Annotated in this window: 98 protein-coding genes and 1 riboswitch; of the genes, 55 read left to right on the forward strand and 43 right to left on the reverse strand. The window is 72.5% G+C overall.

All coding sequences use genetic code 11. The annotated features are described in order from the left end of the window. The first annotated feature begins 45 nt into the window (after positions 1-45). Positions 46-1,035, forward strand: a complete 990-nt coding sequence (locus IEZ20_RS14720; RefSeq protein ID WP_189298343.1) for a malate dehydrogenase — start codon at positions 46-48, stop codon at positions 1,033-1,035. A gap of 215 nt (positions 1,036-1,250) precedes the next feature. On the opposite strand, the gene IEZ20_RS14725 is transcribed toward IEZ20_RS14720, so the two are convergent. Together IEZ20_RS14725 and IEZ20_RS14730 are read right to left on the reverse strand one after the other, a co-directional pair. Continuing rightward, positions 1,251-2,069, reverse strand: coding sequence for a serine hydrolase domain-containing protein (locus tag IEZ20_RS14725; protein WP_229896064.1), 819 nt, complete (start codon positions 2,067-2,069; stop codon positions 1,251-1,253). A gap of 61 nt (positions 2,070-2,130) precedes the next feature. Next, positions 2,131-3,531: an MFS transporter gene (locus tag IEZ20_RS14730; protein WP_189298347.1), complete on the reverse strand. Its 1,401-nt coding sequence runs from the start codon at positions 3,529-3,531 to the stop codon at positions 2,131-2,133. A gap of 100 nt (positions 3,532-3,631) precedes the next feature. On the opposite strand from IEZ20_RS14730, the gene IEZ20_RS14735 reads away from it, so the two are divergent. Beyond that, the gene (locus IEZ20_RS14735; protein ID WP_189298349.1) at positions 3,632-4,645 is read left to right on the forward strand and encodes a LysR family transcriptional regulator; all 1,014 of its coding nucleotides are present in this window, start codon (positions 3,632-3,634) and stop codon (positions 4,643-4,645) included. Here IEZ20_RS14735 and IEZ20_RS14740 read toward each other — a convergent pair. Further along, positions 4,555-5,292, reverse strand: coding sequence for a hypothetical protein (locus tag IEZ20_RS14740; RefSeq protein WP_189298351.1), 738 nt, complete (start codon positions 5,290-5,292; stop codon positions 4,555-4,557). The genes IEZ20_RS14735 and IEZ20_RS14740 overlap by 91 nt on opposite strands. Positions 5,293-5,492: 200 nt before the next feature. Between IEZ20_RS14740 and IEZ20_RS14745 the strand changes: the two genes are divergently transcribed. From IEZ20_RS14745 to IEZ20_RS14765, 5 genes are all read left to right on the forward strand, one after another. Further along, positions 5,493-7,013 (forward strand): aldehyde dehydrogenase family protein, encoded by a 1,521-nt coding sequence (locus IEZ20_RS14745; RefSeq protein ID WP_189298352.1) that lies wholly within the window; start codon positions 5,493-5,495, stop codon positions 7,011-7,013. A gap of 194 nt (positions 7,014-7,207) precedes the next feature. Further along, positions 7,208-8,746: a GMC family oxidoreductase gene (locus IEZ20_RS14750; RefSeq protein WP_189298354.1), complete on the forward strand. Its 1,539-nt coding sequence runs from the start codon at positions 7,208-7,210 to the stop codon at positions 8,744-8,746. Beyond that, complete coding sequence (locus IEZ20_RS14755) at positions 8,743-9,993, forward strand: quaternary amine ABC transporter ATP-binding protein (protein ID WP_189298356.1); 1,251 nt, start codon at positions 8,743-8,745, stop codon at positions 9,991-9,993. The genes IEZ20_RS14750 and IEZ20_RS14755 overlap by 4 nt, the downstream gene beginning before the upstream one ends. Then, entirely contained in the window at positions 9,993-11,930 is a 1,938-nt protein-coding gene (locus IEZ20_RS14760; RefSeq protein WP_189298357.1) for an ABC transporter permease, read from the forward strand. The genes IEZ20_RS14755 and IEZ20_RS14760 overlap by 1 nt, the downstream gene beginning before the upstream one ends. Before the next feature lies 1 nt (position 11,931). Continuing rightward, entirely contained in the window at positions 11,932-12,885 is a 954-nt protein-coding gene (locus IEZ20_RS14765; RefSeq protein WP_189298358.1) for an ABC transporter substrate-binding protein, read from the forward strand. Between the two features lie 6 nt (positions 12,886-12,891). Here the strand turns inward: IEZ20_RS14765 and IEZ20_RS14770 are convergent, their stop codons facing one another. Together IEZ20_RS14770 and IEZ20_RS14775 are read right to left on the reverse strand one after the other, a co-directional pair. After that, complete coding sequence (locus IEZ20_RS14770; protein WP_189298359.1) at positions 12,892-13,614, reverse strand: isocitrate lyase/PEP mutase family protein; 723 nt, start codon at positions 13,612-13,614, stop codon at positions 12,892-12,894. After that, on the reverse strand, positions 13,611-14,111 hold the full coding sequence (locus IEZ20_RS14775; RefSeq protein WP_189298360.1) for a carboxymuconolactone decarboxylase family protein: 501 nt from the start codon (positions 14,109-14,111) through the stop codon (positions 13,611-13,613). The genes IEZ20_RS14770 and IEZ20_RS14775 overlap by 4 nt, the downstream gene beginning before the upstream one ends. A 46-nt stretch (positions 14,112-14,157) precedes the next feature. Between IEZ20_RS14775 and pdxR the strand changes: the two genes are divergently transcribed. From pdxR to IEZ20_RS14790, 3 genes are all read left to right on the forward strand, one after another. Then, complete coding sequence (gene pdxR, locus IEZ20_RS14780) at positions 14,158-15,549, forward strand: MocR-like pyridoxine biosynthesis transcription factor PdxR (protein WP_189298361.1); 1,392 nt, start codon at positions 14,158-14,160, stop codon at positions 15,547-15,549. Positions 15,550-15,673: 124 nt separating this feature from the next. After that, positions 15,674-16,066, forward strand: a complete 393-nt coding sequence (locus IEZ20_RS14785) for a hypothetical protein (protein WP_189298362.1) — start codon at positions 15,674-15,676, stop codon at positions 16,064-16,066. Further along, positions 16,063-17,913: a caspase family protein gene (locus IEZ20_RS14790; RefSeq protein ID WP_189298363.1), complete on the forward strand. Its 1,851-nt coding sequence runs from the start codon at positions 16,063-16,065 to the stop codon at positions 17,911-17,913. The genes IEZ20_RS14785 and IEZ20_RS14790 overlap by 4 nt, the downstream gene beginning before the upstream one ends. Positions 17,914-17,993: 80 nt before the next feature. Here IEZ20_RS14790 and IEZ20_RS14795 read toward each other — a convergent pair whose 3' ends face one another. Continuing rightward, positions 17,994-18,824, reverse strand: a complete 831-nt coding sequence (locus tag IEZ20_RS14795; RefSeq protein ID WP_189298554.1) for a hypothetical protein — start codon at positions 18,822-18,824, stop codon at positions 17,994-17,996. 117 nt (positions 18,825-18,941) lie between these two features. Here IEZ20_RS14795 and IEZ20_RS14800 point away from each other — a divergent pair, with 117 nt between their 5' ends. Continuing rightward, positions 18,942-19,373, forward strand: coding sequence for a hypothetical protein (locus IEZ20_RS14800; RefSeq protein WP_189298364.1), 432 nt, complete (start codon positions 18,942-18,944; stop codon positions 19,371-19,373). A gap of 13 nt (positions 19,374-19,386) precedes the next feature. Beyond that, positions 19,387-20,571, forward strand: a complete 1,185-nt coding sequence (locus tag IEZ20_RS14805) for a glutathionylspermidine synthase family protein (RefSeq protein WP_189298365.1) — start codon at positions 19,387-19,389, stop codon at positions 20,569-20,571. 88 nt (positions 20,572-20,659) lie between these two features. Here the strand turns inward: IEZ20_RS14805 and IEZ20_RS14810 are convergent, their stop codons facing one another. Then, the gene (locus tag IEZ20_RS14810; RefSeq protein ID WP_189298367.1) at positions 20,660-21,223 is read right to left on the reverse strand and encodes a TetR/AcrR family transcriptional regulator; all 564 of its coding nucleotides are present in this window, start codon (positions 21,221-21,223) and stop codon (positions 20,660-20,662) included. Between the two features lie 170 nt (positions 21,224-21,393). On the opposite strand from IEZ20_RS14810, the gene IEZ20_RS14815 reads away from it, so the two are divergent. Then, positions 21,394-21,855 (forward strand): nuclear transport factor 2 family protein, encoded by a 462-nt coding sequence (locus IEZ20_RS14815; RefSeq protein WP_189298369.1) that lies wholly within the window; start codon positions 21,394-21,396, stop codon positions 21,853-21,855. Here IEZ20_RS14815 and rocD read toward each other — a convergent pair whose 3' ends face one another. Next, complete coding sequence (rocD, locus tag IEZ20_RS14820) at positions 21,856-23,064, reverse strand: ornithine--oxo-acid transaminase (protein ID WP_189298372.1); 1,209 nt, start codon at positions 23,062-23,064, stop codon at positions 21,856-21,858. Positions 23,065-23,167: 103 nt separating this feature from the next. Beyond that, positions 23,168-23,256: riboswitch (ZMP/ZTP riboswitch) on the forward strand. Positions 23,257-23,290: 34 nt separating this feature from the next. Between rocD and IEZ20_RS14825 the strand changes: the two genes are divergently transcribed. From IEZ20_RS14825 to IEZ20_RS14835, 3 genes are all read left to right on the forward strand, one after another. Next, a complete protein-coding gene (locus IEZ20_RS14825; RefSeq protein ID WP_189298374.1) occupies positions 23,291-24,745 on the forward strand; it encodes a glycine hydroxymethyltransferase in 1,455 nt (484 codons plus the stop codon). A gap of 100 nt (positions 24,746-24,845) precedes the next feature. Beyond that, positions 24,846-25,859 carry a tryptophan--tRNA ligase gene (gene trpS / locus IEZ20_RS14830; RefSeq protein ID WP_189298376.1) on the forward strand — a complete coding sequence of 338 codons (1,014 nt, stop codon included), beginning with the start codon at positions 24,846-24,848 and terminating at the stop codon, positions 25,857-25,859. A 134-nt stretch (positions 25,860-25,993) separates the two neighbouring features. Continuing rightward, the gene (locus tag IEZ20_RS14835) at positions 25,994-26,578 is read left to right on the forward strand and encodes a 2'-5' RNA ligase family protein (protein WP_189298378.1); all 585 of its coding nucleotides are present in this window, start codon (positions 25,994-25,996) and stop codon (positions 26,576-26,578) included. 6 nt (positions 26,579-26,584) lie between these two features. Here the strand turns inward: IEZ20_RS14835 and dprE2 are convergent, their stop codons facing one another. After that, positions 26,585-27,340 carry a decaprenylphospho-beta-D-erythro-pentofuranosid-2-ulose 2-reductase gene (dprE2, locus tag IEZ20_RS14840; RefSeq protein WP_189298379.1) on the reverse strand — a complete coding sequence of 252 codons (756 nt, stop codon included), beginning with the start codon at positions 27,338-27,340 and terminating at the stop codon, positions 26,585-26,587. Between the two features lie 85 nt (positions 27,341-27,425). Here dprE2 and IEZ20_RS14845 point away from each other — a divergent pair, with 85 nt between their 5' ends. After that, positions 27,426-28,334 carry a YihY/virulence factor BrkB family protein gene (locus tag IEZ20_RS14845; RefSeq protein ID WP_189298381.1) on the forward strand — a complete coding sequence of 303 codons (909 nt, stop codon included), beginning with the start codon at positions 27,426-27,428 and terminating at the stop codon, positions 28,332-28,334. On the opposite strand, the gene IEZ20_RS14850 is transcribed toward IEZ20_RS14845, so the two are convergent. After that, positions 28,282-29,538, reverse strand: a complete 1,257-nt coding sequence (locus tag IEZ20_RS14850; protein ID WP_373303930.1) for a D-alanyl-D-alanine carboxypeptidase family protein — start codon at positions 29,536-29,538, stop codon at positions 28,282-28,284. The two genes, IEZ20_RS14845 and IEZ20_RS14850, sit on opposite strands and share 53 nt — an antisense overlap. Before the next feature lie 91 nt (positions 29,539-29,629). Here IEZ20_RS14850 and IEZ20_RS14855 point away from each other — a divergent pair, with 91 nt between their 5' ends. Both IEZ20_RS14855 and IEZ20_RS14860 read left to right on the forward strand, forming a co-directional pair. Further along, positions 29,630-29,869, forward strand: coding sequence for an SCO4848 family membrane protein (locus IEZ20_RS14855; RefSeq protein ID WP_189298385.1), 240 nt, complete (start codon positions 29,630-29,632; stop codon positions 29,867-29,869). 191 nt (positions 29,870-30,060) lie between these two features. After that, positions 30,061-31,605 carry an ABC transporter substrate-binding protein gene (locus IEZ20_RS14860; protein ID WP_229896065.1) on the forward strand — a complete coding sequence of 515 codons (1,545 nt, stop codon included), beginning with the start codon at positions 30,061-30,063 and terminating at the stop codon, positions 31,603-31,605. Here the strand turns inward: IEZ20_RS14860 and IEZ20_RS14865 are convergent, their stop codons facing one another. From IEZ20_RS14865 to IEZ20_RS14915, 11 genes are all read right to left on the reverse strand, one after another. After that, positions 31,606-32,223, reverse strand: coding sequence for a Uma2 family endonuclease (locus IEZ20_RS14865; RefSeq protein ID WP_189298389.1), 618 nt, complete (start codon positions 32,221-32,223; stop codon positions 31,606-31,608). 92 nt (positions 32,224-32,315) lie between these two features. Further along, positions 32,316-33,056 (reverse strand): TetR/AcrR family transcriptional regulator, encoded by a 741-nt coding sequence (locus IEZ20_RS14870; protein WP_189298391.1) that lies wholly within the window; start codon positions 33,054-33,056, stop codon positions 32,316-32,318. Positions 33,057-33,067: 11 nt separating this feature from the next. Next, positions 33,068-33,649, reverse strand: a complete 582-nt coding sequence (locus IEZ20_RS14875; RefSeq protein WP_189298556.1) for a thiol-disulfide oxidoreductase DCC family protein — start codon at positions 33,647-33,649, stop codon at positions 33,068-33,070. 5 nt (positions 33,650-33,654) lie between these two features. After that, positions 33,655-34,062 carry a hypothetical protein gene (locus IEZ20_RS14880; RefSeq protein WP_189298393.1) on the reverse strand — a complete coding sequence of 136 codons (408 nt, stop codon included), beginning with the start codon at positions 34,060-34,062 and terminating at the stop codon, positions 33,655-33,657. Between the two features lie 81 nt (positions 34,063-34,143). Next, entirely contained in the window at positions 34,144-34,554 is a 411-nt protein-coding gene (locus tag IEZ20_RS14885; protein ID WP_189298395.1) for a VOC family protein, read from the reverse strand. 89 nt (positions 34,555-34,643) lie between these two features. After that, the gene (locus tag IEZ20_RS14890) at positions 34,644-36,011 is read right to left on the reverse strand and encodes an FG-GAP and VCBS repeat-containing protein (RefSeq protein ID WP_189298397.1); all 1,368 of its coding nucleotides are present in this window, start codon (positions 36,009-36,011) and stop codon (positions 34,644-34,646) included. A gap of 119 nt (positions 36,012-36,130) precedes the next feature. Next, on the reverse strand, positions 36,131-36,910 hold the full coding sequence (locus IEZ20_RS14895) for a succinate dehydrogenase iron-sulfur subunit (RefSeq protein ID WP_189298399.1): 780 nt from the start codon (positions 36,908-36,910) through the stop codon (positions 36,131-36,133). Continuing rightward, the gene (gene sdhA, locus IEZ20_RS14900) at positions 36,910-38,664 is read right to left on the reverse strand and encodes a succinate dehydrogenase flavoprotein subunit (protein ID WP_189298401.1); all 1,755 of its coding nucleotides are present in this window, start codon (positions 38,662-38,664) and stop codon (positions 36,910-36,912) included. Before sdhA ends, IEZ20_RS14895 begins: the two co-directional genes overlap by 1 nt. A 19-nt stretch (positions 38,665-38,683) precedes the next feature. After that, positions 38,684-39,166 (reverse strand): succinate dehydrogenase hydrophobic membrane anchor subunit, encoded by a 483-nt coding sequence (locus IEZ20_RS14905; protein WP_189298403.1) that lies wholly within the window; start codon positions 39,164-39,166, stop codon positions 38,684-38,686. A 5-nt stretch (positions 39,167-39,171) separates the two neighbouring features. After that, positions 39,172-39,552 carry a succinate dehydrogenase, cytochrome b556 subunit gene (sdhC, locus tag IEZ20_RS14910; RefSeq protein WP_189298405.1) on the reverse strand — a complete coding sequence of 127 codons (381 nt, stop codon included), beginning with the start codon at positions 39,550-39,552 and terminating at the stop codon, positions 39,172-39,174. Positions 39,553-39,743: 191 nt separating this feature from the next. Next, positions 39,744-40,292: a 2-oxo-4-hydroxy-4-carboxy-5-ureidoimidazoline decarboxylase gene (locus IEZ20_RS14915; protein ID WP_189298407.1), complete on the reverse strand. Its 549-nt coding sequence runs from the start codon at positions 40,290-40,292 to the stop codon at positions 39,744-39,746. A gap of 196 nt (positions 40,293-40,488) precedes the next feature. Here IEZ20_RS14915 and IEZ20_RS14920 point away from each other — a divergent pair, with 196 nt between their 5' ends. The 8 genes from IEZ20_RS14920 to IEZ20_RS14955 all read left to right on the forward strand — a co-directional run bounded on the left by IEZ20_RS14920 (position 40,489) and on the right by IEZ20_RS14955 (position 48,186). Further along, positions 40,489-42,120, forward strand: coding sequence for a beta-N-acetylhexosaminidase (locus IEZ20_RS14920; RefSeq protein ID WP_189298559.1), 1,632 nt, complete (start codon positions 40,489-40,491; stop codon positions 42,118-42,120). A gap of 178 nt (positions 42,121-42,298) precedes the next feature. Then, the gene (locus tag IEZ20_RS14925) at positions 42,299-43,018 is read left to right on the forward strand and encodes a DUF4328 domain-containing protein (RefSeq protein ID WP_189298409.1); all 720 of its coding nucleotides are present in this window, start codon (positions 42,299-42,301) and stop codon (positions 43,016-43,018) included. Between the two features lie 90 nt (positions 43,019-43,108). Next, the gene (locus IEZ20_RS14930) at positions 43,109-43,696 is read left to right on the forward strand and encodes a hypothetical protein (RefSeq protein WP_189298410.1); all 588 of its coding nucleotides are present in this window, start codon (positions 43,109-43,111) and stop codon (positions 43,694-43,696) included. 203 nt (positions 43,697-43,899) lie between these two features. After that, positions 43,900-44,247, forward strand: a complete 348-nt coding sequence (locus IEZ20_RS14935; RefSeq protein ID WP_189298561.1) for a hypothetical protein — start codon at positions 43,900-43,902, stop codon at positions 44,245-44,247. Positions 44,248-44,397: 150 nt separating this feature from the next. After that, positions 44,398-45,021 carry an RNA polymerase sigma factor gene (locus IEZ20_RS14940; protein WP_189298412.1) on the forward strand — a complete coding sequence of 208 codons (624 nt, stop codon included), beginning with the start codon at positions 44,398-44,400 and terminating at the stop codon, positions 45,019-45,021. A gap of 199 nt (positions 45,022-45,220) precedes the next feature. Beyond that, positions 45,221-45,991 (forward strand): hypothetical protein, encoded by a 771-nt coding sequence (locus tag IEZ20_RS14945; RefSeq protein WP_229896067.1) that lies wholly within the window; start codon positions 45,221-45,223, stop codon positions 45,989-45,991. A 258-nt stretch (positions 45,992-46,249) separates the two neighbouring features. Further along, the gene (locus IEZ20_RS14950; protein ID WP_189298416.1) at positions 46,250-46,912 is read left to right on the forward strand and encodes an RNA polymerase sigma factor; all 663 of its coding nucleotides are present in this window, start codon (positions 46,250-46,252) and stop codon (positions 46,910-46,912) included. Then, positions 46,912-48,186 (forward strand): hypothetical protein, encoded by a 1,275-nt coding sequence (locus IEZ20_RS14955; RefSeq protein WP_189298418.1) that lies wholly within the window; start codon positions 46,912-46,914, stop codon positions 48,184-48,186. The genes IEZ20_RS14950 and IEZ20_RS14955 overlap by 1 nt, the downstream gene beginning before the upstream one ends. Before the next feature lie 222 nt (positions 48,187-48,408). Here IEZ20_RS14955 and IEZ20_RS14960 read toward each other — a convergent pair whose 3' ends face one another. Next, positions 48,409-49,293, reverse strand: a complete 885-nt coding sequence (locus IEZ20_RS14960; protein WP_189298420.1) for a L,D-transpeptidase family protein — start codon at positions 49,291-49,293, stop codon at positions 48,409-48,411. 94 nt (positions 49,294-49,387) lie between these two features. Here IEZ20_RS14960 and IEZ20_RS14965 point away from each other — a divergent pair, with 94 nt between their 5' ends. Both IEZ20_RS14965 and leuE read left to right on the forward strand, forming a co-directional pair. Then, positions 49,388-50,980 (forward strand): acyl-CoA mutase large subunit family protein, encoded by a 1,593-nt coding sequence (locus IEZ20_RS14965; protein ID WP_189298422.1) that lies wholly within the window; start codon positions 49,388-49,390, stop codon positions 50,978-50,980. 42 nt (positions 50,981-51,022) lie between these two features. After that, a complete protein-coding gene (gene leuE / locus IEZ20_RS14970; RefSeq protein ID WP_189298424.1) occupies positions 51,023-51,673 on the forward strand; it encodes a leucine efflux protein LeuE in 651 nt (216 codons plus the stop codon). Positions 51,674-51,700: 27 nt separating this feature from the next. Here leuE and IEZ20_RS14975 read toward each other — a convergent pair whose 3' ends face one another. Beyond that, entirely contained in the window at positions 51,701-53,083 is a 1,383-nt protein-coding gene (locus IEZ20_RS14975) for an FAD-dependent oxidoreductase (RefSeq protein WP_189298425.1), read from the reverse strand. A 72-nt stretch (positions 53,084-53,155) separates the two neighbouring features. Between IEZ20_RS14975 and IEZ20_RS14980 the strand changes: the two genes are divergently transcribed. After that, a complete protein-coding gene (locus IEZ20_RS14980) occupies positions 53,156-53,806 on the forward strand; it encodes a TetR/AcrR family transcriptional regulator C-terminal domain-containing protein (RefSeq protein ID WP_189298427.1) in 651 nt (216 codons plus the stop codon). Here IEZ20_RS14980 and IEZ20_RS14985 read toward each other — a convergent pair. The 3 genes from IEZ20_RS14985 to IEZ20_RS14995 form a co-directional block, all read right to left on the reverse strand. Next, positions 53,799-54,941, reverse strand: a complete 1,143-nt coding sequence (locus IEZ20_RS14985; protein WP_229896068.1) for an acyltransferase family protein — start codon at positions 54,939-54,941, stop codon at positions 53,799-53,801. The genes IEZ20_RS14980 and IEZ20_RS14985 overlap by 8 nt on opposite strands. Before the next feature lie 311 nt (positions 54,942-55,252). Then, positions 55,253-56,587 carry an alpha-2,8-polysialyltransferase family protein gene (locus IEZ20_RS14990; RefSeq protein WP_189298430.1) on the reverse strand — a complete coding sequence of 445 codons (1,335 nt, stop codon included), beginning with the start codon at positions 56,585-56,587 and terminating at the stop codon, positions 55,253-55,255. Next, entirely contained in the window at positions 56,584-57,561 is a 978-nt protein-coding gene (locus IEZ20_RS14995) for a glycosyltransferase family 2 protein (RefSeq protein ID WP_189298432.1), read from the reverse strand. Before IEZ20_RS14995 ends, IEZ20_RS14990 begins: the two co-directional genes overlap by 4 nt. A gap of 198 nt (positions 57,562-57,759) precedes the next feature. On the opposite strand from IEZ20_RS14995, the gene IEZ20_RS15000 reads away from it, so the two are divergent. From IEZ20_RS15000 to IEZ20_RS15070, 15 genes are all read left to right on the forward strand, one after another. Further along, the gene (locus tag IEZ20_RS15000; RefSeq protein ID WP_189298434.1) at positions 57,760-59,079 is read left to right on the forward strand and encodes a DUF6716 putative glycosyltransferase; all 1,320 of its coding nucleotides are present in this window, start codon (positions 57,760-57,762) and stop codon (positions 59,077-59,079) included. A 23-nt stretch (positions 59,080-59,102) separates the two neighbouring features. After that, positions 59,103-60,326 carry an N-acylneuraminate cytidylyltransferase gene (locus tag IEZ20_RS15005; protein ID WP_189298436.1) on the forward strand — a complete coding sequence of 408 codons (1,224 nt, stop codon included), beginning with the start codon at positions 59,103-59,105 and terminating at the stop codon, positions 60,324-60,326. A 12-nt stretch (positions 60,327-60,338) separates the two neighbouring features. Then, complete coding sequence (locus IEZ20_RS15010) at positions 60,339-61,277, forward strand: N-acetylneuraminate synthase family protein (RefSeq protein ID WP_189298438.1); 939 nt, start codon at positions 60,339-60,341, stop codon at positions 61,275-61,277. Positions 61,278-61,312: 35 nt separating this feature from the next. Beyond that, positions 61,313-62,665, forward strand: a complete 1,353-nt coding sequence (locus IEZ20_RS15015) for a hypothetical protein (protein WP_189298440.1) — start codon at positions 61,313-61,315, stop codon at positions 62,663-62,665. A 145-nt stretch (positions 62,666-62,810) separates the two neighbouring features. Continuing rightward, positions 62,811-63,257 (forward strand): hypothetical protein, encoded by a 447-nt coding sequence (locus IEZ20_RS15020; protein ID WP_189298441.1) that lies wholly within the window; start codon positions 62,811-62,813, stop codon positions 63,255-63,257. Between the two features lie 7 nt (positions 63,258-63,264). Then, on the forward strand, positions 63,265-65,097 hold the full coding sequence (locus IEZ20_RS15025; RefSeq protein ID WP_189298443.1) for an alpha/beta hydrolase: 1,833 nt from the start codon (positions 63,265-63,267) through the stop codon (positions 65,095-65,097). A 90-nt stretch (positions 65,098-65,187) separates the two neighbouring features. Next, positions 65,188-65,652, forward strand: a complete 465-nt coding sequence (locus IEZ20_RS15030; protein ID WP_229896069.1) for a hypothetical protein — start codon at positions 65,188-65,190, stop codon at positions 65,650-65,652. A 242-nt stretch (positions 65,653-65,894) separates the two neighbouring features. Beyond that, complete coding sequence (locus IEZ20_RS15035; RefSeq protein ID WP_189298447.1) at positions 65,895-67,139, forward strand: amidohydrolase; 1,245 nt, start codon at positions 65,895-65,897, stop codon at positions 67,137-67,139. A 278-nt stretch (positions 67,140-67,417) separates the two neighbouring features. After that, the gene (locus tag IEZ20_RS15040) at positions 67,418-68,470 is read left to right on the forward strand and encodes a BMP family lipoprotein (RefSeq protein ID WP_189298449.1); all 1,053 of its coding nucleotides are present in this window, start codon (positions 67,418-67,420) and stop codon (positions 68,468-68,470) included. Positions 68,471-68,669: 199 nt separating this feature from the next. Next, positions 68,670-70,196: an ABC transporter ATP-binding protein gene (locus IEZ20_RS15045; protein WP_189298565.1), complete on the forward strand. Its 1,527-nt coding sequence runs from the start codon at positions 68,670-68,672 to the stop codon at positions 70,194-70,196. Continuing rightward, entirely contained in the window at positions 70,193-71,320 is a 1,128-nt protein-coding gene (locus tag IEZ20_RS15050; protein WP_189298451.1) for an ABC transporter permease, read from the forward strand. The genes IEZ20_RS15045 and IEZ20_RS15050 overlap by 4 nt, the downstream gene beginning before the upstream one ends. Then, positions 71,320-72,606: an ABC transporter permease gene (locus IEZ20_RS15055; RefSeq protein ID WP_189298453.1), complete on the forward strand. Its 1,287-nt coding sequence runs from the start codon at positions 71,320-71,322 to the stop codon at positions 72,604-72,606. Before IEZ20_RS15050 ends, IEZ20_RS15055 begins: the two co-directional genes overlap by 1 nt. Beyond that, positions 72,603-73,007, forward strand: a complete 405-nt coding sequence (locus tag IEZ20_RS15060; protein ID WP_189298454.1) for a cytidine deaminase — start codon at positions 72,603-72,605, stop codon at positions 73,005-73,007. The genes IEZ20_RS15055 and IEZ20_RS15060 overlap by 4 nt, the downstream gene beginning before the upstream one ends. Before the next feature lie 80 nt (positions 73,008-73,087). After that, a complete protein-coding gene (locus IEZ20_RS15065) occupies positions 73,088-74,365 on the forward strand; it encodes a thymidine phosphorylase (protein ID WP_189298567.1) in 1,278 nt (425 codons plus the stop codon). Between the two features lie 95 nt (positions 74,366-74,460). Next, complete coding sequence (locus tag IEZ20_RS15070; RefSeq protein WP_189298457.1) at positions 74,461-75,045, forward strand: Uma2 family endonuclease; 585 nt, start codon at positions 74,461-74,463, stop codon at positions 75,043-75,045. Positions 75,046-75,052: 7 nt separating this feature from the next. Here IEZ20_RS15070 and IEZ20_RS15075 read toward each other — a convergent pair whose 3' ends face one another. Next, a complete protein-coding gene (locus IEZ20_RS15075; RefSeq protein WP_189298459.1) occupies positions 75,053-75,973 on the reverse strand; it encodes an AEC family transporter in 921 nt (306 codons plus the stop codon). Between the two features lie 164 nt (positions 75,974-76,137). On the opposite strand from IEZ20_RS15075, the gene IEZ20_RS15080 reads away from it, so the two are divergent. Next, positions 76,138-76,524, forward strand: coding sequence for an STAS domain-containing protein (locus IEZ20_RS15080; RefSeq protein ID WP_189298461.1), 387 nt, complete (start codon positions 76,138-76,140; stop codon positions 76,522-76,524). Here IEZ20_RS15080 and IEZ20_RS15085 read toward each other — a convergent pair. After that, positions 76,408-77,421 carry a sigma-70 family RNA polymerase sigma factor gene (locus tag IEZ20_RS15085; RefSeq protein WP_189298463.1) on the reverse strand — a complete coding sequence of 338 codons (1,014 nt, stop codon included), beginning with the start codon at positions 77,419-77,421 and terminating at the stop codon, positions 76,408-76,410. The genes IEZ20_RS15080 and IEZ20_RS15085 overlap by 117 nt on opposite strands. Positions 77,422-77,565: 144 nt before the next feature. Beyond that, positions 77,566-78,891: an MFS transporter gene (locus IEZ20_RS15090; RefSeq protein WP_189298465.1), complete on the reverse strand. Its 1,326-nt coding sequence runs from the start codon at positions 78,889-78,891 to the stop codon at positions 77,566-77,568. A gap of 63 nt (positions 78,892-78,954) precedes the next feature. On the opposite strand from IEZ20_RS15090, the gene IEZ20_RS15095 reads away from it, so the two are divergent. Next, positions 78,955-79,917: a LysR family transcriptional regulator gene (locus IEZ20_RS15095; RefSeq protein ID WP_189298467.1), complete on the forward strand. Its 963-nt coding sequence runs from the start codon at positions 78,955-78,957 to the stop codon at positions 79,915-79,917. A gap of 160 nt (positions 79,918-80,077) precedes the next feature. On the opposite strand, the gene IEZ20_RS15100 is transcribed toward IEZ20_RS15095, so the two are convergent. Then, a complete protein-coding gene (locus IEZ20_RS15100) occupies positions 80,078-80,839 on the reverse strand; it encodes an alpha/beta hydrolase (RefSeq protein WP_189298469.1) in 762 nt (253 codons plus the stop codon). 134 nt (positions 80,840-80,973) lie between these two features. On the opposite strand from IEZ20_RS15100, the gene IEZ20_RS15105 reads away from it, so the two are divergent. Both IEZ20_RS15105 and IEZ20_RS15110 read left to right on the forward strand, forming a co-directional pair. Further along, positions 80,974-82,137, forward strand: a complete 1,164-nt coding sequence (locus IEZ20_RS15105; protein WP_189298471.1) for an adenosine deaminase — start codon at positions 80,974-80,976, stop codon at positions 82,135-82,137. Between the two features lie 150 nt (positions 82,138-82,287). Continuing rightward, complete coding sequence (locus IEZ20_RS15110) at positions 82,288-82,671, forward strand: ATP-binding protein (protein ID WP_189298473.1); 384 nt, start codon at positions 82,288-82,290, stop codon at positions 82,669-82,671. Between the two features lie 75 nt (positions 82,672-82,746). Here IEZ20_RS15110 and IEZ20_RS15115 read toward each other — a convergent pair whose 3' ends face one another. The 5 genes from IEZ20_RS15115 to afsQ1 all read right to left on the reverse strand — a co-directional run bounded on the left by IEZ20_RS15115 (position 82,747) and on the right by afsQ1 (position 86,601). Next, positions 82,747-82,947 (reverse strand): PspC domain-containing protein, encoded by a 201-nt coding sequence (locus tag IEZ20_RS15115; protein ID WP_189298475.1) that lies wholly within the window; start codon positions 82,945-82,947, stop codon positions 82,747-82,749. 123 nt (positions 82,948-83,070) lie between these two features. Then, positions 83,071-83,634, reverse strand: coding sequence for a VanZ family protein (locus IEZ20_RS15120; RefSeq protein WP_189298477.1), 564 nt, complete (start codon positions 83,632-83,634; stop codon positions 83,071-83,073). A 98-nt stretch (positions 83,635-83,732) separates the two neighbouring features. Then, positions 83,733-84,332 (reverse strand): hypothetical protein, encoded by a 600-nt coding sequence (locus IEZ20_RS15125; protein WP_189298479.1) that lies wholly within the window; start codon positions 84,330-84,332, stop codon positions 83,733-83,735. Further along, positions 84,329-85,927 carry an ATP-binding protein gene (locus tag IEZ20_RS15130; protein ID WP_189298481.1) on the reverse strand — a complete coding sequence of 533 codons (1,599 nt, stop codon included), beginning with the start codon at positions 85,925-85,927 and terminating at the stop codon, positions 84,329-84,331. The genes IEZ20_RS15125 and IEZ20_RS15130 overlap by 4 nt, the downstream gene beginning before the upstream one ends. Continuing rightward, positions 85,924-86,601, reverse strand: coding sequence for a two-component system response regulator AfsQ1 (gene afsQ1, locus IEZ20_RS15135; RefSeq protein ID WP_106980762.1), 678 nt, complete (start codon positions 86,599-86,601; stop codon positions 85,924-85,926). The genes IEZ20_RS15130 and afsQ1 overlap by 4 nt, the downstream gene beginning before the upstream one ends. Before the next feature lie 249 nt (positions 86,602-86,850). Here afsQ1 and IEZ20_RS15140 point away from each other — a divergent pair, with 249 nt between their 5' ends. Then, on the forward strand, positions 86,851-87,609 hold the full coding sequence (locus tag IEZ20_RS15140; RefSeq protein ID WP_189298483.1) for a SigE family RNA polymerase sigma factor: 759 nt from the start codon (positions 86,851-86,853) through the stop codon (positions 87,607-87,609). A gap of 210 nt (positions 87,610-87,819) precedes the next feature. Here the strand turns inward: IEZ20_RS15140 and IEZ20_RS15145 are convergent, their stop codons facing one another. Then, on the reverse strand, positions 87,820-88,422 hold the full coding sequence (locus IEZ20_RS15145; protein WP_189298569.1) for a uridine kinase family protein: 603 nt from the start codon (positions 88,420-88,422) through the stop codon (positions 87,820-87,822). A 160-nt stretch (positions 88,423-88,582) separates the two neighbouring features. Here IEZ20_RS15145 and IEZ20_RS15150 point away from each other — a divergent pair, with 160 nt between their 5' ends. Next, positions 88,583-88,984 carry a hypothetical protein gene (locus IEZ20_RS15150; RefSeq protein WP_189298485.1) on the forward strand — a complete coding sequence of 134 codons (402 nt, stop codon included), beginning with the start codon at positions 88,583-88,585 and terminating at the stop codon, positions 88,982-88,984. 115 nt (positions 88,985-89,099) lie between these two features. Here IEZ20_RS15150 and IEZ20_RS15155 read toward each other — a convergent pair whose 3' ends face one another. From IEZ20_RS15155 to deoC, 3 genes are read right to left on the reverse strand one after another with little or no spacing between them, the layout of a single operon-like run. Continuing rightward, positions 89,100-89,984, reverse strand: coding sequence for an aldehyde dehydrogenase family protein (locus IEZ20_RS15155; RefSeq protein WP_189298487.1), 885 nt, complete (start codon positions 89,982-89,984; stop codon positions 89,100-89,102). Continuing rightward, positions 89,977-91,413, reverse strand: coding sequence for an aldehyde dehydrogenase family protein (locus IEZ20_RS15160; RefSeq protein ID WP_189298489.1), 1,437 nt, complete (start codon positions 91,411-91,413; stop codon positions 89,977-89,979). Before IEZ20_RS15160 ends, IEZ20_RS15155 begins: the two co-directional genes overlap by 8 nt. A gap of 5 nt (positions 91,414-91,418) precedes the next feature. Next, positions 91,419-92,378 carry a deoxyribose-phosphate aldolase gene (gene deoC, locus IEZ20_RS15165; protein ID WP_189298491.1) on the reverse strand — a complete coding sequence of 320 codons (960 nt, stop codon included), beginning with the start codon at positions 92,376-92,378 and terminating at the stop codon, positions 91,419-91,421. A 136-nt stretch (positions 92,379-92,514) separates the two neighbouring features. Between deoC and IEZ20_RS15170 the strand changes: the two genes are divergently transcribed. Then, positions 92,515-93,216, forward strand: a complete 702-nt coding sequence (locus IEZ20_RS15170) for a PH domain-containing protein (protein WP_189298492.1) — start codon at positions 92,515-92,517, stop codon at positions 93,214-93,216. Between the two features lie 175 nt (positions 93,217-93,391). Next, entirely contained in the window at positions 93,392-95,101 is a 1,710-nt protein-coding gene (locus IEZ20_RS15175) for a hypothetical protein (protein ID WP_189298494.1), read from the forward strand. A gap of 998 nt (positions 95,102-96,099) precedes the next feature. Here IEZ20_RS15175 and IEZ20_RS15180 read toward each other — a convergent pair. The 3 genes from IEZ20_RS15180 to IEZ20_RS15190 all read right to left on the reverse strand — a co-directional run bounded on the left by IEZ20_RS15180 (position 96,100) and on the right by IEZ20_RS15190 (position 99,304). Next, positions 96,100-97,731, reverse strand: coding sequence for a phospho-sugar mutase (locus IEZ20_RS15180; RefSeq protein WP_189298496.1), 1,632 nt, complete (start codon positions 97,729-97,731; stop codon positions 96,100-96,102). Positions 97,732-97,906: 175 nt separating this feature from the next. Continuing rightward, positions 97,907-98,731 (reverse strand): purine-nucleoside phosphorylase, encoded by an 825-nt coding sequence (locus IEZ20_RS15185; RefSeq protein ID WP_189298498.1) that lies wholly within the window; start codon positions 98,729-98,731, stop codon positions 97,907-97,909. Between the two features lie 135 nt (positions 98,732-98,866). Then, entirely contained in the window at positions 98,867-99,304 is a 438-nt protein-coding gene (locus IEZ20_RS15190) for a gamma-glutamylcyclotransferase family protein (protein WP_189298500.1), read from the reverse strand. 96 nt (positions 99,305-99,400) lie between these two features. On the opposite strand from IEZ20_RS15190, the gene IEZ20_RS15195 reads away from it, so the two are divergent. Together IEZ20_RS15195 and IEZ20_RS15200 are read left to right on the forward strand one after the other, a co-directional pair. After that, entirely contained in the window at positions 99,401-100,849 is a 1,449-nt protein-coding gene (locus tag IEZ20_RS15195; protein ID WP_189298502.1) for an NAD(P)H-quinone dehydrogenase, read from the forward strand. Between the two features lie 166 nt (positions 100,850-101,015). After that, a complete protein-coding gene (locus IEZ20_RS15200) occupies positions 101,016-101,945 on the forward strand; it encodes a DeoR/GlpR family DNA-binding transcription regulator (RefSeq protein ID WP_189298504.1) in 930 nt (309 codons plus the stop codon). A gap of 117 nt (positions 101,946-102,062) precedes the next feature. Here the strand turns inward: IEZ20_RS15200 and IEZ20_RS15205 are convergent. Then, positions 102,063-102,531 (reverse strand): acyl-CoA carboxylase biotin carboxyl carrier protein subunit (locus tag IEZ20_RS15205; protein WP_189298507.1); only part of this gene is annotated, 469 nt, incomplete at its 5' end.

Here is a 102,531-nt window from a genome sequence, read left to right on the forward strand (position 1 = left end):
CCGGGGCAGGGACGCCCCACCGCCAGCTGTCATACGGAGAACGCCATGACCCGCACTCCCGTGAACGTCACCGTCACCGGCGCGGCCGGCCAGATCGGTTACGCCCTGCTCTTCCGCATCGCCTCCGGCCAGCTGCTCGGCGCGGACGTGCCGGTCAAGCTGCGCCTGCTGGAGATCACCCCGGCGCTGAAGGCCGCCGAGGGCACGGCCATGGAGCTGGACGACTGCGCGTTCCCGCTGCTCCAGGGCATCGAGATCACCGACGACCCGAACGTCGCCTTCGACGGCGCGAACGTAGCCCTGCTGGTGGGCGCCCGCCCGCGCACCAAGGGCATGGAGCGCGGCGACCTGCTGGAGGCCAACGGCGGCATCTTCAAGCCGCAGGGCAAGGCCATCAACGACCACGCCGCGGACGACATCAAGGTCCTCGTCGTCGGCAACCCGGCCAACACCAACGCCCTCATCGCCCAGGCCGCCGCGCCGGACGTCCCGGCCGAGCGCTTCACCGCGATGACCCGCCTGGACCACAACCGCGCGCTGACCCAGCTGGCGAAGAAGACGGGCTCCACGGTCGCCGACATCAAGCGGCTCACCATCTGGGGCAACCACTCCGCCACCCAGTACCCGGACATCTTCCACGCCACGGTCGCCGGCAAGAACGCCGCCGAGGTCGTGAACGACGAGAAGTGGCTGGCCGAGGACTTCATCCCGACCGTCGCCAAGCGCGGTGCCGCGATCATCGAGGCCCGTGGCGCGTCCTCCGCCGCCTCCGCCGCCAACGCCGCCATCGACCACGTCTACACGTGGGTCAACGGCACCGCCGAGGGCGACTGGACCTCCATGGGCATCCCGTCGGACGGCTCCTACGGCGTCCCGGAGGGCCTGATCTCCTCCTTCCCGGTCACCTGCAAGGACGGCAAGTACGAGATCGTCCAGGGCCTGGACATCAACGAGTTCTCCCGCGCCCGCATCGACGCCTCCGTCAAGGAGCTGGAGGAGGAGCGCGACGCGGTCCGCGGCCTCGGCCTCATCTGATCCGACGTGGTGTCACCCGGCGCCGGTGCGCTATAGTTGATCACGCACCGGCCGCCGGGAAACCGGCACCAGGTGATGCGTTGGTGGTCCAAGGAAAGACGCCCCGCTTCCTGCGGGGAGATGCAGGTGCAAGGCCTGCCCGGCGCTCCACACACGAGGTCCCCTCCCGCAGCCGCGGGAGGGGACCTCGTCGCATCGGGGGCCCTGAGGGCCCCTCAGGGGGCTATCAGCCGTATGGCGGTGCGGTCCGTGTCCTCCGGCCGTCCGCCCAGCCGGTGGACCACCACCCAGCGCCCGTCCGCCGTCGCCCCGGCGAACACCGACGCGTCACCGGTGGCGCCGTTGTGCCAGCGCAGCGCACCCGCCGTCTGCCAGCTCACGGCCGGCTCGCCCAGCCGCCGCTCCACCAGCAGCTGTACGACGAGGTCGGCGACGGCGCGGGGCGTGGCCCACAGCCCGCCCGCCGGGAGGATCGCCCCGTCCATCGTCCAGGGCCTGCGGCGCGTACCGGGCAGCAGTCCCGGCGCCGTCAGCCGTCGCCCGGCCGGCGGACGGGCCGTCACCTCGGTGATCTCCAGCGGGCGCAGCACGTACGCGTCCAGCAGGTCCCCGTAGCCGGCCCCGCCCGCCGCGGCCAGGGCCGCACCGAGGACGGCGTACCCCAGGTTGGAGTACTCCTCGTCCCCCGGCGGGCGTACGACGAGGGTGTCCAGGCCGCGTACCAGCCGCAGCAGCTCCGCCCGGTCGAAGGCCGCGTACGGGTCCCGGCGTCCGACACGGGGCGGCAGCCGGGGGAGTCCCGAGGTGTGCCGCGCGAGGCCGAGCAGGGTGACGCCCGTGCCGGGCGGCGCCGGGAGCCACCGTTCGACGGGGTCGTCGAGGCCGACCGTGCCCGCCTGCGCGAGCCGGGCGAGCAGGGTGCCGGTGAGCGCCTTCGTCAGGGACCCGATCTCGACGTAGCGGTCCACCGCGTGCCCGTCACCGACCCGGGGCGGGCCCGCGTCGCTCAGTACACAGGTCGGGATACGTCTCACGGCAGGTCCTTTCTCGGTCGTCATCCGCATTCTGCGGTGCCGGCCGGACCCGCCGACAGGTTCAGGCCGCCGGCTCCTCGACCGCCGGCGCCCCCGAAGCCGTGGGGGCCGGGCGGCGGGCGGCGGGACGGAAGCCGGCCACCACCAGGGCCGTCGCCAGCAGGACCACCGCGCCGACCGTCCGCAGCGCGGGCCCCATCCCGCTCGCGAAGCCGCCGTGGCCCGCCAGCACCGTACCGGCGACGGCGACGCCGAGGGCGGCGCCGATCTCCCGGGCCGAGGTGCCGAGCCCCGAGCCGAGGCCCGCCCGGTGCGGCGGGAGCGAGACCACCACGCCCAGGGTGAGGGCGGGCATGGCCAGGCCGGTACCCGCCGAGATGACCAGCAGCCAGCAGGCGTACAGCGGGTACGGCGTGCCCGCGTCCGCCGTGGACGCGGCGAGCAGGCCCACGCCGATCAGCGCCAGCCCGGTGCCGACGACCGGACGGGGACGCGCCGACCAGCGGGCCGCGAACTTCGGCACCAGGGCCATGCCGACGATCAGCGGCACGATCGCGACCCCCGTGAGCGCGGGTCCGAAGCCCTTGACCTCCTGCAGGTACTGCGAGTTGACGAAGAACAGCGCGAACAGGCCGAAGAAGCCGGTCGCCAGGCCCAGCGTGCTCGCGCGCAGCCCGGCGGCACGGAAGACGCGCGGGTCGAACAGCGGGGCGCGGGAGCGCAGGGCGTGGACGGTGAACGCCGCCACCAGCAGCGCGCCCACCCCGAACGCGGTGAGGATGCGCGCCGAGGTCCAGCCGTGACCGGGGCCCTCGATGATGCCGAACAGCACGGCGACCAGGCCCGCGGTGAGCAGCAGGGTGCCGACCGGGTCCGGGCTGCCCTGCGCGGAGCGGTCGGTGCGCGGGGTGGTCACCGCGACCGCGGCGGCGAGCACGGCCGCCAGCGGCACCATCGCCGCGAACAGCGCCCGCCAGGACAGGTACTGGCCGGCCAGGCCGCCGCCGAGGTTGCCGGCCATGCCGCCCAGCCCGATGGCCAGCGTCCAGGACGCCATCGCCTGGGCCCGCCGCTCGGGCCCGGCCAGCCGTACCAGGATCGACATCGTCGCCGGGGTGATCAGCGCGGCCCCCGCCCCGGAGACGCCCCGGCCGGCGATCAGCGGCGCCGGGCCCGCGGCGAGCGCGCTGGTCGTGGCGCCCGCGGCGAACAGGGCCAGACCGCACAGCAGGGCGCCCTTGCGGCCGTACCGGTCGCCGAGCGCGCCGGCCGGGATCAGCAGGCCCGCGAAGACGATGACATAGGCGTCGACCGTCCACAGGATCTGGGTGTGCGAGGGGTGCAGACCGGACGAGGCCAGTTGCGGGATCAGCAGGTTGACGGCGGCGACCATGCTCTGCGCGACCAGCACGCAGGCGCACAGGGTCAGCAGGGTCGAGCGTTTCAGGGCGTGCGCGGGCACGGCTCCTCCCCCGGAGCTGGAAGTGGTGTGGGATGCGCCCTCACCGTAGGCTCGCCCCTGACCTGCTTTCCAGTGCAACCTTCGCAAGGAACACCTGCACATGACGCAATCCACGGGCCTGGACCTGAACCTGCTGGTCGCGCTGGACGTGCTGCTGGAGGAGGAGAGCGTGCAGGGCGCCGCCCGTCGGCTGCACCTGTCCGAGCCGGCGATGAGCCGCACCCTCGGCCGGATCCGCAAGGCGCTCGGCGATCCGGTGCTGGTCCGCGCCGGCCGCCGGATGGTGCCGACCCCGCGCGCGCTCGCCGTACGCGCCGAGGTGAGCGCGGTGGTGGAGCGGGCCCGTGCCCTGTTCGCGGCCGGCCGCGACACCGACCTGCGCGAGGTGACCCGCACCTTCACGGTCATCGGCCACGACGCGATCGCCGCCACCCACGGCGCCGCCCTCTTCGCCCGCGCCGCCCGCGAGGCCCCCGGCATCCGCCTGCGCTTTCTGAGCGAGAGCCACGTGGACGCGCCGTTCCTGCGCCAGGGCACCGCCGACCTGGAGGTCGGGGTGATCGACACGGTCGCGCCCGAGGTGCGGGTGGAGACGGTGTACGAGGACCGCATGCTGGGCGTCGTACGCGCCGGACACCCGCTGCTGGAGGGTGAGATGACGCCCGAGCGGTTCGCCGGGGCGGCCGGGCACCTCGTCGTGTCCCGGCGCGGCAGGCAGCGCGGACCGGTCGACGACGCCCTCGCCGAACTCGGCCTCGAACGGCGGGTGGTGGGCAGCGTCGGCACCTATCCGGCCTCGCTGTTCGTGCTGCGCGAGACCGATCTGATCGGGATGGTCAGCCGGTGGGGCCGCCCGCTGGCGGACACCCTCGGCCTGGTCCCCTTCGAGATCCCGCTCCGGCTGCCGTCGGTCCGGCTCGGCTTCGCCTGGCATCCGCGCCACGACGCCGACCCGGCCCACGCCTGGCTGCGCGACTGCGTACGGGAGTTGATGCGGGACGAGTCGGCCCGGCTGTCCCGAGGTCAGCCCGACTGCCCCGACTCCTGCTCCAGGTCCGAGAGGTCCACCGAGTCACGCGGGCCGGGGGTGCCGGACGGCACGGGCTCGTTGTAGTCCGAGACGCCCGCCGTCCTGTCGGTCCCGTCGCCCTTCTGGTCGGACCTGATCAGCAGGTGCGGGCTGTCCACCGTGATGTACACCGTGGTCGGGATGCCCTCCTCCTCGCCGCTCAGCCGGTACACGTCCGTGCCGTCGACCGTGCTCCGCCCCTCGTTCGAGGTCACGTCCACGGTGATGTCCTCCTGGAAGGCCTTCAGGTCGCAGGCGCCGGTGAAGTCCTTGAAGGCGCTCTCGTCCGTGGTGCCGTGCACCCAGCGGTTGCGGACGAGGTCGGCCGTCTCGTTCTCGCCCGGGAGCTGGGACTTCCAGTAGTCCCAGTCGGCCTTCATCCACACCTCGTCGCCGCGCTTGACGAGGTCGAAGGTGCCGCCGTTCCCGCCCATCCGGAAGGAGGCGACGCAGTTGCCCCGGCGGTCCAGGAACATGTCCATCCACGCGAGCTTGTCGCGGCTGCCGGACGCGGTCCGGTCCGTCAGCGTCAGGCGGAGCGAGTCGGCGTCCCGCAGGTTCCGCTCCGCCTCGTGGCCGAGTTCACGGACCTGCGGATCGCCGCTGTCGTCCGCCGCGGCCGCCGTGGCCAGGGCCGGTGAGAGGGCGAGAAGCACGCTCACCCCCGCGCAGATCAGGGATCTTCGGGCCATCCCGCACCTCCGTGATCGCCTCAAGCGCCCCTCTACAGCGTAGTTTCGTCCGTTTTCGACCGCATTTTCAGTGACGCGGCGCACTTTCGGCCACCGATTGCGCATGCAACGCGAAGGGCTTGGGCAGGCGGCGACGGTCCCCACGCGAGGCACCCCTGTCACGTACGGGCACGGAACAGGAACGGAAGGCGACACCGATCATGGCGGACACAACGGAACGACAGGTACAGGCGACCATCCACGCGGGCGGCGAGTGGCTGACGGCGGTCTCCGGCGCGACCCGGGAGATCCTCGACCCCGCGGACGCCCGGCCGTTCGCCGTGGTCGCCGAGGGGGACGAGAAGGACGCCGAGCGCGCGGTGGCCGCCGCCCGGCAGGCCTTCGACCACGGCCCCTGGCCGGGCACCCCGGTCGCCGAACGCGCCGCCCTGCTGCGCCGCGTCGCCGATCTCCTGGTGCGCGACCGCGAGGAACTCGGCCTGCTGGAGAGCCGGGACGCGGGCAAGACCGTCGAGGAGGGCCGCGTCGACATCGACTGCGTCGCCGACGCCTTCCGCTACTTCGCCGACCTGGTCGCCGCCGAGGCCCCGGGCCGGGTCGTCGACGCGGGCTCGCCGGACATCCACAGCGTGGTCGTCCACGAACCGGTCGGCGTCTGCGCGCTGATCACCCCCTGGAACTACCCGCTGCTCCAGGCCAGCTGGAAGATCGCCCCGGCGCTCGCCGCCGGCAACACCTTCGTGATCAAGCCCAGCGAGATCACCCCGATGACGACGATCGCCCTGATCGAGCTGCTCACCGAGGCCGGCCTCCCCGCGGGCGTGGCCAACCTCGTCACCGGCCCCGGCCACACCGTCGGCGCCCGCCTCGCCGAGCACCCCGACGTCGACCTGGTCTCCTTCACCGGCGGCCTGGTCAGCGGCACCAAGGTGGCCCAGGCCGCCGCGCCCACCGTCAAGAAGGTCGCCCTCGAACTCGGCGGCAAGAACCCCAACGTCGTCTTCGCCGACGCCTGCGCCACCGACGAGGGCTTCGACACCGCCGTCGACCAGGCCCTCAACGCGGCCTTCATCCACAGCGGCCAGGTCTGCTCGGCCGGCGCCCGCCTCATCGTCGAGGAGTCCGTCAGGGACCGCTTCGTCACCGAACTCGCCCGCCGCGCCCAGCGGATCAGGCTCGGCCGCGGCACCGAGGACGGCGTCGAGTGCGGCCCGCTCGTCTCCGAGCAGCAGCGCGCCAAGGTCGAGGCGTACGTCGCCTCCGCGCTCGCCGAGGGTGCCGTGCTCCGCTGCGGCGGCAAGCGGCCCGAACCCTCCGACGTACGACCGGAGTCCGGCTACTTCTACGAGCCGACCGTCCTCGACGCCTGCCACCGCGAGATGCGGGTGGTCCGCGAGGAGGTCTTCGGCCCGGTCCTCACCGTGGAGACCTTCAGCACCGAGGAGGAGGCGGTCGCGCTGGCCAACGACACCGAGTACGGCCTCGCGGGCGCCGTGTGGAGCGCCGACGCCTCCAAGGCCCGCAGGGTCGCCGCCCGGCTGCGGCACGGCACCGTCTGGATCAACGACTTCCACCCCTACCTGCCGCAGGCGGAGTGGGGCGGCTTCGGCAGGAGCGGCACCGGGCGCGAACTGGGCCCCGCCGGGCTCGCCGAGTACCGCGAGACCAAGCACGTCTACCAGAACCTCGCGCCGAAGCCCGTCCGCTGGTTCGCCGGCTGACCCCCGCCACCGGACCGCCCCCGCCACCGGACGAGCCCACGGCACCGGGAAACCCTCGCCGCCCGACGATCCCTCGCCGCCGCAAGACCCCCGCACCGGAAGAACCCCCGTCACCAGAAACCCCCGCACCGGAAGAACCCCCGCCACCAGAAGAGCCCCCCGCCACCAGAAGAGCCTCCTGGAGTAGCACCCCCATGTCCCACACCGCCCGCGAGCACGTCTACGACTACGTCGTCATCGGCGGCGGCACCGCCGGCTCCGTCATCGCCTCCCGCCTCACCGAGAACCCGGACGTCACCGTCGCCGTCATCGAGGGCGGCCCGAGCGACGTCGGCCGCGACGACGTCCTGACCCTGCGCCGCTGGATGGGCCTGCTCGGCGGCGAACTCGACTACGACTACCCGACGGTCGAGCAGCCCCGCGGCAACTCCCACATCCGGCACAGCCGCGCCCGCGTCCTCGGCGGCTGCTCCTCGCACAACACCCTCATCTCCTTCAAGCCCCTGCCCTCCGACTGGGACGAGTGGGAGGCCGCCGGCGCCAAGGGCTGGGGCGCCGTCCCCATGGAGGCCTACTTCGCCCGTCTGAAGAACAACATCGTCTCGGTCGACGAGAAGGACCGGAACGCCATCGCCCGCGACTTCGTCGACGCCGCCCGGTCGGCACTCGGGGTACCCCGGGTCGAGGGCTTCAACCGCACACCGTTCACCGAGGGCGTCGGCTTCTTCGACCTCGCCTACCACCCCGAGAACAACAAGCGGTCCTCCGCCTCCGTGGCCTACCTGCACCCGGTGATGGACGAGCGCCCCAACCTGACGATCCTGCTGGAGACCTGGGCGTACCGGCTGGAGCTTTCCGGCACCCGCGCCGAGGGCGTCCACGTGCGCACCAAGGACGGCGAGGAACTGCTGGTCCGCGCCCGCCACGAGGTCGTGCTGTGCGCCGGCGCCGTCGACTCCCCGCGGCTGCTGCTCCACTCGGGCATCGGCCCGCGCCAGGACCTCGAAGCGCTCGGCATCCCCGTCGTCCACGACCTGCCCGGCGTCGGCGAGAACCTGCTCGACCACCCCGAGTCGGTCATCGTCTGGGAGACCCACGGCCCGATCCCGGAGAACTCCGCGATGGACTCCGACGCGGGCCTGTTCGTCCAGCGCGACCCCGGACACCCGGGCCCGGACCTGATGTTCCACTTCTACCAGATCCCGTTCACGGACAACCCGGAGCGACTGGGCTACCGGCGGCCGGAGTTCGGCGTCTCCATGACCCCCAACATCCCCAAGCCGAAGAGCCGCGGCCGCCTGTACCTCACCAGCGCGGACCCCTCCGTCAAGCCGGCCCTCGACTTCCGGTACTTCACCGACGAGGACGACTACGACGCCCGGACCCTGGTCGACGGCATCCGCATCGCCCGTGAGATCGCGAAGACCGAGCCGCTGGCCGGCTGGCTCAAGCGCGAGGTGTGCCCCGGCCCGGAGATCCTCGGCGACGCCGAGCTGAGCGAGTACGCCCGCAAGGTCGCGCACACCGTCTACCACCCGGCCGGCACCTGCAGGATGGGTGCCGCCGACGACGAACTCGCCGTGGTCGACCCGGAGCTGAGGATCCGGGGCCTCGACGGCATTCGCATCGCCGACGCGTCCGTCTTCCCCACCATGACCGCCGTGAACCCGATGATCGGGGTGCTCATGGTCGGGGAGAAGGCCGTCGACCTGATCGGAGGCGACCCCCGATGACCCTCACCGTTCCCACCCGTAAGCCGCCCACCACCGCCGCCGACCCCGTCTTCTCGGTGTCCGGCCTGTGGAAGGTGTTCGGCCCGAAACCGGAGCGCGTCCCCGCCGACCCTGAGCTGGCCGCGCTCTCTCCCGCCGACCTCCGCTCCCGCACCGGCTGCACGGCCGCCGTCCGGGACGTCTCCTTCGACGTCCGCAAGGGCGAGGTCTTCGTCGTCATGGGCCTGTCCGGCTCCGGCAAGTCCACCCTCGTCCGGTGCCTGACCCGGCTGATCGAGCCGACCGCGGGCACGATCTCCATCGACGGCGAGGACGTCCGCGCGATGGACCGGGGCCGGCTGCGCGAGCTGCGCCGGCACCGGGCCGCGATGGTCTTCCAGCACTTCGGCCTGCTCCCGCACCGCACGGTCCTCGACAACGTCGCCTACGGCCTGGAGATCCAGGGCGTCGGCAGGTCCGAACGCCGTGAGCGGGCCGCCGAGTTCATCGCCAAGGTCGGCCTCGAAGGCATGGAGAAGCGCCGCCCCGGGCAGCTCTCCGGCGGCCAGCGCCAGCGGGTGGGCCTCGCCCGCGCCCTCGCCGTTGACCCGGAGGTCCTCCTCTTCGACGAGCCGTTCAGCGCCCTCGACCCCCTCATCCGGCGCGACATGCAGGACGAGGTGACCCGCCTGCACCGGGAAGAGGGCCGCACGATGGTCTTCATCACCCACGACCTCGCCGAGGCCCTCAAACTGGGCGACCGCATCGCCCTCATGCGCGACGGCCGGGTGGTCCAGCTGGGCACCCCCGAGGAGATCGTCGGCAACCCGGCCGACGACTACGTCCGCGAGTTCGTCCGGGACGTGCCGCGCGAGCAGGTGATGACGGTCGGTACGGCCATGCGCCCGGCGTCGGCCGACGAATTGGGCAGCGGCCCGGCCGTACGCCCGGAGGCCACGGTCGCCGAGGCCATCGAGGCCGTGGCCCGCTCCGGCGCCCCCGCCCGCGTCATGGACGAGGGCCGCTGCCTCGGGGTGGTGGACCACGAGCAGCTCCTGGGTGTGGTGGCAGGCGTGGACGCCGCGGCCACGGGCGAGGCCCGTACCGCGGTGGCGGACACCGACGCCCCCGCAGCCGCGGACGACGCACCCGCCGCAGCCGCGGGCCGCCGTACCGCCGGGCCGGCACCCGTCCCCGGGGAAGCGGCACCCGCCGGGCGCGGTCCAGCGACGTCCCCCGGCCCCCGCACCACCCCGGAGGCCGTCTGATGGCCACGCTCACCGTCCCCGCCTCCAAAGCCGGCGCCCCCCGCGTCCTGAAGAGCCGAGCCGCGGGCAAGCTCCTCCTGCTCGCCCTCCTCGCCGCGGTCCTGGCGCCCTGGGCGGCCGGCCACTGGCCCGGGGCCACCTGGCCCCACGCCCTCACCGTCCACCTCGACAAACCCCTCGCCGCGGCCAGCGACTGGGTCATGGACAACCGGGACAGCCACCCGCTGTTCCTGTACTTCTTCGGCTACGTCAGCAACGCCGTCATCTGGGCCGTCCGCGTGGTCTACCTGACCCTCCTCGCCGCGGGCTGGGCAGGCGTGACCGCGTTCGCCGCCCTGCTCGCCTGGCGCGTCGCCGGTGTCCGCCTGGCCGCCGGCACGGCCACCGCCTTCCTGGCCTGCGGAGCCCTGGGCATGTGGGTCCCGACGATGCAGACCCTCGCGCTGATGGTCGTGGCGGTCCTCGCCTCCGTCGCCGTGGGCGCCCTCCTCGGCCTCGGCGCCGGCCTCTCCGACCGCCTCGACCGCGCCCTGCGCCCGGTGCTGGACACCATGCAGGTGCTCCCGGCCTTCGCCTACCTCCTCCCCGTCGTCCTGGTCTTCGGCATCGGCGTCCCCGCGGCCGTCCTCGCCACCGTCGTCTACGCCGCCCCGCCGATGGCCCGCCTCACCGCGCTCGGCCTGCGCCGTGCCGACCCCGAAGTCCTGGAGGCCGTGGAGTCGCTCGGCGCCACCCGCCGCCAGCGGCTGCTGACCGCCCGTATCCCGCTGGCCCGCAAGGAACTCCTCCTCGGCCTCAACCAGACGATCATGATGGCGCTGTCCATGGCCGTGATCGCCTCCGTCATCGGCGCCGGCGGCCTCGGCGACCGCGTCTACCAGGCACTCGCCTCGGTCGACGTCGGCGCGGCCCTCGCGGCCGGCATCCCGATCGTGCTGCTCGCGGTGGTCCTGGACCGCGTGACCGCGGCGGCCGGGGACGGCGGGACCCGCCCCCGCACCGTCGGCTGGCCGTACGCCCTCGCCGTCACCGCGGCCGTCGCCCTCGCCACCCGCCTCCTCGGCGCCCTCGACTGGCCCGCCGGCGGCACCCTGGACATCGCCGGACCGGTCAACCGCGCCGTCGACTGGATGACCGCCCACCTCTACTCCGGCGTCCCGGTCGTCGGCGGCACCGCGGACTGGGCGGCCCACTTCACCACCTGGGTCCTGGACCCCGTCCGCGACGGCCTTCAGTGGCTGCCCTGGTGGTCGGTGCTGCTGATCGTCGCCGCCCTGGCCTGGCTGATCGGCACCTGGCGCACCGCGCTGACCGCCGTCCTCGCCATGGCCGCGATCGGCGTGCTCGGCGTGTGGGAGCCGACGCTCGACACCCTCTCCCAGGTGCTGGCCGCCGTCGCCGTCACCCTCGTGCTGGGCTTCGCCACGGGCATCGCCGCCGCCCGCAGCGACCGCGTCGACCGCGCCCTGCGCCCGGTCCTGGACGTCTTCCAGACGATGCCGCAGTTCGTGTACCTGATCCCGGTCGTCGCCCTGTTCGGCGTCGGCCGTGCGCCCGCCGTCGCCGCGGCCGTCGTCTACGCCCTCCCGGCCGTCGTCCGGATCACCGCGCAGGGCCTGCGCCAGGTCGACCAGGCCGCGCTGGAGTCCGCGCGCTCGCTCGGCGCGACCGGCCGCCAGCAGCTGTGGCAGGTCCAGCTCCCGCTGGCCAGGCGGTCGTTGCTGCTCGCCGTCAACCAGGGCGTCGTCCTGGTCCTCGCCGTGGTCATCATCGGCGGTCTGGTCGGCGGCGGCGCCCTCGGCTACGACGTCGCCTTCGGCCTCGCCCAGGGCGACCTCGCGACCGGCCTGGTCGCCGGTGCCGCCATCGTCTGCCTGGGCCTGATGCTGGACCGGGTGACCCAGCCGACCGGGCGCCGCCCGGGGAAGGGAGCCTGACATGCGCCTGCGTACGACCGTCCCGGCCGCCGTCACCGTCCTGGCCCTGGCCACCGGCTGCGGCGCCGCCGACATGACCAAGCAGGCCAGCCCGTTCGCGAACGCGCACGGCTCGAAGACCGTCACCCTGTCCGTGCAGTCCTGGGTGGGCGCGCAGTCCAATGTGGCCGTCGCCCAGTACATCCTGGAGCACAAGCTGGGCTACCGCGTCGACACCGTCCAGGTCGACGAGGTGCCCGCCTGGGACGCGCTGAGCCAGGGCCGGGTCGACGCCCTCCTGGAGGACTGGGGCCACCCGGACCAGGAGAAGCGGTACGTCACCGACAAGAAGACGATCGCGCGCGGCGGCGACCTCGGGGTGACCGGTCACATCGGCTGGTTCGTGCCGACGTACCTCGCCAAGGAGCACCCGGACATCACGGACTGGCGGAACCTGAACAAGTACGCCTCGCTCTTCCGCACCGCGGAGAGCGGAGGCAAGGGCCAGCTGATGGACGGCTCCCCGTCCTACGTCACCAACGACAAGGCCCTGGTGAAGAACCTGAAGCTGGACTACCAGGTCGTCTTCGCCGGTTCCGAGGCGGCCCAGATCACGCAGATGAAGCAGTTCGCCAAGGAGAAGAAGCCCTTCCTGACGTACTGGTACGCGCCGCAGTGGCTGTTCAAGAAGGTGCCCATGACGGAGGTGAAGCTGCCGCCGTACAAGGAGGGCTGCGACGCCGACCCCGCGAAGGTCGCCTGCTCCTACCCGCACACCCCGCTGCAGAAGTACCTCAACGCCGACTTCGCGAAGTCCGGCGGGAAGGCCGCGGCCTTCCTGAAGAGGTTCCGGTGGACGACGGAGGACCAGAACGAGGTCTCCCTGATGATCGCCGAGCAGAAGCTGGACCCGCAGGAGGCGGCGAGGAAGTGGGTGGACGGCCACCCCGACGTGTGGAAGAAGTGGCTGTCCTGAACCCGCCTACGGCGCGAGTCCGCCGGCGATCTCCCGCAGCGCGGCCGCGGCCCGCCGCTGGAGGCCCGGCCCGAAGGTGATCCGGGTGGCCCCGAGCCCGCCGAGCGCGGCGGGCGAGGGGCCGTCCCCGTCCAGGCGGGCCAGCGCGTTCAGCGGGCCCTGGATCCCGGCCCGCAGCAGGGGCAGCACGGCGGGCGGGGCGAGGATCGGGTACACGCAGTCCGCGCCCGCCGCGACGTACAACGCGGCCCGCTCGATGGCCCGTTCGGGATCGCCGTCGCCGTGCACGAAGGTGTCCACGCGGGCGTTGACGAACAGCCGGTCGCCGGCGGCGGCCCGTACCTCGGCGAGGAACCCGGCGTGCGCGTGCGGGTCCTTGAGGACACCCCCGTCGGAGTCCTCTAGGTTGCAGCCGACGGCCCCCGCCTCCAGCAGCCGCTCGACCAGCTCCTCCGGCGCGAGCCCGTACCCTCCCTCGACGTCCGCGGACACCGGCACGTCCACGGCCCGCGTGATCCGCCCGACCGCCGCGAACATCTCGTCGGCCGGGGTGGCCCCGTCCTCGTACCCGAGGGAGGCGGCCACCCCCGCGCTCGGCGTGGCCAGCGCCGGGAACCCGGCGTCGGCGAACACCCGCGCGCTCGCCGCGTCCCAGGGCCCCGGCAGGACCAGCGGGTCATCGGGCGTCCGGCCCCGGTGCAGCGCGCGGAACGCCTCCGCCCCGCTCACGTGTGCTGCCCGGGCCGGTAGTGCCCCGGCGTCATCCGGAAGGTCACGCCGAACCGGTTCCAGGCGTTGATCACGGTGATCGCGGCGACCAGCCGGGCCAGCTCCTCCTCCTCGAAGTGCCCGGCGGCCCTGTCGTACACCTCGTCCGGCACGAAGCCCTCGGTCAGAACGGTGACCGCCTCGGTCAGCTCGATCGCCGCCAGCTCCTTCTCGGTGTAGAAGTGCCGCGACTCCTGCCACGCGCTGAGCTGCACGATCCGCTCGACGCTCTCACCGGCCGCGAGGGCGTCCTTGGTGTGCATGTCGAGGCAGAACGCGCAGTGGTTGAGCTGCGAGGCGCGGATCTTCACCAGCTCGTACAGCGTGGGGTCCAGGCCCTGCCGGGCCGCGCTGTCCAGGCGGATCATCGCCTTGTAGACCTCGGGGGCGTGCTCGGCCCAGCGCAGTCGCGGGGCTTCTTCGGCGGCGTACTCGACGGTTTCCTGTGCAGTGCTCATGCCTCGACCCTAGGAGCCGGGCAGCCCAGGAGTATGGTCCATTTCCATGGCGAGATCCTGGGCCACTTTGGGCGTCGACCTGCACCTCGAACCGAGCGGCTCGGGCGGCCTGCGCCGCGGCCTCACCGACGCCCTGCGCGACGCCGTCCGCACCGGCCGCCTGGCCCCCGGCACCCGGCTGCCCTCCTCCCGCTCCCTCGCCGCCGACCTCGGCATCGCCCGCAACACCGTCGCCGAGGCCTACGCCGACCTGGTCGCGGAGGGCTGGCTCACCGCCCGCCAGGGCTCCGGGACCCGGGTGGCCACCGGCACGCCCACGCCCCCGGGCACCGCCCCGACGGCCCCCCACCGCACCCCGGCCCGCCCCCGCCACGACCTGATCCCGGGCACCCCCGACCTCGCCGCCTTCCCCCGCACCGAGTGGCTCAAGGCGACCCGCCGCGCCCTGGCCACGGCCCCCTTCCACGCCCTCGGCTACGGCGACCCGCGCGGCCGCCCCGAACTGCGCACCGCCCTCGCCGGCTACCTCGCCCGCGCCCGCGGCGTCCGCACCGGCCCCGACACGATCGTGGTCACCGCCGGCTTCTCGCACGCCCTGACCATCCTCGGCAAGGTGCTGCGGGCCCGCGGGGTGCGGACGGTGGCGGTGGAGTCGTACGGCCTCGACGTCCACTGGGCCCTGCTGCGCGGCGCGGGCCTCGCCACGCCCGCGCTGCCGTACGACGGCCTCGGCACGGACCCCCGCGAGCCGGGCGAGGCGGGCGCGGTCCTGCTGACCCCCGCCCACCAGTTCCCCATGGGCACGCCCCTGCACCCCGACCGCCGGGCCGCCGTCGTGGCGTGGGCGCGCCGCACGGGCGGGCTGGTCCTGGAGGACGACTACGACGGCGAGTTCCGCTACGACCGCCAGCCCGTCGGCGCGCTCCAGGGCCTCGCCCCCGACCGGGTCGTCTACCTCGGCACGGCCAGCAAGTCGCTCGCGCCCGGACTGCGGCTGGGCTGGATGGCGCTGCCCCCGGACCTGGCCGCGGAGGCGGTGTCGGCCAAGGGCCAGGCCGACACCGTCGGCGTCCTCGAACAGCTCACCCTCGCGGAGTTCCTCACCTCCGGCGCGTACGACCGCCACGTCCGCTCCTCCCGCCTGCGCTACCGGCGCCGCCGCGACGCCCTCACCGCCGCCGTCACCACGCGCGCGCCGGAGGTGCGGGTCACGGGCATCGCGGCCGGCCTGCACGCGGTCCTGCGCCTCCCGCCCGGCACGGAGGAGTCGGTGGTCCAGGCGGCGGCCTGGCAGAACCTGGCCCTCCACGGCCTCTCCGCCCACCGCCACCCCCAGGCCGTCACCGACCCCCTGGACGCCCTGGTCGTCGGCTACGGCACACCACCGGACAGCGCGTGGGCGGCAGCACTGGAGGCGCTGTGCCGGGTGCTGCCGTAGGGGCCTCACCCCCCAGCTGATTTGCCGGTGCACAGCTGCGGACGGAGACTGGGAAAGCGGACGTGGAGCCATGGATCGTCCGCTCTGCGCCGCCCCTGAGCGCACGACCGAAGGGGCTGAGCCGGTGGACAGACACTTGCTGATCCTCCTGTCCGAGGAGGGGGCGGAAGCCGAACGCGTGGCGGAGCTGACCGGCTATCTGCGGGAAGAACTTCTCGCTCTCGACGTGGACGACGTCACGGCGGTGCCCCGCGGGCAGCCCCCGCCCGGAGCGCGAGCCGTGGACGTCGGTGAGATCGGCACCCTTCTGGTGGGCCTGGGCAGTTCGGTGGCAGCCCTGGAGCAGGTGGTGTCCGTGCTCCGGTCATGGCTGGGCCGGTGTCATGACGCGCGGCCGTCGTTGCGCCTGCAGATGGGTGAGGACGTCCTGGACATGTCCGGGGCGACCGACGAGCAGGTCGCGGAGGCGCTCGAGATCTTCAGCCGGCGCCGTTCCACGGCCGGGGACCGGCCATGACGGATGCCCGACACGCCCTGATCATCGCCAACGACCGTTACGGCGACCAGGGACTGACGAAGCTCAGGGCGCCTGCCCAGGACGCCGCGGCCCTCGCCGAGGTGCTGCACGACCCACAGATCGGCGACTTCGACGTCCAGGTCGTGCGCAACGCCTCGGCCGACCTCATGCGCAGACGCATCCAGGGCTTCTTCAACGACCGCCGCCGTGACGACACCCTCGTGCTGCACTTCTCCTGTCACGGCCTCAAGAGCGAGTCCGGCGAACTGTACTTCGCCGCCAGTGACACCGAGCCCCGGCTGCTGGACGCCACCGCCATCCCGGCCCAGTTCGTCCGCGCGTGCATGTCCCGCACCCGGGCGGGCCGCACCGTCCTGTTCCTCGACTGCTGCTACGGCGGCGCCTTCTCCCGGGGCTCGTCCGCCGTGCGCGCTTCCGGGGAGGTCAACGTCCTCGACTCCTTCCGGAAGGACAAACCGGCCGGCGGGCGGGGCTGGGCCGTCATCACGGCGTCCAACTCCATGGAGTACGCCTTCGAGGACGACGAACTCACCGAGAACTCCGCTCCACGGCCCTCGGTCTTCACGCACGCGGTCGTGCAGGGCCTGGGCACAGGCGAGGCCGACCTCGACGGGGACGGCGAGATCTCCCTCGACGATCTGTACGACTACGTCTACGAGCACGTACAGGAGCAGAACCCCCACCAGACCCCGAGCAAGACGGTGGAGATGCAGGGCGAGTTGCATCTGGCACACAGCCGACGCGGCTACATCAAGATCGTCGCCGTTCCCTCGCCGCTCGCCTTGCAGGCGGCCCTGGACAGCGACAACGTCCTCACCCGCCTGGGCGCGGTGCTGGAGCTGCGCAACCGTCTGCATGACGAGTCCCTGCCCATCGCGGAGGGGGCGCGGCAGACCCTGGAGGAAGTGGCGCGCAACGACATCCGGCAAATCGCCGGCGAGGCGTGCCGCGCTCTGCGCGACATCCGTCTGGCGCCGTCCGCGGACCGCCTCGACTTCGGGCAGGTGCCGAAGGGGTCGACCCCGCCGGCGAAGGCCGTGACCATGCACGGTCCGCCGCTGGCCCGTCACTGCGTGGCCCAGCCCACGCAGTCGTGGCTGCGGGTGGATCCGACCGGGAACGGTCTGGAGGTCCGCGTCGACACGGCCGCCGAGGGCCACCTGTCCGGTGACATCGTGTTGAGGGGAGTGGCCCACGAGGCGATGATCCACGTCGAGGCGGTGGTGGGCCCGGCGTACAGGTCCGGGCCCCCGGCGGGTTCCGGATCCGGCCCCTCCGCCGGCCCCACGCCCCGCCGGCATGAGCCCGAGCGGCCCCCGGGCGAGCCGAACATGGCGATCATCGAGCCCTCGCACGGCCCGTCTCCCGGCTCCGGGCCTCCGACGTCACCGCCCTCGAACTCCGCGACCGCGCCAGGCCGGCCGGCGACCGTGCCCCCTGCCGGGACCCGCCGGGCGCCGGCATGCGCCGCCGCCGCCCTCGCCCTCGCCGGCACCGCGGCCATCACGCTCGTCCTGGCCGTCCAGGCGGCGGTGGCGGCCGTCGTGGAACGAGGCGGGGAGGGGGTGTACGGCAACATCGAGGACGACATCGCGGAGCACGGAGCGCTCACGCCGCTCACCGTGTCCCTGATCACCGCCGCAGCGGCGCTGGCACTCGGCGGGTTCGCCCGGCACGACCTGCGGGTGCGGCGGGAGCGCTACGAGAGGAAGGCGGCGACCGGCATACGCACCCTGACCTCGCTCGCGAAGGCTCTGGCGATCCCGGCGCTGATCCTGGCCGTCCTGGCGTACACCGCCTACTGGGTGGGCAGCCCCTACTGGTGACGGCTTCAGCAGCCGGGAGGTCTCCGGCCCGCGGCGCGCCCCGCGCCCGGCGGACCCGGCCCCCCGCCCCGTGGACGCTCCTACTCCACCGGCTCCGCGGGTGCCTCCCCGAACCGTGCCAGTGCCAGCGCCCCCGCCACGGCAACGGCGAACCCGAGCGCCGCGACCCAGGACAGCCCGTCCCGCGTGCGGTCCCCGAGCCAGACGACCCCCACCGCGGCCGGCCCGACCGTCTCACCCAGCACCAGGCCGGCCGTCGCGGTCGTCACCGACCCCCGCTGGAGCGCCGAGGTGAGCAGCAGGAACGCGGCACCGCCGCCGAGCAGCAGCGCGTACGTCGCCGGATCGGCCAGCAGATCCGCCGGCCGCAGGGAGTCGACCAGCCGTACCGTCACCTCCACCACCCCGAACCCGAACCCGGCGCCGAGCCCCAGCAGCAGCGCCCGCCCCCGGCCCGACAGGCGCCCGCCGACCCCGCCGAGCAGCAGCACGGCCACCGCGGCCGCCACCATCGCGTACCGCAGCCAGTCCGGCCCGCTCCGGTCGCCCTCGGCGCCCGAGGCCAGCCCCAGCAGGGCGAGTCCCGCGCACACCACCCCCACCGCGGCCCACTCCGGCCCGCTCAGCCGGACCCGCAGCAGCCGCGCCGCCACCACCGCCGTCACCGCCAGGCTCGCCGCCAGCGCCGCGCCGACCGCGTAGATCGGCACCGACCGCAGGGCGGCGACCTGGAGCACGAACCCCAGCCCGTCCAGCCCGAGTCCGGCGAGGTACCGCCACTGCCGCAGCGCCCGCAGCAGCAGGGCCGCGTCCCCGCCGCCACCGCTTCCGGCGCCCGCCGCCCGCGCCGCCACCGCCTGCAACACCGTCGCCGTACCGAAGCAGACCGCGGCACCCAGGGCACACACCATTCCGAAGAGCACGAAGCGACTCTAGGCGAGCGGGCGGCGACGGACCCCCTGCCGGGGGCACTCTCACCGGTCTCTAGGCTGACCGCCGGAACACGACACCTGACGGGGGAGACAACCATGGAGCGCACACGTCGGCCACTGCGGTCCGGCACGGTGGTCCTCGGCGGCATGGGCCTGCTGGCCGCCGCCCTCACCGCCTGCTCGTCCGACCCGGACAAGCGCTGCGTCGACCGCGACAGCTACCACCTCGCCAAGGGCTACAAGGTCGTCGCGGACAAGAACTGCAAGACGACGACGAGCGGCTCGCCGAAGACCACGGGAAGGACGGGCGGGACGGCCGGCGGGAAGAAGACCCTCAAGAAGAAGGTCGACGCCGCCTGGTACTACGAGGGCGAGGAGGAGGACGGCTGGGTCGACGGCGGTTCCTTCACCAAGCCCGGCGGGGGCTCGGGCAGCGGCTCGTACGACGATGACGACGACCACCACAGCGGGGTCGGCGGAGTGCACCGCGGCGGCTTCGGCGGCGGCAAGGGCAGCTCCGGCGGCTGACCGGAACGCACCCATGGAACGCCGTACCCTCACCCCCCGCCCCGGCTGGCAGCAGACCGTCGAGGCCCAGGGCCTGGTCTACCCGCTCACCCGCCACCCCGACGGTTCACTGCGCCCCTACTGGGACGAGAGCGCCTGCTACGTCTTCTCCCTGGAGGAGGTCGAGGCGCTGGAGGAGACCGTCGGGGAACTGCACCGCATGTGCCTCGCGGCGGCCGGTCACATCGTGGCCGAGGACCGGCTCGCCGACCTCGGCATCACCGACCCGCGGGTGGCCGCGGCGGTCACCGAGTCCTGGCACCGCCGCGCCGAACTCCCCTCCGTCTACGGCCGTTTCGACCTCCGCTACGACGGGACGGGCCCGGCGAAGCTGCTGGAGTACAACGCGGACACCCCCACGTCCCTGGTCGAGGCCGCCTCCCCGCAGTGGTTCTGGATGGAGGATCGATTCCCCGGCGCCGACCAGTGGAACTCCCTGCACGAACGCCTGGTGGAGGCCTGGCGCGCCCAGTCCGCGCTCCTCCCGCCCGGCAGCCCGCTGCACTTCGCGCACTCCGCCGCCGACGAACTCGGCGAGGACCTGATGACGGTGGCCTACCTCAAGGAGACCGCCGAGCAGGCCGGCCTGACCACCGACTGGCTGGCCATGGAGGAGATCGGCTGGGACAGCCTCTCCGGCCGCTTCGTGGACAACCAGCTCCGGTTCATCCGCGGCATCTTCAAGCTCTACCCGTGGGAGTGGCTCACCACCGACGCCTTCGGCGGGCACGTCCTGGACACCCTGGACAACGGCGGCGGCACCGGCAGCACCCTGTGGATCGAACCGGCCTGGAAGATGCTCCTGAGCAACAAGGCCCTGCTGCCGATCCTCTGGGAGCTGTACCCGGACCACCCCAACCTGCTCCCCGCCTACCTGGACGGCCCCCGCGACCTGGCCGGCACCACCGGCTACGTCGCCAAGCCCCTCCTCGGCCGGGAGGGCGAGGGCGTCACCCTCCACCCCCCGGGCGCACCGGCCGTCCCGCGCGACGAGCCCTGCTGCTACCAGCAGCTGGCCCCCCTGCCCGCCTTCGACGGCAACCACGTGGTCCTCGGCGCCTGGGTCGTCCAGGACGAACCGGCGGGCCTCGGCATCCGCGAGTCGACCGGCCTGGTCACCGACGAGTACGCCCGCTTCCTGCCCCACGTGATCCTCTAGGGGGTTCGCCCGGACCAGGCCGAACCGGGCCGAACCAGGCGGAACCGGGCCGGACCAGGCCGGACCAGGGCTGACCCCGCCCGAACCCCTACCCCCCGAGCAGCCTCTCCACCGCCGCCCGCGCGTGCCGCGCCGGGGCCGGGTCGCCGGTGATGCCCGCCGTGACGATGGCGCCCTCGGCGAGCAGGTACACCGGTTCGGCCGGCTGGGTGCCCGCGGCGTGCACCCAGGCCGCCAGCTGGTCGTGGAAGGCCTGTTTGTGGGCGCGGACCTCGGCCAGGACCGGCTCGGACGCGGAGCCGAGTTCGCCGTGGGCGTTGATCCAGGCGCAGCCGCGGAAGCCGGGCTCGGCGAACCAGCCGGCGAGCCAGTCGAAGACCGCCAGCACCCGTCCGCGGGGGTCCTGGACGCTCTCCACGTGCGCGGCCAGGCTCTCGCGCCAGCGCCGGTCGCGTCGCCGGAGCATGGCGACCACCAGGTCCTCCTTGGTGGCGAAGAGCCGGTAGATCCGCTTCAGGGGCAGGCCGGAGGCCTCGCGGACCCGGTCCATCCCGACCGCCTGGATGCCGTGCGCGTAGAAGAGCCCCTCCGCCGCGTCAAGGAGGGCCGTACGGTCCAGGCGCGTCTGTTCCTCGGTGATCGGGGCGGGCATCCGGGGCTCCTTGACGTAGAGAACGGCCGTTCTCTACTTTAGACGCATCGATGGAGAACGCTCGTTCTCGATCCACCCCCGTGCTGGATCCGCCCCCGTGCTGGATCCACCCCCGTGCTCGATCACGCCCGCTCCCGGCCCGCGCCCGCTTTCGGCCCAAGGAGGCCCCCGTGCCCGAAGACCGCCCGCCCTGCCCGCCCTTCACCCTGGAGACCGCCCGCCGGAAGGTGCAGGCCGCCGAGGACGCCTGGAACACCCGCGACCCCCGCCGGGTGGCCCTCGCCTACACCCCGGACTCCGTCTGGCGCAACCGGGACCGCTTCCTCACCGGCCGGGACGAGATCGTCGCCTTCCTCACCGAGAAGTGGCAGCGCGAACGGGACTACGCGCTGCGCAAGAACCTCTGGAGCTTCCACGGCGACCGCATCGCCGTCCGCTTCCAGTACGAGTGCCGTGACGCCGACGGCCAGTGGTGGCGCTCCTACGGCAACGAACTGTGGGAGTTCGACGAGCACGGTCTGATGCGCCGCCGCGAGGCGAGCATCGACGACGTCGCCATCGACGAGGCCGACCGGCGCATCTTCGGGCCCCGGCCCGCCGACGAGCACGGCACCGACCTCCCGCTGCGCTGATCAGGCCCCGGACAGCACCTCCCGCAGCTGCTCCAGCCCCCAGTCCAGGTCCTCCTCCCCGATCACCAGCGGCGGCGAGATCCGGATGGTCGGCCCGTGGGTGTCCTTGACCAGGACCCCGCGGGCCAGCAGCCGCTCGGACACCTCGCGCCCGGTGCCGACCGCCCGCGCGACGTCCACCCCGGCCCACAGCCCGCGCCCCCGCACCGCCGTCACCCGGCCCGTACCCGGCAGCTCCCCCAGCACCCCGTGCAACCGCTCGCCCAGCCGCGCCGCCCGCTCCTGGTACTCCCCGGTCCGCAGCATCGCGATCACCTCCAGCGCCACCGCGCAGGCCAGCGGGTTCCCGCCGAACGTCGACCCGTGCTCACCCGGCCGGAACACCCCGAGCACCGCCGCGCTCGACACCACCGCCGACACCGGCACGATCCCGCCGCCCAGCGCCTTGCCCAGCACGTACACGTCCGGGACGACCCCCTCGTGCTCGCACGCGAAGGTCCGGCCGGTCCGGCCCAGCCCGGACTGGATCTCGTCGGCCACGAAGAGGACGTTCCGCTCGCGGGTCAGCTCGCGCACCCCGGCCAGATAACCGGCCGGCGGCACGATCACCCCGGACTCGCCCTGGATGGGCTCCAGCAGCACCGCCACCGTGTTCTCCGTCAGCGCCGACCGCATCGCCGTCAGGTCGCCGTACGGCACGATCTCGAACCCCGGGGTGTACGGACCGAAGTCCGCCCGCGCCTCCGGATCCGTCGAGAAACTGATCACCGTCGTCGTACGGCCGTGGAAGTTGCCGGCCGCCACGACGATCTTCGCCATCTCCGCGGGCACCCCCTTCACCCGGTACCCCCACTTCCGGGCGGTCTTCACCGCGCTCTCCACCGCCTCCGTGCCCGTGTTCACGGGCAGCACCATCTCCATCCCGCACAGCTCGGCCAGCTCCGTGCAGAAGGCCGCGAACCGGTCGTGGTAGAAGGCGCGGGAGGTCAGCGTCACCCGCTCCAGCTGCCGCCGGGCCGCCTCGGCCAGCCGCCGGTTGCCGTGCCCGAAGTTCAGCGCCGAGTAGCCGGCCAGCATGTCCAGATACCGCCGCCCCGCCACATCCGTCAGCCACGCCCCCTCACCCGTGGCGATCACCACCGGAAGCGGGTGGTAGGTCGGCGCGCAGTGCGCGTCGGCGGCGGCGATGAGGTCTTCTGCAGCGGTCACGGCCACTCCCGAGTACGACCGGAAAACGACGGTGAACCCCTTCATATCCTCGCTCGCATGGTGGACGCGGGACCTGCGCCGTCCGGCGCGCCCGGTAATCTGACGTGCGGGCCGTGACTGGCGCGCTGGGATGGGACGGACCATCAGGGAGCGGCCCGAGCGGGAAGAGTGCCGTGCGCCTGGGCCGAACGTGAACGCTGTACGCACACCGTCCGGAGGTCCCCCGATGCCCGAGAATTCCGCCCCCCTCTCCACCGAGTCCACGGCCTTCCGGGCCGCCCTCGACGTCATCCGCGCCGTCGAGCCCCGTGTCGCCGACGCCATCGGCCAGGAGGTCGCCGACCAGCGCGAGATGCTCAAGCTGATCGCGTCCGAGAACTACGCCTCCCCGGCCACGCTGCTCGCGATGGGCAACTGGTTCAGCGACAAGTACGCCGAGGGCACCATCGGCCGCCGCTTCTACGCCGGCTGCCGCAACGTCGACACCGTCGAGGCCCTCGCCGCCGAGCACGCCCGGGAACTCTTCGGCGCCCGCCACGCCTACGTCCAGCCGCACTCCGGCATCGACGCCAACCTCGTCGCCTTCTGGGCGGTCCTCGCCGACCGCGTCGAGGCCCCCTTCCTGGAGAAGGCCGGCGCCCGCCAGATCAACGATCTGTCCGACGCCGACTGGGCCGAGCTGCGCCAGGCCTTCGGCAACCAGCGCATGCTCGGCATGTCCCTGGACGCCGGCGGCCACCTCACCCACGGCTTCCGCCCCAACATCTCCGGCAAGATGTTCGACCAGCGCTCCTACGGCACCGCCCCCGCCACGGGCCTGGTCGACTACGAGGCCCTGCGCGCCCAGGCCCGCGAGTTCAAGCCGCTGATCATCGTCGCCGGCTACTCCGCGTACCCCCGTCTGGTGAACTTCCGGATCATGCGCGAGATCGCCGACGAGGTCGGCGCCACCCTCATGGTCGACATGGCGCACTTCGCCGGCCTCGTCGCGGGCAAGGTCCTCACCGGCGACTTCGACCCGGTCCCGCACGCCCAGATCGTCACCACGACCACCCACAAGTCCCTGCGCGGCCCGCGCGGCGGCATGGTCCTGTGCGACGACTCCCTGAAGGACCAGGTCGACCGCGGCTGCCCGATGGTCCTCGGCGGCCCGCTCCCGCACGTCATGGCGGCCAAGGCCGTCGCCCTCGCCGAGGCCCGCCGGCCCTCCTTCCGTGACTACGCGCAGCGCATCGTGGACAACTCCCGCGCCCTCGCCGAGGGCCTGATGCGCCGCGGCGCCACCCTCGTCACCGGCGGCACCGACAACCACCTCAGCCTGATCGACGTCGCCACCTCCTACGGCCTCACCGGCCGCCAGGCCGAGGCGGCCCTGCTGGAGTCGGGCATCGTCACCAACCGCAACGCCATCCCGGCCGACCCGAACGGCGCCTGGTACACCTCCGGCATCCGCGTCGGCACCCCGGCCCTCACCACCCGCGGCCTCGGCACGGCGGAGATGGACGAGGTGGCCGCCCTGATCGACCGCGTCCTGACCACCACCGAGCCGGGCACCACCAAGTCGGGCGCCCCGTCCAAGGCGGCCCACGTCCTGGACGGGAAGGTCGCCGAGGAGATCTCCCAGCGGGCGACGGACCTGGTGGCGGGCTTCCCCCTGTACCCGCAGGTCGACCTGGGCTGAGGCCCCCGGAAGGAGCGCGGGGAACTGCGCGACCGGCCCCCGCCGGCCCGCAGTTCCCCACGCACCGAACCCACCCCGTCTCTCTGCGACAATGAGGGGTATGGCTTCAGACCGACCTCGCGTGCTCTCCGGTATTCAGCCAACGGCTGGCTCGTTCCACCTCGGCAACTACCTCGGCGCCGTCCGCCAGTGGGTGGCCCTGCAGGAGTCCCACGACGCCTTCTACATGGTCGTCGACCTGCACGCGATCACGGTCCCGCAGGACCCGAAGGAACTGCGGGCCAACACCCGCCTCGCCGCCGCACAGCTGCTGGCCGCCGGCCTGGACCCGGACCGCTGCACCCTCTTCGTGCAGAGCCACGTCCCCGAGCACGCCCAGCTGGCCTGGATCATGAACTGCCTCACCGGCTTCGGCGAGGCCAGCCGCATGACCCAGTTCAAGGACAAGTCCGCCAAGCAGGGCGCCGACCGGGCCTCCGTCGGCCTGTTCACGTACCCGGTCCTCCAGGTCGCGGACATCCTGCTGTACCAGGCGAACGAGGTGCCCGTCGGCGAGGACCAGCGCCAGCACATCGAGCTGACCCGCGACCTCGCCGAGCGCTTCAACGGCCGCTTCGGCGACACCTTCACGATCCCGAAGCCGTACATCCTCAAGGAGACGGCGAAGATCTACGACCTCCAGGACCCGACGGTCAAGATGAGCAAGTCGGCGTCCACGCCGAAGGGCCTCATCAACCTGCTCGACGAGCCGAAGACCACGGCGAAGAAGGTCAAGAGCGCGGTCACCGACACGGACACGGTGATCCGCTACGACGCCGAGAACAAGCCGGGCGTCTCCAACCTCCTCACCATCTACTCCACCCTCACCGGCACGTCGATCGCCGAGCTGGAGCAGGAGTACGAGGGCAAGATGTACGGCGCGCTCAAGACCGACCTCGCCGAGGTCATGGTCGAGTTCGTGACGCCGTTCCGGGAGCGCACCCAGCAGTACCTGGACGACTCCGAGACCCTCGACGCGATCCTCGCCAAGGGCGCGGAGAAGGCGCGCGCCGTCGCCGCCGAGACCCTCGCGCAGGCGTACGACCGCGTGGGCTTCCTCCCGGCCAAGCACTGAGGCGTACGACCGCACGGGTCCGCGCGGGCGGAGCGCTGCACATCACTTCCGCTGCGCCTGCCCACAGGACAGTCATGGCCGTACAGTCATAGCCGACGGCTGAGCAGAAAACAGACACGACGACAGGAGACGACGTGGGGACCGTAACGATCGGCGTGTCGATCGCGGTCCCGGAGCCTCACGGCAGCCTGCTCCAGGAGCGGCGCGCGGGCTTCGGCGACGCCGCGGCTCACGGCATCCCCACACACGTCACGCTGCTGCCGCCGACCGAGGTGGACGAGGCCGACCTGCCGGCCGTCGACGCCCACCTCGGCGAGGTCGCCGCGGCGGGCCGCCCGTTCCCGATGCGGCTGTCCGGCACCGGCACCTTCCGGCCCCTGTCGCCGGTGGTCTACGTGCGGGTCGCCGAGGGCGCCGAGGCCTGCGCCTGGCTCCAGCAGCGGATCCGGGACACCTCCGGGCCTGTGGCGCGCGAGCTGCAGTTCCCGTACCACCCGCATGTCACCGTCGCCCACGGCATCGAGGACGCGGCGATGGACCGCGCCTTCGAGGAGCTGGCCGGCTTCGAGGCCGAGTGGCCGTGCACCGGTTTCGCGCTGTACGAGCAGGGCGCCGACGGGGTGTGGCGCAAGCTGCGCGAGTACACGTTCGGCGGATCCGTCGTACCGCCCCAGCCGGGCCACGCGAAGGCCGAACGGGGCACCATCGCCCGCCGTTAGGGCCCCTCAGGCCGCCAGCCTCCGGTACACCGCCCGGGGCGCGTGTCGCAGCACCCACATCACCAGGCGCAGCGCCCCCGGCACCCACACCGTCTCCGAGCACCGGCGCACCCCCAGTTCGATGGCCGTGGCGACCGCCTCCGGCGTCGTCGTAAGCGGGGTGCGCGGGCGGCCGGCCGTCCTCCGCGTCCCGACGAAGCCGGGGCGTACGACCATGACGTGCACGCCGGTGCCGTGCAGCGCGTCGCCGAGGCCCTGCGCGAAGGCGTCGAGGCCGGCCTTGCTGGAGCCGTAGATGAAGTCGGCGCGGCGGGCGCGCTCGGCGGCCGCGGCGGACAGGACGACGAGGGAGCCGTGGCCCTGGGCCTGGAGGGCGCGGCCGGCGACCAGGCCCGCCGAGACGGCCCCCGTGTAGTTGGTCTGGGCGACCTGGACCGCGCGGACCGGGTCGCGCTCGTCGTGCGCCTGGTCGCCGGGGATGCCGAAGGCGAGCAGCACCATGTCGACGGGACCCTCGGCGAACACCTTGCCGAGGGCGGTCTCGTGGGACGCGGGATCGAGCGCGTCGAAGGCGACGGTGTGGACGTCCGCGCCGAGCGCCCGCAGGCTCCCGGCGGCGTTCTCCAGCGCGAGGGAGGGGCGGCCCGCCAGCCACACCGTGCGGGTGCGGCGGGCGATCAGGCGGCGCGCGGTGGCCAGCGCGATCTCGGACGTGCCGCCGAGGACGAGCAGGGACTGGGGCAGTTCGGTGGCATCCTTCATGACAGTTGACCGTATCGCCCTCATATGACCGTTTGGGCGAAGAAACGCGGTGTTGGCGTTCCCGCACAGCGGGCAGAGACGGACCATGGACTGGCTGAAGAAGCTGCCCGGCATCGGGCCGATCGTCACCCGGCTGACCGCCACCCACGCGTGGCGGTCCTACGAGCGGCTGGACCGGGTGAAGTGGACCCGGCTGGCCGCCGCCATGACGTTCGTCAGCTTCGTCGCGCTGTTCCCGCTGCTGACCGTGGCCGCCGCGATCACCGCCGCCACGCTCAGCCCGGCCAGCCAGAAGACCGTGGAGCAGCGGATCGCCGACCAGTTCCCGGGCCTGGGCGACCAGCTGGACCTCACCTCCCTGGTGCAGAACGCGGGCACCGTCGGGATCATCGCGGGCGCCGTGCTGCTGTTCACCGGCATCGGCTGGGTCGGCCAGGTCCGGGACTGCCTGCGCGCGGTGTGGGAGCTGCCCGACCGCGAGGAGAACCCGCTCCTCGCCAAGGCCAAGGACGCCGGCATCCTGCTCGGCCTCGGCGGTGCCCTGCTGGTCACCCTCGCCGCGTCCGCCCTCGCCTCCGCCGCCGTCGGCTGGCTGTCCGGGCGGATCGGCCTCGAGGAGCACGGCTGGGGCAGCGCGCTGCTGACGGTCGCCGCGTTCGCCGTCGCGGTCCTCGCCGACTTCCTGGTCCTGCTCTACGCCCTGACCCTGCTGCCCGGGGTCGAGCCGTCGCGCCGCCGCCTGCTGGTCGCCGCCCTGCTCGGCGCGGTCGGTTTCGAACTGCTGAAACTGCTGCTCAGCGGCTACGTCCAGGGAGTCGCCGCGAAGAGCATGTACGGCGCGTTCGGGGTGCCCGTGGCGCTGCTGCTGTGGATCAACTTCACCTGCAAACTGGTCCTGTTCTGCGCCTCCTGGACGGCGACGGGCAGCAAGGAGGAGGAGATCAGGGGCGCGTCCGACGGCGCATCAGATCCGGCAGCGGCCACCGGCGGTTGACCAGGAAGGCCCCGCCGCCGAGCAGCACCAGCAGCCCGCCCGCGACGGCCAGGGCGATCCCGGCGCCGCCGGCGCCGGACCCGGCGGAGGCGCTCGCCGCCGCCTTCCCGCCCGACCCGCCGCCCTCCGTCTGCCCGGCGTGCGCCGAGGCGGAGGCGCCGGGCTGCGCGGTGCCCGGCGCGGCGCTCTTCGGCGGCACCAGCTCACCCACCGGGCTGACCTTGCCGGCCGCCTGGAAACCCCAGTCGAACAGCTTCGCGGTCTCCTTGTAGACCTCGTTGTGCTCGTGCTTCTGCGGGTTCATCACCGTGACCAGCAGCACCCTGCCGCCCCGCTCGGCGACCCCGGTGAAAGTGGCGCCCGCGTTCGTGGTGTTGCCGTTCTTCACGCCCGCGATGCCCTGGTAGACGGGGACGTCGCTGTCGCCGCTCAGCAGCCGGTTGGTGTTCCTGATCTCGCCGGAGCCGAACCTCGCGCTGACGGTCGAGCAGTAGTCCCGGAAGTCCTTCTTCTGCAGACCGGAACGGGCGAACAGCGTCAGGTCGTACGCCGACGACACCTGGCCCGGTGCGTCGTAGCCGTCCGGCGAGACCACCTGCGTGTCCCCCGCCTGGAGTTCCTCGGCGTGGTCCTGCATGTCCCGGACGGTCTGCTGGACACCGCCGTTCATCGCGGACAGCACGTGCACCGCGTCGTTGCCCGAGCGCAGGAACACCCCGAGCCACAGGTCGTGGACGGAGTAGGTGCTGCCCTCCTTTATCCCGACCAGGCTGGAGCCGGCGCCCACGCCCTTGAGGTCCGAGGACACCACCTTGTGCCGGGTGTCCTTCGGGAAGCGGGGCAGCACGGTGTCCGCGAACAGCATCTTCAGTGTGCTCGCCGGAGGCAGCGGCCAGTGCGCGTTGTGCGCCGCGAGGACCTCGCCCGACTCGGCGTCGGAGACGATCCAGGAGCGGGCGGTGAGGTCCTTCGGCAGCACGGGGACACCGGGCGCCAGGTCGACCTGCGTGCCCGGCATCCCGAGCCGGGCGCCGCCCACGGTGGACATCCGGGCCGGGGGCGTGGCCGTCGGGCCGGCCGGGGCGGTCGGGCCGGCCGAGGGGGGCGGCGCGGCGAGCGCGGCGGGCGCGGTGACGGACAGGGACAGCAGGGCGGCGGAGGTGACCAGCAGGGCTCGCCGGCCGGTCGTCTTCGGTGCGGGCACGGTCGAGAACGTACCCGCGCCGGACCGCGAAGTCCCGTTTCCGGCCCCACCCCCGACACGGGCCCGGACCCCGGACGGCGATACTGGACGCATGAAGCTCAGCCGCCCCATCTCCTGGTTCCTGCTCGCCTTCGGGGTGTGGAGCTGGATCATCTGGATCACTTTCATCAAGAACCTGGCCAAGGACAGCAGCGGGCTCGCCTTCGACGACGGTCACCCGACCGCCTACTTCTGGGTGCACCTGCTGCTGGCCGTCGTTTCCTTCGTATTGGGGACGGTCATCGGGGTCATCGGGTTGCGCGGGCTGCGCGCACTGCGCCGGAAGTCATAGCGGGGGACCGGTCCGGGCGGGACGTGACGGTGATCGAACCGTCCGTCACCCGCGCGTGACCGGGACCGTACCCACCGTTCTTCCACAACGGGGAAGAAAGCCCTTCCGCACCAGGAAACCCGTGTGGTTAGGTGAGCCGCGTCACTCAAGGGGAAGTGACTGGGGAGGGCGTCACCATGCGATCTGTTCGCATGCGGGTTCTCGTGGCACTGCTCGTGCTCGCCGTCGTGGGGATCGGCGGCTGGCAGCTGCTGCCGTCGCAGGGGAACAAGAACCGGACCATCACCGTCGGCACGACGGACGCGGTCACCGCACTCGACCCGGCCGGTGCCTACGACGCCGGATCCTGGGCGCTGTTCAGCAATGTGTTCCAGTCGCTGCTGACCTTCGAGCCCGGCGGGGTCGAACCGGTCCCGGACGCGGCGCAGAGCTGCGCCTTCGAGGGCACCGGGCTGAAGACGTACCGGTGCACCCTGCGCTCGGGGATCACCTTCCCGAGCGGGCGCGCCATGACCGCCGAGGACGTGAAGTACTCCTTCGAGCGGGTCAGGGCGATCAACTCCAAGGTCGGCCCGGCGTCCCTGTTCGGCACGCTCGCCTCGGTGACCGCCGACGACGCGCACACCGTCACCTTCCACCTCTCCTCCTCGGACGCCACCTTCCCGCTGAAGGCCGCCACCGGCGCCGGTTCCATCGTGGACAGGGAGAAGTACCCGGCCGACGCCCTGCGCACGGACGGTGCCGTCGACGGCACCGGGCCGTACACGCTGACGGCGTACACGAAGGACCGGAAGGCCGAGCTGGCCCCCAACAAGCACTACACGGGCTCCCTGAGCGGCACCGGCCGCCCGGTCGAGCTGCGCTACTACGCCGACTCCGCCAAGCTCGACCAGGCCTGGCGGGCCCACCGGATCGACGTCGCCACCCGGACCCTGCCGCCGCACGTGCTCGCCGGGCTGAACCCGAGCGACCCCGGGCAGCGGGTCACCGAGTCCGACAGCGCCGAGACCCGCAACCTCTACCTCAACACCCGCTCCCGCTCCCCGTTGCACGACCCCCGGGTGCGCCGGGCGATGGCCTGGCTGGTCGACCGCGAGCGGCTGGCCGCGACGGTCTACGAGGGCACGGTCGACCCGCTCTACTCGCTGATCCCGACCGGTATCACCGGCCACACCACGTCGTTCTTCGACGACTACCCCACCCGCAGCACGCGCAAGGCCCGGGAACTGCTCACCGAGGCCGGGGTGAGCCTGCCGGTGCGTTTCACCCTGGGGTACGGCGCCGGCCGGGGCGAGGGCGCCGAGGAGGCCGCCGAGCTGAAGCGGCAGCTGGAGGCGGGCGGTCTGTTCGAGGTGGACGTCAGGGGATACGAGTGGACCGACTTCCAGAAGCGCTGGTCCGCCGGGACGATGGACGCGTGGGCGGTCGGCTGGGTGGCCGACTATCCCGACCCGGACACCTTCGGCGCCGCGCTCGTCGGCACCGGCTCCACCATGAACACCGGGTACAGCAACAAGCTGGTCGACCATCTCGTCCTGGACAGCCAGCAGTTCGCCGACCGCGGCCGGGCCGCGAAGGACTTCAAGGACATCCAGGCGGCCGTGACCGAGGACGTCCCGCTGATCCCGCTGTGGCAGCGCAAGGAGTACGTGGTGAGCACGGAGGACGTGGGCGGCGGCCAGTACCTGACGGACGGCACGGGGGTGTTCCGGTTGTGGCGGCTGGACTGGATCTGATCAGTCGGCCTTCTTCTGCCCGGCCTTGATGATCTGCTCGACGTCCAGGGTGACCTCGGCGCCGATGGAGTCGGGCAGCGTGACGGTCTCCCCGGGAGCGTGGACACGGTGGTTCGTGTACTCGCTCCCTTCGGGTTCGGTGAGCATGTGGAGACGCTGGTGCTTGCGGTCGACCACGAGGTAGACGGGCACCTTCGCCTCGGCGTACGCCCCGACCTTGGTCTTCAGGTCGTCCCGCCAGTTGCCGGAGGTGACCTCCAGGACGAGGCGGAAGCAGACCGGGTCGTAGGCGTTGTTCTCGATGAAGTGGTCGTCGATGTCAGCGTCTACGACGACCAGGTCGGGGATGCAGTAGTCCTCGGCCCCGGTAGGGAGCTTGATCGCGACGCTCTGGAGGACCTCGGTCTCCGCACCGTGCAGTCCGGCGGCGAGGAAGGGAATCATGAGATCGGTCAGAACGCGGGCGTGGGGGGCATCCGGTGAAGGGGTCACGAGGAGGTGGCCTCCGATGATCTCGACGCGGTAGCCCGGATGGCGCTCCATGATCTCGTCGGCGATGGCCGTCAGGGAGAACGGCTCGTCGGCGTCGAAGGGCTGCTCGACGGATGCAGCGGACATCGCGTGCCTCCTAGGGGCTGGTGTCGAGAGAGCATCATCGTAGGCAGCCGGAACCCCAGGTGTCCCGTTCCCGCGCCTTCACCCGAAAGTGATCACTCCTGCCGTTTGCGCCCCGGATCAGGCAGCACCCGCGTCATGCCCGGCAGGAAGTCCGTGAACAGCTCGTGCACCTCCAGCACCAGCGGCCGCAGCACCCGGAACCGGGCCAGGGAGACGCCCCGGGCGGTCAGCCGGGCGCCCCGCCGGGCCAGCCGGTAGCTGCGCTCGCGCCCCTCCGTGCGGTCGAAGATCCAGTACAGGACCAGGCCCATCTGGGAGAGCCACATCAGCTCGGGGAGGACCTCCCGCAGCTCGGGGGCCACCTTGGACCTGGAGCCGGCCAGTACCTCGCGGTGGACGCTGATGGCCTGCTCGCGGGCGTGCTCGCTCTCGGGCGAGAAGGGGCTGAGCGGGCTGTCGGGGTCGGCGGCGTTCTTGAAGAACTGGACGGCGAACTCGTGGTACGGCCGGGCGATGTCCAGCCAGGCGGTCAGGACGCCGGCGAGCCGTGCCTCCAGGTCCGTCTCCCGCTCCAGGACCTCCCGGACCGCCGCCTGGTGCTCGGCGGCGATCCGGTCGTAGAAGCCCTGGATCAGGTGTTCCTTGCCCTCGAAGTAGTAGTAGGCGTTGCCGACGGAGACCCCCGCCTCCTTGGCGATGGCCCGCATGGTCGTCTTGTCGTACCCGCGCTCCTGGAACAACCGCATGGCGGTCTCCAGGATCAGCGCACGGGTCTGCTCGGACTTGCTGCTCTGGGGGCCGGCCGCCTCGGGGCCGTCGTTCTTCGCGGGCACGGTAGAAGAGCCTAACGACTGGCGGGAGCGGCCCCGGAGCAGGACGGTGTGGAGCAGGACGCCGTGGGGGAGTGGGTCCAGCCCGTGCGGGGGTGGTAGGACCAGCCGTCGGCCCGCCGGTACGCCTGTCCTCCCCACTGCCCGGCTCCCCACGGCCCGCCCCACCCCTGCCCGTACCGCGCCTGCCCGCCCCGCCGCTGCGCGTCCCGCCACTTCGCCGCGGCGAGCACCGCTCCCCGGGCCAGCCTGGCGCCCGCCGGGGTGGCGAGCCGGTGGGCGAGTCCGCGGTGCTCGCGCAGCGCCCACAGGACGACGATCCAGGCGCGCGAGCCCCGGTAGACCTGCCCGGAGTCGCCGACGACGGTGACCTCGTCGAGGGTGGCCGCGTGGTCGAGCCCCGGGAAGCGGGTCCGGGCCTCGGCCGAGCCGGCCGGCAGCAGCTCCAGCGGCACCAGCTGGGCCTGCCGGGCCAGCCAGTCGCTCAGGTGCCTGCACAGGACGCACCCGGCGTCGTACAGGACGGTCAGTCCCCGGACCGGGACGCCCGAGGCGCCCCGGCCGGCCGCGGTGGCCGCGGTGGTCGTGCCGGTCACGGCCGTCACGCCCCGGCCGTCGGGGCGATCCACTCCTGCGGGCGGACCGGGGGCAGCTGCTCCCGCTCCATGGCCCCGCGCCGGCGGATCCGGTTGAGCACGTACACGTTGCCCAGGTGCATCACGCCGAGCACCAGCAGCACCACGCCCAGCTTGGTCGACAGGGCCTCGAAGATCCCGCGGGTGTCCTCGATCGTCGCGTCGTCCCGGAGGTACAGCGCCACGAAGCCCAGGTTGACCAGGTAGAAGCCGACCACCAGGAGGTGGTTCACCGCGTCCGCGAGCTTCTCGTTGCCGCGCAGGACGTCGGCCAGGAAGATCCGGCCGTTGCGGCTGAGCGTGCGGGCCACCCAGACGGTCAGTGCGACGCTGACGACCAGGTAGATGACGTAGGCGATGACGGTGCGGTCCATGCCCCACCCCTTCTTGAACGCGTTCAAAACGCTGACAGGACGACTGTATCCCTGTTTTTGAACGCGTTCAACCGAAGGGGGTCAGGCTCTGCGGCCCAGTGCCGGGCGCTTGGTGTAGTCCGTGAAACCGAGGATGTTGCCCCAGGGGTCGGCGATCTCCACGGTCCAGCCGGTGGCCGCCTGGAAGATCTCGTCCAGGGGCTCGATCCCCGCGGCGGCCAGCTCCCGTGCCGCCGCCCGGGCGTCCGGCACCTCCAGCCAGATCCGCGGCGAGGGCCAGGGCGGCGTCCGGTGCCGCAGCTCCTCCTCGGCCCGCAGCAGGATGCCCGGCGTCTCCGTGCCGACCCTCAGCAGGGCGATCCCGGCCTCGTCGAACCGGAAGCCCACGGCGAACCCGGCCCGCTCGTAGAAGGCGACCGCCTCGCCGAGGTCGCCGACGGGGAGCAGCACGTTGTCGAAACCGAGCAGTTCGTACGACTCTTCGTCTGACATGTCGTCACATTAGGAGTCCTTCTCCGCGGAAGCGAGGAGCCCCACCGGAGCGGACTCCGGTGGGGCTCCTCGGGGGACCCTTCAGCGGCTCACTGCGGGAAGGCCGGGTCCAGCTCGGACTCCGAGGCGCCGCTCGTCGTGATGCCCTGGGCGGTCGCGCGCAGCAGCACGCCCGGACGGTAGAGGTCGCCCGAGACCAGCAGGTCCGCGTCGCCGTCCCGGTCGAAGTCGCGCAGGCGGACGAAGAGCCCGAGCATCTCGGAATCGGCCGGGCTGCCCGGCACACCCGCCGTGGCCCGGGTGAACCACTGGGAGCCGGTGCCGGTCAGGCCGCTCCTGCCGCCCCGCAGGACGTGCACGCCGCCCGCGTCCCGGACCGAGCCGGACTCCTCCTCCGGCACGCCGACCGCGAGGTCCGGGTAGCCGTCGCGGTTGGTGTCGCCGGCGGAGAGCCCCCACCCGAACCGGTCGTTCTTCGTCGCCGCCGTCGCCACCCCGGAGGTGGACTGGGTCAGCCGGTAGGAGGTGGTCGGCCCGCTCGCGCCGCCGCGCAGCACCACCACGGAGCCCGCGCCCTTGTTGTACGGCTTGTCGCTGACGGCGAGGTCGCCGTAGCCGTTCTTGTCGAAGTCGGCGATCACACCGGTCGCGCCGAAGTCCACCTGCGAGGCGTTGTACGTCGTGTACTTGCCCCGCTTGATGGTGGAGCCGCCCTGCACGAACCACGCGGCCTGGACCATCTTGTCGTGCTCGTAGCCCTGGCCGACCACGTACAGGTCGGTGGCCTTGTCCTTGGTGACCCTGCCGGCGACGATCACGCTCGGCTCCAGCACGTGGGCGCCGCTGGGGCTGACCTCCAGTTTGCTGACGCTGCCCGTCGTACCGGTCTGGGAGAAGCCGCCCCGGTAGACGAAGAGGGTGCCCGTGACGTCGGTGACGGCCAGGTCCGGCTTGCCGTCGCCGTTGAAGTCGCCGGCGGCGAGGGCCGTGCCGAACCCGATGCCGGACTTGGCCGGGATCCGCGTGGCCTTCGCGCCGAGGCCCGCCTTGGCGCCCCACAGGATGGTGACCGCGCCCGCCCCGGTCTTCGTACCGACCTTCTCGGATCGGTCCGCGACGGCGAGGTCGGCGTACCCGTCCCGGTTGAGGTCGGCGTTGGCGACCTGGTCGCCGAAGGTGTCGGCGTAGCCGCCTGCGTCGCCGGCCTTGCCCGGGATGTTGGGGCTGTCCTGGGTGAACCGGACCGTCTTCGGGCCGGGGCCGGTCGCCGTGCCGTAGGTGACGGTGACCTCGCCGCCCCAGCCGGACGCGTAGTCCCGGTAGCCGTCGCCGTTGAAGTCGTCGGCGTACTTGGCGGGGGTCGCCGCGGCGGCCGGGCCGGCCGCGAGGGTGAGCAGTCCGCCGGTGAGCGAGAGGGCCGTGGCCGTCGCCACGGCGAGCTTTCTGTGCGTGCGCATGTGTCTCCTTGATCGCGTACCGAGGAGACACACGAGCGGGTTGGACAGTTGTACGGCGAGGGCCCCGCCCCCGGTGCGTGACCGGGGACGGGGCCCGAGGAGCCGCAGGCGTACGGCGATCAGTAGCGACGCGTGATCAGCGCGCGCTTGACCTCCTGGATCGCCTTCGTGACCTCGATACCGCGCGGGCAGGCGTCCGTGCAGTTGAAGGTCGTGCGGCAGCGCCACACGCCGTCGCGGTCGTTGAGGATCTCCAGGCGCTGCTCGCCCGCCTCGTCCCGGCTGTCGAAGATGAACCGGTGGGCGTTCACGATCGCGGCCGGACCGAAGTACTGGCCGTCGTTCCAGAACACCGGGCAGGAGGAGGTGCAGGCCGCGCAGAGGATGCACTTCGTCGTGTCGTCGAAGCGCTCGCGGTCCTCGGCCGACTGCAGCCGCTCACGGGTCGGCTCGTTCGTGTCCTTGGTGACCAGGAACGGCATGACGTCCCGGTACGCCTGGAAGAACGGCTCCATGTCCACGACCAGGTCCTTCAGGACCGTGAGGCCCTTGATGGGCTCGATCGTGATCGGCTTCTCGGGGTTGATGTCCTTGATCAGCGTCTTGCAGGCAAGGCGGTTCCTGCCGTTGATCCGCATCGCGTCCGAGCCGCAGATGCCGTGCGCGCACGAGCGGCGGAAGGTGAGGGTGCCGTCGACGTCCCACTTGATCTTGTGGAGACCGTCGAGGACACGCTCCTTCGGGTCGATCTCCAGCTGGAAGTCTTCCCAGACCGCCTCGGCCGAGACCTCCGGGTTGAACCGGCGGACCCGGAAGGTGACGGTGATGTACGGGGAGTCGGCGAAGCCGGGCTCGGGCTGGCCGGCCGCGTCCGCCTTGTCCAGAACAGGGGTAGCCATCAGTACTTACGCTCCATCGGCTGGTAGCGGGTCTGGACGACCGGCTTGTAGTCGAGACGGACGGTTTCCGAGCCGTCGGCACCGACCTCGCGGTACGCCATGGTGTGGCGCATGAAGTTGACGTCGTCGCGGTTCGGGTAGTCCTCGCGGTAGTGACCGCCGCGGGACTCCTTGCGGGCCAGCGCCGAGACGGCCATGACCTCGGCCAGGTCGAGCAGGTTGCCCAGCTCGATGGCCTCCAGCAGGTCCGTGTTGAACCGCTTGCCCTTGTCCTGGATCGCCACGTTCTGGTAGCGCTCGCGCAGCTCGGCGATCTTCTCGACGGCCGTCTTGATCGTCTGCTCGGTGCGGAACACCATGACGTTGGCGTCCATGGTCTCCTGCAGCTCACGGCGCAGGGTCGCCACCCGCTCGCTGCCGGTGGAGTTGCGCAGCCGCTCGATCTGCTCGACGACGAACGACTCCGGGTTCTCCGGCAGCTCGACGAAGTCGGCCTTCGCCGAGTACTCGGCGGCGGCGATGCCCGCGCGGCGGCCGAAGACGTTGATGTCCAGCAGCGAGTTGGTGCCGAGGCGGTTGGCGCCGTGCACGGAGACACAGGCGACCTCGCCGGCCGCGTACAGACCCGGGACGACGGTGGTGTTGTCCGCCAGGACCTCGCCCTCGACGTTCGTCGGGATGCCGCCCATCGCGTAGTGGGCGGTCGGCTGGATCGGGATCGGGTCCGTGTACGGCTCGATGCCGAGGTAGGTCCGCGCGAACTCGGTGATGTCCGGGAGCTTGGCGTCCAGCTGCTCCGGCGGCAGGTGGGTGAGGTCCAGGTACACGTGGTCGCCCTCGGGACCGCAGCCGCGGCCCTCACGGATCTCCGTGTAGATGGAGCGGGACACGACGTCACGGGACGCCAGGTCCTTCATGACGGGAGCGTACTTCTCCATGAAGCGCTCGCCGTCCTTGTTGCGCAGGATGCCGCCCTCACCGCGGGCGCCCTCGGTGAGCAGGATGCCCATGCGCCAGATGCCGGTCGGGTGGAACTGGAAGAACTCCATGTCCTCCAGCGGGAGCCCGCGCCGGTAGACCGCCGCCTGGCCGTCACCGGTCAGGGTGTGGGCGTTCGACGTCACCTTGAAGAACTTGCCGCAGCCGCCGGAGGCGTAGATGACGGCCTTCGCCTGGAAGATGTGGATCTCGCCGGTGGCCAGCTCGTACGCGACGACACCGGCCGACTTCTTGACGCCGTCGACCTCGGTGATCAGCTGGTCCAGGACGTAGAACTCGTTGAAGAACTCCACGCCTTCCTTGACGCAGTTCTGGTACAGCGTCTGGAGGATCATGTGGCCGGTGCGGTCCGCGGCGTAGCAGGACCGGCGGACCGGGGCCTCGCCGTGGTTGCGGGAGTGACCGCCGAAGCGGCGCTGGTCGATCGTCCCGTCGGGCGTCCGGTTGAACGGCAGGCCCATCTTCTCCAGGTCGAGGACGGCGTCGATGGCCTCCTTCGCCAGGATCTCGGCGGCGTCCTGGTCGACCAGGTAGTCACCGCCCTTGACCGTGTCGAAGGTGTGCCACTCCCAGTTGTCCTCCTCCACGTTGGCCAGCGCGGCGGCCATGCCGCCCTGCGCGGCGCCCGTGTGGGAGCGGGTGGGGTAGAGCTTGGTCAGGACCGCGGTGCGGCTGCGCTTCGTCGCCTCGATGGCGGCGCGCATGCCCGCGCCGCCGGCGCCGACGATGACGGTGTCGTACTTGTGGATCTTCATGATTCTCGCAGCCCCGTGCCTAGCGGATGTTCGGGTCGAAGGTGAAGATCACCAGCGTGCCCAGCAGGATGGTGAACACCGTGGCGGTGTAGAGCAGGCCCTTGAGCCACAGCCGGCTGTTCGGCCGCTCCGCGTAGTCGTTGATGACCGTGCGCAAGCCGTTGGCGCCGTGCAGCATCGCCAGCCACAGCATCAGCAGGTCCCAGACCTGCCAGAACGGCGACGCCCAGCGGCCCGCCACGAAGGCGAAACCGATCTTGGAGACACCGCCGTCCAGCACGAGCTGGATCAGCAGGTGGCCGAGGACGAGGACGACCAGCACGATGCCGGACAGGCGCATGAACAGCCAGGCCGCCATCTCGAAGTTGCCCCGGGTCGACTTCGGGGACTTCTTGGTCCGCTTGCGCGGGGCCTCGATCAGCGGGGCCGGGTTGTCGACGGTGTAGACGGGGGCACCCTCGACGGGGCCGACACCGGACGCGGTGGTTTCAGTGGTGGACATGGGCCTCAGCTCCCGAACACAACACGGTAGGCGTGGCCGAGGACCGGGTAGATCGCGCCGGCCATCAGGACGACCCAGACACCGACGACGGTCCAGAGCATCTGCTTCTGGTAGCGCGGGCCCTTCGACCAGAAGTCGACGGCGATGACGCGCAGGCCGTTGAGCGCGTGGAAGAGGATGGCGGCGACGAGGCCGTACTCCAGCAGCGCGACGATCGGCGTCTTGTACGTGGCTACGACCTTGTCGTAGTCCTCGGGGGAGACACGCACGAGAGCGGTGTCCAGCACATGAACGAACAGGAAGAAGAAAATGAGGACGCCGGTGACTCGGTGAGCCACCCAGGACCACATTCCTTCCCGGCCGCGGTACAGCGTTCCAGCCGGCACGGAAGAACCCTCCGGGAGCGGGGACTAGGGCCGCGCCGGCTTCACTGTCGGTCGGGCCCGGCCGGGTACGGTCCACCGGCCCTCTGCATCGTAGCGAGGCACCGCGCTGTGCTTTACGGGGGGCCTACCGGTGTGATCAAAGTGGCATCGGATGGGCTATCGCGGCGCGGCTGGTGGGGTGGGATGTCGCACTATTTGCCCGGTGCGGGGGTGTTTGCGCTGTTCGCACAGCTCCCCGCACCCCTCAGCAGGACCATCAGCCGCCCTCTGGCGAGCCGCCGTACTTCCTCGGCCGCCACCACCCGCTCCTCCTCCGGATCGTTCGCCAATCGTGATCGGATCGCTTCGAGGATGTGGTCGATGACTTCGTCCGCAGGGACGTCGCCCAGGTAGATGACGAACGCGTGTCCGAATCGCGCCTCGTAGGCGGCGTGTGCGGCGCCGAGGGCCATGTGGGCCGCCGAGTAGGTGCCCTCGGGCAGTTCCGGGAGGGACTCGCCGGCCAGGGCCTCGGCCAGGTCGGCGGGGGACAGGTCGTACGCCGCCTCGTCCGCCGCGGCCAGCAGGGCGTCCAGGTCGGGATAGGGGCGGTGGTCGGCCATCCGGTGGGCCCAGCGCGCGCTGCGCAGGCAGTGCAGGAGAAGAGCGCGGGCCTCCTCGGCGCGGGCGGTGTTGAAGGCGTCGAGAGGTGTGGGGAGATACGGCAGACGGTGGGCGGGCAGCGTGGGTCCTCGCGTCACATGTGGTGTGGCAGGGGATGCTGTGAAAGGTGTGTCGTCAGGTTATCGAGAGTGGTCACGCTGTGTCCGAGGGATACCTGAAATTCACTCGGACGGGAGAGTTTGGGACCGCCTGGGTGACGGATGAGCGGCGGAACGGTCGTACGTTGGCAGAGTGACCCAGCACAGCCACAGGCGCCGGGGCTCGGCGCGACAGGTGATACGGAAGCGGGCGGTGGTGACCGCCGCGTTCGTCGGGACGGTCGCGCTCGGGACGGGCGTCGGCGTGTGGGCCTCGTCGGACGGGGGCGGCGGGAAGCCGGAGGACGGCGCGCGGCAGTCGTCGTCCGGGCGGGTGGCCGGCACCGGCACCCACCCGGAGGAACCGGGCACACCGTCGGCGAGCCCCAGCCCGAGTAGGTCGTATCCGCTCTCGCAGGCCCCGCGCACGATACCCGCGGTCCGCTCCCACACCCCGGCGCGCGGCCCCGGCTGGAAGCCGCGGCACGGCGGCCGGGTGGTGGTGAACGACGCCGAGCTGGCCGACGAGGGGCGGCTCCTGGCCGGGGAGCTGGGGCTGGACTACGCGGGCCGGAAGAACGACGTGCGGGCGGGCGACGTACGGCTCGCGCTCGGCGGCGGGGGCGGGAACCAGGAGTCGTACACCCTGACCGTCCGGGACGGGCGGGTCGACATCAGCGGGCCCGGCGAGGCGGGCGTCTTCTACGGCACCCGCACCCTGAAGCAGGAGGTCCACGGCGGCGGTACGGCCCCGGAGGGCGTCGTACGCGACCAGCCGGCCAAGCCGGTGCGGGGGTTCATGCTGGACATCGCGCGCAAACCCTTCTCCGCATCCTGGATCGAGGACCGTGTGCGCGAGCTGGGGGACCTGAAGTACAACGAGCTGGGTCTGCACTTCTCCGACGACCAGGCCTTCCGGATCGAGTCCAGCAGCCACCCGGAGATCGTCTCCGCGGACCACCTGACCAAGGCGCAGGTCCGGCGGATCGTGGCGCTGGCGGAGAGCCGGCACATCACCGTCGTCCCCGAGATCGACTCGCCGGGGCACCTGGGCGCGGTCATCGCCGCCCACCCCGATCTGCAGCTGCGCAACGCCGGCGGGGTGGCCACCCGGGGCGCCGTCGACATCTCCAAGCCGGCCTCCGCGCAGATCGTCGACGACCTGCTGAACGAGTACGCCGGGCTCTTCACCGGCAACCAGTGGCACCTGGGCGGGGACGAGTACCAGGCGCTCACCGTGCGGGACCCGCAGGCCTCGTACCCGCAGCTGGCCGCCGCCGCCCGGCAGCGGTTCGGCTCCGGCGGGACCGTGGCCGACCTGGCCACCGGCTGGCTGAACGACCGTGCCGCCACCGTCCGCGCCCACGACCGCACCGTCCGGGCCTGGAACGACGGCTTCTTCCGCGGCACCTCCGTCCGGCCCGGCCAGGACATCCGGGTGGCCTACTGGACCGGCAAGGAGATCGGCGCCCGGCCGCCGGCGGAGTACCTGGCCGAGGGACGGAAGGTCATCAACTACAACGACGAGTTCCTCTACTACGTGCTCGGGCAGCCGCAGACCTTCGTCTACCCGACCGGGCAGCGGATCTACGAGCAGTGGACCCCCCGGGTGCTGCGCGGCACGACCCCCGTTCCGGCCCGGTACGACGGGCAGATCCTCGGCGGGGCGTTCGCGGTCTGGTGCGACTTCCCGCACGCGCAGACGGAGGCGCAGGTCGCCGCGGGCATCCGGATGCCGTTGCGGGCCACCGTGCAGAAGCTGTGGGACCCGGGCAAACCGGCGCTGAGCTGGGCGGACTTCAAGAAGCTGGCGGACCGGCTGGGCTGAGGGACGCGGAGCACCACCGAGAACCCCCGGGGAACGCCGAGAACCGAGTGGACGGGCGGTGACGTCCACTCGTATGTTCCGGTGTCCGCGTGTCCGCGTGTCCGCGTGTCCGCGTGTCCGCGTGTCCGGTTCGGGGAGAGCCGTACGCCATCCAGACCTCACTCGGGGGAACTCCTTCATGACCACGCCCATGCCCGCACCCATGCCCGCGCCGCCGTACCCCGCCCCGCCCGGCGCCTGGCTGCGCTCGCCGGCCGCGCTCGGCCGGGCCACCGCCGTCCTGCTCGGGCTCGTCATCGCCACCGACCTGTTCGCCTGCTACGCCGACCTCCTGGAGGCGAGCGTCACCGGCGACATCGCCGACGGCGCCGGCGGTGCCGCCGTGATCGACCGGGCCGACCACGCGGACTCGCTCTACGGCGCCGCCGGCATCTCGCAGGGCGTCGCGCTGGTGGCCACGGCCGTCGTCTACCTGTGCTGGCTGTGGCGGATCCGGGTGAACGCCGAGGTGTTCGACGCCTCCCGGCACCGCATGAAGCGCGGCTGGACGATCGGCGCCTGGTTCTGCCCGGTCGTGAACCTGTGGTTCCCGCGCCGGATCGTCGCGGACAGCTGGGACGCCAGCGCGCCCTGGGGCTCGCGGTCCGGGCACGCGCCGGTCAACGCCTGGTGGTCGCTGTGGATCGCCGGCATCGTCGTGGGCCGGTTCGCGGACACCACCTCGCGGCACGCCGAGACGGCGGAGGAACTGCGCCAGGCCGCGCACGTGATGCTGTTCTCCGACGCCCTCGACATCGTGTCCGCGGTCCTCGCCATCGTCGTGGTCGTCCGGCTGACCCGGATGCAGGAGCGCAAGGTGCTCTCCGGCGAGCTGCTGCAGATCCCCGCGGTTGGCTGAAAACCCGACTGTGACACTCCCGCTCCGTCGCACGCAGTAAGGGGAAGTGCGGGCTCCGTATCGGTCGGCGCCCTGGCGAGGGAGACATTCATGAGCCTGGTGGAACAGATCGCACAGGCCGACGAACGCGGACTGGCCGCCGGCGGATTGGCTTGTTTGGATCGGTGTCTGCCGCTGCTCGGCGGCGACGACGAGCTGCTGCGCCCGCTGTGGGCGCGCCTCGCCGACGGCTCCGACTGGGCCGGGGACCTGTCCCGGGCGCACGAGGCGCTCGGCCCCGCGGACCCGGCCGACGACGAGGCCGCGCGGCTCGCCCGCCGGATGCTGGCGTCGGCCCCGGCCGAGCGCACCGCCGACGCGCTACGGCCCTGGACCGACGCCTGCTCGGTCGCCTCCCTGCGCATCCACCGGCTGCTCGACCCGGCCGCGGACGACGCCCCGGCCCCCGACGGCGGGCCGCACCCGGCGGACCTGGACGCCGGGCGCGCGGGCGACACCGCGGACCTGCCGCCGCTCGTCGCCGCCGAGCTGCGCCGCCAGTCCGTGGTGCTGGAGCTCCTCGCGGGCCATGGCGCGCAGGGGCTGCGGCGGGCGCTGGAGGTGTCGGTGGAGGGCCGCCGGGTGCTGCGCGCGGTGGTCTCCCGCCGGGCCCGCAGCGCCGCGGAACCGGGGGCCTGACCCGGCCGTGTGACCTTCGTGCGGGGGCGGTGGGGTGGTCCTGCGACGGTTGGCGGGACGTTTGGGGAAACGTTCCGGAACCCAGTGACGGAACGGCGCCCGCGCTCGCTCTCCCCTATGTGACAGCCGATCTGACAGCTCATGTGACGGCCCGGTACGGGACAGCACGGCAGGAGACCAGGCCGCAGGCCGCCGCGAAGCCCGTGCGGTGGGCGGCGGACGCGGTCGCGACCATGCGTGAGGGCGCGCGGGTGCGGCTCGACTACTCGGCGCAGAGCCTGTGGCGGGTGGACCGGATGATCGAGGAGATACGCCGCGAGGGCCCGCCGTACGCGGCCGTCGAGAGCGTGCTGCGCGGCTTCGGCGCGTACGCCGGCGAGGTGATCGCCCGGCAGACCGGCGCCGAGTGGTGGGCGACCGGCGGCGAGCACTGGCTGCGCACGCCCGACGGCCGGCTGTGGGACCCCATCGACGAGGCCCGGCGCTGTTACGACGGCCACGGCTCGCTCCGGCTGCTGTGCCGGGACGCGACCGCGAGCGCCTCCGGCTGAGCGGGCCGCCCGGGGCCGCCCCCTGGGCTGTGACACTTCCGTCGGGGCCGACGCTGATGATCGTGGAGGGCGGAGACACGGCCGGAGCGTGTCGCACCGTGAGGGAAGCGCCACGCAGTGGCCAGCAACTCGGCACGAACGAGGACGGTCTTGGGCCAGGGAGGGGTACCCCGCCGCCCGCAGCCGCGGGACGGCGAGCTGGGCGCGGCCGTGGCGCGGGCCCAGGAGGGTGACGAGACCGCCTTCGCGGTGGCGTACCGGATCGTGCAGCCCGGCCTGCTCGGCTATCTGCGAGGCCTGGTCGGCGACGAAGCGGAGGACGTCGCCTCCGACGCCTGGCTGGAGATCGCCCGCGACCTCGGGCGGTTCCGGGGCGACGGCGCCGGGTTCCGCGGCTGGACCGCGACCATCGCCCGGCACCGCGCGCTGGACCATCTGCGCCGGCAGCGGAGCCGGCCCCGGCCGGCGCGGCTGGAGCAGGACGCGCTGGAGCTGCCCGGCCGGCACAGCACGCCCGACCAGGCGCTGGAGTCGCTCTCCACGGAACGCGCGCTGGAACTGGTGCGGGCGCTGCCGCGGGACCAGGCCGAGGCGGTGCTGCTCCGGGTGGTCGTCGGCCTCGACGGCCCGGCCGCCGCCCGGGTCCTCGGCAAACGCCCCGGCGCCGTCCGCACCGCCGCGCACCGGGGCCTGCGCCGCCTGGCCCGCCGACTCGGCACCACCGCCGACGGCGCGGCGGACGCGGACCCCCCGACGCCGGGCGAGCCGACGTGAACGCCACCGGGCGCGGCACGTATGGACCCGCGTACGCCGGAGTCCCGAGCGCGGCTCGTGGCGTTCCGTCCGTGGCCGCCGCGGTCGGTGCGCTCGGTGCGCTCGGACGTGCCGCCGGGTGCGGGCCTGCCGGGGGCGGGCGTGCGGAGCGGGCCGGTGCGCAAAGGGCCGGGCGGGACGGATGAGGACGGGAACGGGCATGGGTGAACGGCACAGCTGCGGCGGACAGGCCGGCCGTCGGCGTGCGCACCCTGACGGCACGCCCGGCGCACCGGCCGGTACGGCCTTGGGCGAGTCGGAGCTGGAGACCCGGTTCGGTGCCGCGCTGCGCGCCGGCGGCGTCGACCCCGCGGCCGAGCGCGGCGCCGTGACCGCCTTCCGGGCCGCCCGCGCGGCGGGCGCGCACGACGCCCGGACCCGCGCCCGGGACGACTGGCGCCCCGGCCGGCCCCGCCGCGCCCGCCGCTCCCTGCGCACCACCCTCTCGCTGGCCCTGGCGAGTCTCACGCTGGGCGGAGTCGCCGTCGCGGCGATCGGCTCCGCCCGGTCCGGTACGGAGCACGGCGGCGGGCACGCCCCCGGCTCCGCACGGCCGTCCTCGACGAGCGCCCCGTCCACCCCGTCCACCCCCGCACACACCGCGCCCCCGGCAGCCGCCGGACGCGGGGACACACCGTCGGCCGCCCCTTCCGCCCCCTCCGGACAGCCCGCGCACCCGGCCACCGCCGGCGACACCCTGGCCCACTGCCGCGCCTACGCGCAGGTCGGGGAGCGCGGCGGCGCCCTGGACGCGACGGCCTGGCGGCGACTGGTCACGGCGGCGGGCGGACCGGGGAAGGTCGCGGCCTACTGCACCGCCCAGGCGGCCCGCGCGGAGGGCGGGAGCACCGGCAGGGCGGGCGGGTCCGGCAACGACCGGAGCGAGGACAAGGGCGGCGGCAGGAGAAGGCCGACCGGCGGCAAGCCGTAGCGCCCAAGGCAACGGCCGGGGCCGCCACCCCCCACAGGAGAGGCCCCGGCCGTCGCGCGGGCGGGCCGCGCGCGGCCCGTACTTTCCTCAGCGCCGTGAGTGCGGTTTCTGTCACACCCGGCCGCCCCCGGATCTCACCCTGCGCACATCCGGACCCGGTCACGAGTTAGTTGCATCTTCTACAGACATGGACGAGCACCGGTTTCACGCCGTAACGTGCCTTTCGCGCCGACCGAAGACAGGCGTAAAGGGAGTACGGTGCTGGGGGACGACGCGGAGCTGACCGCCGCGGTGCGTGCGGCACAGGACGGGGACGAGACCGCGTTCCGCACGGTGTACCGCGCGGTGCACCCCCGACTGCTCGGATACGTCCGCACGCTGGTCGGTGAGGCCGACGCCGAGGACGTCGCGTCCGAGGCCTGGCTGCAGATCGCCCGCGACCTGGACCGGTTCAGCGGCGACGCCGACCGGTTCCGCGGCTGGGCCGCCCGGATCGCCCGCAACCGCGCCCTGGACCACATACGCATGCGCGGCCGCCGTCCCGCGATAGGCGGTGACGAGACGGAGCTGACCGGCCGGGCCGCCGAGTCCGACACGGCGGGCGAGGCCATCGAGGCCCTGGCCACCGACAGCACCCTCTCCCTGATCGCCCGGCTCCCGCAGGACCAGGCCGAGGCGGTCGTCCTGCGGGTCGTGGTGGGCCTGGACGCCAAGACCGCCGCCGAGACCCTCGGCAAACGCGCGGGCGCCGTCCGTACCGCCGCGCACCGCGGTCTGAAGCGGCTCGCGGAGCTGATCGGGGACGATCCGGAATCCGCGGGCGGACTCGACGCACTCCCGCCTCAGAGAGAACCGCGCCGCCGCGCGGTGACGTCCGCAACTGTGACGCATACGCGTGCGCGGACGCAGAAGGACATGTGATGGCCGACGAGCAGTACAAGTGGCTGAACCGGGAGACGGCGGAACGCCTGTTGCGCGGTGAGCCACTGGAAGCCGTCGACGCCTCCGCTCGTGACCAGGCAGAACGCCTCTCCCAGGCGCTCGGCGCGCTGTCCGCGGAGGCGGCTCCCGCACCCGGCGAACTCCCCGGTGAGCAGGCCGCCCTGGCCGCGTTCCGCAAGGCCCGCGAGGCCGCCGAGGCGGAGCGCACCGCCGCGGCCCACACCCCCGCCGGCGGCCGCACCCCGGCACCCGGCACCGGCACCGGTCGGGTCCGCGTCGCCGCCCGGACCCGTACCGGAATCCGCGCCGGACGCCCCCGCTGGGGCCGCCCGGTGCGCCTGGCGCTCGCCGCCGCGGTGACCGTGGGCACGCTCGGCGGTGTCGCCATGGCCGCCGGCACCGGCGTGCTGCCCACGCCGTTCGACGACGAGCCCTCCCGCCCCGCCGCCTCCGTCTCCGCCGGTACGACCGCCGGACAGCCGCTCGGCTCCGACTCCGCGCCGGCCACACCGGGCGAGGGCACGGGCACCGGCACACCGGACGGGCGCCGCGGCGGCACCGGCGACGAGGCCTCCGGCGCGGACCACGGCAAGGGCCGTACCACCGCCCTCGGCTCCGGAGCCCCCTCCGCGACGTCCGGCACCGGCTGGGCCGGCGCCGCCTCCGCCTGCCGTGCCCTGCGGGACGGCAAGGAGCTGGACGCCGGCCGCAGGCGCGCGCTGGAGCACGTGGCGGGCGGCCCCGCCCGGGTGACCGCCTACTGCAAGGTCCTGCTGACCTCCGGCGACTCCGCCTCCGGCAAGGAGAACGGCGGCACGAACGGCAAGGGCGGGGGCGCCACCGGCGGCGGAGAGGGCAAGAACCAGGGCGCGGGCAAGGACAAGGGCAAGGACAAGGGCAAGGACAAGAGCGGGGACAAGGGCGGCGACCAGGACGGGGACAACGGAGGGGAGCACGACGGGGGCGGTCACGGTCACGGGGGCGGTGGCACGGGGGGTCACGGTCACGGGGGCGGTGGCACGGGGCGGGGCAAGGGCAGGGGCGACCACGCGCCCGCCGGCTCCGGCTCGCACCCCGGCGGCGGCAAGGGCGGCGGCCGGCACCGCGACGGCGCGGCCCCCGCTCCCGCCCCCACCACCGCCTCCACCCCTGCCTCCGCACGGTCGGCTTTCGCCCCGGCGCACCCCGGCGCACGGGCAGGCGCCCCCGCGTCCCCGTCCCCGTCGCCGGCCGCGGCCCGCACCGCGCGCTGACCAGCAGACGATGACCGGCTACACCCCTTCTGACCTGCGCTTTTAAAGTCACCGAAAAATTTTCGGCGCGAGGTGTGACGTTTCCGGAGCCCCTGACGCAGTACTGAGTGAGCCGACTGGTCATCGGCCGTAGCACTGAGCCGGGGTTCCCCCCGTACCCGCGGCTCGTGCACCTGGCGCGGGCGGGACACGTTCCCCCGGTCCCGCCCGCGCCCCGCAGCCTCACCAGTGGACGACGACCTTGTCGCCGACCCTCACCTGGGCGAACAGCCGGGCGATCGCCGTCTCGTCCCGTACGTTCACACAGCCGTGCGAACCGCCCGCGTAACCGCGCGCCGCGAAGTCGTACGAGTAGTGCACCGCCTGGCCACCGCTGAAGAACATCGCGTACGGCATCGGCGAGTCATAGAGGGTCGACACATGGTGCCGTGACTTCCAGTAGACGCGGAACACACCCTCGCGGGTGGGGGTGTACTGCGCGCCGAAGCGCACCGCCATCGTGGACAGGGTCCGCCCGTCGACCATCCAGCGCAGCGTCCGGCTGGTCTTGCTGATGCACAGCACCCGCCCGGTCAGACAGCGCGGATCCGGCGCGCCGGCCGGCTGGCCGCCCATCACGTACAGCTCCCACGTGCCCGGCGTACGCGTCATCGCCACCAGCCGCTGCCAGGTGACGGCGTCGGTCGCGCCGGTGCGCGGCAGCCCGCGCCTGCCCTGGAAGCCCCGGACCGCCCGCTCGGTCAGCTCGCCGTACGACCCCGTCGGCGCCGCCGTCAGCCAGGCCAGCTGACGCAGCCGTGCCTGGAGTTCCCGTACGGCGGGCCCGCTGTCCCCGCGGGACCACAGCACCCGCGGCGCGGGGACCGCCGGCGTCGCCGGTGTGGCGGCCGGTGCCTTCGGCGGGGCGATCGGTGCCGTCGGCGGGGCGGCCGGTGTCGGTGGGGCGGTGCCGGTACCGGGACTGCCCGGCACCTGCACCCGCACCGGCAGGCCGCGCTTCCCGTCGGGGCCGGCCGGCCGCACGGTGCACCCGCAGAGCGCGGCGAGCGCGGCGAGCGTGACGGCCGAGGCGAGCAGCAGTACGGCGGTTCTCCCCGGGATCCTCATGCCCGGGATGTTTCCCCGCGTGACCGGCGCCGAACTACGGGGCATGGTGAGGAGTGCCCGGAACAGCGGAGTCGGTCGTACGGCGGAGGCGGTCATGGCACAGGAGTCGGCACGTCGCTCGGAGTCGGGCCTGCCCGTCGAGCCGGTCTACGGGCCGGCCGACCTGGCCGGCTGGGACCCGGACCGCAAGCTCGGCGCGCCGGGCGCGTACCCGTTCACGCGCGGGGTGTACCCGACCATGTACACCGGCCGCCCCTGGACCATGCGCCAGTACGCGGGCTTCGGCACGGCGGCGGAGTCCAACGCCCGCTACCGGCAGCTCATCGCGCACGGCACCACCGGCCTGTCCGTCGCCTTCGACCTGCCCACCCAGATGGGCCACGACTCCGACGCGCCCCTCGCGCACGGCGAGGTCGGCAAGGTGGGCGTGGCGATCGACTCGGTCGAGGACATGCGGGTGCTGTTCGACGGCATCCCGCTGGACCAGGTCTCGACGTCCATGACGATCAACGCGCCCGCGGCCCTCCTGCTCCTGCTGTACCAGCTGGTCGCGGAGGAACAGGGCGTACCGGCGGACCGACTGACCGGCACGATCCAGAACGACGTGCTGAAGGAGTACATCGCCCGGGGCACGTACATCTTCCCGCCCAAGCCCTCCCTGCGGCTGACCGCGGACATCTTCCGGTACTGCACCGCCGAGATCCCGAAGTGGAACACGATCTCGATCTCCGGCTACCACATGGCCGAGGCGGGCGCGTCCCCCGTTCAGGAGATCGCCTTCACCCTCGCCGACGGCATCGAGTACGTCCGTACGGCGGTGGCGGCGGGGATGTCCGTGGACGACTTCGCGCCCCGCCTGTCCTTCTTCTTCGTGGCCCGTACGACCCTGCTGGAGGAGGTCGCCAAGTTCCGTGCCGCCCGCAGGATCTGGGCGCGGGTGATGAGGGAGGAGTTCGGTGCCCGCGACCCCAAGTCGCTGATGCTCCGCTTCCACACCCAGACGGCGGGCGTGCAGCTGACGGCACAGCAGCCGGAGGTGAACCTGGTCCGGGTCGCCGTCCAGGCCCTGGCCGCGGTGCTCGGCGGCACCCAGTCCCTGCACACCAACTCCTTCGACGAGGCCATCGCGCTGCCCACGGACAAGAGCGCGCGGCTGGCGCTGCGCACGCAGCAGGTGCTCGCGCACGAGACCGATGTCACGGCGACCGTGGACCCCTTCGCCGGTTCCTACGCGGTCGAGCGGATGACGGACGAGGTGGAGGAGGCCGCGGTCGGCCTCATGCGGAGGGTGGAGGACCTGGGCGGGGCGGTCGCGGCCATCGAACGGGGCTTCCAGAAGGGCGAGATCGAGCGGAACGCCTACCGCATCGCGCAGGAGACGGACGCCGGGGACCGGGTCGTGGTGGGCGTCAACCGCTTCCGGCTGGACGAGGAGGAGCCCTACGAGCCGCTCCGCGTGGACCCGGCCATCGAGGCCCGCCAGGCACAGCGCCTGGCCGAGCTGCGGGCCGGGCGGGACCGGGGCGCGGTGGAGGCGGCATTGGACGCGCTGCGCAAGGCGGCACAGGGGGAGGACAACGTCCTGTACCCGATGAAGGAGGCGCTGCGGGCGCGGGCGACGGTGGGCGAGGTGTGCGGCGCGCTGCGGGAGGTGTGGGGCGCGTACGAGCCGTCGGAGGTGTTCTGAGGCCGCCGGCCGCCTCGGCCACCCGCGTGCGACACTCCTCCCATGTTCGGCGTCATCGATCTCCCCACCTACCTCGCAGGCCTGGTCCTGATCGTCCTGCTGCCCGGCCCCAACTCCCTCTACGTCCTCTCCGTGGCCGCCCGCCGCGGTGTGCGCGCCGGTTACACCGCCGCCGCCGGTGTGTGGTGCGGGGACACGGTGCTGATGACGCTGTCCGCCGCCGGTGTCGCCTCGCTGCTCCAGGGGAACGCCCTGCTGTTCGGCATCGTGAAGTACGCCGGTGCCGGATACCTGAGCTGGCTGGCGGTCGGGATGCTGCGGAGCGCGTGGCAGATGTGGCGGACCCGGCGGGAGCGGGCCGTCGAGGAGGCCGCGCCCGCTCAGGGCGCCGACGAGCGGCCGTTCCGCCGCGCCCTCGTCGTCAGCCTCTTCAACCCCAAGGCGATCCTGTTCTTCGTCGCCTTCTTCGTGCAGTTCGTGGACCCGGGCTATGCCTACCCGGCCCTCTCCTTCGTCGTCCTCGGCGCCTTCGCGCAAGCGGCCAGCTGCCTGTACCTCAGCGCCCTGATATTCGGCGGCACGCGGCTGGCCGCGGCCTTCCGCCGGCGCAGGCGGCTGTCGGCGACGGCCACGTCGGCGGCGGGGGTGCTGTTCCTGGGGTTCGCGGTGAAGCTGTCGATGGCCGGCGCCTGAGGCCTGGCGCCCCTCAGGGGGGTCGCCTCAGGCCTTCGAAGAAGCCCCCGTTCGTTCCGCGTACTCCCGCAGGCCCGCTGCGGTCGTTCCCGCCCAGCCCACGTAACCGTCCGGGCGGACCAGGAAAACCCCCTCGCCGTACGGCTCCGGGGCCGCCGGGAGTGAGCGGGCGCCCGCCAGCGTCGCGCCGAGCACCGTCCAGTGCGGCCCCCGGAACACGTCGAAGAGCCGTACGCCGTCCACCGTGCCGTCGGGGGCGCGGTCGCCCGCCCGCACCGGGCCGGTGACCGTACGCGTCTCCACGCTCAGGGAGGACTCCGCGTACCCGAGGCCGAGCTGCACCGTCGCCCTGCCGCGCCGCACCTCTCCCCGGTGGACGCCCGTCGACAGCTCCAGCATGGCCGCCGCGTTCGCCCGGCGCTCCTCCTCGTAGGTGTCCAGCAGGGTGGCCGGAGCCCCGCCCCGCAGGACCGCGTCCAGCTTCCAGCCGAGGTTGTAGGCGTCCTGCACGCTGGTGTTGAGGCCCTGGGCGCCGGCCGGCGAGTGGACGTGCGCGGCGTCGCCGGCGAGGAACACCCGGCCCGCGCGGAACCGGTCCGCGAGGGCGGCTCGCGCCCGGAATCCGGACGCCCAGCGCACCTCCGTCACCTCCTCGGCGGTCAGGTGCGTGCAGCGCGCGACCAGCTCGCGGATGCCGTCGGGGGACAGGTCCGGTTCCGCGTCCCGAGCGAGCCGCGCCTGGAGCTGGAACTCCTCCGTGCCGGCCAGCGGGCACAGTCCGAGGGCGCTGCCGTCCTCTCCCGGGAAGGCGTGCCAGTGGTCGCGGTCCAGGCCCGTCAGCCGCAGGTCCGCCACCACGAACGGCGCCGGGTCGACCGTCGCGCCGCGCAGTGGGATGCCCAGGGCGCGCCGGATCGCCGAGCGCCCGCCGTCGGCGGCGACCACGTACCGCGCGCGGAGCGTCGTACCGTCGGCGAACTCCACGGTCACGCCGTCCGCGTCCTGCGACAGGGCCGTCGCCTCCCGTCCGAAGGCGACCCGCCCGCCCAGTTCCGTCAGCCGCGCGTACAGCACCTCCTGCGTCCGCCACTGCGGGACCATCCGCGGAGCGGTGTACGGCGTGCCCTCGTCCGCCTCCACCTTCTCGAACATGGACTGCTCGCCCTGGCGCACGCCGTCCTTCCACACCATCCGGTGCGGGTAGGGCCCGGAGGCCGCCAGGATCGCGTCCACCACGCCGAGGTCGTCGAAGATCTCCAGGGTGCGCGGCTGGAGGCCCTTGCCGCGCGATCCGGGGAAGAGGCCGTCGGCGCCCTCCACCACCAGGGCGTCCACGCCCCGCCGGGCCAGGTCGATACCGAGGGTGAGCCCCGTCGGACCGGCGCCCACGATCAGAACATCCATGACCATTCTCCTTAACGCCGTTAAGTTCCGTCGACCCCGAGCATCTCCTTAACAGCGTTAAGGTGTCAAGCTGTCCGCGTGAGCACGGAACGAAGGGCGCCCCTGGACCGCAAGCGGGTCGCCGACACGGCGCTGCGCCTGCTGAACGAGGTCGGCCTGGAGGGACTGACCCTGCGCGCCATCGCCAGGGAGCTGGACGTCAAGGCACCCGCCCTGTACTGGCACTTCAAGGACAAGCAGGCGCTGCTGGACGAGATGGCGACCGAGATGTACCGGCGGATGCTCGCCGGTACGGCGCTCGACCCCGCCGACACCTGGCAGGAGCGGCTGCTGAAGACCAACCGCGGCCTGCGGGCCGCCCTGCTCGGCTACCGCGACGGCGCCAAGGTCTTCAGCGGCTCACGCTTCACGGGTACGGAGCACGCGCCTGCCCTGGAGGCGAACCTGCGGCTGCTGACGGCGGCGGGATTCACCCTCGCCCAGGCCGTCGACGCGGGCCGGACGGCGACCATGTACACCCTCGGCTTCGTCACCGAGGAGCAGGGCGTGCGCCCCCTCGGCGGCGAGCACCGGGAGGGGTTCGACATGGAGGAACGCGCCCGCCGCCTGGCCCGCTTCCCGCTCGCCGCCGAGGCCGGCACGCTGCTCTTCGACGACTACGACCGGCAGTTCGAGGAGGGGCTGGCGGTCGTGGTCGCCGGCGTCGGGGCGCGGTACGGGATCAGCTGAGGGCGGACGTCCCCGGCACAGGCGCCTTCTTCAGGGCCCTCTTCAGGCGGGGGCCGAGCGGTTTCTCCACGTACCGGTGGATCAGCCCGGCCAGCAGCAGCATGCCGAGCACGGTCACGGCGAGCGTGGGCCACGGCGGCAGCCCGAGCCCCCGGTGCAGGACCCGGATGACGAACCAGCCCAGGTGCTCGTGGACCAGGTAGAACGGGTACGTCAGCGCGCCGGCCGTGGCCAGCCAGGGCCAGGAGGCCCAGCGGGTCAGGCCCACCGCCACCGCGGCCACGGCGGTGAAGGCCAGGGTGACGACGGCGACGATGACGTACGGGTCGCGGTGGAAGTCGCCCCGCGCGCCCGCGTGCCACAGGCCCTGCGTGGCGGTGCTCTGCCCGAGCAGCCAGGACACCGCGACGATGCCCCACAGCAGCAGGTCGCCGCCGAAGCGGTGGATCAGGTACAGGGCGAGGCCGCCGACGAAGAAGGGCGCGTACTCGGGCATCACCAGCTGGTCGGTGAGGGCGTTGCCGGAGGCGCGGCACACCACCGCCGCCAGCGTCCAGACGCAGCAGAAGAGGACGACCCGGCGGTAGGTGACCCCCCGGACGACGACGCACAGGGCGAACAGGGCGTAGAAGCGGACCTCCACCCAGAGCGTCCAGCACACGCCCAGCACCCGGGTGGCGCCCATCGGCTGTTGCAGCATCGTCAGGTTGACCAGGAACTCGTCGACGCGGACCGGGTGGACGACCGTGGGAAGGGCGACGGCCGCCGCGGTGACCAGGACCAGGGCGACCCAGTAGGCGGGGTAGAGGCGGGCCACCCGGGAGCGGAAGAAGTCGCCGAGGGTACGGCCCCAACTGCTCATGCAGATGACGAAGCCGCTGATGACGAAGAAGAACTGCACCCCCAGACAGCCGTAGGCGGCCGCCTGGGACAGGGTCGGGAAGACCTTGGCCGGGGTTTCGTGCCAGGAGGCGGAGACCGGGCCGCCGCGTCCGGCGTAGTGGTAGAGGCAGACCATCAGCGCGGCCACGAGCCGCAGACCGTCCAGGGCGAGCAGGCGGCCCCGGCGCTCGGGGGCCGTTCCGCGGGCGGGGGGAGCGGGAACGGCGACAAGAGTGGGGGAGGAAGCAGACATGGTGTCCGGCGCCTACCCGGAGTGGCGTTGATCATCTCGCAGTATGGTGTGAAAGTCCCCGGGTGGAACGGCCGTTCCGGCGCCACCTGGGCGAATACCGGAAATCGCACGGCCGGCGAGCTGATGATTCGCCCGTCGGCCCGCGCTCGTTCACCTGGACGCCGTTTTGCCTTTCCGGTTTCTGCATCCGCCGCGTCCGCCTGACGCTTCGGAGAAATACCCGGCACAGCCGACTTCCGTAAGCCGTAGCCGAGTCAATGGGCAGGGCGGGCCCGGTCCAGGGTCCGGGCCCGCCCTGCCGTGAGGGTCGCTCAGCGCCGTACCGCCCTGCGCAGGCTGCGCGCCTTGCGTGCCACCCGGCGGACCGTCGCGTTGCGCGGGATGAACCCCAGCTGGGCCGGCACCCCGCCGGGCAGCGCCAGGGAGGTCAGCCGCCTGCGCTTGAAGTAGCGCTGGGTGCGGTCGTTCAGGTTCTTCGCCAGCCAGGCCTCGGCCTCCCCGCGCAACCTCGGCAGGATCTTCGGCTGCATCGCGAAGCCCACCGCGCGCACCAGCGCACCCAGCGCCTCCACGTCCATGCCCTGCCGCTGCTCGGTGACGGCCGCCCTGTCGGTCAGCTCGGGCAGCAGCCCGTCCACGAGCGTGACCGGGACGCGGTTGCTGTTCTCGTACGGCGTCAGCCGCTCCAGCAGCAGCTCGGTGCCCACCCGGGCCACGGGCAGGCCGTACAGCGCGGACGCGGTGAGCAGGGCGGTGGAGAAGCAGCCGACGACCAGCGCGGGACGCATCCGCTGGTACAGCACCTCCGCGAGCACCGGCGTGTCCAGCACGGTCAGCTCGGCCTTCAGCTGCTCCGCCTCCTGCTCCAGCGAGCGGGTGAAGCGGGCCGGGGCGGACGGGTGCGGCTTGAACACCACCTTCGTGTGGCCGAGGGCGACCGCGCCCTTCAGCATCCGCACATGCAGGTCCTCCTCCTGCTCGGGGGTGAGGATGTCCAGCGCGGACAGGTACTGGCCGAGCAGCAGCGCGGGCTCCTCGACGGCCGGCAGCCCGTCGCCGAGCGGGGCGAGTTCGGCGAGGACCTTGGTGAAGGCGGGCGTGGGCACGATCTCGCCGGGCACCCCGAACTCGGTGAGCAGCAGCGGCTCCAGGCCCGGCACCAGGTCCAGGTGGAGGACCCGGTCCACGCGGGTGCCGACCAGCGGGTCGATCTTGTTGCGGGTGGGGCCGTAGCTCATCAGGCCGTCGGCGTAGACGGTGACCGGAGCGCCGGTGAAGATCTGCGCGAGCGCGAGCGACGGGTTCACCTGGATCGACTCGACGGCCAGCTCGACGTCGTCGGTGCCGAGGGCCCACTCGTGCCGCAGGTACCGCTCCCACAGCGGCAGATCGTCGCCGCGGGGTGACCAGCCGCCGGGGTGGAACGGGAAGATCGCCTCGTTGTACGACACCACGTCGTCGAACCGGTCGCGCAGCCGCTCGAAGCCGGGCATCCCGTCCAGCGCGGGCGTGGTCTCGGGCGTGGCCGCGTTGTTGCAGACCAGCAGGATCCGCCGGTCGGCGGGGCGGAAGCAGCCGGAGTCCAGGGCGGCGGCGAGCGTGGCCGTGCCGTACAGCGTCGACGCCTGGAAGATCTGGGTGGTCACGCGGCGACCCCCGGGGCGGCGGGACGGCGGCGCAGCCGGCGCAGCCGGGTGGCGCGCTGGAGGTCCATGGAGTCCAGCGCCTCGTCCAGCACGTCCTGCGGCATGCGCCGCAGGGCCGCGGCACTCAGGGATTTCAGTTTCTTCGCCACCGCCGGCTCGAACCTCTCGATGGATCCCAGGTGATGGGAGATGATCGCGCAATAGGTGCGGACGGCCTTCGGCAGCAGGACGTCGGCGTCCCGGTCCGCCGCGGTCTCCGCGATGACCTGGTCGAACGCCCGGATGAAGTCCAGCTGCCGCACATCGCCGATCTGGGTGAGCGAGGAGGCGACCCCGCGCCGGTAGAACACCCCGAGCAGGCTCACCGCGGCGAAGGACTCCGCCTCCCGGTGCAGCTTCCAGATCCACGGCCGGTCCTCGGCCGTGCGCAGCCCGTCGGTGAAGTGCAGCACCCCCTTGTCCAGCAGCCGGCGGTGGTAGATGCCGGCCCACGCGAACGCGTAGTCCACCGAGGTGGACCGGTCGGCGGGCAGGATCGCCCCGCGCGGGTCCAGCACCGTGTTCCGCCGGCCCACCGGCACCCGGTGCACACTGCGCGAACGGGCCGTGCACTGCACGTGATCGGTGCGCACGAAGTCGCAGCCCAGCTCCTCGATGGCGGCGAGCAGCCGCGGGAAGTAGCCGGGGGCGAGCCAGTCGTCGCCGTCCAGGAAGGTCAGGTACTCGCCGCGCGCCCGGTCGATACCGGTGTTGCGCGCGGTCGCCAGCCCCCCGTTCTGCTCGTGCCGGACGAGCACCGCACCCGGCAACTCGCGCTCCGCACGCGCGAGAATCTCTGGCGTCCCGTCGCGGGAACAGTCGTCGACGAGAATGAATTCGAAGTCCTCACGCGCGTTCGACTGAAGACTCCTGAGCGTGTCGGGCGCGTATTGCTGCACGTTGTAGAACGGCACGATGACGGAGAGCTTGACCACGTCAAGGACGTTAGGGCGCGGCCCGTCATTCGTCTTGACGGTCCGCTTGATACCTGGTGAACGACACGTGGCGAAGCCGTTAACCAGGCTGGATTACGTCGCGTTCACGGCCCGATTCGCCATTCGGCGGTGTGCTGTTAACCGTTTGTTGGATTCCGGTTGGGCGGAACCTCTCCCTCGCTTCCTAGCGTCTTCGACGTGCCAGCAAGTGCTACGAAGTCCCTGCGGGTCGCCGTCCTCGCGGACTCCGACACCCGGTGGAAGTGGGGCGCGCTCACCGCGCAGCGACTCACTCCCGCGGCTGCCGAGGTCCGGCTCGACGGCTACCTCCTGCGCGGACGCGCCACCCCGACCGCCCGCCAGCTCGAGGAAGTAGGCGTCCGGGCCGACTCCCTGCGCGAGGTCACCGGCGTCGAGTTCCTGCGCGCGATGAGCGAGGCCCCCGACGACCCGTACGACCTGCTCGTCCTCGCCCTCGTCGGCGGCGGCGTCCAGGCGATGCTGCACGGGCTGCGTGCCGCCTGGGGCCCGGGGAAGCGTCCCGTGGTCGTCACCGGCTATGTCGGCGTCGTCTACGAGAAGCTCACCGACGGCCTGCTGCTGAGGCACGGAGCGGACCTCGTCCTCGCCAACTCCCGTCACGACGCGGACCGGTTCCGGGCCGTGTACGAAGGGGTCGGCGCCGACGCCTCCTCGGTCACCGAGGTCGCGCTGCCCTTCCTGGGCGGAGCGCCCTACACCGGTGAACACGAGCCCCACACCGTGGTGTTCGCGGCCCAGCCGTCCGTGCCGGACAACCGCCGGGACCGTACCTACCTGCTGAACCGCCTCGTCGAGCACGCCCGGAAGCACCCCGAGCGGGAGGTGCTGCTCAAGCTGCGCTCCAAGCCCGGCGAGCACACCACCCACATCGAGGAGCTGCCGTACCAGAAGCTGGCCCAGGGCACCGGTCTGCCGGACAACTTCCGGCTGGTGTACGGGCACATGGGCGAGGTGCTGGACCGCACCGACCTGCTGGTCACGGTCAGCTCCACGGCCGCCCTGGAGGCCCTGCACCGCCGTATCCCCACCGCCGTCCTCACCGACCTCGGGGTGCGCGAGGCGCTCGGCAACCACCACTTCACCGGCTCCGGCTGCCTCGCCTCCTGGGACCAGCTCGACGCCGGGCACCGGCCCGTGCCGGACGAGGAGTGGGTGGCCCGGCAGGGCGTGGCCGCCGACGGCTCCTACGCCACCGCGTTCGACGCGGCCCGCGAGCGCATCGCCAAGCTGCTGGACCGGCCCGGCGGCCTGCCGCCCCTCACGCCCTACTACACACCCGAGACCGCGCCCGGCTACCTGCCCGGCATCCTCGCCCGCCACCACCTCGGCCCCGACGGCGTCCCGCTGCCCGGCGCGCCCGCCGCCGACAAGGCGCCCGGCCCCGTCCGGCAGATCGTGCGCCGGGCCGCGCGCGGCGCCTACCGGCACGGCGTCCAGCGCGTCGCCCCCGTGATCCGGCGGATGGGCGAGCTGTGACCTCACTCCAAGGAGTACACCCCATGTCCCACTCGGAAGCGGGCCCGGGCACATCGCTGCGCCGGGTGCTCGCGGTGATCCCCGCGCGCGGCGGCTCCAAGGGCGTCCCCGCGAAGAACCTCGCCCCCGTCGGCGGTGTCCCGCTGGTGGTCCGCGCGGTCCGCGAGTGCCGGGCGACCCGGCTGGTGACCGACGTCGTCGTGTCCACCGACGACCAGGCCATCGCCGCCGCCGCCCGCGAGGCCGGCGCCGAGGTCGTGCTGCGGCCCGCCGCCATCGCCGGGGACACCGCCACCTCCGAGGCAGCGGTCCTGCACGCCATGGACACTCACGAGACGCTGCACGGCGCCTGTGTCGACGTCGTCCTGCTCGTGCAGTGCACCAGTCCCTTCCTGGTCCGCGAGGACATCGACGCGGTGGCCGCCGCGGTCGCCGAGAACGGCGCCGACACCGCCGTCACGGTGGCCCCCTTCCACGGCTTCGTCTGGCGGGACGCCGAGGGCGAGGGCGGGGCGGGCGTCAACCACGACAAGTCCTACCGCCCGCGCCGCCAGGACCGCCCCCAGGACTTCCTGGAGACCGGCGCCGCCTACGCCATGGACGCGGCCGGCTTCCGCGAGCACCACCACCGTTTCTTCGGCCACACCGAGCTGGTCCGCACCGACCCGGCCCGCGTGCTGGAGATCGACGACCCGCACGACCTCGCGCGGGCCCGGGCCCTGGCCCCGCTGTTCGACGCGGACCGCCCCGGCTCGCTCCCCGCCTACGACGACATCGACGCCGTCGTACTGGACTTCGACGGCACCCAGACCGACGACCGGGTGCTGATCGACTCCGACGGACGGGAGTTCGTCGCCGTGCACCGCGGCGACGGGCTCGGCATCGCCGCCCTCCGCAGGAGCGGCCTGAAGCTGCTGATCCTGTCCACGGAACAGAACCCGGTCGTCGCCGCCCGCGCACGGAAGCTGCAGATCCCCGTGCTGCACGGCATCGACCGGAAAGACCTCGCGCTGAAGCAGTGGTGCGAGGAGCAGGGCATCGCGCCGGAGCGCGTGCTCTACGTCGGCAACGACGTCAACGACCTCCCGTGCTTCGCCCTCGTCGGCTGGCCCGTGGCGGTCGCGAGCGCTCACGACGTCGTACGCGGCGCCGCACGCGCGGTCACCACCGTCCCCGGCGGTGACGGCGCGATCCGAGAGATCGCCAGCTGGATCCTCGGCCCCTCTCTCGATTCCCTCCCCAAGTAAGGACACCCCCTGATGAGCACCAACTCCCGTCTGCGCACGTTCGGTTCCCGCGAGGTCGGCCCGGGCAGGCCCGTCTACATCTGCGGCGAGATCGGCATCAACCACAACGGTGAGCTGGAGAACGCCTTCAAGCTGATCGACGTCGCCGCCGAGGCCGGCTGTGACGCCGTCAAGTTCCAGAAGCGCACCCCCGAGATCTGCACCCCGCGCGACCAGTGGAACATCGAGCGCGACACCCCCTGGGGCCGGATGACCTACATCGACTACCGCCACCGGGTGGAGTTCGGCGAGGACGAGTACCGCCAGATCGACGCGTACTGCAAGGAGAAGGGGATCGACTGGTTCGCCTCCCCGTGGGACACCGAGGCCGTCGCCTTCCTGGAGAAGTTCGACGTGCCCGCCCACAAGGTCGCCTCGGCGTCCCTGACGGACGACGAACTCCTGCGCGCCCTGCGCGCCACCGGCCGTACGGTCATCCTCTCCACCGGCATGTCGACGCCGAAGCAGATCCGCCACGCGGTGGAGGTCCTGGGCAGCGACAACATCCTGATGTGCCACGCCACCTCGACGTACCCGGCGAAGGCCGACGAGCTGAACCTCCGCGTGATCAACACGCTGGAGAAGGAGTACCCGAACGTCCCGATCGGCTACTCCGGCCACGAGACCGGCCTGCAGACCACCCTCGCCGCGGTCGCGCTCGGGGCGACCTTCGTCGAGCGCCACATCACCCTCGACCGCGCCATGTGGGGTTCCGACCAGGCCGCCTCGGTCGAGCCGCAGGGCCTGACCCGCCTCGTCCGCGACATCCGCACCATCGAGGCCTCCCTCGGCGACGGCGTCAAGAAGGTCTACGACTCCGAGCTGGGTCCGATGAAGAAGCTGCGCCGGGTCGCGGGCGTCGTCGCCGAGGCGGAGATCGCCGCGGCGGCGGGCGAGCCGGTCTCGGTGTGAATCCAGGTCACTGACGACGGGACGGTCGTACGCCGATGAGCCCCCGCGCCGGTCAGGCCGGCCACCCCGCCCGCACGCTCGCCTTCGTGGAGAGCCCGGTACAGCTGCTGAACGTACTGGAGTGGGCACACCTGCACGGCCTGCACGGCCCCGCCGAGCGGGGGCGCCCGACGGTGCCCGGGCCGGCCGTGCCGGGCCCGGTCGCATCGGGCCCGGTCGGCCGTCCCGGCCCGGTCGCGTCGGGCCCGGCCGTGCCGCCGGGCCGGCGCGGGGCAGCACCGGACGTCCCGCCGGGCGCCGGGGAGACCGGGGAGCCGGCCGCGGCCCCCGCCCCCGTGCCCGCCTCCGCCCCCGTGCCCGCGCAGGCCCGGCGGACCCCGGGCGGCACCGCGCCGGCCGGTCCGCCGGCGGCCGGCGGGGAAGGGGAAGGCGAACTGACCCTCGTCGTCCTGTCCCCGACCGACCCCATGACCCGCGGCCAGCTGCGCCGCATGGCCGACCTGGCCCGGGACGAGGGGTACCGGGTGCGCTGGGAGGAGGCGCGCGGCGGCACCACCGCGCCCTTCCACACGATCGGCGGCCTGGCGGGTTCCCTCCGCCGGGCCGACCGCATCGTGATGGGCGACCCGTTCTCCCGCTACGTACAGCTCCTGCTGACCATCACCCGCGCCCGCGACCTCGTGGTCGTGGACGACGGCACGGCGACGATGGAGTTCGTCGCCCAGCTGGCCCGCGGTGAACGCCTGGTCCGCTGGCACCGCAAGGGCGGCCGCCCCGGCGCCCGCGACCTCCTCTTCGCCCCGGTCTCCTCCTCCGCCCGCCGCCGCCTCACCCCGAGCGACCGGCGCCGCGTCGAGGTCTTCTCCTCCATGCCGGTGACCGAGATCCCGGACGGCGTCACCGTCACCGCCAACGACTTCGCCTGGACCCGCGCCCGCTTCGGACCGCCGCGCATCACCCAGAGCGCGGACCTGGTCGGCACCTCCCTGGTGGAGACCGGGGTCGTGGACGGCGACCGCTACCTGGAGGCCGTCCACCACCTGGCGAAGGCGCACGGCGCCACCCGCTACTTCGCCCACCGCCGCGAGAGCACCGACAAGCTCCACCGCCTCGCCGCGGAGACGGGCCTGGAGATAGTCCGCCCGGACCTCCCCCTGGAACTGATCGCCCGCCGCGGTCCCATCGGCCGTACGATCCTCAGCTTCCCCTCCACGGTCGTCCACACCCTGCCGCTGGCCCTCGCCGGCACGGGCGTGCGCGTGGCGGTCTGCGACATCGACCCGGCCTGGCTCACCGACACCGCCTCCCCCCGCGCCCAGGGCTTCCTGTCCGGCGTGACCGGCACGGCCCGGGACGTCCACCGGCTGGCGGCGGTGAGCCTGGCGTAGCCGCCACTACGCAGGTATGAGTACGCATACTCAGGCGCCGGTCGTCACATCTGGGTAGGCTCTTTCACCTCGTGCACGCGAGCCGCACGAGACGGCGGAGAACCGCCGGAAACGGGGAGACGGGGAAACGGGGAGAACATCACGCATGGCGTGGGACGAGTGGGAGCGACTGAAGGCGGACGCCGCGGCCCGCGGCTCCACGGGGATGCAGCTGAACCACGTTCCGCCGGAGCCGGGCGGCGGCGGGTCCGGTGACCTGAAGTCGGACAAGAAGACCTGGACGAAGGCCGGCGAGGACACCAAGGGCCTCCAGGACGGCATCGGCAAGGCCCTGGGGAAGCTGGACGACGGGCAGGCCGGGCTGGGGGACACCTCCGGTGTGCAGTCGGCGGCGGCGCAGCAGGAGCTGTACGAGTCCTGGAAGAAGTACGTCGGTGACGTCAAGGCCCGCTGCGGCGAGCTGGGCGGGCTCATGGAGAAGTCCGGGCACGACCTGGCGATGTCCGACGCCGAGGTGAAGGCCGAGCTGGACAAGATCCAGGGCAAGTACCACGACACCGACGCCGTCGGCGGCCAGACGAAGGGCCGGTGACGGGTTCATGGACATCGCCACGCTGAAGGCCCTGAAGCCCTCGGAGTACGAGGAGGCGGCCGACGGGTACCGCGCCACGAGTGACATGGCGAGCACCGCCAAGGACACGGTCGAGAACCAGATATCGGCGGGTATCCGCAACCAGCTCAAGGGTGACGCGGCCGACGCGGCCCTGCGCGAGCTGAAGGAACTGGGCAAGAACCTCCACTACATCCAGACCGAGTGCGCGCTGGCCAGTACCGCGCTGAACGGGTTCGCGTACGACATGGCCGCCGCCAAGCGGAAGCTGGAGGCGGCCGTCGAGGACGCCAAGGCGGCCGGCTGCACGGTCGGCGCCGACGGCTCCGTCTCGTTCCCCGCCGGCGGCAAGGAGGTCGACGGCAAGGTGCCGGAGGGCGGCACGGTGTCGCCCTCGACCACTTTGACGGATCCGACGGCGAACGCGATCGAGCAGCAGGCCATCCACCAGCACCCCAACCCGAACTTCGGCAAGGCCATCGGCTTCGCGAACCGGATCGGTGACGCGCTGAAGGAGGCCGCGGACGCGGACGCCAAGTGGGCGCCGAAGCTGCGCGCGCTGAAGGCCGACGACGACCTGGTGGTGTCCGACCGGGACTGGTCCGACGTCAAGTCCGACCAGGACGGGGTGAGCGACGCGGGCAAGAAGTACCTGGACTCCCTGCCGCAGCCGCCCAAGGACGGCAGCCCCCAGGACAACGCGTCCTGGTGGAAGGGGCTCACCGACGAGGAGCGCGCGGCCTGGGTCTCCCTCCGCCCGGACTCCGTGGGCAAGCTCGACGGCCTCCCCTCCACGGTCCGCGACGAGGCCAACCGCATCGTCCTGGACGAGAGCCGGGCCCGCTACCAGCTGGAACTCAACTCCATCCCGAAGCCGCCGGTCAACGAGTGGACGTACATCGCCAGCAACGGCTGGGCGTCCAAGGTGCACACCGACGAATGGATGGACTGGTACAAGAAGTACGGCGAGCGCTACGACCACCTCACCAAGTCGCTCCAGGGCATGAAGAGCATCCAGGACCGCTTCGACTCCACCGGCAAGGCCACCGACAAGGACCACAAGGGCCTGCCGGAGGCGTACCTGCTGGGATTCGACGCGGAGGGCAACGGCCGGGCGATCGTCGCCAACGGCAACCCGGACACGGCCCGGCACCAGGCCGTCTACGTACCGGGCACCACCTCGAACCTCAGCAACATCAGCGGCAACATCGACCGGATGACCTCCACCTGGCGCGTGGCCACCGACGAGGCCGACGGCCAGCCCGTCTCCACGATCACCTGGCTCGGCTACGACGCGCCGCAGGACATCGTGAAGGACTCCCCGTTCCGGCACTACGCGGACGACGGCGCACCGGCCTTCAACCGCTTCCTCGACGGACTGGAGGCCTCGCACACGGGCGAGACCCCGCCGCACCGCACGGTCATCGGCCACTCGTACGGCACCACCCTCGTCGGCTCGGCCGCCGACCACGGCACCCTGAACGCGGACGACGTGATCACCGCGGGCAGCCCCGGTGTCACGGTGCCCAAGGCGGAGCAGCTCGACGTGCCCAAGGGCCACGTCTGGAACGAGGAGGCGGACGGGGACGTCGTACCCGACATCGGCCGCTTCGGTCACGGCGGCACCGACTGGGACGGCCCCTGGACGGTGCCGAGCGACGAGCGGTTCGGGGCCAAGCAGATGACCACGGACACCGAGGGCCACAGCGGCTACTGGGACGAGGGCTCCGACAGCCTGCTCAACCAGGCCCTCGTCGTCGCGGGACACGGGGAGGACGTCAAGCTGAAGGAGCCGATCCCGACCTGGAAGTACACCCGTTAGGCAGAGCGAGGCCCGTCGATTGTGAAGAACCGCCTGAGCGCAGCCGCGCTCCTCCTGTCCACCGTCCTCACCACTCTCACCGGATGCAGCATGAGTTCCAGCACGGAATCCGACGACGTCCCCTCCGCCGGCACCAGCACGTCACGGGATGCCGCCGCGCAGGCGCAGAAGGTGTCCAGCCGGCTGTACGACCTGATCGGCGTCAGGGGGAAGGCCTCCGACGGAAGCCCCGGGGTCCAGGAGTGCTCGGGGAAGGACCGGGACAGGTACTTCCGGATCTTCCACAAGTGGAGCTTCTACCCCGCGTCGGCCGGTGATCTCGACGTCGCCATGCGGAACCTCAAGGACGCGATGCCGAAGCACGGCTGGAAGATCGTCGAGTACGGCCCCGACAGCAGCGCGAACAAGAACCTCACCCTGATCGCCGACAACGACGGGCAGAAGGCGGGCGTGCACATCACCCGGATGGCGAAGCGGAACCCGCCCAAGCTCAGCCTGATGGTCGTCTCCGGCTGCTACGAGGTTCCCGAGGGGCAGGAGGTCGAGCACTTCTAGGTCTCCGGGCCGGGCGGGACCCGCCGGGCCCGGATCCGCGGTGGTCCGGTTACTGGACATCGCGCGCGTGATCCGGGTGAGGCGTGGTATGCGTGGAGGAGGAAAAAGAGAGGTTTTACCCACCACAGTTCGCCGCCATGCGTCCGCTGGTCAGATTTTCTTCCCCTAACGGGCTGAACTTTTGTTGATCGAGGGGTAGTTGACCACCCGGGCGTCCTACCCTTCAGAGGGTGAAGCAATTGATGTCCCTAGAGTCCGAGGCCGGCCTTTCGGGGGATGTGCTCCCCGGCGTGCTGAGCGAGTCCCTGCACGCCGAACTCGTCGCCTTCCGTCGCGACTTGCACATGCATCCGGAGCTGGGCAACCAGGAGTTCCGCACCACCGCCGCGATCAAGGAGCGGCTGGAGCAGGCCGGGCTCAGGCCCCGTGTGCTCAGCACCGGAACCGGACTCGTCTGTGACATCGGGCTCGCGGAGGGTGAGCACCCCGAGCACCTCCCCGTACCGCTGCTCGCGCTGCGCGCCGACATCGACGCCCTGCCCATCCCGGACGCCAAGACCGACTGCCCGTACCGGTCCACCGTGCCCGACCGGGCGCACGCCTGCGGTCACGACGTGCACACCACCGTGGTGCTCGGCACCGGGCTCGTACTCGCGGACCTGCACGCCAAGGGCCTGCTGCCCCGCCCCGTGCGGCTGCTCTTCCAGCCCGCCGAGGAGGTGCTGCCCGGCGGTGCGCTGGACGCCATCGAGGACGGCGTGCTGACCGGGGTCGGCCGGATCCTCGCGGTGCACTGCGACCCCCGGGTGGAGGCCGGCAGGATCGGACTGCGGCACGGGCCGATCACCAGCGCCTGCGACCGCGTGGAGATCGCACTCGACGGCCCCGGCGGGCACACCGCCCGCCCGCACCTCACCACCGACCTGGTCACCGCCGCCGCCCGGGTCGCGATCGACGTCCCCGCGGTGGTCGCCCGCCGCGTCGACACCCGCGCCGGCCTCGCCGTCACCTGGGGCCGGATCGAGTCGGGCCACGCCCCGAACGTGATCCCGCAGCACGCCGAGCTGTCCGGGACCGTGCGCTGCCTGGACCTGGAGGCCTGGCGGCAGGCCCCCGACATCGTGCACGCGGCCATCGACGAGGTCGCCACCCTGCACCGGGCCAAGTCCGAGATCACCTACATGCGCGGGGTGCCGCCCGTCGTCAACGACCGGGAGTCCACCGAGCTGCTGCGCCGCGCCATGGTCGCCCGGCGCGGAATGAAGTCCGTCGAGAGCACCGAGCAGAGCCTCGGCGGCGAGGACTTCTCCTGGTACCTGGAGCAGGTGCCGGGCGCACTGGCCCGGCTCGGGGTGCGCCGGCCCGGCGAGCGCACGGTGCGCGATCTCCACCAGGGCGATTTCGACGCCGACGAGCACGCGATCACAGTCGGCGTGGAGCTGTTCACGGCCGCCGTGTTCCTGGACCGCAACGGGGCGCAGAGCTGAGCGGACGGCCCCCCGGGGCCGTTCCTCCGTCCCGGCGCAACACGGATGCAAGCCATTCGTGCACTGTCCGCAACACCGGCGTGAGAAGAGTCAGAGGCCGAGTTCAGACAGTGTTTGCCTCGAATCGATAACGGCTTCGCGAGAGGGTTTTTTGCGACATCTACGCGCGTTACGATGCCGCGAAGCCGACGCCGATGGGGGCGTCTCGGCCGGAGCACCGCCAAGGTGCTCACATCAAGCGCCTACATGGCGCTCAGGTCAGGTGAAGGAGCCTTCCCGTGCGCCGGGTAGCCAAGCTTTCCGCTGCGTGTATCGCGTCCGCAGCTCTCGCACTGACTGCCACTGCCTGTGGCAGCACCTCCTCCGACAACGACACCGGCTCGTCCTCGGGCGACGGCAAGGGTGTCAAGGTCGGTCTCGCCTTCGACGTCGGCGGTCGCGGTGACCGCTCCTTCAACGACTCCGCCGCGCGCGGTGCCGACAAGGCCAAGAAGGAGTTCGGCGGTGACATCAAGGAGCTGACCGCGAAGACCTCGGACACCGAGGCCGACCGTGAGCAGCGCCTGTCGGACCTGGCCGACGCGGGCTACAACCCGGTCATCGGTGTCGGCTACGCCTACGCCGCCTCCATGACCAAGGTCGCCGCGAAGTACCCGAAGACCAGCTTCGGCATCGTCGACTCGGTCGTGAACGGCAAGAACGTCGACAGCATCACCTTCACCGAGGAGCAGGGCTCCTACCTGGCCGGTGTCGCCGCCGCCCTGAAGACCAAGTCGAACCACGTCGGCTTCATCGGCGGTGTGGACGTCCCGCTGATCAAGAAGTTCGAGGCGGGCTTCGTCCAGGGTGTCAAGGACACCAACAAGAAGGCCAAGGTCGACACGCAGTACCTGTCGCACGGCTCGGACACCTCCGGCTTCGCCAGCCCCGACAAGGGCAAGGAGGCCGCGCAGGGCATGCTCGACAACGGCGCGGACGTCATCTACACGGCCGCCGGCTCCTCCGGCAACGGCGCCATCGAGGCCGTCGCCGGCAAGAAGGGCGCCTGGGCCATCGGCGTGGACTCGGACCAGTACAACATCCCGGGTCTGGCCAAGTACAAGAACTCGATCCTGACCTCGATGGTCAAGAACGTCGACGTCGGTGTCTACGACTTCGTGAAGTCGGTCCACGACGGCAAGCCGCTGACCGGCACCAACACCTACTCGCTCGCCAAGGACGGTGTCTCGCTGTCCACCAGCGGCGGCTTCATCGACGACCTCCAGGCCAAGCTGGACGCCGCGAAGAAGAAGATCGTCGACGGCTCGATCAAGGTCAAGACCACCCCGTGACCTGACGGGTCCCGTCGGACCTCGGCTCGGCGCGGGGGCGCCTGTCGGAGCCCCCCGCCGAGCCATAACAATGTGTCAACTCTACGCGTGTAGCGCGGAGTTGCCGCGCTAGCGTCGCCGACGCCTGCCCCCTCCCCGCAGCCCCTTTCCCCGAGGAGAGTGCGCCATCAACGCGTCCAGCCCTCCCGCTGCCGTCGAACTGCGCGGCATCACCAAGCGTTTCCCCGGCGTCGTCGCCAACCGCGACATCGACATCACGGTCCGCACGGGCACCGTCCACGCCCTGTGCGGCGAGAACGGCGCCGGCAAGTCCACCCTGATGAAGATCCTCTACGGCATGCAGCAGCCGGACGAGGGCACGATCACCGTCGGTGGCGAACAGGTCGTCTTCCACAACCCGGGCGACGCCATCGCCCGCGGCATCGGCATGGTGCACCAGCACTTCATGCTCGCCGACAACCTCACCGTGCTGGAGAACGTCGTTCTCGGCGCGGAGAAGCTGCACGGCATCGGGGGCAAGGCCCGCGCCCGGATCAAGGAGATCTCCGACTCCTACGGCCTCGGCGTCCGTCCCGACGCCCTGGTCGAGGAACTCGGCGTCGCCGACCGCCAGCGCGTGGAGATCCTCAAGGTCCTCTACCGCGGCGCCAAGACCCTCATCCTGGACGAGCCCACCGCCGTCCTCGTGCCGCAGGAGGTCGACGCCCTCTTCGACAACCTGCGCGAACTCAAGGCCGAGGGCCTCACCGTCATCTTCATCTCGCACAAGCTGGGCGAGGTGCTCTCCGTCGCCGACGAGATCACCGTCATCCGGCGCGGCACCACCGTCGGCACCGTCGACCCGCGCGGCACCACCCCCAAGCAGCTCGCCGAGCTGATGGTCGGCAGCGAACTGCCCACCCCGGAGACCCAGGAGTCCACGGTCACCGACGTGCCGATGCTGAAGGTGGACGGCCTGCACCTGGCGCAGACCGATCTCGACGGCGTCGAGCGGATCATCCTGGACGAGATCTCCTTCACCATCCACAAGGGCGAGGTCCTCGGCATCGCCGGTGTGGAGGGCAACGGCCAGTCCGAGCTGGTCGAGGCGATCATGGGCATGCGCCACCCGGACGCCGGCGTCGTCACCCTCGACGGCACCGACATCTCCCACGCCCCGACCCGCCACCGCCGCGAGTCCGGCATCGGCTACATCCCCGAGGACCGCCACCGCCACGGCCTGCTCCTGGAAGCACCGCTGTGGGAGAACCGCATCCTCGGCCACGTCACCGAGAAGCCCAACTCGCGCGGCGGACTGCTCGACCTCAAGGCGGCCCGCGCCGACACCCAGCGGATCGTCGAGGCCTACGACGTCCGCACCCCCGGAATCGACGTCACCGCCGCCTCCCTGTCCGGCGGCAACCAGCAGAAGCTGATCGTCGGCCGCGAGATGAGCCACAACCCCAAGCTGCTCATCGCCGCCCACCCCACCCGCGGTGTGGACGTCGGCGCGCAGGCGGCCATCTGGGACTACATCCGCGAGGCCCGCCGCGAGGGGCTGGCCGTGCTGCTGATCTCCGCCGACCTGGACGAGCTGATCGGGCTCTCCGACACCCTGCGGGTGATGTACCGCGGCCGCCTGGTCGCCGACGCCGACCCCGCCACGATCACCCCCGAAGAGCTGGGCTCCGCCATGACGGGTGCGGCCACCGGCCACCTGGAGCACACAGAGGACGACGAGCGATGAACAAGCTGACCCAACGCATCGACAAGGAGCGCCTGCTCCTCGGCATCGCCGCGCCGCTGCTGGCGGTCGTCGCCGCGCTCGTCGTCACCACCCTGGTGATCCTCGCGACCGGCAAGAACCCCGGCGACGCCTTCAGCGACATGGTGACCTACGGCTTCGCCAGCGACAGCCAGGTCTACATCCTCAACAAGGCGACGACCTACTACCTCGCGGGTGTCGCGGTGGCCATCGGCTTCCGCATGAACCTGTTCAACATCGGTGTCGACGGCCAGTACCGGCTCGCCGCGTTCATCGCCGCCGTCCTCGGCGGGGCGCTCACCGTGCCCGGCTGGATCGCCATCCCGCTGATCATGATCTGCGCCATGGCGACCGGTGCCCTGTGGGCGTCCATCGCCGGCATCCTCAAGGTGACCCGGGGCGTCAGCGAGGTCATCTCGACCATCATGCTGAACTCGATCGCCACCGCGATCATCGCCTACCTGCTCCAGCCCGGAAAGCTCGGCCAGCTGGACCAGGCCGGCACCCTCGTCTCCACCAAGCCGCTGCCGTCGTCCTCGTACTTCTTCAGCTTCGACACCGGCCCCGCCGGTGAGCTGTGGGGCTTCATCGTCATCGCCGCGGTCGTCGGCGTCGCGTACTGGTTCGTGCTGGGCCGCACCCGGTTCGGCTTCGACCTGCGCACCGTCGGCCAGTCCGAGAGCGCGGCCGGCGCCAGCGGTGTCTCGGTGAAGAAGATGGTCGCCACCAGCATGGTCATCTCGGGTGCCGTGGCCGGTCTGATCGGCATGCCGACCCTGCTGAACGACAGCCACCAGTTCAGCAACGACTTCCCGGCCGGCATCGGCTTCACCGGCATCGCCATCGCGCTGCTCGGCCGCAACCACCCGATCGGCATCGCGCTCGGCGCCCTGCTCTGGGGCTTCCTGGAGCGCACCACCAACCACCTGGAATTCCAGGGCTACGACAAGGAAATCCTCGGCGTCATCCAGGGCGTCATCGTGCTGTGCGTCGTCATCGCCTACGAGGTCGTACGCCGCTACGGCCTGAAGCGCCAGCAGCAGAAGGTCGGTGCGGAACTCGCCGCCCAGGCCGCCGCCGCGACGAAGAAGCAGGAGGTGGCGTGATGACTGCCACGATGACCGACGCGCCGCCGCCCGCGGCCCCCAAGGCGGCGGGCGCCCCCCAGCGCTCCGGCCGCTCCCTCGGCATGACCCTCATGATCGTCGCGGGTGCGCTGCTGCTCCTGGCCGCCGTCCGCGTGATCACCGGTGCCAACCAGCTCGACTCCGCCGGTCAGGTCGCCGCCGCGCTCGGCCTCGCCGTGCCGATCGGACTCGCCGGCCTCGCCGGTCTGTGGTCCGAGCGGGCCGGCGTGGTCAACATCGGCCTCGAGGGCATGATGATCCTCGGCACCTTCGGCGCCGGCTGGGTCGGCTGGCAGACCAGCCCCTGGCTCGGCCTGCTGTGCGGCATCGGCTTCGGTGTCCTCGGCGGCCTGGTGCACGCCGTCGCCACCGTCACCTTCGGCGTCGACCACATCGTCTCCGGTGTCGCCGTCAACCTGCTCGCGCTCGGTGCCACGCAGTACCTGGCCAAGCTGTTCTTCGCCGGCGGCAAGGCCGCCGAGGCGGGCGGCAACCCCAAGCAGTCCCCGCCCGCGGACTCGCTGCCCGACGTCACCGTCCCCGGCCTCTCCGACGGACTCGCCTCCATCGAGAAGCACCACTGGTTCCTGGTCTCCGACCTCGCCGGCATCATCGGCGGTCTGATCACCAACCTGTCCGTCGTCACCCTCCTCGCCGTGCTGCTGTTCATCGGCAGCTGGTGGCTGCTGTGGCGCACCCCGTTCGGGCTGCGGCTGCGCTCCTGCGGTGAGAACCCGGTCGCCGCCGAGTCCCTCGGCGTCAACGTCTACCAGTACAAGTACGCGGCCGTGGCCGTCTCCGGCGGTCTCGCCGGCCTCGGCGGCGCCTTCCTGGCGCTGGTCACCTCGCACACGTACCTGGAGGGCCAGACCGGAGGCCGCGGCTACATCGGTCTCGCCGCGATGATCTTCGGTAACTGGCGCCCCGGCGGCCTGGCGATGGGCGCGGGCCTGTTCGGCTACTCCGACGCGCTCCAGCTGCGCAACGGCGGCGTCACCGTCCACGCCCTGCTCCTGCTGCTGGTCGTCCTGCTCGCGCTGCTGGCAGGCTGGAAGCTGTACAAGAAGGCGCTCGTGCAGGGTGTGGTCAGCGCCGTCATGGCCGCGCTGGTCCTGGTCTGGTACCTGCTCACCGACGAGGTCCCGAGCGACTTCGTGGGCGCCACCCCGTACGTCGTCACCCTGCTCGTGCTGTCCCTCTCGGCGCAGCGCCTGCGGATGCCGAAGGCGGACGGCATGCGCTACCGGAAGGGCCAGGGCAAGTGACCCGGGAATCCGCCGACGTCGACTGGGAGGCGCTGCGGGAGGTGGCGCGGGAGGCGATGTCCCACGCCTACGCCCCGTACTCCGGCTACCCGGTCGGGGTCGCGGCCCTGGTCGACGACGGCCGCACCGTCACCGGCTGCAACGTGGAGAACGCCTCCTACGGCCTCGGCCTGTGCGCCGAGTGCGGCCTGGTCTCCGAGCTCCAGCGCACCGGCGGCGGCCGCCTGACGCACTTCACCTGCGTGGACGGCACCGGCGCCCTGCTGGTCCCGTGCGGCCGCTGCCGCCAGCTGCTCTACGAGTTCGGCGGCCCCGACCTGCTCCTGGACACCCCCGAGGGCGTCCTCCCGCTCTCCGAGATGCTGCCCCAGGCCTTCGGCCCGGGCCACCTCACCCAGTAATGCCGTACGGCCCCCCTGCCCCGCTCGCAGGGGGGCCGCACACTTCGCACCTCCCGGAAGGAACCACACCCGCCATGGCCATGGACGCCATCTCCGTGATCCGCACCAAGCGGGACCGCGGCGAGCTGACCGACGAGCAGATCGACTGGGTCATCGACGCCTACACCCGCGGCGAGGTCGCCGACGAGCAGATGTCCTCGCTCGCCATGGCGATCCTGCTGAACGGCATGAACCGCCGCGAGATCGCCCGCTGGACCGCGGCGATGATCGCCTCCGGCGAGCGCATGGACTTCTCCTCGCTGTCCCGCCCGACCGCCGACAAGCACTCCACGGGCGGCGTCGGCGACAAGATCACCCTTCCGCTGGCGCCCCTCGTGGCGGCCTGCGGCGCGGCCGTCCCGCAGCTGTCGGGCCGCGGCCTCGGCCACACCGGCGGCACCCTCGACAAGCTGGAGTCGATCCCCGGCTGGCGCGCCCTGCTCTCCAACGAGGAGATGCTGAACGTACTGGACACCACGGGCGCGGTGATCTGCGCGGCGGGCGACGGCCTGGCCCCCGCCGACAAGAAGCTCTACGCCCTGCGTGACGTCACCGGCACCGTCGAGGCGATCCCGCTGATCGCGTCCTCGATCATGTCGAAGAAGATCGCGGAGGGCACCGGCTCCCTGGTGCTGGACGTGAAGGTCGGCTCGGGCGCCTTCATGAAGACCATCGAGGACGCCCGCGAGCTGGCCTCCACGATGGTGGGTCTCGGCACCGACCACGGTGTGAAGACGGTCGCGCTGCTGACGGACATGTCCACCCCGCTCGGCCTGACGGCGGGCAACGCCCTGGAGGTCCGCGAGTCGGTCGAGGTCCTGGCCGGCGGCGGCCCCGCGGACGTCGTGGAACTGACCGTCGCCCTGGCCCGCGAGATGCTCGACGCGGCCGGCATCAAGGACGCCGACCCGGCGAAGGCCCTGGCCGACGGCTCGGCGATGGACGTCTGGCGCCGGATGATCGCGGCGCAGGGCGGCGACCCGGACGCCCCGCTGCCCACGGCGAAGGAGCAGCACGTCGTCAAGGCACCGGCCTCCGGTGTCCTGACCCGTCTCGACGCGTACGACATCGGCGTCGGCGCCTGGCGTCTCGGCGCCGGGCGGGCCCGCAAGGAGGACCCGGTGCAGGCGGGCGCGGGCATCGAGATGCACGCCAAGCCGGGTGACACGGTGACGGAGGGCCAGCCCCTGCTGACCCTGCACACCGACACCCCGGAGCGCTTCGCGTACGCGCTCCAGGCGGTGGAGGGTTCGTACGACATCGCGGCACCGGGCACGGCCTTCCAGGCGTCGCCGGTGGTGCTGGAACGTATCGCCTGACCAGGCGGTTCCTCGTTCGGGTGAAGGGGACCGGTGGACCTCCACCGGTCCCCTTCGGCATGCTGGGATCGGTGACGCACCGATAGGAGACCGCCATGAGCGCACTCACCGTGAGCCAGGACCCCGACCAGAACTGGGACGATCTCGTCCGGTACTGGGAGGAGATGGAATGGCCCGAGGGCAGCAAGGTGGAGATCATCGAGGGGATCATCACCGTGTCACCTGCTCCCGCGTCCCGCCACAACGTGATCGCGGCCCGCATCCAGCGTCGCCTCTACTCCGTGATCCCCGAGGACTGGGAAATCTTCCAGACACTGGCCATCGCCGTGCCGTCGCGTCTGGGCATGCTCATCCCGGATCTGTTGGTGGCACCCGTGCGGGAATGCGCCGAGGCCGACTCCCACATTCCCGCCGCCCTCGCCGAACTCGTCGTCGAGGTCACCTCCAAGTCCAACGCCGGCCACGACCGCGTCAGCAAGCCCGCCGCCTACGCCACCGCCGGTATCCCGCTGTACCTCCTGGTCGACCGCTGGGCTCCCGGAGGCCCCACCGCGACCCTCTACGGGGAGCCGAAGGGCGATGTGTACCGGGTCCTCAGCGCCGTGAAGTTCGGCGACCCCATCAAGCTCCCGCCGCCCTTCGGCCTCACCATCGACACCGGCGAGTTCCCCGTCGACTGACCCGGCGTCACCCCAGCACCGCCGCCACCCCCACCAGCACCGGTACCGACACCACCGTCGACAGGAGCACCGACTCGCGGGCCAGGGACTCGGCCACGCGGTAGCGGCTGGCATAGGTGAAGAGGTTCTGGGCGCCGGGGAGGGCCGCGGTCACCACCACGTCCAGCAGGGGGGCTCCGTGCAGGGCGAAGACGCCGCGCGCCAGCACCCACGCCACCAGCGGCTGGACCAGCGACTTCAGCGCGACGGACAGGAGGACCAGGTGGCTGTCCCGTCCCCGGCCGGGCGCCGGGTTTCCGTGCAGGGACATGCCGAAGGCCAGCAGGGCCGCCGGGACGGACATGTTGCCGAGCACGGTGAGGGGATTCAGGAGCGGGCCGGGCAGCTGCCAGCCCGCCGCCGACACCACCACCCCGGACACGGAACCGACGGCGATCGGATTCCGCAGCGGGGCCAGCAGGCGCCGCCACACCGTGCCCTCCGTGCCCGCGCCGGACACGTCCAGGACCGTGAGCGCGACCGGCGCGACCAGGACGACCTGGAAGAGCAGCACCGGTGCCACCAGCGACGCGTCGCCCAGCACGTACGCGGCGATAGGGATGCCGAGGTTGCCCGAGTTGACGTAACCGGAACACAGCGCACCGATCGTCGTACGGCCCACCCCCCAGCGCCGTACGACGCCCACGGCGACGAAGGCCCCGGCGACCGCGACCGTGCTGAGGGCCGTCACCAGGAGCCGGGCGGAGAAGAGGACCGCGAGGTCGGCGCGCGCGAGGGTCGTGAAGAGCAGCGCGGGCCCCGCCAGGCTGAAGGCGAGCCGCGTCAGCACCTCCCCGCCCTGCGCGCCGAGCGTCCCGCGCAGCCTGAGCACGTAGCCCACCCCGATGACGACCGCGATCACCGCGAACCCGCTCAGCACCCCCGCCACAGGGCCAACCCTGCGGGGCGGCGGGTGAACCGGTCAATGTGATCCCCGAGACGCCCGGACGCACTCCGAGGCGGCCGACACGGCGAGCCGGTCGTACGGGTACGTCGCGATGCGGAGGCTCGCGCCGCCGTCCGGCGGGGTCGCACCGCCGCCCCTGCCTTCCGATGAGTTCCGGCCGTCCCGCCGGTCTACCGCACGTGGATGCCGAGACCCCTGCCGTGCTGGTGCTGCCCGGGCCCGTTCGCCGCGACGAGGTGCCCGGGCTGTGCGCCGAGGTGCGGGCGTTGCTGGCGGGCGGCACGGCCGGGGTGGTCGTGTGCGATGTGGGCGGGATCGGGCCGCCGGGGCTGGCGGCCGTCGATCTGCTGGCCCGGCTGGAGCTGGCCGCCCGCCGGGCCGGCGGGCGGATCCGGCTGCGGGGTGCCGGCCCCGCGCTACACGCCCTTCTCGACCTCGTCGGGCTCCGCTTCCAGGTGGAGGGGCAGACCGAAGAGCGGGAACCAGCGCTGGGTGTCGAGGAAGCAGTGGAATCCGGTGATCCGGCCGTCTGAGATCTCCAGCACCTGCACCGCCCACGGGCTGAACCCGCCGTTCTCCGGGTCCGGCTTGTAGTGCGCGAAGCCCGGCAGGCCGTTGGCCTGGACCGGCAGCAGCCGGGAGCCGGCGCAGGAGGCGCCGAGGGTGGTCATGAAACCGGTGATGTCGGCGGTGCCGCGCAGCCACAGGTCGAACGGCGGCATCGTCATGACGGCGTCCTCGTGCAGCAGCGCCGTCAGCGCCGTCATGTCATAGCCCTCGAAGGCCTTGACGTACCGCTCCAGGAGTTTTTGCTGCTCCTCGTCGAGCGGATCGGACACCGCCCCCTCGGCGCCCGCGTCCCCGCGCTCCGCGAGCGTGGCCCGGGCCCGCTGCAACGCGCTGTTCACGGAGGCGACCGAGGTGTCCAGCAGCTCGGCCACCTCGCTCGCCCTCCACGCGAGCACCTCCCGCAGGATCAGCACCGCCCGCTGCTTGGGCGGCAGCTGCTGCAGGGCCGCCATGAAGGCCAGCCGGACCGACTCCTTGGCGACCGCCGCCTCCGCCGGGTCCTCCACGGTCGGCAGCACGCGCGCGTCGGGCATCGGCTCCAGCCAGGTGTTGTCCGGGCGCGGGGAGAGCGCCGCCTGCGCGAGCGGGGTGGAGTCCGTCAGGTCCATCGGCCGCGCCCGCTTGTTGCCCGCCGTCAGCATGTCCAGGCACACGTTCGTCGCGATCCGGTACAGCCACGAGCGAAGGCTGGAACGGCCCTCGAACCTGTCGTAGCTCCGCCAGGCCCGCACCAGGGTGTCCTGCACCGCGTCCTCGGCCTCGAAGGAGGAGCCGAGCATCCGGTAGCAGTACCCGGTCAGCTCGGTCCGGTGCTTCTCCAGTGCGACGTCGAGATCCGCCGTCGCCGTGCTGTCGCCCATCGTCCACCCACCCCTGCGGCCGTTCCTGTGGCGCGCCTTCGCGCCCCAGCACCTCGGAAGCTACCGCAGGGGACTGACAATGACCCCCGGAGTCGGGAAACGTGCAGGTGGAAGGGCGGGCGCCCCGTGCCCCTTCGGAGCGTCCTACCGGGCGTCGGCCGCGAGCGTGCCTCGCGCCGTCGCCCGCGCCGCCCGGGAGCCCAGGACGGTGATCGTGACGACACCGAGGACCGCGAGCAGCCCGACACCGACCGTGCCGCCCCAGCCGTCCGCGTGGAAGGCCAGCGCGCCGGCCGTGCTGCCGACGCTGGAACCGATGTAGTACGCGGACTGGTACAGCGCCGACGCCTGGGCGCGGCCGTGCGTGGCCGTCTTGCTGACCGCCGACGAGGCCACCGCGTGCCCGGCGAAGAAACCCGCCGTGATCAGCACCAGGCCCAGCAGGACCAGGACGAGGGAGGCGGTCAGGGTCAGCAGCAGACCCGCCGCCGTCGTACCGCCCGCCAGGTACAGCGCACCCCGGCGGCCGAACCGGCCCACCAGCCGGCCCGCCGTGGACGCGGACACCGTACCCACCAGGTAGACCAGGAAGATCGAGCCCACGATGCCCTGCGGCAGCCCGAACGGCGCCGCCGTCAGCCGGTAGCCGATCACCGTGTAGACACCGCCGAACACCGTCATGAACAGTGCGCCGATCGCGTACAGGCGGCGCAGCAGGGGGTCGGAGAGGTGACCGCGGACCGTGCCGAGCAGCACCCGCGGGCGCAGCGAACCCGCCGTGAAGTGCTTCGGGGCCGGCAGCAGCAGCCGGAACGCCACCGCGCAGACGACCGCGAGCGCGCCGATCACGCCGACCGAGATCCGCCAGCCCCACTCCTGCGCGACCCAGCCGGTGATGACCCGGCCGCTCATACCGCCGACGCTGTTGCCGGCCACGAACAGCCCGATCGCCGTGACCAGCGCCCTCGGCCGCACCTCCTCGGCCAGGTACGCGGTCGCCGACGCCGGCAGCCCGGCCAGCGCCGCGCCCTGCACCCCGCGCAGCACCACCAGCGCGCCGAGCGACGGGGCGAACGGCACCAGCATGCCGACCGTGACGGCGACGGCCAGCGAGGCCGTCATCACCGTACGGCGCCCGAACCGCTCCGACAGGGCGCTCATCGGCAGGACGAACAGGGCCAGTCCGCCGGTCGCGGCCGCCACGGTCCAGCTCGCCTCGCTCGCCGCGACCCCGAACTCCCCGGAGATCAGCGGCAGCAGCGCCTGCGTGGAGTAGAGGAGGGCGAAGGTCGCGACTCCGGCGAGGAAGAGGGCGAGGCTCATCCGGCGGTAGCCGGGTCCGCCCGGGGTCATACGCGAGTCGGAGTCGACGCCGCCGGAAGGTGCCGAAGGGACGGAGGAGGCGGCGGAGGAGGGGACGGACGAGACGGCGCCCACGCTGATGGACGCCCCGGTACTGGCGGGAGACATGCCTCGACCGTACGGACGTCCTCGCTCATGCGTCCAATGCATGGAAAGCCCATAATCGTTCCCATGGCGCATCAGCGAAGGTCACAGGCGCGGCTGTCACCGTCCGGTGACACAGAAGACACGGCCGGGACGGCGAGGCTGCTCGCGCCCCGCCTCGCCTACTTCGCCGGAGTGGCCCGCACCGAGCACGTCACCCGGGCCGCGCAGGAGATGAACGTCCCCCAGTCCACCCTGTCCCGGGCGATGGTCCGCCTGGAACAGGACCTGGGCGTCGACCTGTTCGCCCGGCACGGCCGCACGGTCTCCCTGACCACCGCCGGCCGCACCTTCCTCGCCTCCGTCGAGCGGGCCCTCGCCGAGATCGAGCGGGCCGCCGAGGAGGTCCGCGCGGACGCCGACCCGGCCACCGGCAAGGTCGCCTTCGGCTTCCTGCACACCATGGGCGCCGAGACCGTGCCCGGACTGCTGCACGCCTTCCGCGCCGGCCACCCGCGCATCCGCTTCAGCCTGGTCCAGAACCACGGCGAGGCGATGCTGGAGGGGCTGCGCGCCGGCGAACTGGACCTCTGCCTCACCTCGCCGGTCCCCGACGCCCCCGACCTGGTCGCCCGCCGCCTGGACGAGCAGAAGCTCCGCCTGGTCGTCCCCGCCGACCACCGCCTGGCGGCCCGCCGCCGCATCCGCCTGGCCGAGGCGGCCGAGGAAACCTTCGTCACCCTGGAACCCGGCTACGGCCTGCGCCGCATCACCGACGACCTGTGCCGCCAGGCGGGCTTCCGCCCGCGGGTCGCCTTCGAGGGAGAGGAGGCGGAGACCCTGCGGGGCCTGGTGGCGGCGGGCCTGGGCGTCGCCCTCCTGCCCCCGCCGACCGTCCCCCGCCCGGGCGTGGTGGAACTGACGGTGACGGCCCCGAGAGCGGCCCGCGAGATCGGCGTCGCCTGGCTGGCGGACCGCCCCGACACCCCGCCGGTGGCGGCCTTCAAGAAGTTCCTGCTGTCGAGAAGGGGCAACCTGCTCCCGTCGTAGGGGCAGCCGGCCCGGGGGGCACGGGGAACCGCGCGGGAAACCAGGGACGCCCCGCACACCGGAAGCCACCGACGCCCCGCACACCGGAAGCCACCGACGCCCCGCACGCCGGATATCACGGACGCCCCGCACGCCGGTGTCCACAGGGCGTGCCCCGCCCCTACCGCCTCAACGACTTGCCGAACCCCGCGGCCAGCGGCATCCGGAGTCCGATCGGCGGCGGCGCGGCCAACGCGTCCTCGACCGGGCGGGACACGCAGTGCCCGAACAGCGCGCCCAGCACGAAATCCACCGCCAGAGACCGCACCTCGTCCCGGTGCCCGTGCAACCCGTGCCCGTCGGAGTGCACCTCGAACCGGCACACCTCCCGGTTGACCTTCTTCGCCCGTGCCGCGAACCGGAACGACAGCTCGGGATCGGTGCGTTCGTCGTTCGTGCCGTGCGCGATCAGCACCCGGCGCCCGACCAGCTGCTTCACCGGCTCGGCCGGCGCGGCGACGTCCTCCTCCGGCAGCCAGGGGGCCAGCGCCACCACGGAGTTGACCGCCTCGTGGCCGCCGGAGCGGAGCGCCGCGCGTGCGCCCATGTCCACGCCGGCCAGGCACACGGGCACGTCCCCGTACCGTCGTACGACCTCGTCGGCGGCCCACTCGGCGTCCGCCGCCAGATGGGCCTCGCTGCCGTTCCAGCCGCGGTAGCGGTAGTGGACGGCGTGGACGGCCAGCCCCTCGGACCGGCCCGCGCGGGCGAGCGCGCGACCCAGGGAGCGGAGGAGGGACATCGGCCGGACGGGGGAGGGCCGGCGGGCGGAGACCTCCTCCCCGCCGGGGAGCAGCAGCACCGCTCCGCTCACCGACGTCGGCTCCGGGCCGACTGCCCTTCCCAGCCCGGCCGTTCGGACCGGCGTCGCTTGCTGTCCCATGACAGAACAGTGTCAGAAGGCGCGGTGTACCAAACCCGTCCGTGGGGTCACCGTTGCGTATCGACGGAAAAGTGCCGGAAAACAGCTGCCGCGCACACCGCGTGCTCTACGCGCGTAGGCGTTAGAGTGCGGAAATGACGAGCCAGACCGCACCGACCGGGAACGCCCCCACCGACGACCAGATCCGCCGGGCGCCCAAGGTACTGCTGCACGATCATCTCGACGGCGGGCTCCGCCCCGGCACCGTCGTCGACCTCGCCCGGGAGACCGGCTACTCCGAACTGCCCGAGACCGACCCCGACAAGCTCGGGATCTGGTTCCGGGAGGCCGCCGACTCCGGCTCGCTGGAACGCTATCTGGAGACCTTCCGGCACACCGTCGGCGTGATGCAGACCAGGCAGTCCCTGGTCCGGGTCGCCCGGGAGTGCGCCGAGGACCTCGCCGAGGACGGGGTCGTCTACGCCGAGGTGCGGTACGCGCCCGAACAGCACCTCGACGGGGGCCTGACCCTGGAAGAGGTGGTCGAGGCCGTCAACGAGGGATTCCGGCAGGGCGAGCGGCTGGCCCGGGAGAACGGGCACCGGATCCGGGTCGGCGCCCTGCTGACCGCCATGCGGCACGCGGCCCGCTCCCTGGAGATCGCCGAACTCGCCAACCGCTACCGGGACTCGGGCGTGGTCGGCTTCGACATCGCGGGCGCCGAGGCCGGCTACCCGCCCACCCGGCACCTGGACGCCTTCGAGTACCTCAAGCGCGAGAACAACCACTTCACGATCCACGCCGGCGAAGCCTTCGGGCTGCCGTCCATCTGGCAGGCGCTCCAGTGGTGCGGCGCCGACCGGCTCGGTCACGGGGTGCGGATCATCGACGACATCGAGGTCCACGAGGACGGCTCGGTCACGCTCGGCCGGCTCGCCTCCTACGTCCGCGACAAGCGGATCCCGCTGGAGCTGTGCCCCAGTTCCAACCTGCAGACCGGGGCCGCGCCCTCCTACGCCGAGCACCCCATCGGGCTGCTGCGCCGGCTGCACTTCCGGGCCACCGTGAACACCGACAACCGGCTGATGTCGCACACCACCATGAGCCGGGAATTCGAGCACCTCGTCGAGGCGTTCGGCTACACGCTCGACGACCTCCAGTGGTTCTCCGTCAATGCGATGAAATCAGCGTTCATTCCTTTCGATGAACGACTCGCGATGATCAATGACGTGATCAAGCCCGGATATGCCGAGCTGAAATCCGAATGGCTGTTCCGGCAGACCGCTTCCACCAGCGGTTCTGCCGGTACGGAGGTCTAGTCGCCGGATTGTCCCGGCTCGGCATGCGGACGCGCTTTCACAAGGCGTCCGCATTTCGGTGTTTGCGGCGGCCGGTCGGGGATGTTTACGGTCGTGGACCGCTCAGATCGTTTGTGATCTCCCGTCTCCGCATACAAGGACGCATTCACCATGAAGCAGTCTGCTGCCAAGACCCTCGGTGTCGCCGCCCTCGGCGCCGCTTTCGCCGCCGCCGGTGCGGGCGTGGCGAGCGCGGCCCCGGCCAGCCCGGACGCCGGCCAGACGCTGGACACCGTCACCAGGACGCTGCCGCCCGGGCAGGTCATCGAGGCGCTGCCGGACAGCGGCGCGGTGAAGACGCTCAAGCCCGTCGCCAAGCGGGGTGTCGCCGCGGCGCTGCCGGCCGCGAAGAAGGGGGCGGCCGCCGCGCAGCCCGTCGCCGAGAGCGTCGTCGCGGAGGGCCCGACCAAGCCGGTCGCCGGTCTGCTCGGCGGACTGCCGCTGAAGGGCCTGCCCACGCACGGCGTGCCGATCAACGGGGTCCCGGTCGGCTGAGCCCGGCTTCCGTCCCTCGCGCGGGGCGCTCCGGTACGTCCGGACGCGCCCCCGTGGCGTACCCGGGCCCGGGCGTCACCAGGCCGTACGGGCCTTGTCCTCGGACGGCAGCAGCATCCACAGCGCTATGTAGAGCAGGAACTGCGGGCCCGGCAGCAGGCAGGACACCAGGAAGATCACCCGCATGGTCGTGGCCGAGGTGCCGAAGCGCCGGGCCAGCGCGGCACAGACTCCGCCGATCACGCGGCCGTGGGTGGGGCGGGCAAGGGCGGTCATGTCGGCTCCTCCGTGGTCGTCGGCCCGCTGCCGATCCCTGTCGGTGCGAGCCGGTGGCAGGTCCCGTGCGGGACCTCTCAACTGCTCTCAACGGTACGGAGACGAAGGGGACGAAGCATCACTCTAAGGGGCGATCCCGACCCTGGGAATCGTCGGGGTACAGCCCTGAGACAGCTCCTCCTGGACGGTGACCGCGATCCCGGCCGCCCCGGGCTCCCGCGCGTCCCGCCGCCGCAGCCAGGCCCGGCCCGCCGGTACGACGGCCAGGTGGGCCAGGACGACCCCCGTCGTGTTCAGCAGCAGCGAGTCGACGTCCACCACACGGCCCGGCACGCCCGTCTGCAACAGGGCGATGCCGAGGGAGATCAGCGCGCCGGCCGCGGCCGTACGCAGCAGCGACGCCAGCGGGGAGACGGTGAGCCTGCCGTGTGCCAGCGGCAGCAGCACGCCCAGCGGCGCGAGCAGCGCGAGCCCCTCACCGAGGGGTCTGGCCGCCCCGGGCCAGCCCAGCGCCAGGTCGGCCCTGACACCGGCCAGGGGACGCAGGTTCGGGGGCATCACCCAGGGGACGTCCAGGGGGCGCAGCATCAGCCAGGCGACGAGGGCGAGGTGTGCGACGAGGAGGACACCCCCTGTCACACGGACGCGGATCGCGGCGCTGCCGCCGATGGAGCCTTGACGCTGCACGAACCCCTAGACGCGGCGGCCGGCGTCATTGGTTCCACCGCGGAATCTTTTCGGCAGGCAAACAGGTGCTGACAGGTGCTGACAGGTGCCGGCAGGTGCTAGGCGCCCGTCACCTCGCCGGACGGCGGCTGGGTGCTGCCCGGGTGGTCACGGAGCTCGTCCGTGCACTCGTAGCGGCGCAGGGGGCCGTCGGGGCCGCCCAGGATGACCGAGCCGTCGTCCTCCGTGGCCGCCGAGTCGGACAGGGTGCACACCAGCTGGGCCAGGGCGTAGGAGGTGAGCCGCGAGGGGGGCGTGCTCAGGCGCAGGGTGTCCTCGGGGTCCTTCGGCCGGGGCCCGCTCACACCGAGGCCGCCCGGCACGTACGTCGTGTACCCCGCGGAGCGCTCCGCGGGGGACGGCGACTTCGCGAGCTGGTCCAGCAGCCCCTGCGCCACGATCACCCGGCGCCGGGCGTCCGGGGTGCCCTCCGGGACCCGCACGGTCCGGTCGACGGCCACCAGGGACGCCCCGCACAGCAGGAAGACCTGCACCGGCACCCCCCGGCCGGCCTCCGTGGACAGGTCGGACGCGGTCAGTGTGCACGGCACCCGCGACGGCGCCGCCCCGAAGTCGGTCGGCACCTCCGTGGCCCGGATGCCGCAGCCGGCGAGCAGCGCGCCCAGGAGGGGCAGCGCCAGCAGCCGTCGTACGGTCATGACCCCTCCTCTCCTGAGCTGTCTCTGTCGGTCCTGGTGTCCTTGGCGCCCGCGTCGCCCTCGTCGCCCTCCTCGGTCAGCCGTGAGGCGTCCCGTGGCAGCCGCAGGGTGAACACCGCGCCTCCGTCGGGCGAGTTGGCCGCGGTGATCTCGCCGCCGTGGATGTGGGCGTTCTCCAGGGCGATGGACAGGCCGAGCCCGCTGCCCTCGGAGCGCGGCCGGGAGGCGCTCGCCTTGTAGAAGCGGTCGAAGACGTGCGGGAGGACGTCCTCCGGGATGCCCGGCCCGTGGTCGCGGACCCGGATCTCGATCGAGTCGTCCGCCTCCCGGACCGACACCCGCACCGGCGAGCCGCCGTGTTTGAGGGCGTTGCCGATCAGGTTGGCGAGGATGACGTCCAGGCGACGCGGGTCCAGCCGGGCGTGCATGCCGCGCTCGGCGTCCAGCTCGACCGCGTCCAGCCAGGCACGGGCGTCGATGCAGGCGGTGATCTGGTCGGCGAGGTCGACGTCGTCCAGAACCAGCCGGGCGGTGCCCGCGTCGAAGCGGGTGACCTCCATGAGGTTCTCGACCAGGTCGTTCAGCCGCCGGGTCTCGCTGACCACCAGCCGCACGGCCGGCTCGATCATCGGGTCCATGCTGCCGGTCTCCGCCTCCAGCTCCTCCTCCAGCACCTCCGTGACGGCGGTGATGGCGGTGAGCGGGGTACGCAGTTCATGGCTCATGTCGGCCACGAAGCGACGGGACGCCTCGTCCCGCGCGGCCATCTCGGCGACCCGCTGCTCCAGCGCCTCGGCCGCGTTGTTGAAGGTCCGGGACAGGTCGGCGAGTTCGTCGGTGCCGGAGACCCGCAGCCGGGTGTCCAGCTTGCCCTCGCCGAGGCTCCGGGCGGCCACACCGAGCCGGTGCACCGGCTTCAGCACGGTCGTCGCGGCGGCCTGCGCCAGCAGCGCGGCACCGATCAGCGCGAGCCCGGTGGCGATGCCCAGCGACCAGGCCAGCGAGTTGAGGTCCTTGGCCTCCGGCTCCAGGGACTTCGCCATGTAACCGGTCGGACCGCCGCCGATGACGCGCGTCCCCGCGACCAGGTACGGCGTGCCGTGGTCCACGACCCGCTGCCAGTACAGGTGGTACGGATCCTTGTTGGAGCCGGTCACCTCCTGCCGCTTGGTCACGGCGGCGCGCAGCGACTCGGGCACGTCCTCCAGCGCGAAGCCGTTGATGCCGCCCGAGTTGCCGTACACCGTCTTGCCCCGGGCGTCCTCGGCGACGAGCAGCACGCTGAAGTGCTGGCTGCTGGCGGCCATCTGGCCCGCGGCCCGCTGCAGCTGGTCCTGCGTCGGATGCTCCGGCAGCGCGCCCGCGCGGTTCTGCATCTCCTGCCGGAAGTCGCGCAGCACCGCGTCCTGGGCGCGGGTGAGCACCGCCTCCCGGTTGAGCCAGTAGGCGATGCCCGACGCCGACACCGCGGCGGTGAGCGCGACCAGACCGAAGACCAGTACCAGGCGCAGCCTCAGGCTGGTGAACCTGAGCCGCGACAGACTTCCCCTGCGCCCCGCGGCCCAGCCGCGCAGCCCCCCTTGCGTGTCGGTCACTGAGGCGCGTCCAGGCGGTAGCCGACACCACGGACGGTGCGGATCAGCGTCGGGGACGAGGGGACGTCCTCGACCTTGGCGCGCAGCCGCTGCACACACGCGTCGACCAGGCGCGAGTCACCGAGGTAGTCGTGCTCCCACACCAGCCGCAGCAGCTGCTGCCGGGACAGCGCCTGACCGGGCCGCCGGCTCAGCTCCAGCAGCAGCCGCAGCTCGGTCGGGGTGAGCTGGAGGTCCTCGCCGTTCTTCGTCACGGTCATCGCGGACCGGTCGATGACCAGGTTGCCGAAGGTCGCCGAGTCGCTGGACTCGCGCTCGCCGCGCCGCAGCACGGCCCGGATCCGGGCGTCCAGCACCCGGCCCTGCACCGGCTTGACGACGTAGTCGTCGGCCCCCGACTCCAGGCCGACCACGACGTCGATGTCGTCGCTGCGCGCGGTCAGCAGGATGATCGGCAGCTGGTCGGTGCGCCGGATGCGCCGGCACACCTCGAACCCGTCGATGCCGGGCAGCATCACGTCCAGCACGATGAGGTCCGGCCGCTGCTCGCGCAGCAGCTTCAGACCGTCCTCGCCGCTGGCAGCGGTGGCCACCCGGTGCCCCTGGCGCGTCAGGGACAGCTCCAGGGCCGTACGGATGGCGTCGTCGTCCTCGATCAGCAACAGGGAAGGCACAGGCTCATTCTGGCCCATGGAGGGCTGCCGTACGACCTCCCGGCCCCCTCCTGTCGGCGCGGTCCCCCAGCGCCGTCACCTGTGCGCCGCGTGTGACCTGACCGGGTGGGACCCCTGTGACAGGTCTGTGACAGTCGACGGACACGGCCATGAAGTCACCCCGGCAGTCTTTTCGTCACGGGCCGGACGGGGAGCAGGAACCGGCCCGGCAAGACCGATTCACCGGAAGTCCACGACGGGGAGCGCGAGATGAACACGCTGCACAGCATCAGCACCAGCGCAGTGGTCACGCGTCTGCACGACGTGCACCGGGGATCCGAGAAGTCCGGTGCCGTGAGCGGGCGGGGGTGCGCTCGCGGCACCGGGCGTCAGCACACCGTTCATGCGCAGCAGGGGCTTCAGCCCTACATGACGGTGGTCGACGGGCGGGGGGAAGCCCACGGGGGAGCCGCGTACAGGGAGGACTCGGGGGAGCGCCGTTCGCTGACGGAGGCGGAGTTCACCGCCTACGTCCAGGAGCGCCGCGCCTCCCTGTACGCCACCGCCTACCACCTGACCGGCGACCGCTTCGAGGCCGAGGACCTGCTGCAGAGCGCGCTGTTCTCGACGTACAAGGCGTGGGAGCGGATCAGCGACAAGGCGGCGGTCGGCGGATACCTCCGCCGCACCATGACCAACCTGCACATCAGCGCCTGGCGGCGCCGCAAGCTCAACGAGTACCCGACCGAGGAACTGCCGGAGACGCCCGGCGAGACGGACGCGATGCGCGGCACCGAGCTGCGCGCGGTCCTGTGGCAGGCGCTGGCCCGGCTGCCCGAACTCCAGCGCACCATGCTGGTCCTGCGCTACTACGAGGGCCGCACGGACCCGGAGATCGCGGAGATACTCGGCATCAGTGTCGGCACGGTGAAGTCCAGCATCTGGCGCTCGCTGCGCCGGCTGCGCGAGGACGAGGTCCTCAGCTTCGGCCGTGACCAGGAGGACGCCTTCGGCGAACTGGTCGCCTGAAGGTCCGGGGGGACGGGGGAAACACGGGGGGAGCACGGGGGGAGCACGGGGGACCGCGGGGGACCACTGGGGGGTGGGCCTCGGCGGAGAACGGGGGATACGGGGGAACGGGGGAGGAGAGTACGGGGGAGCAACGGGAAACGGGGCTGGTGGGCCGGGGGGTCCTACCAGTCCCGTTTTCGCGCGTTCGTGCGTTCGTGCGTACGGCCCCTACGCCGGCGTCTCCTGGCGTGCCTGCCGGCCCGCCGCCGCTGCCGCCAGCCTGCTCAGTGCCTCGTCCCGGTCGCACGGGTGCGCGCCGAGGGACACCTGGCGGGTGACGATCGTGCGCTCCGCCCGCATCAGCCGCCAGCCGCGGCGGAGCAGGAACGGCACCGACTTGCGGCCCTCCTTCAGGTCGCGCACGAAGCGCCGCCGGAAGGTGGTGACCGGGCCGCGGGACAGGCACAGCGCGTCCGCGAGCACGCCCAGCTCCCGGCAGCGCTCCACGATCTCCGCGGCGAAGATGCCCTCCGCGATGAACAGCGGGGTACGGCCGATGTGCAGCGTCTCCTCGCCGGTGCGGGCGCTCAGCCCGAGGTCGTACACCGGCACCGGGGTGGACCCCGTCGCGCACAGCCGGGTGATGGCCTCCACCGCGACGTCCGCGTCCCACGACTCCGGGTGGTCCCAGTCGATGTCCGAACTCCCCTGCACCAGGGGCAGAGTCGGGTCGTCACCCTCCTTGTAGAAGTCGTCCAGGCGCAGCACGGGGAGCCCGGAACGGGCGGCGACGAGTGACTTGCCCGAGCCCGAGGGGCCGCACAGCAGCACGACACGGGCGGGGGGCGAGGGATGAATGCTCACGGAACACCAGTTTGACGCATGGCGGCCGCCCTGCCGACCCCGCGGGTCGGCTTTTGAGCGTGAGCCCGGCCTCAACTACCCTTCGTGTCGACCTCATTACCCTGCGCACCAGAAGGTGGCACCAGCGATGGCCCGACACACCTCCCCCGAGCACCCGACCGCGCAGCGCGCCCTGATCGCCCTCGTCACCGCCGGAGCGGCCCTGGGAGCGGGGGCGGCCACGGCGTCCGCCGACTCCCTCCCCGGCGTGGGCCTCAACTACCGCCCCGTCGACACGGGCAACATCGACCCCCAGGCCGGCATGCGCGCCGCGACGGGCATCGTCGGCTACGTCACCGGCCCGGTCGCCGGCCTCAAGCCCAACCCGCTGGCGGGCACGGGTGTCGACCCCCTGGACAACGGGGTGGGCACCCAGCTGGCCGACTTCAAGCCGGTCGGCTCCCAGACCCTCACCCGCCCCCTGGCCCAGGCTCCGTCCCTGGGCAGCGTCCCGGTGCTGGGGCAGGTCCTGGGAGGACTGGGCCGCTGAAGGCGCCCCCGAAGGGGCGCGGGGCGGTGTTCGACATGCGGTTCCGCCGCGCGGGCGCGACCGGCCACGGTGAACCCGCGGCCGGCCGGTCACGCGGTTCCCCGCCCCGCGCCCGTCAGTAGGAGGAACCGCCCGCGCCCAGCGACCCCGTCGGGTGCCACACCGTCTTGGTCTCCAGGAACGCCGTCATCCGCTCGGTCCCGGGCGTCTCGAAGTAGTCCACAGCCTGTGGACGCAGGACGCGCTTCAGGTTGTCGGCCGCCGCGATCTCCAGCTCCTTCGCCAGCGCCTCGTCCGCGCCCGCGAGGTCGATCGCGTTGACGTCCTGGTGCGCGGCGAGCGGCGCCGCGATCTCCGCCGTACGGCCGGAGAGGACGTTGACCACGCCGCCCGGGACATCGGAGGTGGCCAGTACCTCGCCCAGGGACAGGGCGGGCAGCGGGGCCTTCTCGGAGGCGATCACGACCGCCGTGTTGCCGGTGGCGATCACCGGGGCCACCACCGAGACCAGGCCGAGGAACGACGACTCCTGCGGGGCCAGGACGGCGACCACGCCGGTCGGCTCCGGCGAGGAGAGGTTGAAGTACGGGCCCGCGACCGGGTTGGCCCCGCCGGTCACCTGGGCGATCTTGTCGGTCCAGCCCGCGTACCAGACCCAGCGGTCGATCGTCGCGTCCACGACGGCCGCCGCCTTGGACTTCGACAGGCCCTCCGCGTCGGCGACCTCCCGGACGAACTGCTCCCTGCGGCCCTCCAGCATCTCCGCGACGCGGTAGAGGACCTGACCCCGGTTGTAGGCGGTCGCGCCGGACCAGCCGCCGAACGCCTTGCGCGCGGCCACGACCGCGTCACGGGCGTCCTTGCGGGAGGACAGGGGAGCGTTCGCCAGCCAGTTGCCCTTTGCGTCGGTCACCTCGTACACCCGGCCGCTCTCGGAACGCGGGAACTTCCCGCCGACGTACAGCTTGTAGGTCTTGAAGACGGACAGACGGTCAGACATCGAGGTATGCCTCCAGGCCGTGGCGGCCGCCCTCGCGGCCGAAGCCCGACTCCTTGTAGCCGCCGAACGGCGAGGTCGGGTCGAACTTGTTGAACGTGTTGGACCAGACGACACCCGCGCGCAGCCTGTTCGCCACGGCCAGGATGCGGGAGCCCTTCTCGGACCAGATGCCGGCCGAGAGGCCGTACTGGGTGTTGTTCGCCTTGGCGACCGCCTCGTCCGGGGTGCGGAAGGTGAGGACCGACAGCACCGGGCCGAAGATCTCGTCACGGGCGATGGTGTGGGCCTGGGTGACGTTCGTGAAGAGCGTCGGGGCGAACCAGTAGCCGGAGGACGGCAGCTCGCACGCCGGCGACCAGCGCTCGGCGCCCTCCGCCTCGCCCCGCTCCGCCAGCGCGGTGATCCGGGCCAGCTGCTCGGCGGAGTTGATCGCGCCGATGTCGGTGTTCTTGTCCAGCGGGTCGCCGAGGCGGAGCGTGGACAGGCGGCGCTTGAGGGAGTCCAGCAGCTCGTCCTGGATCGACTCCTGGACCAGGAGACGGGAGCCCGCGCAGCAGACCTGGCCCTGGTTGAAGAAGATGCCGTTGACGATGCCCTCGACGGCCTGGTCGATCGGGGCGTCGTCGAAGACGATGTTCGCGCCCTTGCCGCCCAGTTCGAGGGTCAGCTTCTTGTGCGTGCCGGCGACCGTGCGGGCGATCTCCTTGCCGACCGCCGTCGAGCCGGTGAAGGCGACCTTGTTCACGTCGGGGTGCGCGACCAGCGCGGCGCCCGCGTCGCCGTAGCCCGGGAGGATGTTGACGACACCCTTGGGCAGGCCGGCCTGGCGGCAGATGTCCGCGAAGAACAGGGCGGACAGCGGGGTCGTCTCGGCGGGCTTCAGGACGACCGTGTTTCCGGTCGCGAGCGCCGGGGCGATCTTCCACGCCAGCATCAGGAGCGGGAAGTTCCAGGGGATGACCTGGCCGGCCACGCCCAGCGGGCGCGGGCTCGCGCCGAACCCGGCGTGGTCGAGCTTGTCGGCCCAGCCCGCGTAGTAGAAGAAGTGGGCCGCCACCAGCGGGAGGTCCGCGTCGCGGGTCTCCTTGATCGGCTTGCCGTTGTCCAGCGTCTCCAGGACCGCCAGCTCACGGCTGCGCTCCTGGATGATCCGCGCGATGCGGAACAGGTACTTGGCGCGCTCGGAGCCGGGCAGCGCCGACCACTTCTCGAAGGCCTTGCGGGCTGCCTTCACGGCGCGGTCGACGTCCTCGGCACCGGCCTGGGCGACCTCGGAGAGGACCTCCTCCGTCGACGGGGAGACCGTCTTGAAGACCTTGCCGTCGGCGGCCTCGGTGAACTCGCCGTCGACGAACAGGCCGTAGGAGGGGGCGATGTCGACGACCGAGCGGGACTCGGGCGCGGGGGCGTACTCGAATGCGGATGCCATGGGGATCAGTCCACCGTCACGTAGTCGGGGCCGGAGTAGCGGCCGGTGGCCAGCTTCTGACGCTGCATCAGCAGGTCGTTCAGGAGCGAGGAGGCGCCGAAGCGGAACCAGTGGTTGTCCAGCCAGTCCGCGCCCGCGGTCTCGTTGACCAGGACGAGGAACTTGATGGCGTCCTTGCTGGTGCGGATGCCGCCGGCCGGCTTCACGCCGACCTGGACGCCGGTCTGCGCGCGGAAGTCGCGGACCGCCTCCAGCATCAGCAGGGTGTTGGCGGGCGTGGCGTTGACCGCCACCTTGCCCGTCGAGGTCTTGATGAAGTCGGCGCCGGCCAGCATGCCGAGCCAGGAGGCGCGGCGGATGTTGTCGTACGTCGACAGCTCGCCGGTCTCGAAGATGACCTTCAGCCGGGCGCTGTCCCCGCAGGCCTGCTTCACGGCGACGATCTCGTCGTACACCTTCAGGTACCTGCCGGAGAGGAACGCGCCCCGGTCGATGACCATGTCGATCTCGTCGGCGCCGGCGGCGACGGCGTCACGGACGTCGGCCAGCTTCACGTCGAGGGCGGCACGGCCGGCCGGGAAGGCGGTGGCCACCGAGGCGACCTTCACGCCCGAGCCGGCGACGGCCTCCTTGGCGACGGCCACCATGTCGGGGTAGACGCAGACCGCGGCCGTCGTCGGCGTCGTGCGGTCCGTGGGGTCGGGGTGGACCGCCTTGGCGCCGAGCGCCCGGACCTTGCCCGGGGTGTCCGCGCCTTCCAGCGTCGTCAGGTCGACCATCGAGATGGCGAGGTCGATGGCGTACGCCTTCGCGGTCGTCTTGATGGAACGGGTTCCGAGAGAGGCGGCGCGCGCCTCCAGGCCGACCGCGTCGACGCCGGGCAGCCCGTGGAGGAAACGGCGCAGCGTGCTGTCGGACGCGGTCACGTCACTCAGGGCGTGTGCGGCGGGTGCAGTACTGGGCATGGTCACCAGACGAGCATATCTACGCGCGTAGCGGCTGTACACCCCCGCTGCTCACAGCGGCGCCGGAGATCACGGATGAGCGCCGGTTCGCGGGCGCCTGGCCGCGCCGTCGGCGCCGTCGTGCAGAATCGGGGCCATGACCACCCCGGATCACCCGTCACCCGCGTCACCGCCGCCGGCGTCCGCCGCCAAGGACCGGATCTACCGCTCGCCCCTGGGCCTCGCGGGCGGCGTGCTGCTGCTTCTGGTCGTCCTCTGGCTGGGCTTCGACGCCCTGGCCAAGGGCCACGGCCGGACCCCGTGGCTGGCGCTGGCCGGGCTGATCCTGATCGTGCCGGTGGTCATCGCCTTCACACTCCGCCCGGCGGTCTTCGCCAACGAGGACCGGCTGCGCGTCCGCAACCCGCTGCGGGTGATCACCCTGCCCTGGGGCGAGATCGCCTCCCTGCGCTCCGGCTACTCCAACGAGGTCGTCGCCAAGTCCGGCACCAAGTACCAGCTGTGGGCCGTCCCCGTCTCGCTGCGCGCCCGCAAGAAGGCGGCGCGCCGGCAGCAGCGGGCGGCGGCGGACGAGGCCCGGGGCGTGACACCGGGCAGCCGGGGCGGCGGCCTCGGCCCGGGCGGCCTCGGCCTCGGCGGCTTCAGCCTGCGCGGCCCCGACACCGGGCCGACCCGCGCGGAAACCGACCAGATCGTGGACGACCTCCGGGAACTCCTGGAACACCGGGCGGAGGCCGAGTCGGCACAGGGCGAGGTCAGCGTGCGCTGGGCCTACGAGGTGATGGCCCCGGCGGTGGCGGGGGCCGTGCTGCTGGTGATCCTGGTGGCTCTGGGCTGAGGTTCGTCGGGGGAGCGGGCCTGTCTGTGACGGCTCTGGCCTGAGGTTTGTCGGGGGCGCGGCTGGCCGGGGGTGCTTTCGGGGTGAGGTCTGTCGGGGGGCGCGGGCCGTCCGCGGCTGGTTCCGGGCCGGGGCCGTAGCCGACCCTTCGCCGCTGTCGAGTGTCTGGAATGCGATGAGTACGACCCCCGGACCGCCGTCGCCCCTGCCGCTGCCCGCAGCGGTGGTGCCCGACGGCTGCCCCTCCTGGAGCGGTGAGCACGCCCGCCGCTGGCTCGACGCGCTGCCGTCCCGCTGGGTACCCCTGCCCTACCGGACCCGGCAGCTGCTGACCGCCCTGTCCGCCTCCGTGGCGGCCACGGCACTGCTGGTGCTGCCCGCCGGATGGCAGCCGTGGGCGGCGGCGCTGCCGGCGCTGCACGGACTGTGGCTGTACGCGCGCCCGGAGATCGTCCCGGTGTCCGCTCCTGTGCTCGCGGTGCTGCTCGTCGTCCTGCGGCCCGGGACGACCTGGCCGGAGACCGCGGTCGCCGTGACCTTCCTGGCCCTGGTCTGGGCGGCTGCCGTGCCCCGGCTGGCGGCCCGGCGCCGGCAATGGGACCGGGCCCGGGACGCGGCGTCCGGCGTCACCGCGCCGCTGCCGGACTCCGGTCGGCCCCTGCCCCGCGGCCGGTTCCTCATCGTGTGCGGAGGCGTCCTGCTCGCGCTCGGGCTCGCTGCCGTCGTCCTCGTCCCGGCCCCTGCGCCGGACCCGTCCGAGGCGGCGCGGACGCTGCCCGCGCTCGCCTGGCTGGTCGCCGGTCAGGGCCTGACCACGCTGGTCTCCGGGCTGCTGGGCCGCCGCCGGGCCGCCGCCCTGCGCGCGGCGCCGGCGCCCGTGCTGCGGGTGCTCGTGCGCGAGGGCGCCGACGGCGACACGGAGGTGTTCGCCGCCGACGACACGGCCGCGCTGCGGCCCCTCTTCCGGGTCGCCGTCACCGAGGCCGGGGACGCCGTCGGGGAGACCGGGGAGATGACCGGGGACAAGACCGGGGACAAGGGGGAAGGGGACGACGAAGCGGAGCTGGACGACTTCCTGGCGCGGATGGACCGGGAGGGACCGGGGCCGCTGCGGGAGGCCCTGCTGTACGGCGTGCCCTGCGACGGCGCCGAGATCCTGCTGGTCACGGCCGCCGAGGCGGCGGACGGGCCGCCGGTCGTGGAACGGTCGACGGGACCCGTGCGGCCGCTGTCCGGGGCGACGGTACGGCGGCTGTCGGCCGCGGAGAAGCGCCGGGCGGCCCGGGAGGCGTCGCACGCGGAGCTGCGCCGGGCGGCCCGGGAGACCGTCGCCCGGGAGCGGGAGGCGGGGGGTGGCGTCCCCGCGGGGATACGGCAGTGGCGGGCGGGGCTGCTGGACCGGCTCCGTGCACTGCTGCTGGTGGTGTGGGCCGGCGTCGTCTTCTGGAGTGACACCGGAGGCTGGCGCTACGGGCTCGCTGCCCTCGCCGGGTTCGTCGGCGCGCTGTGGCTGCCCCACTGGGTCGCCTGGCGGATCACGGCCGACCGGGAGGGCCTGTGGCTGGGCGGACTGCGCGGACCCCGGCTGCTGCCCTGGGACGAGATCAGGACCGTCGACTGCACCGGCACCGAGCTGAAGCTGGACAGCCGGCGGGCCTCCTTCACCGGCTGGTCGGCGCACGCGCCCCGCTGGCCGTGGCTGGAGCGCAGGTTCGGTCTCCTGCACCCGTACGAACGGACCGCCGGGGAGATCACCGCCCTGTGGCACGACCCGTCACTGCGTCCTTCCGCGTCGGCCGACCGCGGTCAGCGGGGCCGGCCGCTGTGGCCCCTGGCGCTGGTGGCGGAGGCCGCCTGGGCGGCGGCCCTGCTGTTCCTGTCCTGAGCCGGACACGCCGCCGGGGCGCCCCGGCGGCGGTGGCGGGAACGCGGGCCGGCGTCTACGAGCGGACCGCCGGCAGGCCCTCGGCGCTGGTGCCGGTGCGTCAATCCGGCGGCGACGGTCTCGTGGCCGGCGGCCTGGCTGCGGCGGTCTCGTGGCCGGCGGCCCGGTGGTGCGGATGTCCTGGCTGACGGCCTGGCTGCGACGATCTCGTGGCCGGCGGCCTGGCGGCGGCGGTCTCGTGGCCGGCGGCCCGGTGGTGGGGGTCTCGCGGCTGACGGCCTGGCGGCGACGATCTCGTGGCTGACGGCCTGGCTGCGGCGGTCTCGTGGCCGGCGGCCCGGTGGTGCGGATGTCCTGGCTGACGGCCTGGCGGCGACGATCTCGCGGTCGACGGTCCGGCGGCGACGGTCTCGTGGCCGGCGGCCCGGTGGTGAGGGTCTCCCGGCCGGCGGCCCGGCTGCGACGATCTCGTGGCCGGCGGCCTGGCGGCGGCGGTCTCGTGGCCGGCGGCCCGGTGGTGGGGGTCTCGCGGCTGACGGCCTGGCGGCGACGATCTCGTGGCTGACGGCCTGGCTGCGGCGGTCTCGTGGCCGGCGGCCCGGTGGTGCGGGTCTCCTGGCTGACGGCCTGGCGGCGACGATCTCCCGGCCGACGGTCCGGCGGCGACGGTCTCGTGGCCGGCGGCCCGGTGGTGCGGGTCTCGTGGCTGACGGCCTGGTGGTGAGGATGTTCCGGCTGACGACCGGGCTGCGACGGTCTCCCGGCTGACGGCCTGGCGGCGGCGGTCTCGTGGCCGGCGACCTGGCGGCGACGATCTCCCGGCCGACGACCAAACCGCGGCGGTCTCGTGGGCGGCGACCGTGCGGTGACGATCTCCCGGCCACCGGTCAGGCGGTGGATCGAGCCGCCGCCCTGGCCGGTGGCCCTGCCTTCCTGGCCGGTGGCCCTGCCTTCCCGGCCCGTGGATGGGCGGCAGGGCCCCGTGGGTGGGCCGTGGGTCAGATGCCGGCGGCCGCCGACAGGTCGCGCTTGACGGCTGCCAGCAGCTCGGTCGCGCGGGCGCGGGCGGCCGGGAGCGCGTCGTGCGCGGAGACCGGTACGACGACCTCCAGGTAACACTTCAGCTTCGGCTCGGTGCCGCTGGGGCGGACGATGACCCGGGCGCCGTCGAGCGTGTAGCGCAGGCCGTCCGTGGGAGGCAGCCTGTCCGTGCCCCGGGTCAGGTCCTCGGCCCGGACGATCGGCAGACCGGCCAGCTCGGTCGGCGGCTGCTCGCGCAGCCGGCGCATCGCGTCCGCGATCAGGGAGAGGTCCTGCACGCGCACCGACAGCTGGTCCGTGGCGTGCAGACCGTGCTCCACGGCGAGGTCGTCGAGCAGGTCGAGGAGGGTACGGCCCTCCTCCTTCAGCACGGACGCCAGCTCGGTGATCAGCAGCGCGGCGGTGATGCCGTCCTTGTCGCGTACACCCTCGGGGTCCACGCAGTAGCCGAGGGCCTCCTCGTAGCCGTAGCGCAGGCCGTCGACGCGGGCGATCCACTTGAAGCCGGTCAGCGTCTCCTCGTACGGCAGGCCCGCCTTCCCGGCGATCCGGCCGAGCAGGGAGGAGGAGACGATCGACTCGGCGAAGGTGCCCCGGGCGCCGCGGCGGACCAGGTGGGCGGCGAGCAGGGCGCCGACCTCGTCACCGCGGAGCATGCGCCAGTCGGCGCCGTCCTTCACGGCCACGGCGCAGCGGTCGGCGTCCGGGTCGTTGGCGATGACCAGGTCCGGGTCGACGGCGCGGGCCTGAGCGAACGCCAGGTCCATCGCGCCCGGCTCCTCCGGATTCGGGAACGCGACCGTCGGGAAGTCCGGGTCCGGGTCGGCCTGCTCGGCGACCAGCACCGGCTCGGGGAAGCCGGCGCGGGCGAACGCGGCCAGCAGGACGTCCTTGCCGACGCCGTGCATCGCCGTGTAGACCGTGCGGGCGGTGCGCGGGGAGGCGGGGTCCAGGACGGCGTCCGTGCGGGCGAGGTAGGCGTCCAGCACCGACTCGTCCAGGGTCTCCCAGCCGCTCTCCGGGCGGGGCACGTCGTGCAGGGAGGCGATCGCGTCGATCTCGGCGGCGATCTCCGCGTCGGCGGGCGGCACGATCTGGGAGCCGTCGCCGAGGTAGACCTTGTAGCCGTTGTCGCGGGGCGGGTTGTGGCTGGCGGTGACCTCCACGCCCGCGACCGCGCCGAGGTGCCGTATGGCGAAGGCCAGGACGGGGGTGGGCAGGGGGCGGGGCAGCACGGCCGCGCGCAGGCCGGCACCGGTCATCACGGCGGCGGTGTCCCGCGCGAAGTCGGCGGACTTGTGGCGGGCGTCGTAGCCGATGACGACGGTTCCGCCGGCCTGGCCCCTGCTCCTCAGGTACGCGGCGAGACCGGCGGCGGCGCGGATGACGACGCTGCGGTTCATGCGCATCGGGCCGGCGCCCAGCTCGCCGCGGAGACCCGCGGTACCGAACTGGAGGGTGCCGGAGAACCGGGCCGACAGTTCCTCGACGTCGCCGGCCTCGATCAGCTTGGCCAGTTCGTCGCGGGTCTCCTGGTCGGGGTCCTCGGCGAGCCATGCGCTGGCCTTGGCCATGAGATCGTCGTGCACCTTGGGATCAACCTCTCCGTGTTTGCCTGGTCCACTGGGGGCTCCGCTCCCCGGACCCCCGTTCGCCCACCCGCCCGTCCGACCCGGCAGGCCGGGCGGGCGGCCGGGGGCGCGTCGCCGTGGCGGCGGCATCCGCGCCCCGGCATGAGCCGCCCCGGTGCCCGGCCCCCGGCGCTTACAGCTTGTTCAGCACCTGGCCCAGCAGCTGCCCCATCCGTGCCGCGGAGTCGCGGCCGGCCTGGAGGACCTCCTCGTGGTTGAGGGGTTCGCCGGTCATGCCCGCGGCCAGGTTGGTTACCAGGGAGATGCCCAGGACCTCGGCGCCGGCCTCGCGGGCGGCGATGGCTTCGAGGACCGTGGACATGCCGACGAGGTCCGCGCCGATGACGCGGGCCATGCGGATCTCGGCCGGGGTCTCGTAGTGCGGGCCGGGGAACTGGGCGTAGACGCCCTCCTCCAGCGTGGGGTCGATCTCCTTGCACAGGGCGCGCAGGCGCGGGGAGTACAGGTCCGTCAGGTCGACGAAGTTGGCGCCGACGATGGGCGAGGTCGCCGTCAGGTTGATGTGGTCGCTGATGAGGACCGGCTGGCCGGGGCGCATGCCCTCGCGCAGGCCGCCGCAGCCGTTCGTCAGCACGATCGTCTTGCAGCCCGCGGCCACGGCCGTACGCACGCCGTGGGCGACGGCGGCGACGCCGCGGCCCTCGTAGTAGTGGGTGCGGCCCAGGAAGACCAGGGCGCGCTTGTCACCGAAGGAGTACGAGCGGATCTTGCCGCCGTGCCCCTCGACGGCCGGCGGCGGGAAGCCGGGCAGCTCGGTGACCTGGAACTCGGCGTCGGGTGCGCCCAGGGCGTCGACGGCCGGAGCCCAGCCGGAGCCCATCACGAGGGCGACGTCGTGGGTCTCGGCGCCGGTGAGGGCGCGCAGGCGCGCGGCGGCGGCGTCGGCGGCGGCGTAGGGGTCGCCCTGGATGTCGTCCGGAAGAAGAGATGCGTTCACGCCGACGAGGGTAGCCGGTCTTCGCCTACGCGCGTAGATGACAGAGCCCACGGGTTTGGATCCGTTACCTTGTCGGTTTCCACAAACGGCGGCGGAGGGCCAGGTGGAGGGCCGGGCGGGGAAGGGGGCGCCGGGTCAGCAGGGGCGCTTGCGGAGTTCCATCACATAGTCGTGCGGGGCCCCCGCCGACTCCGCCGCGTCGGCGATCTCGCCCAGGTAGCGCGCCGACGGCAGACCGCCCTCGTAGCCGTCGAGGACGTACGCCCAGGCCGGCTCCTCGCCGTCCAGCGTGTGCACGCGCACGCGTACCCGCCGGTAGATGCCGAGGCCCACACCCTCCCACCGGTCGAGCGACTCCTCGTCCATGGGCGCGATGTCGTACAGGCCGACGAAGACCCCGGCCAGCGGGTCCTCGACGATCGTCGCCAGCGCGCCCTCCCAGCCCAGCTGCTCGCCGCCGAAGGTCAGCCGCCAGCCGTTCAGCCAGCCGGTGGCGCGCAGCGGGGAGTGCGGGGCGCGGCGGGACATCAGGCGCGCGTCGAGGTTGCCGGCGTACGCGGCATAGAGCGACATGGGGAGAGGGTACGGCAGACGTCCCGTGCGCCTCCGGTGTCCCAGGAGTGACCCGGTGGTGCCCCCGGGCAGTAGCACCTTGAAGCGTGCGGGACAATGGAGTACGTGACTCGGATCGTGATCATCGGTGGCGGACCCGGCGGATACGAGGCGGCCCTGGTGGCCGCCCAGCTCGGCGCGGAGGTGACCGTCGTCGACTGCGACGGTCTGGGCGGAGCGTCGGTGCTGACCGACTGCGTGCCGTCGAAGACCCTTATCGCCACGGCCGAGGTGATGACCACCTTCGACTCCTCCTACGAGGAGCTGGGGATCATCGTCGCCGACGACACCCCGCCGCTGGAGCAGGCGGCCCGGGTCGTCGGCGTGGACCTCGGCAAGGTCAACCGCCGGGTGAAGCGGCTCGCGCTCGCCCAGTCCCACGACATCACCGCCTCCGTGACGCGCGCCGGCGCCCGGGTCATGCGCGGGCGCGGCCGGCTGGACGGCATGCAGGCCCTGGACGGCTCCCGCAAGGTCGTCGTCACCGCCGCCGACGGCACCGAGGAGAGCCTCACCGCCGACGCCGTCCTCATCGCCACCGGCGGCCACCCGCGCGAGCTGCCCGACGCCCAGCCCGACGGCGAGCGCATCCTCAACTGGACCCAGGTCTACGACCTCACCGAGCTGCCGGAAGAGCTGATCGTGGTCGGCTCCGGTGTGACCGGTGCCGAGTTCGCCGGCGCCTACCAGGCGCTCGGGTCGAAGGTGACCCTCGTGTCCTCCCGCGACCGCGTGCTGCCCGGCGAGGACCCGGACGCCGCCGCCGTGCTGGAGGACGTCTTCCGGCGCCGGGGCATGAACGTCATGGCCCGCTCCCGCGCGCAGTCCGCCAAGCGCGTCGGCGACCGGGTCGAGGTGACGCTGGCCGACGGCCGGGTCATCACGGGCTCCCACTGCCTGATGGCCGTCGGCGCCATCCCGAACAGCGCGGGCCTCGGCCTGGAGGAGGCCGGCGTCAAGCTGCGCGAGTCGGGCCACATCTGGACCGACAAGGTGTCCCGCACGACCGCGCCGGGCGTCTACGCCGCCGGTGACGTGACCGGTGTCTTCGCCCTCGCCTCCGTCGCCGCCATGCAGGGCCGCATCGCCATGTACCACTTCCTCGGCGACGCGGTGGCCCCGCTCAACCTGAAGACGGTCTCCTCCAACGTCTTCACCGACCCCGAGATCGCCACCGTCGGCTACACGCAGGCCGACGTGGACGCGGGCAAGATCGACGCCCGGGTCGTCAAGCTGCCGCTGCTGCGCAACCCGCGCGCCAAGATGCAGGGCATCCGGGACGGCTTCGTGAAGATCTTCTGCCGGCCGGGCACCGGGATCGTGGTCGGCGGTGTGGTGGTGGCCCCCCGCGCCTCGGAACTGATCCACCCCATCTCGATCGCCGTCGACAACAATCTGACGGTCGAACAGATCGCGAACGCGTTCACGGTGTACCCCTCCCTTTCGGGGTCGATCGCGGAGGTCGCCCGGCAGCTGCACACGCGCAAGGCGAGCGCGGAGGGCTGACGGGCCCGGCCGACTTCCCGCTGGTCACGGGGAGTTGTGGCGCGTGCGGACGGCATAGTCGGGGCGGGCGGGGCCTATATCACTTCCCGCCCCACCATGCGAACAACTTCTGTTATTCGGCGCAAACTGCTGAAAGCAGACGGTCGCTGGGGTTACTGTCAGTTTCGTGTTCGCTGCTGAACGTCGCCAATTGATCCTCGAAATGGTGCGAGCGAACGGTGCCGTGTCGCTCCGTGAGCTCGCCCGCGTCGTCCAGACCTCCGAAGTGACCGTACGGCGGGACGTGCGCGCACTGGAGGCAGAAGGACTCCTCGACCGCCGGCACGGCGGTGCGGTACTGCCGGGCGGGTTCACGCGGGAGTCCGGCTTTCCGCAGAAATCCCATCTCGCGACCGCCGAGAAGACGGCCATCGCCGACCTCGCCGCGGGCCTCGTCGAAGAAGGCGAGGCGATCGTGGTGGGGGCCGGTACGACCACGCAGGAGCTGGCCCGCCGCCTCGCGCGCGTGCCGGGCCTCACGGTCGTCACCAACTCCCTCCTGGTGGCCCAGGCGCTGGCCCACGCCAACCGGGTGGAGGTCGTGATGACCGGAGGCACCCTGCGCGGCTCCAACTACGCCCTCGTCGGCTCCGGCGCCGAGCAGTCCCTCCAGGGCCTGCGGGTGTCGAAGGCCTTCCTCTCCGGAAGCGGCCTGACGGCCGAACGGGGCCTGTCCACCTCCAACATGCTCTCGGCGTCCGTCGACCGCGCCCTCGTCCAGGCCGCAGCGGAGGTCGTGGTCCTCGCCGACCACACCAAGCTCGGCACGGACACGATGTTCCAGACCGTGCCGACGGACCTCATCACCCGCCTGGTCACCGACGAGCCGCCCGCCCACGACGACCGCGCCGGCACGGAGCTGCAGGCGCTGGCCGACCAGGGGGTGCAGATCGCCGTGACGGGGGCGAACGGAGTCTCTCCGGGGGGTGAGCAGGCCCCGGCGCGGCGCGCTCCGCTCCCGGGGCCGAGGAGGGGCATGGCGCTCCGCTCCGGGCCGGGGCTGGGCGAGCCGGCGGGGCCCGAGCGGGGGCGGGTCGCCGATCTGCGGCGGCGCTGAGGGCGCGGGTGCCCGGCCGCCGTAGGGCTCCGGGTCACCGTGCTCCCCGCGCCGGAAGCGGAACGCCCGGCAGACCAACCGAGGTCGGTCCACCGGGCGTCACTGTGCAGCGTGCCGTCAGTCCTTGATCTCGCAGATCGCGGAGCCCGAGGTGATGGACGCGCCGACCTCGGCGGCCAGGCCCTTGATGGTGCCCGCCTTGTGGGCGTTGAGGGGCTGTTCCATCTTCATGGCCTCCAGGACGACGATCAGGTCGCCCTCCTGGACCTCCTGGCCCTCCTCGACGGCGATCTTGACGATCGTGCCCTGCATCGGGGAGGCGAGGGTGTCGCCGGAGGCGACGGGGCCGGACTTCTTCGCCGCGCGGCGCTTCGGCTTGGCGCCGGCCGCGAGGCCCGTGCGGGCCAGGGACATGCCCAGGGAGGCCGGGAGGGAGACCTCCAGGCGCTTGCCGCCGACCTCGACGACGACGGTCTCGCGGCCCAGCTCCTCCTCCGCCTCCGCGTCGGCGGGCCCGGTGAAGGGCTTGATGTCGTTGACGAACTCGGTCTCGATCCAGCGGGTGTGGACCGTGAACGGGTCGGCG

The sequence above is a fragment of the Streptomyces cinerochromogenes genome (genome assembly GCF_014648635.1).
Taxonomy (GTDB): Bacteria; Actinomycetota; Actinomycetes; order Streptomycetales; family Streptomycetaceae; genus Streptomyces; species Streptomyces cinerochromogenes.

Excerpts from the sequence above, each read along its gene's own strand:
- IEZ20_RS14750 (WP_189298354.1), top strand. The coding sequence starts at position 7,208 with ATGTCCCACACCGCCCGCGAGCACGTCTACGACTACGTCGTCATCGGC.
- IEZ20_RS15175 (WP_189298494.1), top strand. The coding sequence starts at position 93,392 with ATGAGTACGACCCCCGGACCGCCGTCGCCCCTGCCGCTGCCCGCAGCG.
- IEZ20_RS14845 (WP_189298381.1), top strand. The coding sequence starts at position 27,426 with ATGGACTGGCTGAAGAAGCTGCCCGGCATCGGGCCGATCGTCACCCGG.
- IEZ20_RS15050 (WP_189298451.1), top strand. The coding sequence starts at position 70,193 with ATGAACAAGCTGACCCAACGCATCGACAAGGAGCGCCTGCTCCTCGGC.
- IEZ20_RS14885 (WP_189298395.1), bottom strand. The coding sequence starts at position 34,554 with ATGTCAGACGAAGAGTCGTACGAACTGCTCGGTTTCGACAACGTGCTG.
- IEZ20_RS15115 (WP_189298475.1), bottom strand. The coding sequence starts at position 82,947 with ATGACCGCCCTTGCCCGCCCCACCCACGGCCGCGTGATCGGCGGAGTC.
- IEZ20_RS15095 (WP_189298467.1), top strand. The coding sequence starts at position 78,955 with ATGGCGCATCAGCGAAGGTCACAGGCGCGGCTGTCACCGTCCGGTGAC.
- IEZ20_RS14825 (WP_189298374.1), top strand. The coding sequence starts at position 23,291 with ATGCCCGAGAATTCCGCCCCCCTCTCCACCGAGTCCACGGCCTTCCGG.
- IEZ20_RS14895 (WP_189298399.1), bottom strand. The coding sequence starts at position 36,910 with ATGGCTACCCCTGTTCTGGACAAGGCGGACGCGGCCGGCCAGCCCGAG.
- IEZ20_RS14805 (WP_189298365.1), top strand. The coding sequence starts at position 19,387 with ATGGAACGCCGTACCCTCACCCCCCGCCCCGGCTGGCAGCAGACCGTC.
- IEZ20_RS15100 (WP_189298469.1), bottom strand. The coding sequence starts at position 80,839 with ATGGGACAGCAAGCGACGCCGGTCCGAACGGCCGGGCTGGGAAGGGCA.
- IEZ20_RS14955 (WP_189298418.1), top strand. The coding sequence starts at position 46,912 with ATGGCCGACGAGCAGTACAAGTGGCTGAACCGGGAGACGGCGGAACGC.
- IEZ20_RS15080 (WP_189298461.1), top strand. The coding sequence starts at position 76,138 with ATGAGTTCCGGCCGTCCCGCCGGTCTACCGCACGTGGATGCCGAGACC.
- IEZ20_RS15195 (WP_189298502.1), top strand. The coding sequence starts at position 99,401 with ATGGAGTACGTGACTCGGATCGTGATCATCGGTGGCGGACCCGGCGGA.
- IEZ20_RS15090 (WP_189298465.1), bottom strand. The coding sequence starts at position 78,891 with ATGTCTCCCGCCAGTACCGGGGCGTCCATCAGCGTGGGCGCCGTCTCG.
- IEZ20_RS15140 (WP_189298483.1), top strand. The coding sequence starts at position 86,851 with ATGAACACGCTGCACAGCATCAGCACCAGCGCAGTGGTCACGCGTCTG.
- IEZ20_RS15020 (WP_189298441.1), top strand. The coding sequence starts at position 62,811 with ATGGCGTGGGACGAGTGGGAGCGACTGAAGGCGGACGCCGCGGCCCGC.
- pdxR (WP_189298361.1), top strand. The coding sequence starts at position 14,158 with ATGGCGAGATCCTGGGCCACTTTGGGCGTCGACCTGCACCTCGAACCG.
- IEZ20_RS15085 (WP_189298463.1), bottom strand. The coding sequence starts at position 77,421 with ATGGGCGACAGCACGGCGACGGCGGATCTCGACGTCGCACTGGAGAAG.
- sdhA (WP_189298401.1), bottom strand. The coding sequence starts at position 38,664 with ATGAAGATCCACAAGTACGACACCGTCATCGTCGGCGCCGGCGGCGCG.
- IEZ20_RS15160 (WP_189298489.1), bottom strand. The coding sequence starts at position 91,413 with ATGGCATCCGCATTCGAGTACGCCCCCGCGCCCGAGTCCCGCTCGGTC.
- IEZ20_RS14985 (WP_229896068.1), bottom strand. The coding sequence starts at position 54,941 with ATGTCTGCTTCCTCCCCCACTCTTGTCGCCGTTCCCGCTCCCCCCGCC.
- IEZ20_RS15015 (WP_189298440.1), top strand. The coding sequence starts at position 61,313 with ATGAGCCCCCGCGCCGGTCAGGCCGGCCACCCCGCCCGCACGCTCGCC.
- IEZ20_RS14765 (WP_189298358.1), top strand. The coding sequence starts at position 11,932 with ATGCGCCTGCGTACGACCGTCCCGGCCGCCGTCACCGTCCTGGCCCTG.
- IEZ20_RS15155 (WP_189298487.1), bottom strand. The coding sequence starts at position 89,984 with ATGTCTGACCGTCTGTCCGTCTTCAAGACCTACAAGCTGTACGTCGGC.
- IEZ20_RS15010 (WP_189298438.1), top strand. The coding sequence starts at position 60,339 with ATGAGCACCAACTCCCGTCTGCGCACGTTCGGTTCCCGCGAGGTCGGC.
- IEZ20_RS15105 (WP_189298471.1), top strand. The coding sequence starts at position 80,974 with ATGACGAGCCAGACCGCACCGACCGGGAACGCCCCCACCGACGACCAG.
- deoC (WP_189298491.1), bottom strand. The coding sequence starts at position 92,378 with ATGCCCAGTACTGCACCCGCCGCACACGCCCTGAGTGACGTGACCGCG.
- IEZ20_RS15030 (WP_229896069.1), top strand. The coding sequence starts at position 65,188 with ATGAGTTCCAGCACGGAATCCGACGACGTCCCCTCCGCCGGCACCAGC.
- IEZ20_RS14855 (WP_189298385.1), top strand. The coding sequence starts at position 29,630 with ATGAAGCTCAGCCGCCCCATCTCCTGGTTCCTGCTCGCCTTCGGGGTG.
- IEZ20_RS14960 (WP_189298420.1), bottom strand. The coding sequence starts at position 49,293 with ATGAGGATCCCGGGGAGAACCGCCGTACTGCTGCTCGCCTCGGCCGTC.
- IEZ20_RS15150 (WP_189298485.1), top strand. The coding sequence starts at position 88,583 with ATGGCCCGACACACCTCCCCCGAGCACCCGACCGCGCAGCGCGCCCTG.
- dprE2 (WP_189298379.1), bottom strand. The coding sequence starts at position 27,340 with ATGAAGGATGCCACCGAACTGCCCCAGTCCCTGCTCGTCCTCGGCGGC.
- IEZ20_RS14975 (WP_189298425.1), bottom strand. The coding sequence starts at position 53,083 with ATGGTCATGGATGTTCTGATCGTGGGCGCCGGTCCGACGGGGCTCACC.
- IEZ20_RS15025 (WP_189298443.1), top strand. The coding sequence starts at position 63,265 with ATGGACATCGCCACGCTGAAGGCCCTGAAGCCCTCGGAGTACGAGGAG.
- IEZ20_RS14925 (WP_189298409.1), top strand. The coding sequence starts at position 42,299 with ATGACCACGCCCATGCCCGCACCCATGCCCGCGCCGCCGTACCCCGCC.
- leuE (WP_189298424.1), top strand. The coding sequence starts at position 51,023 with ATGTTCGGCGTCATCGATCTCCCCACCTACCTCGCAGGCCTGGTCCTG.
- IEZ20_RS15065 (WP_189298567.1), top strand. The coding sequence starts at position 73,088 with ATGGACGCCATCTCCGTGATCCGCACCAAGCGGGACCGCGGCGAGCTG.
- IEZ20_RS14735 (WP_189298349.1), top strand. The coding sequence starts at position 3,632 with ATGACGCAATCCACGGGCCTGGACCTGAACCTGCTGGTCGCGCTGGAC.
- IEZ20_RS14795 (WP_189298554.1), bottom strand. The coding sequence starts at position 18,824 with ATGGTGTGTGCCCTGGGTGCCGCGGTCTGCTTCGGTACGGCGACGGTG.
- IEZ20_RS14945 (WP_229896067.1), top strand. The coding sequence starts at position 45,221 with ATGGGTGAACGGCACAGCTGCGGCGGACAGGCCGGCCGTCGGCGTGCG.
- IEZ20_RS14755 (WP_189298356.1), top strand. The coding sequence starts at position 8,743 with ATGACCCTCACCGTTCCCACCCGTAAGCCGCCCACCACCGCCGCCGAC.
- IEZ20_RS15125 (WP_189298479.1), bottom strand. The coding sequence starts at position 84,332 with ATGACCGTACGACGGCTGCTGGCGCTGCCCCTCCTGGGCGCGCTGCTC.
- IEZ20_RS14865 (WP_189298389.1), bottom strand. The coding sequence starts at position 32,223 with ATGTCCGCTGCATCCGTCGAGCAGCCCTTCGACGCCGACGAGCCGTTC.
- IEZ20_RS14720 (WP_189298343.1), top strand. The coding sequence starts at position 46 with ATGACCCGCACTCCCGTGAACGTCACCGTCACCGGCGCGGCCGGCCAG.
- IEZ20_RS15170 (WP_189298492.1), top strand. The coding sequence starts at position 92,515 with ATGACCACCCCGGATCACCCGTCACCCGCGTCACCGCCGCCGGCGTCC.
- IEZ20_RS15005 (WP_189298436.1), top strand. The coding sequence starts at position 59,103 with ATGTCCCACTCGGAAGCGGGCCCGGGCACATCGCTGCGCCGGGTGCTC.
- IEZ20_RS15070 (WP_189298457.1), top strand. The coding sequence starts at position 74,461 with ATGAGCGCACTCACCGTGAGCCAGGACCCCGACCAGAACTGGGACGAT.
- IEZ20_RS14745 (WP_189298352.1), top strand. The coding sequence starts at position 5,493 with ATGGCGGACACAACGGAACGACAGGTACAGGCGACCATCCACGCGGGC.
- IEZ20_RS15055 (WP_189298453.1), top strand. The coding sequence starts at position 71,320 with ATGACTGCCACGATGACCGACGCGCCGCCGCCCGCGGCCCCCAAGGCG.
- IEZ20_RS14880 (WP_189298393.1), bottom strand. The coding sequence starts at position 34,062 with ATGGACCGCACCGTCATCGCCTACGTCATCTACCTGGTCGTCAGCGTC.
- IEZ20_RS14890 (WP_189298397.1), bottom strand. The coding sequence starts at position 36,011 with ATGCGCACGCACAGAAAGCTCGCCGTGGCGACGGCCACGGCCCTCTCG.
- IEZ20_RS15190 (WP_189298500.1), bottom strand. The coding sequence starts at position 99,304 with ATGTCGCTCTATGCCGCGTACGCCGGCAACCTCGACGCGCGCCTGATG.
- IEZ20_RS14800 (WP_189298364.1), top strand. The coding sequence starts at position 18,942 with ATGGAGCGCACACGTCGGCCACTGCGGTCCGGCACGGTGGTCCTCGGC.
- IEZ20_RS14860 (WP_229896065.1), top strand. The coding sequence starts at position 30,061 with ATGCGGGTTCTCGTGGCACTGCTCGTGCTCGCCGTCGTGGGGATCGGC.
- IEZ20_RS14810 (WP_189298367.1), bottom strand. The coding sequence starts at position 21,223 with ATGCCCGCCCCGATCACCGAGGAACAGACGCGCCTGGACCGTACGGCC.
- IEZ20_RS14760 (WP_189298357.1), top strand. The coding sequence starts at position 9,993 with ATGGCCACGCTCACCGTCCCCGCCTCCAAAGCCGGCGCCCCCCGCGTC.
- IEZ20_RS15110 (WP_189298473.1), top strand. The coding sequence starts at position 82,288 with ATGAAGCAGTCTGCTGCCAAGACCCTCGGTGTCGCCGCCCTCGGCGCC.
- trpS (WP_189298376.1), top strand. The coding sequence starts at position 24,846 with ATGGCTTCAGACCGACCTCGCGTGCTCTCCGGTATTCAGCCAACGGCT.
- IEZ20_RS14930 (WP_189298410.1), top strand. The coding sequence starts at position 43,109 with ATGAGCCTGGTGGAACAGATCGCACAGGCCGACGAACGCGGACTGGCC.
- IEZ20_RS14965 (WP_189298422.1), top strand. The coding sequence starts at position 49,388 with ATGGCACAGGAGTCGGCACGTCGCTCGGAGTCGGGCCTGCCCGTCGAG.
- IEZ20_RS14775 (WP_189298360.1), bottom strand. The coding sequence starts at position 14,111 with ATGAGCACTGCACAGGAAACCGTCGAGTACGCCGCCGAAGAAGCCCCG.
- IEZ20_RS14905 (WP_189298403.1), bottom strand. The coding sequence starts at position 39,166 with ATGTCCACCACTGAAACCACCGCGTCCGGTGTCGGCCCCGTCGAGGGT.
- IEZ20_RS14740 (WP_189298351.1), bottom strand. The coding sequence starts at position 5,292 with ATGGCCCGAAGATCCCTGATCTGCGCGGGGGTGAGCGTGCTTCTCGCC.
- IEZ20_RS15035 (WP_189298447.1), top strand. The coding sequence starts at position 65,895 with ATGTCCCTAGAGTCCGAGGCCGGCCTTTCGGGGGATGTGCTCCCCGGC.
- IEZ20_RS14790 (WP_189298363.1), top strand. The coding sequence starts at position 16,063 with ATGACGGATGCCCGACACGCCCTGATCATCGCCAACGACCGTTACGGC.